The sequence below is a fragment of the Rhizobium sp. 05L419 genome (assembly GCF_056397845.1).
The window spans coordinates 169,037-279,115 of record NZ_JBFTOF010000004.1; the positions used below are offsets into that span (position 1 = coordinate 169,037).

The window sequence follows — 110,079 nt, forward strand, 5'->3', positions numbered from 1 at the left end:
TGTGGGACGGCAAGGAAACGAGCTTGACGCTGCCTGCCAATGTCCTGCAGAAGCAGGATCTTGAGGGTTGCGCGATTCTGCTTCAGTCTTCCACGCAGGATGGTACGCCGTCGGCCATACTCGGCGCGACGGTTGTCATGGCCGGCAAGAATATCTGACGGGTTTCATCTGCTTCGGCAGGTGGAAAACGGGGCGGCCCGGCTGATCGTATTCGGGGCTGGGGTTAAGGTCGATACGTCCAGCCGGGCCCTTTGGCGCACTGGCGCCAAACTTTCGCATACTCCTCCACCAGTCGGGGAGGATTGCGCGCAACATCGTTAGATCGGCGGGTCGTGATTCGGTCCGCGGCGCGATCGAGGGGAATTTCCCTTGCAAATGAGGCGCTGTTTTGACTGAAATGCGGCGCGCGGGAGATTGCACAGACTATGATTAATGTGACCGATCGCCCGCTTGCAATTTGTAAACGCTAAGGCAAACTGTCACTCTCCTGTCACGAACGGAGGCGCTGGGAGACTGATGACAGATCAGCCGGATTTGCGGCGTGGCGAAAGCCGGACCGCCGATAGCAGTTCGTCCATTGTCGTGGATCTCAAGGAATACAAGCAAAGCAAGGATCCGCTTCCGGTTACCTTTCACAGGCGGGAGCTCGATGCCATCCTCTGGATATATGGTCGCATGGTCGGCGAGGGCGAGTGGCGGGACTACGCAATCGATCATCTAAAGGACCGGGCCGTCTTCTCCGTTTTCAAGCGCTCCGGCGAAATGCCGCTCTTTCGCATCGAGAAAAACCCCAAGCTTGCTGCCAAGCAGGGCGCCTACTCTGTGATCAACCTCCACGGCGTCATTTTAAAGCGCGGACACGAGCTGCAGCAGGTTCTCAAAATCTTCGGCAAGTCGCTGAAGCTGGTCGAGAAGTGAGCCCGATCAACCCTTGAACAGGGTGCCCGGGTAGGCTTCCAGGTCCGGATCCGTCGCCGTTCCTTCGCCGAGCGAGCGCTGCATCATCATCGTATCCAACCAGCGGCCGTGCTTGTAGCCGGTGCCTTTGAGCCGTCCCGTCTCTTCGAAGCCTAAGGCGGCATGCAGTGCGATCGACGCCGGATGCGCCCCGCCGACGACAGCCACCATCTGGCGGAAACCAAGCGCCGTGCAACGGGTTAGGAGCTCTGCCAGCAACAGCTTGCCGATGCCTCTTCCACGCGCTTCAGGTGCCACATAGATCGAGTCTTCGACCATCCAGCGGTAGGCTGGGCGGGTGCGGAAGGCCGACGCATAGGCATAGCCAAGCAGGCTTGCGTCCTCGTCGACTGCCGCGATGTAAGGATATCCCTGATCGATCACGGCGCAAAACCGCTTCGCCATCTCAGTTCGGTCGGGCGGGGTGATCTCGTAGCTTGCAACGCCGGTCAGGACGGATTCGCGATAGATTTCGGTGATGGCATCGAGATCGGAGGCGCAAGCGTCGCGAAGGGAAACGGGCATTCAAACAGGCCGGCTATGAGAGGGACGATCGATGGTTCAGAAATCACGCCCCGAAAAGCCGCGCAACAAAAAAGGCGGCCGAAGCCGCCTTTTCCGATAACCCGTCCCGTCTTACTTGCGGTCGCCCATGAACTGCAGGAGGAACATGAAGAGGTTGATGAAGTCGAGATAGAGCGTCAGCGCACCCATGATCGCCTTGCGGCCAGCCACKGTCGAGTCGTCTGCGACGTAGTACATCTCCTTGATGCGCTGCGTATCATAGGCGGTGAGACCCGCGAAGATCAGCACGCCAATCGCCGAGATCGCAAACTGCATGGCCGATGACGCCAGGAATATGTTGACGATCGAAGCGATGATCAGGCCAAACAGACCCATGATCAGGAACGAGCCCATCGCGGAGAGATCCCGCTTGGTCGTATAGCCATAGAGCGACAGCCCGCCGAAAGCTGCTGCCGTGACGAAGAAGGTCTGCACGACGCTTTGGCCCGTGTAGATCAGGAACAGCGACGACAGTGATAGACCGACAAGCGCGGCATAGACCCAGAAGGTCATCTGCGCGGCCGACACGCTCATGCTGTTGATCCGGAAGCTCAGGAAGAAGACCATTGCGAGCGGAGCAAGGATTACCACCCACTTGAGCGGGCTGGTATAGATGGCGGCGCCAAAGGCGGTCAGTTGGCCGTCGGAGACGGCGAATGTGAAGGCGAAGTAGGCGGCCAAGCCGGTGATCACGAGGCCCAATGCCATCAGGTTGTAAACCTTGAGCATATACGAGCGGAGGCCCTGATCGATTATTTCGCCGGTTTGCGTTTGCACGCGGCCTTGGTAGTTACGTAGGTCAGCCATAGTTTCCTCTTGACAGCTCCGATGTGAACACGGTGTCGGGCTTTCGACCCGGGCGCCGCTGCGGAGCTCCAGCATGCCTGCAGACAATATGAGCCTTTCGACCTTTGCAAACAAGAGCCTTGCAACCCGAGATCGGGTTAAATCTCCGTAAGGTGACGGGAATTTCCCAGCGGCTTCAATCAGAGTTCGCGCAAAACGGGTGCTGCCTTCTGCCCGAGAATGCGCCATGTGCCGATCAGGCCGATGCCGACCGTCAGCACCAGCGCTGTGATCAGCGTCATGCCGGCGACGTCGGGCAGGAAGTGCGAGGGAATGCGCATGATGCGCGCGACGATGAACCAGGCGGAGAACCCGCCGGCGAAGAGCGCGAAGATCGCCGTCGCGGCGCCGAGGATGAGGTACTCGTAGCAGAAAGCGCGCATCAGCATGCGTCTGGTCGCCCCAAGCGTCTTGAGGACCACCGCGTCGTGCGTGCGCGCGCGATTTCCGGCTGCAAGCGCACCGGCAAGGACGAGGACCGAGGCGATCAGGGCAACGGAGGCGGCGGCGCGGATGGCAGTCGCGAGTTGAGCAACCAGAGCGTTGACGATATCGATCGCATCCTTGACCCGAACGCTGGTGATCGTCGGATAGGCGTTGGTCACCGATTTGAGGATCGCCGCCTCCTGGCTTGACGTCGCCTTCGGGTCACTCAGTGTTGCGAGCCACGCATGCGGCGCGCCCCGGAACGTGTTCGGCGAAAAGACCATGACGAAATTGATCGAGAGCGTCTCCCACTCGACCTTGCGCAGATTGGCGATCCGGGCGGTGATGTTGCGGCCGAGGACGTTGACGGTAACCGTGTCGCCAACCTTCAGGCCGAGCTCTTTGGCTTCATCTGCCGAAAAGGAGACCAGCGGTTCGCCGCTATAGTCCTTTGGCCACCATGCTCCCTCTGTCAGCGAGGCAGTTTCCGGCTGCTTTTCCGCATAGGTGATGCCGCGGTCGCCGCGCAACACCCACTGACCGCCGGGCGAGACCTTTATCTTGGTCACGTCCTGACCGTTCAGGGAAAGGATGCGGCCGCGCAGCATCGGCACTTCGACGAGCTTGCCTTCCGGCGCCTGTGTTTTGACGAGATTGCGGAAATTCTCGACTTCCGATCCCTGGATATCGACGAAGAAGAAATTCGGCGCTCCGGCTGCCATGCGCCCCGTCAATTGCTGGCGCATGTTGCCGTCGATCAACGTCAGGGCTACGAGCAGCGCCAAGCCGAGGCCAAGCGACAGGACCACGGAGGGCGTAAGCGCACCTGGGCGATGGATGTTGCCGATCGCCAGACGCAACGCCGGCGAGCCGACCCGCGGGCTGCGCCGCGCAAGCCACGCGATTGCGGCGGCAACGAGCCGCAGGATCACGAATGCAAAGGCGATCGCGCCGATGAACACGACAGCGATGAAGCGGTCATGGGCTGTGACGATGGCAAGGCCTGCAAGGCCAACCAGAAAAACTGCTGCAAGCAAAATATAAGGCCATGACGGCAGGCGGCGGGATTCAAAGCCCTGTTCGCGAAAGAGCGCGGTGGCCGGCACCTCGCGGGCGTGGCCAAGCGGCATGATCGCGAAGGCGAGCGTCGTCAGGACGCCGAAGAGGACGGCAAGCGACAGCGCCACCGGATAAAGGGTCGGCGCAGTGGACATCGGCAGGAACTGGGCAAGGAACTGCGCCGCCAGGATTGGTGCCAGCGCGCCGATCACAAGGCCGATCGCTATTCCGGCAAGCGCGATGATACCGATCTGGAAGAGATAGATCAGAACGACGGTTGTTGCCGGCGCGCCGAGGCATTTGAAGGTGGCAATCGTTGTGCGCTTGGAATCGAGGAAAGCGCGCACGGCGTTGGCGACACCGACGCCGCCGACGATGAGAGCGGTGAGGCCCACCAGCGTCAGGAATTGCGAGAAGCGCTCGATGTTTTCGGTGAGGGAGGGCGCGGCGCGGTCGCTGGTGCGTATCGACCAGCCAGCGGACGGGAATTCCTTGGCCGCTCGATCCCGCACTGTCGACATGTCGCCTTGCTCGTCCAGCCGGATCTTGTAGGCATGCTCGACGAGGCTGCCGGTCTGAATCAGGCCGGAGGCCCGCAGCGCCTCTGCGCTGACCAGGAGACGCGGGGCAAAGCCGAAGCCTTCGGAGACGGCGTCGGGCTCTGTTTTGACCGTTCCCGTTATGTTGAGAATGACATTCCCGAGCAGGATCTCGTCGCCGATCTTCAGGCCCATGCGCTCCAGCAGCAGCGGGGCAGCGACGGCGCCATAGGTGCCACTCTGGTCGGCCAGAAGGGCGTGCAGGGGGTAGTTCGGCTCGGCCTCGAACGTTCCGTAGAGAGGATATGCGCCATCGACGGCCTTGACCTCGACCAGCGCCTGATCCGAGCCGTCCGGCGTTCGTGCCATGGAACGCAGGCCGGTTGAAACGGACACTTTCCCCAACCCGCTCAGGAAGCCGGTTTCTTGTTCATTCGCCTCGCGATTGTTGAGTTCGAAGCGGACGTCGCCAGCGAGAATTTCCTGACCGCGGGTGGAGATCGTGTCGGTGATCGATTGCGAGACCGAGTTGACCGCCGCGATCGCCGCGGTGCCGAGCGCGATGCAGGCGAGGAAGATGTAAAAGCCCTTGAGGCCGCCACGCAACTCGCGGAGTGCAAGGCGAAAAGCAAGCGAGACAGGCGGGGTCACGAGCGTCATGCGATCGCCGCTTCGGGTTCCACCGCCGCATTGTCGCCCTCGATCCGGCCGGAGCGGACGCGGATCTGTCTCGAGCACCGCTTGGCGAGCGCCGTGTCATGGGTCACGAGCAGAAGCGTCATGCCGCGCTCGGCCTGTTTCGAAAACAGCAAGTCTGCGATCTGGCGGCCGGTATCGGCGTCGAGATTGCCGGTCGGTTCGTCGGCAATCAGGAGCGCCGGTGATGGGGCGAGAGCGCGGGCAATGGCGACGCGCTGCTGTTCGCCGCCGGAAAGTTGCCCGGGGTAATGGCTCAGGCGATCGCCGAGGCCGACCGATTTCAGTTCGCGGCGGGCGATCTCGAACGGGCTGGCAACATTGGCAAGTTCGAGAGGCACGGCGACGTTCTCGAGCGCGGTCATGTTGGCGATCAGATGGAACGACTGGAAGACGATGCCGATGTTGCGGCCGCGAAAATCGGCGACCTGATCTTCGGTCAAGGCGTGCAGCGGCGTGTCGCTGATGTTTATCTCGCCGCTATCGAGCTTCTCTAGCCCGGCCAGGACCATGAGCAGCGTCGACTTGCCGGAACCGGACGGGCCGACGATGCCGACCGATTCGCCGGCGGTGATGCTAAGGTCGATGCCTTTCAACACATGCACGGACGCGGCAGCGCTGCCGAGCGTCAAATCGGCACGCTTCAATTCGATGATGGTTTTTGCCAACAGTAATTGCCCTATATAAATGCCGATCCTGTTGCCAATCTAGGGAAAGCGGAATGAGTTTTAAAGTTGCCGGCCTTCACATCGCCGTCATTGTTGCATCGCTGGTGCTCTGTGTAGCCGCGAATGCCGGAACGATCACGCTGGTCGGCTTCGGAGACAGCCTCATGGCGGGCTATCAGCTTCCACCCGGAGACGGCTTTCCGGAGAAGCTGCAGGCGGCGTTGAAGGCCAAGGGTCTCGACGTTTCGATATCGAATGCGGGGGTCTCCGGAGATACGACGACCGGCGGCCTTGCGCGGATCGATTGGTCGGTTCCCGATGGTACAGACGGTGTCATTCTCGAACTCGGCGCCAATGACGCGCTGCGCGGTATTCCGCCTGAAGAGAGCGAAAAGAACCTCGATCAAATGATTGTCCGGCTAAAGGAACGCGGTATCGCCGTGCTTCTCGCGGGCATGCTTGCGCCACCGAACATGGGCGGGGACTACGCGGCGCGGTTTAATCCCATATACCAGAAACTCGCGCAAAAGCATGGTGTTGCGCTCTATCCCTTCTTCCTCGACGGCGTTGCACTCGACGCTGCGCTGAAGCTTGACGACGGCATGCACCCGAACACCAAGGGGGTCGAGGTGATGGTCGACACGATGGAGCCGGCTATCACGCAATTCATTGGAACGATTTCTACTGTGAAGAATTAGGGACTTGCGCAGGTGCGGAATGCGTGATTCCGTGTGAGCACCTGCAAAAGATTCGGGGAGTRCTCGTCATGCCGAGACTTTTTACCGCCCTCGAAATTCCGCGCAATGCCGCGATGAGCCTTTCATTGCTGCGCGGTGGTCTCCCTGGTGCCCGATGGATCGATGTGGAGAACTACCACATCACTTTACGGTTCATCGGCGATGTCGATGGACGCACGGCAGACGAAATCGTCGACCGGCTCGACCGTATCGACCGGCCCGAATTCCAAATGCGTCTCGATGGCATCGGTTCCTTCGGCTCCAAGAAGCCGCATTCGATTTGGGCCGGCGTGACACCTTCACCCGAAATGTATGCTCTTCAGGGCGAAATCGAGCGGATCTGCCAGCGCATCGGGCTGCCGCCGGATCCCCGTAAATTTACACCTCATGTTACGCTGGCGCGGCTGAAATCCTCCCGTGTCGATGATGTTGTTCACTACCTTGCAGGTCGTGGAAACTTTCAGACCTCAGCGTTCACCGTCCCCCGCTTCGTCCTTTTGTCGTCCCGCGAATCGGTTGGTGGCGGTCCCTATCTGACGGAGGAAGTCTTTCCGCTCCATGAAGCGCTTTCGGCACCCAACGTTGCCAGCAGCTTCGTGCAGCCGGTGAAAAGCCTGGCGTAGACCAGCTCGAAACCGTCGCTGCCGCCATAATAGGGATCGGGGATATCCTCGCCGGTCTCAAGCGCGAGTTCGCCGAAGAGACGGATGTTCTCCGCTTGCGGGGCGATACGGTGCAGTTCCGCAATATTGGCGCGATCCATGGCGAGGATCAGGTCGAAATTTCTGAAATCCTCGGTCTTGATGCGGCGCGCGCGTTGTCGAGATATATCGATGCCATGATTTTGCGCCGTCGCGATCGAGCGGCGATCCGGTTGGTCGCCCTGGTGCCAGCCGCCGGTGCCGGCGGAATCGATGGTGAAGCGATCGGCGAGGCCGGCATCATCGACCAGGTGCGCAAAAATACCTTCGGCGAGTGGCGAACGGCATATATTGCCCATGCAGACAAACAGGATGCTGACGCGTTTCATTGGAGATCCATGGTGAGAAGAGGAGGAAGCATCGCATGAAAAGGCAAAAACTGGAACGGCAGGCGATTGATCAGGAACTTGCAAAGCTCAACGGCTGGTCGCTCGACGCAGCCGCCGCGTCCATTTCGAAGCGGTTCAAGTTCGCAAACTTCGTCGAGGCCTTCGGCTTCATGGCCGAGGCGGCGCTGGCTGCCGAAAAACTTGACCATCATCCTGAGTGGTTCAACGTCTATTCGCGGGTCGAGGTGAAGCTCAACACGCATGATGCCGATGGGCTGACAGAGCTCGACTTTAAGCTCGCAAGCGCGATGGACAAGGCTGCTGCGCGACGGATCGATTGAATCCGGCGCGGGTATCACCCATATCTTCGCGTGAACGAAAGGACGAAGTGGAATGGACGACGTCAAATACGGTGAGATCCTGTTGCCGGGCGACGAAGATACCCAGACCCGGCGGGAGCGCACGGTGCGGAAGAAATTCTGGCCGACCTTCCGAAAGGCGGTACGCCAAATTCCCTTTTCGCGCGATGTCGTCGCAGCCTTCTACTGTTCGCTCGATCCGCAAACGCCGATCAAGGTTCGCGGGACGCTGCTTGCGGCGCTCGCCTATTTCGTCCTGCCAATCGACATGATTCCGGATGTGTTTGTCGGCATCGGATTTTCCGACGATATCGCGGTGCTCTCTGCTGCCTTCGCGATGGTCAGTCGCCACATCAAGCCGAAGCACTACCAATCGGCCGACAGCGCGCTCGCCGACAAGCCCGAGGGCATGAAGACGATCTGACGGATGCCGCTAGGCGTTTTCCGCTTCCAGGACCTTCTTGAGCTTGCCGAAGGCGAGCCTGATTCGCGACTTGACCGTTCCGAGCGGCAGCCCGGTCGCCTCGGCGATCTCAGAATGCGACTGACCCAGAAAGAAGGCCGCGCGCAGCATCTCGCGTTGCTCTTCCGGCAATCGGCTGACCGCTGCGCGAACATGCGCGTCGCGGTCGTCGTTTGCCACCATCTCGTCCGCACCGATTTCAGCGACAGGCTGCAGCGAGGGGTCTGTTTCGTCCAGGATGCGGGCGCGGGCGCGGCGCTGAAGGTCGATGCGGCGGTTGCGGGCAATGCGGAAGAGCCAGGTCGATAGCGACGATCGCGATGGATCGTAGAGGCCAGCCTTGTGCCAGAGCACGATCATAACTTCCTGCACCAGCTCCTCGGCCTCGCTGCCGGTCATTTTCTGGCGCAGTAACCAAGATTTGAGGCGGGGTGCGAAGTAGTCGAACAGGACGGAAAAGGCCTGCTGGTCGCGGCGTTGCGCGACAGCCTTTGCGAGGGCAGCGAAGCGCTGTTTTTCCTCCGCATCCATTTCCTGTCAAAGACCCCCTGGCTTTGCGAAATCCTTAACGGAATTCCATGCCTTAATGACCTACAACGGATTTTCGAAAGGTCAAACTCTTGCCTGAATCTTTCTGTCTTAAATTCACCTCAAGCAATGGTTCGGCACCATAGCGACACCAGATCATCTCGGGCGAGGTTCCAGCGCTCAACATTGACACCCGGGCGGAAATGACACAGGCAGGCACTTCTTGCGGTCTGTGTTGACGCTTTGGTAACCTGAATTAAGTCAAAATAAAGCAGATCGTGATTATGCGCCGCCCGCTCGCTTCGGGCTCGAATCGCAAGAACCGGCAGGATATCCATGTTTGTAAGAAGTCTCGCAATCGCCCTTTCTCTCGTCGTCGCCGGCGCCGGCATTGCATCCGCCCAGGCAAAGAAGCCAGCAGCACAGGCAACGCAGCAGCCGGCCGCAGTGGCTTCCACCGCGCCAACGCGTATCCAGCAGTTCCAGGCCTGGGGCGCCTACTCGTACAAGTCTGGTGCGAGCACCGTCTGCTACGTGCTGTCAGTTCCGACCGAAAAGAAGCCGGCCGGCATCGACCACGGCGAGAATTTCTTCATCGTGTCGCAGCGGCCAGGTCAGAACATATCCTACGAGCCTCAGGCGATGATGGGCTACACCGTCAAGGACGGCTCGAAGATCGAAGTCGTGATCGACAACAAGACCTTCGTCATGTTCACCAAGGATAAGGCCGGCTGGGTCGAGAACGCGGCGCAGGAGCCGGCGCTTGTTGCCGCCATGAAGGGCGGTCATTCGATGACGGTCAACGCCACGTCGCGCAAGGGTACGGCAACCTCCTACAGCTACTCGCTGTCGGGCATTTCCGCCTCGCTCAAGCAGATCGAAGCCTGCAAGTAAGCTGCACGCTCGATGCCGATGAAATTCAAAGGCCGGCCTTGCGCCGGCCTTTGCCGTTTCCATCTATAGTGACGCGCGGCGAAAATGATGCTAAAGGCGCGCACAACAGCGGATAGATCGCGGCTTTGCCGGCATACTCCGCATTCAATTTCTGCCATCATGCCCTTCGCGCCCGCAAGTCATCCGGCTTACCGGAAGGATCGCATGTTGAATTCGGGATTAGACCTATGTCCGTCATGGATGCGATGACCGTTATTAAGCCTGCCGCCTCGCAAATGCGCGGAGAAGCTATGCCCAAGCCTTCGCTGATCGGCCTCAGCCGCGAAGAAATGGGCAGTGCGCTGCGCGAAAAGGGCGTCGCCGACAAACAGATCAAGATGCGCGTCAGCCAGCTCTGGAACTGGATTTACGTGCGCGGTGTCTCCGATTTCGACCTGATGGTGAATATCGCCAAGGACATGCGCGAGATGCTGAAGCAGCATTTCACCATCGCGCGCCCTGAAATCGTCGAGGAGCAGGTCTCCAACGACGGCACCCGCAAGTGGTTGCTGCGCTTCCCGGCACGCGGCGCCGGGCGTCCGGTCGATATCGAGACCGTCTATATTCCCGAGGAGGGGCGCGGCACTTTGTGCATTTCGAGCCAGGTCGGCTGCACGCTCACCTGTTCCTTCTGTCACACCGGCACGCAGCGTCTGGTGCGCAATCTGACGGCCGAGGAAATCCTTTCGCAGCTTCTGCTTGCCCGCGACCGGCTCGGCGACTTTCCCGATCGCCAAGCGCCGCAGGGCACGGTCATGCCGGCCGAGGGCCGTAAGGTCAGCAACATCGTGATGATGGGGATGGGCGAGCCGCTCTATAATTTCGATGCTGTGAAGCAGGCGTTGCTGATTGCTACGGACGGTGATGGCCTGTCGCTGTCAAAGCGCCGCGTCACGCTGTCCACGTCGGGCGTCGTTCCTGAAATCTTCCGCACTGGCGACGAAATCGGCGTCATGCTGGCAATCTCCCTGCATGCCGTGCGCGACGACCTGCGCGACATCCTGGTGCCGATCAACAAGAAGTATCCGTTGAAGGAACTGATCGACGCCTGCCGCGCCTATCCGGGCCTGTCGAATGCGCGCCGCATCACCTTCGAATATGTGATGTTGAAGGACGTCAACGACAGTCTGGAAGACGCCAAGGGGCTTATCCAGCTCCTGAAGGGCGTGCCGGCAAAGATCAATCTCATTCCCTTCAATCCCTGGCCCGGCACGAACTACCAGTGTTCTGACTGGGCGCAGATCGAGAAATTTGCCGATTTCATCAACTCGGCCGGCTATGCCTCGCCAATCCGCACGCCGCGCGGTCGCGACATTCTGGCTGCCTGCGGCCAGCTGAAATCGGATTCCGAGCGCATGCGCAAAACCGAGCGCCTAGCCTTCGAGGCGATGATGATCGCCAATCACGGCGCGGATGACTGATCAGCAAGTTTGATCCTTACAGCATCTTCTGATGATTGATTTCGAGGGCTGTTTTTTCTAAAAGCAGCCCAAAATCACATCTGGAGGATAAGATGCGTTCGATTCTGCTGGCCGTTGCCGCCACCTTGGCCCTTTCCCTGCCTGCAAAGGCCGAAGACGTGACCGTTGCCGTGACGGCAATCGTCGAACATCCGGCACTTGATGCCGTGCGCAAGGGCGTTCTCGATACGCTGACGGCGGCCGGCTACAAGGAAGGCGAGAACCTGAAGTTCATGTTCGAGTCGGCGCAGGGCAATCCGGCGACGGCCGCGCAGATAGCGCGCCAGTTCGCGGGCGAAGGTCCAAATGTAATCGTCCCGATCTCCACGCCGTCGGCACAGGCCGTCGTCTCGGCAACGCGTGACATTCCTGTCGTCTTCACTGCGGTTTCCGATCCGGTCGGCGCGCAGCTCGTGAAGACCATGGACAAGCCGGGCGGCAACGTGACCGGTCTTTCCGACATGTCGCCGGTTGCCGAGCATATCGCGCTGATCAAGGAAATCCTGCCCAAGGTGAAGACGATCGGTTACCTCTACAACTCGGGCGAAGCCAACTCCGTGTCGCTGCTGGCAGTCCTGAAGGTCGAAGCCGAAAAGGCTGGCCTGAAGGTCGTCGAGTCTGCTGCGACCAAGTCCGCCGAAGTTCAGGGCGCTACGCGCGCGCTCGTCGGCCGTGCCGATGCGATCTACGTCCCGACCGACAACACGATCATCTCAGCGCTGGAAGGTGCTGTCGCCGTTGCAAACGAAAGCAAGCTGCCGCTCTTTACCGCCGATACGGATTCCGTCTCGCGCGGCTCAATCGCGGCCCTCGGCTTCAACTATTACGATGTCGGCAAGCAGACGGGCGATATCGTCGTTCGTATCCTGAAGGGCGAGAACCCGGGCGACATCGCGGTCAAGGTCGCTGCCGGCAGCGATCTCGTGGTCAACAAGGGTGCGGCTGCCAAGATGGGCGTCACCCTGCCGCAGAGCGTTCTCAGCCGCGCCACCAAGACGATCGACTAGTCTTCTCATCATATGGAACAGGATGATCAGCCGCTCCCGTTTGCACGGGGGCGGCTGATGGTATTAAAAGCATGGGTCCGCGGGCGGCGGAACAACAGAAGGAAGGGGCAGGAGCCTTGAGTCAGATCGCATTCTGGGGAGCTGTGGAACTTGGGCTGGTCTATGCCTTCGTCGCTCTTGGCGTGTACCTCGCCTTCCGTGTCCTGGATTTTCCGGATCTGACAGTCGACGGCTCGTTTCCCCTGGGCGCTGCGGTCACGGCGGTTCTCATCATCGCCGGCGTCAATGCCTGGCTGGCGGCTGCGATCGCGATGGCGGCGGGTGCGGCTGCGGGCATGGTGACGGCGCTTCTCAACGTTCGCTTCAAGATCCTCAACCTGCTCGCGTCGATCCTGACGATGATCGCGTTGTTCTCGGTGAACCTGCGCGTCATGGGCAAGCCGAATGTCGCGCTGATCAATGCCGATACCATGATCAGCCCGTTCTTCGGCCACGGTCTCAGGGATTTCTACGTCCGGCCGCTGTTCGTCGGCATCCTGGTTCTGATCGCCGTTGTCGTTGTCTGGCGCTTTCTGGAAAGCGATGCGGGCCTGGCGATGCGCGCGACCGGCGCCAATGCCCGCATGGCGCGGGCGCAGGGCGTCGATACCAGCCGCCAGATCTATCTCGGCATGGCGATTTCGAATGCGCTGGTGGCGCTCGGAGGCGCCCTGTTTGCCCAGACGAACGGCTTTGCCGATGTGACGTCTGGCGTTGGCACTATCGTCGTCGGCCTTGCGGCGGTCATTATCGGCGAGACGCTGCTCGGACGGCGGGGCCAGCTGGTCGCGCTGATCGGCTGCGTGCTCGGTTCAATCCTCTATCGCATTGCCATTCAGTTGGCGTTGTCGACCGATGTCATCGGCCTGCAGGCATCGGATCTCAATTTCGTCACTGCGGTCCTGGTGACGGTGGCGCTCGTCCTTCCCCGCCTTCGCCGCGGAGGGACTGCGTCATGATCAACCTCAAGGACGTGAAAGTCGTTTTCGGCAAGGGAACACCGCTGCAGAAGCAGGCGCTGAACGGCGTCAACCTGACGATCGAGGAAGGCTCCTTCGTCACCGTCATCGGGTCGAACGGGGCTGGCAAATCCACCTTGCTCGGCGTGCTTGCAGGTGACGTGCTGGCGAGCGAAGGCCAGGTGACGATCGGCCATACGGACGTAACGCGCAAGCCGACGGCAGCGCGCGCCGGGCTTGTGGCACGTGTCTTCCAGGATCCGCTCACAGGCAGCTGCGGGGCGCTATCGATCGAGGAGAACCTTGCATTGGCCGCTCGGCGCGGCGAACGGCGTGGGCTTGCATCGGCGCTCGGGCCGACGCGTCGCGAGCATTTTCGCGCGCGGATCGCCGAACTCAATCTGGGGCTCGAAACGCGCATGAAGGACCGCATGGACCTGTTGTCCGGCGGACAGCGGCAAGCCGTTTCGCTTGTGATGGCGACGCTTGCGGGCTCGGAAGTGTTGCTGCTGGACGAGCATACCGCCGCCCTCGACCCCGGCATGGCGGAATTCGTCATGGGGCTGACGCAGACGATCGTGGCAGAGCGCAAGCTGACGACGCTGATGGTGACGCATTCGATGCGGCAGGCGCTGGACTACGGCCATCGCACCGTGATGCTGCACGGCGGCGAAATCGTCCTCGACGTCAGCGGTGACAGCCGCAAGACGCTTCAGGTCGAGGATCTGATTGCGATGTTCCGCAAGATGCGCGGGCAAACACTCGATGACGACGCGCTGCTGATCGGCTGAACCGAGGTTCTGATCAGCGCGCCTGCGTGAGCAGGATCTTCGCGGCAAAGACCGAGAAGACACCGGCAAAGGTGTAGTCCATACCGCGCAGCACCTTCCTGTTGTTCTGCAGCCAGCCGGCCAGCCAATCGGCGGCGAAGACCACGGCGGCGTTGACGGGCATGCCGATCAGGATGAAGCAGAAACCAAGGAAGAGCAGCTTGTGGGTGACGGCGGGATCACCGGCGCTGACGAACTGCGGAAGGAAGGTCATAAAGAAGATGATGACCTTCGGGTTCAAGAGATTGACCCAGAAGCCGGACGAAATGTTTGCCAACGGCGTTGCCTTCACCTCTTCGACCTTCTTGATCGACAGCCTGGAGCCGAAGCGGATCGCCTGAACGGCAAGCCAGAGAAGATAGGCGGCCCCGCCCGTCTTCAGGACCAGGAAGGCGGTCGGCGAGGCAGTGATCAGCGCCGAGATGCCGAAGGCGACCAGCATCGTATGGACGACGATGCCAAGGCTTGTTCCGAGCACGACGAAGAGCGCTGCCTTCTTGCCCTGCGCGAGCGCGCGGCTGATGGACAGCGTCATGTCAGGACCGGGCGTTGCGGCAAGCAGAAGTGTTGTCGCGGCGAAGGCGAGAAGGGTTGGAAGGTTCGGCAGGAAATCCATGTTGCACTCTGAAAGCCGGATGTGAAAGCAAGCTCTCATATCCGGCTTTGGCAAAATGTCCAATCAATCCTTGGCGTCGAGGAAGGCCTTGAACTTGTCGGCATAATCGGGATGCCAACGCGACAGCGGCGGGCGGTTTTCGATGATGTCGCCGGCGGCCCAGGCCATGCGGCGCTCGTCGGTTGGGCGGGCGACGTCGTTGTCGGGGCACAGGATATAGAAATCGCCGCGGGTGATGCTCTCGATCATGAAATCGACCGTTTGTTCCGCGGTCCAGGCGGCCGCCGGCTTCGCGGCCCTGTCGCCTTTGGTCAGGCCCGTGAAGACGAAGCCGGGGATAAGCAGGTGCGCGGCGATGTTTGCGCCCTGCGTATTGCGCAGCTCGTGCTGGAGCGCTTCGGTGAAAACCTTCACGCCTGCCTTCGAGATGTTGTAGGCCGGGTTACCGGGCGGGGTGGTGATCCCCTGCTTGGAGCCGGTGTTGACGATGAGGCCGGGTTCGCCGTGCGCCAGCATATGCGGGCCGAAGGTGCGCGTGCCGTTGATCACGCCAAGCAGATTGACGCCGAGGATCGCCTCCCAGTCGGCCTGGGCGCTGAAGATCGAGGTCTCAGGGCCGATACCAGCGTTGTTCATGAGCACATGGACGCGCCCGAAGCGTTGAATGACGGCGCGCTCCAGCGCCTCGAGCGACGCCTTGTCGGCGACGTCGGTTTCGATAGCCATCACATGTTCTTCGCCTGATATCGCCTTCAGCTCATCGGCGGCCGCAGCCAGCCGGTCGCCGCCGAGATCGGCAATGGCGACGCTCATGCCGGCGCCGGCGAAATGCTTGGCCGCGGCAAGCCCGATGCCGGAGGCGCCTCCGGTGACGACCGCGACGTTGGATGTCTTGATGATGTCTTGAATATTCGCCACGGGACCAGCCTCTCCTCGAGCATTGTTCGGACGCTGCCAGATATGGGCTCCCATCTTGCGCTGTCAAACCCCATCCGAAGCGGCCGTTCCCCTTGCGTCGCGCGCCAATCTCGCTAAAAGTGCCCGCAACACCGGGCTTTGCGGGTCTGCCGCTCGCCCTCATGCAACGGACCTCATCATCATGGCATCTAAAAAAGACGTGAAGAAAGTCGTGCTCGCCTATTCCGGCGGCCTCGATACCTCGATCATCCTGAAGTGGCTGCAGACCGAACTCGGCGCCGAAGTCGTGACATTTACGGCCGACCTTGGACAGGGCGAAGAGCTGGAGCCGGCGCGCAAGAAGGCCGAGATGCTCGGCATCAAGGAAATCTACATCGAGGATGTGCGCGAAGAGTTCGTGAAGGACTTCGTCTTCCCGATGTTCCGCGCCAATGCCGTCTACGAGGGTGTCTACCTGCTCGGCACCTCGATCGCCCGTCCGCTGATCTCCAAGCACTTGATCGATATCGCCAGGAAGACTGGCGCCGACGCGATCGCTCATGGCGCGACCGGCAAGGGCAACGACCAGGTTCGTTTCGAGCTGTCGGCTTATGCGCTCAACCCCGATATCAAGATCATCGCGCCGTGGCGCGACTGGGCTTTCAAGAGCCGTACCGATCTGCTCGCATTTGCCGAGCAGCATCAGATCCCCGTCGCCAAGGACAAGAAGGGCGAAGCGCCGTTCTCGGTCGACGCCAACCTCCTGCATTCGTCTTCCGAAGGCAAGGTTCTGGAAGATCCGGCTCAGGAAGCACCCGAGTACGTGCATATGCGCACGATCTCCCCGGAAGCTGCTCCGGACAAGGCGACCGTCATCAAGGTCGGCTTCGAGAAGGGCGATGCGGTTTCGATCAACGGCGTTCGCATGAGCCCGGCGACGCTGCTCGCCACGCTCAACAATTACGGCCGCGACAATGGCATTGGCCGCCTCGACCTCGTCGAGAACCGGTATGTCGGCATGAAGTCGCGCGGCGTCTACGAAACGCCCGGCGGCACGATCCTTCTGACGGCGCACCGGGCGATCGAATCGATCACGCTCGACCGCGGCGCGGCGCATCTCAAGGACGAGCTGATGCCAAAATATGCCGAGCTCGTCTATTATGGCTTCTGGTTCTCACCGGAGCGTGAAATGCTGCAGGCGCTGATCGACAAGAGCCAGGAGCATGTCGAAGGAGAAGTGACGCTGAAGCTCTACAAGGGCAACGTCATGGTCACCGGCCGCGAAAGCGAAAAGTCGCTCTACTCCGACAAGCTGGTCACGTTCGAGGACGACCAGGGCGCCTACGACCAGAAGGATGCCGCCGGCTTCATCAAGCTCAATGCGCTGCGCCTGCGCACGCTCGCCAAGCGCAATCTGACGAAGTAAGCGGCACGCTCACGAAGTCAGCGCAAGCACGCTTGACGCGATCATGGCCCGCCGTCGTGCGGGCCTTTTCGTTGGCTGATTGTTGAATGGGGCAACGGCGTGGCGGGCCGCGAGGCGCGCGCAAACCAGAGGTAGCTTGCGATCGAGATCAGGGCCATTGTCGGGATCACAGTGCCGAAGGCCGTCAGCGGTACGCCGATCAGGGAGGCTGCGACGCCGCCCATAAAGCCGCCGCCCATCTGTATGAAGCCCATCATCGCCGAAGCCGAGCCCGCAATATGCGGGAACGGGTAGAGCGCGGAGGTCGTCATGTGCGGCGTGAGAAAGGCCAGGCCGAAAGCCAGAAAAGCGATCGGCCCCATGATCGAGAGATAGGAGGGCGTCGCGAACTGGACGGAGAGCGCGATCAGGATGCCCGAAAAACCGAGCAGCGCCAGGCCGACGCGCACGGAGCCGTTGCCGCCAAGACGTTGCGCGGCGTAGCGCAGACATACGGAGCCAAGGAAGTAGGAACCGGACTGCATCAGCATGCCGAGACCGAAGGCGGTGGGTGAAAGGCCGACCACTTTAATCAGGATGAAGGGCAGCAGCGTCGCCTGGGCGTATAGCGCGCCGATCGAACCGCCGAGAACGAGCGACGCCGCGACGAAGCGGCTTTCGCGGGCAAGTTCGCCATAGGCGGACAGGAGCGGTCCCGGCAGCGCGCGACGGCGATCGGGCACGCTGGTCTCGCGCATGAAAACGAGCACGGACAAGCAGATCAGCAAGCCGAAGCCGATGAGCATGACGAACACCGACTGCCAGCCGAAGGCGGCGAGCGCCAGCCCGCCGACGGTCGGCGCAATCGCGGGGCCGATGGCGATCATGATGCCGATCAGGTTCATGATGCGGGAGGCCTCGGTACCGGTGAACTGGTCGCGGACGATGGCGCGTGCCACGGTGATGCCGACCGAGGCGCCGATGCCCTGGATCAGGCGGCCGGCAAGCAGCCACTCGATGCCGGGGGCAAAAGCAGCCAGCAGACTGCCGATCACATAGATGCCGACGAAGAGCAATGTCGCGGCCCTGCGTCCGAAAGCATCCGAGATCGGGCCGGCCAGAAGCTGGGCGACGGAGAAGCCGGCAAAATAGACAGAGAGCGTCATCTTGATCGCTTCATCCGTCGTCTGGAAGGCGCTGACAAGCTCCGGCATCGCAGGCGTATAGATCGACATCGAGATCGGGCCGATTGTCGCGAGCAGCGCACCGAGCATGCTCGTTCGGCGTTCGCTCATCCGGAATGGGGGCATGCTGGGATACTCGGCTTGCTGGTGGCGCCTTTGGCACCTGACAAAGAGGGCTTGCCTCCTTCTGGTGCAAGCAGGATGATACGGCAATTCAAAAATGTGATGGGTGGTGCTTGCCGCTTGACGGTGATGCGGGAGTGCATAATCTTTCGCTTTCACCGGGGGACTCATCATGACGCAATCACTGCTGGCAGGCGCCTTCCTCGCCGCCCTTCTATACGTGCTCATTCCCGGTCCGGCGTTTCTTGCGCTGCTTGGCATCGGTGCCGGACAGGGTCGGCGCGCCGGCGCCCGGTTTGTTTGCGGCCATCTTGTGGGCGACGTGCTCTGGGCTTCGCTGGCGCTGGTTGCGATCATTGGCGCGAAAACGATCGGCACTTTCGTGTTTGATGCGCTCGGGCTGCTCTGCGGCGTATATCTGGCCTGGATCGGCTGGAATGCCTTTCGGGCAAAGCCGAAGGGCGAGGGCCAGGCGCTTGTGACGGTCGAGCGGCCGTTTCGCCGCGGCCTGATTTTCGGCGTTACCAACCCGAAGGGTTATCCCGTGGCTCTCGCGACCTTCACTGCTTTGGTGGCGGGCTCAGCGAGCGCACTGCAGTTCCAGGCGCTGCCGGTCCTGCTTGCTGTCTCCTTCCTCGGCTTCATAGTCGCCGACATGATCCTGATCGCCGTCGTCGGCACCGGTGCCGTGCGGCGATTTTACCGCTCGCACGAGCGGCTGATCGTGCGCTGCTCGGGGGTGCTGTTCATGGGATTTGCGGCGCAAGCGCTCTTTCATGCAACTCCCGGCTTGCTTGGTTGGCGCAAAGCCTGAGGCAAGCCCTCGAGGAAACTGACGACCGATTGCAGCGTCTCCACCGTCGCCGGACCCCCGATCGACATGGCGACCTGCAGTTGATCCTTGTAGTAATCGCGGAAATTGAAACTTGTGCCATCGGTGACGCCTGAGAGATCGAGGACGTCGCCGGAGGGGTTGATCGTATGCATCGGCAGGGGTTCGGAGATCGCCGCGAAAGTGTCTTGATCGATTGCGCCGGTGTCGTAGCTCTGCCGCGCGTAATTGCGCAGCTCGCTGGGGGTTATAGCCGAGAAATCCGGCTCCGCGGGGCTGACGTCGTTGACCTGAAATGGTGTCGACACGCGCGTCGCAGGCTCGAAATGATCGTCTGATTCATTGTAGGACTTTGAATTATCGGAATTATTCTTAAAAAGAAAATTTGACGAAGACCGCACAGAAAAGATTTCCATAGCGTATGCCCACTTGAGAAAACGATGTGCAAAAATACCGCGCGTCGCGAAGCTGCGTCAATCGTCAACGAATGGTTAATTCAAATGCATCATTTGTTGTGATGCATTTTTTGCAGGTACCGGTCATTTGCTGTCTCGGCGTCAATTGGCATGCACACGCAGAATACCAATCACGCTAAGACATCCCTATATTGCCGATTCAGTCGCCTACCACAAAGGATGTCAGCATGCCTTCCACACCAGAATTCAACCCGGCACTCGTCAACTGGAACGGCCTGCATGGCCTGCCGCGCTTCGAGGCGCTTCATGATGGCGATTTCGCCGCCGCCTTCGATGCCGCGATTGCCGCGCACGAACGGGAGATAGACGAGATTGCCAACAATCCGGCCGCGCCGACGTTCGAAAACACCGTCGTCGCCCTGGAGACCGCGGGTGACGCGCTTTCGCGGGTGTCGGCGCTTTTCTGGAACAGGGCGGGGGCGCATACCAACGACACGATCCAGGCGCTCGAGCGCGACATCTCGCCGAAAATGTCGCGGCACTATTCAAAGATCGGAATGAACGCGGCGCTGTTTGCGCGGATCGATGCACTTTGGGAAAAGCGGGACAGTCTTGGTTTGACGCTGGAGCAGACGCGGGTGCTCGAGCGCCACTGGAAAGGCTTCGTCAAGTCAGGCGCGAAACTTGCGAAGGCCGAGCAGGAAAAGCTCGCGGGTATCAACGAAAAGCTTGCCGGACTTGGAACGCAATTCGGCCAGAACGTGCTTTCCGACGAAAAGGGTTGGGCGCTCGTCCTTGCGCAAACCGATCTGTCCGGAGTACCGGATTTTCTCAAGGAAGCAATGGCTGCAGCGGCGCGCGAGCGCGCAGAGGACGGCAAATTCGCGGTGACTCTGTCGCGCTCGATCATCGAGCCTTTCCTCACATTCTCCGATCGCCGCGATCTGCGCGAGCAGGCCTTCAAGGCCTGGGTGGCGCGCGGCGCAAACGACGGCGCGACTGACAATCGCGGCGTTATCAGGGAGACGCTTGCGCTGCGCAACGAGGTCGCAATGCTTCTGGGGTATGGCAGTTTTGCCGAACTGAAGCTCGACAACACCATGGCGAAGACGCCGGAGGCTGTAAATCATTTGCTGAGGCAAGTCTGGGCAAAGGCGGTCGAGCGCGCGAAGGAAGAAGAAACCGACATCGCAAAGCTGATCACGCAGGAGGGCAAGAACCACGACGTCATGCCCTGGGACTGGCGGCACTATGCGGAGAAGATCCGGGCACAGAAGTTCAATTTCTCGGAAACGGAGCTGAAACCCTACCTGCAGCTCGAAAAGATCATCGACGCCTGTTTCGACGTCGCCGGGCGGCTGTTCGGCATTCGTGCGGTCGAGAAGAAGGGCGTCGCGGCCTATCATCCCGAGGTGCGGGTGTTCGAGATCCGCGACCGCAACGACAAGCTCGTCGCCCTGTTCCTGGGTGACTATTTTGCCCGCAGCTCCAAGCGTTCGGGAGCGTGGATGAGCTCGTTCCAAGCGCAGCACAAGCTGCCTTTGAAGAGCGGCCGCAAAGGCGAGCTGCCGATCATCTACAACGTCTGCAATTTTGCAAAGCCCGCTGAGGGCAAGCCCGCGCTTCTGTCCCTCGACGATGCCCGCACGCTGTTCCATGAATTCGGGCATGCCCTGCACGGCATGCTGTCTGATGTCACCTATCCCTCCGTCTCCGGCACAGGCGTCTCGCGCGATTTTGTCGAATTGCCGTCGCAGCTTTACGAACACTGGCTGACAGTTCCAGAAATCCTCAAGCAGTATGCCGTGCATTTTGAAACGGGCGAGCCAATGCCACAGGCGTTGCTCGACAAGGTGCTGGCAGCGCGCACGTTCAATTCGGGCTTCAATACGGTCGAGTTCACCTCTTCGGCACTCGTCGATATGGCATTCCACACGCGCAAGGCGGTCGAAGATCCGATGGCTGTTCAGGCAGAGGTGCTGTCCGATCTCGGAATGCCGAAGTCCATCGCCATGCGCCATGCCTCGCCGCACTTCCAGCATATCTTCTCCGGCGGCTATTCGGCTGGGTACTATTCCTACATGTGGTCCGAGGTACTCGATGCCGACGCATTCGCCGCCTTCGAGGAAACGGGCGATCCCTTCAATGGCGACATGGCGCAAAAGCTCAAGGACAACATCTATTCCGTTGGCGGCTCGATCGATCCGGAAGATGCCTACAAGGCTTTCCGCGGCAAGCTGCCGAGCCCGGAGGCAATGCTCGTCAAGAAGGGACTTGCGACGTTCGAGGAACTTTCCGGCAGCGACGCCTGAGGTTTCTCGGAGGGTTTGACGTCGCAAAACTGTCTTTGAAGTTTTGAAAAACCGTCATGCCAGCTTCAAGACGATGACATGTCGGGGACCATAGGCTTGCTGCAGGAGATTCGCTCCCCCTTGCAAGCCGGATACGCCTTGGCATGAAACTGACTGAAACAACCCGCCGACGCTTTCTCTCTTCGATGGGGGCGGTCGGCGGATTTGCGGCGGCGGGGCTCGCAATGCCCTACTATGCGCGCGGCTCCTCCAGCCGCCCGCTCTTCACGTCCGGCGTCCAGTCCGGCGATGTGGGAGCCAACTCGGGCGTGATCTGGACGCGGGTGGACAGGCCCTCGCGGCTTCACGTCGAGTATTCGACGACCGACATATTTTCCGACGCGGTGCGCCTTGCGCCGATCGACGTCACGCCCGAGACCGATCTTGCCGGCAAACTCCTGCTGCAAGGGCTGCCGGCCGATCAGGACATCTTCTATCGCTTCCGGGCGGCGGACCTGCAGGATGTCAACAGCCTTTCGGATCCCATCCTCGGTCAGTTCCGCACCGCACCCCTGCAAAAGCGTAGCGTCCGCTTTGCGTGGTCCGGTGATACCGCAGGACAGGGCTGGGGGATCGACGAAGAGGGCATGCGGACCTATTCGACGATCGCCTATCACAGGCCGGACTTCATGATCCATTCCGGCGACACCATCTACGCCGACAATCCGATGCCTGACGAGATCGGGCTGCGGGATGGCGGTGTGTGGAAGAACAGGATCGTCACGGACGCGAAGCGGGGGATCGCGCAGACGCTCGACCAATTTCGAGGGCAGTGGACCTATAATCTGCTGGATGCCCACGTGAAGGAATTAAATGCGGTCTGCCCCGTCTTCTACCAGTGGGACGACCACGAGGTGCTGAACAACTGGTCGCCCTCGACGAACCTCGGCGACGACAGCCGTTATACGGAGAAGTCAGTCTCGGTGCTCGCCCAGCGCTCCAGCCGGGCGTTTCACGAAATGACGCCGATCCGATACATCGCGGAGGAACCTGGGCGCGTCTACCGCAAGATCTCCTATGGGCCGCTGCTCGATGTGTTCGTCGTCGATCTGCGCTCCTATCGTGGTGCGAACAGCCACGGACTTGATGCGGAGCTGACGGCCAGCTCCCGCCTTCTTGGCGAGCGGCAGGTTGCCTGGCTCAAGCGCGAACTGGCCCGCTCGGCGGCAACATGGAAGGTCATTGCCTGCGACCTGCCGATAGGCCTGGTCATCTGGGACGATTTCGGCAAGCGGCAGGGGGCGGAGTCCTTCTCGAACGGCGAGCGTGGTGCGCCGCTCGGGCGCGAGCTGGAATTTGCCGATCTGCTGCGCTTCATCAGGGATGCCGGCATAACCAATATGATCTGGCTCACCGCAGACGTGCACTATACGGCCGCGCACTACTACGATCCAGGCAAGGCGAAGTTCCGCGACTTCCTGCCGTTCTGGGAGTTTGTCGCCGGACCGCTGCATTCCGGCACCTACGGGCCGCAGGAACTCGACATGACCTTCGGGCCTGAAGTGAAGTTCATGAAGGCAGCACCCGGCGGCTCGCAACAGAATCTGCCGCCATCGGCCGGCATGCAGTTCTTCGGGCTGGTCGATATCAACGGACAGACCGAACAGCTGACGGTTCGGCTGATGGACAGGAACGATACCGAGCTTTGGCGCACCGTTCTCGACCCTGATCCATCGAGTTAACACCATGCATGTCTCTCATTCCGGGCTCCCCCCTTTCGCAAAGGTGAAAAACACTGTATGAGCCCGCCAAACGAAATTGGCGCCTTCTCCCAGCGCGGCGCCCCAGCCTCAGAGATCTAAACATATGGCACTTCGCAACATCGCGATTATCGCGCACGTTGACCATGGCAAAACGACCCTGGTTGACGAGCTTTTGAAACAGTCCGGCTCGTTCCGCGAAAACCAGCGCGTTGCAGAACGCGTCATGGATAGCAACGACCTGGAAAAAGAGCGCGGCATCACGATCCTTGCCAAGGCGACCTCGGTCGAGTGGAAGGGCGTTCGCATCAACATCGTCGACACCCCGGGCCACGCCGACTTCGGTGGTGAAGTCGAGCGTATCCTGTCGATGGTGGACGGCGCGATCGTTCTGGTCGACTCCTCTGAAGGACCGATGCCGCAGACGAAGTTCGTCGTCTCCAAGGCGTTGAAGGTCGGCCTTCGCCCGATCGTCGCCATCAACAAGATCGACCGTCCGGACGGCCGCCACGAAGAAGTCATCAACGAAGTATTCGACCTCTTCGCCAGCCTCGATGCCACCGACGAACAGCTCGACTTCCCGATCCTCTACGGCTCTGGCCGCGATGGCTGGATGAACGTTGCGCCTGAAGGCCCGAAGGATCAGGGTCTCGCACCGTTGCTCGATCTCGTACTCAAGCACGTTCCGGAGCCGACGGTTGCCGAAGGCCCGTTCACGATGATCGGCACGATCCTCGAAGCCAACCCATTCCTCGGCCGTATCATCACCGGGCGCATCAACTCCGGTTCGATCAAGCCGAACCAGACCGTCAAGGTTCTGGGCCAGGACGGCAAGCTGATCGAAAACGGCCGTATCTCGAAGATCCTCGCTTTCCGCGGTATCGAGCGCACGTCGATCGATGAAGCGCATGCGGGCGACATCGTCGCCATCGCCGGCCTTTCCAAGGGCACGGTTGCCGACACGTTCTGCGATCCTTCTATCACCGAGCCTTTGACCGCGCAGCCGATCGATCCGCCCACTGTCACCATGTCTTTCATCGTCAACGACAGCCCGCTGGCCGGCACCGAAGGCGACAAGGTGACCTCGCGCGTCATTCGCGACCGTCTCTACAAGGAAGCCGAAGGCAACGTCGCGCTGAAGATCGAAGAAGCTGAAGGCAAGGATAGCTTCTACGTTTCCGGTCGTGGCGAATTGCAGCTCGCCGTTCTGATCGAAACCATGCGCCGCGAGGGCTTCGAACTTGCCGTATCACGTCCGCGCGTCGTGATGCACAAGGACGAAAACGATCAGCTGATGGAGCCGATCGAAGAGGTCGTCATCGACGTCGATGAAGAGCATTCCGGCGTCGTCGTGCAGAAGATGTCCGAGCGCAAGGCTGAGATGGCCGAGCTGCGTCCTTCGGGCGGCAATCGTCTTCGTCTGGTATTCAATGCACCGACCCGCGGCCTGATCGGCTACCAGTCGGAACTTCTGACCGACACGCGCGGCACGGCCGTGATGAACCGTCTGTTCAAGGAATACCAGCCTTTCAAGGGTGAAATCGGCGGCCGTACCAACGGCGTTCTGTTGGCCAACGCTCCCGGCGAAGCTGTTGCCTATGCGATGTTCAACCTGGAAGATCGTGGCCCAATGATGATCGATCCGGGCGAGAAGGTCTATGCCGGCATGATCATCGGCATTCATACCCGTGACAACGACCTTGAAGTCAACGTTCTCAAGGGCAAGCAGCTCACCAACATCCGTGCCGCCGGCAAGGACGAAGCCGTCAAGCTTACGCCGCCTATCCGCATGACGCTCGACCGTGCGCTCTCGTGGATCCAGGACGACGAACTGATGGAAGTGACGCCGAAGTCGATCCGTCTGCGCAAGATGTATCTTGATGCAAACGACCGCAAGCGCTTCAGCAAGGCGAAGATGGCCTAAGCCACCTCGTTTTAAAGCCTTCAACCCCGGCCATCGTGCCGGGGTTTTTTATTTGTGTGCTTCGCCGAATCCTGCTTGTCGCAATAGTTAAAAAAGCGTTAACTTTCGGCTTTAGTCCACATGTTAAGTCTGTGGGCAATTGGTCGGAATGCGCTGGCGCAGATGGTTAATTGTCCGCAAGAGGACCAGAGTAAGCGTTATGAAGACGTTGTCGATCGATGTTCGGCGGGCCGAGCCACAGGATTCCCGAGCTATTTCGGAGGTGCATCGGCTTGCGTGGCAGCATACCTATGCGGGCATTATTCCGCACCGTGCGCTGACGCAGATGATCGAGCGCCGCGGCGAAAGCTGGTGGCGCAAGGCCACTCGCGGGCCTGCGACACTGCTTGTTCTCGATGTCGCCGGCAGTGTTGCCGGCTACGCGACGCTGGGCCTCAACCGCGCCCGGGTTCTGCCTCAGGAGGGCGAGATTTACGAGCTTTATCTTCGACCGGAATATCAGGGGATTGGCCTGGGCCACATGCTCTTTGGCGAAGCGCAACGTCTTTTGAAGTCGCTTGGTTGCAACGGGCTTGTCGTCTGGTGCCTCGAAGAGAATGAGAACGGTGCTGAATTCTATCGCAGCCACGGCGGCGCCGACTACTGCGAGGGCATCGAGACCTTCGACCACAAGCAGTTGAAGAAGATCGGTTTCATCTGGAATTGAAGCCCGCGCGGAGGCGCCCGGGCTACCGATCGCGGCGTATCGCGCAAACTATCATTCACCTTTGCTGACGTGCCGTGTTGCGTCGCGGCATGAAACCGATTATCTGGCTGCGAACAATCACGTCGCGGGAGTATCGCATGCGCATCGACGCCGTTTCCATTGGCCAGAACCCACCTGAAGACGTCAACGTCATCGTTGAAGTGCCGGTTGGTGGTCACCCGATCAAGTACGAAATGGACAAGGAAGCCGGCACGCTGGTCGTGGACCGCTTTCTCTACACGCCGATGACCTATCCGGGCAACTACGGCTTCGTCCCTCACACGCTGTCTGAGGACGGCGATCCGATCGACGTCTTGATCGCCAGCACCCGTCCGCTGGTTCCGGGCTGTGTGATCAACGTCCGCCCGATCGGTGTTCTGAAGATGGAAGACAATTCCGGCAAGGACGAGAAGATCATCGCCGTTCCGTCGCCGAAGCTCACGATGCGCTATGACAAGGTCAAGGACTACACCGACCTTCCCGAAATCACGGTAAAGCAGATCGAGCACTTCTTCGAGCACTACAAGGATCTGGAACCCGGCAAGTGGGTGAAGATCTTCGGCTGGGGGGATTCCAAGGAAGCCGGAGCGCTGATCCTCGAGGCGATCGAACGCGCCAAGAAGGAAAAGGCCTGATCACAGGCCTGAAAGAGCACTCAGCTTTTTGATCAAATCCTCCGGGTCGCCCTCGATCCGGAGGATTTTTTTGCGTGACGTCTCACCCGATGCGAGGCTGACAGAAGACTTGGCGAGGCCGAGGGCCTTTGCGACGAGGACGATCAGCGCCCTGTTCGCTTTGCCTTTCTCGGGAACCACGCTCACGCGCACTTTCAGGTGCGCCCTGCCATCCACATCCAGCTCGACACCATCAATCGCGTCGCGGCCGCCGTTCGGTGTCAGCCTGACGGCGATCAAGAGGCAATCGGCCGACGCCGTCCAGGGTCGGCTCAAACCACCAACGGGACGATCGTGTTCCACATCAGCGAGCGCAGGAAGAAGATGATSAGKAGCAGGATRATCGGWGAGATRTCGATGCCRCCGAGATTSGGCAGCASGCGGCGGATCGGKCGCARCRCMGGTTCGGTSACGTTRTAGAGGAACATSCCSACCGAATTGACGAACTGATTGCTGGAATTGATAACGTTGAACGCATAGAGCCAGGAGAAAATCGCGCTGGCAATCAGCACCCAGGTGTAAAGATTCAAAGCCAAATCAATGGTTTGAAAAACGGCAATCATCGCAGTCTCCAGTTCGTTGTTGACAGACATGTAGACATTGGCGACTAAACGGGCAAGTGCCGTGTGTAAACACGTCGCAAATCATGTTTAACAGGCGCGCCCGGCAGTGATGCGCTGCCGGTTCCTTGGAAAGTCTCCATGTCCTTTTCCGCCAGCGGAGACCGCTTTGCCGCGTTCAGGCATTCGTCCTATATGCGCTTCTTCTTTGCGCGGTTTCTGCTCTCCTTTTCGCAGCAGATCGTCAGCGTCGCGGTCGGCTGGCAGATGTACGACCAGACAGGCAGCGCGATCTATCTTGGCCTGATCGGGCTTGTGCAGTTTCTGCCGTCGTTGCTTTTGATCCTGGTTACAGGCTCGGTCGCGGACCGGCACAATCGCCGGGCCATTGCTGCCGTCTGCTCGCTGGTGAGCGCGCTCTGCACATTGGCGCTGCTGGTCATGACCATGACGGGCACGTTCTCGCCTATTCCGGTCTTTGTCGTGCTTCTCGTGTTCGGCATCGAACGCGCCTTCATGTCGCCGGCCGTGCAGTCGCTGGCGCCCAACCTGGTGCCGCCGGAGCATCTGTCGAATGCGATCGCCTGGAACTCCTCCTCGTGGCAGCTTGCGGCGATCACGGGTCCTGTGCTCGGCGGCCTGCTCTACGGCGTCAATGCCCACACCGCCTATGTCGTTGCGGTCGTCTTCGCGGGCCTGGGCGCGGCATTGCTCTACATGATCCCGAAGCCGATGCAGAAGACCACCGGAGAGGCAAAGAGCTGGGACATGATCCTCGGCGGCTTCCGCTTCATCCGCGCCGAGAAGGTCGTGCTCGGCGCCATCTCGCTCGATCTTTTCGCAGTACTTCTCGGTGGTGCCACGGCGTTGATGCCGATCTTTGCGCGGGACATCCTGACGCTCGGCCCATGGGGGCTCGGCCTGCTGCGGTCGGCGCCAGGCTTTGGCGCGATTGTCATGGCCATCCTGCTTGCCTGGTATCCGCTGAAGCATCGCGCCGGTATCTACATGTTCATCGGCGTCGCACTGTTTGGCCTTGGCACGGTCGTCTTCGGGTTTTCGAAGAGCACGGAGCTGTCGATCGCGGCGCTGGCGCTGATGGGCGCTGCAGACATGATTTCCGTCTATGTCCGCGAAAACCTGATAGCGCTGTGGACGCCAGACCAGCTGCGCGGCCGTGTGAACGCCGTCAACATGGTCTTCGTCGGCGCCTCCAACGAACTTGGAGAGTTCCGTGCGGGAACCATGGCCTCGATCTTCGGCGCGGTTCCAGCCGTCATCATCGGGGGCATCGGAACGCTGGCCGTCGCTGCAATCTGGGCATCGAGCTTTCCACAACTGCGCAAGATCGATACGCTGGACGCGCCACAGCGCCAAGAGCAGGCCTGACAACTGCGCTGACTACTGCGCGGGCCGTCAGGCGGAGATCAGCACTTCGGCCTCGATTTCGACAGGAAAGTTCAGCGGCAGGCCGGCTACGCCGATCGCCGAGCGGGAGTGATGCCCGACCTCCGGGCCAAACACCTCCAGGATCAACTCTGTGAAGCCGTTGATGACGGCTGGAGGGTTGGCGAAGCGGGGAGCGCAGTTGACCATGCCCAGAACCCGACACCAGCCGGTGATGCGATCGAGACTGCCGAGTTCCCGTTTCAGGCTGCCGAGCATGGCGAGAGCCACCTTCCGCGCGGATGCCTTTGCCTCTTCGACGGAAACGGTATCGCCGACGGCGCCGAATGGCCCCGCCGGCGACCCGTCGCTGTTTTGCGGACCGTGGCCCGAAATGAATGCCCGGTTGCCCCGCACGTTCACCCAGGGAAATGGGAGGACCATGTTGGACGGGAGTTTCAGCGGCTGGGGAAGGACGAGGCCCATCGAGGCAAGCTTCTGTTCGTAGTTCGACATGGAGTTCCCCTGTGATGGCTGCGGTCACTGCTGCGTCAAGGGCGCAACCGTTCGGCCGGATCGTGGATCGGAACGCTTGCTATTGAAATACGGAAGTCGTCGAGCAACGATGGTAGCACGGCGCGACGCGGCATGCACCTATGCCGAAAGGACTGCATATGCGGCGGGGGTGGTTCTCGCCGGTTCGCCCTCGAAGACGATGTCGAGGAACTCGTTGAGCCACGCCTTCAGCGGTGCATCGAAGAGCATCCGGCCTTCGAGGTGCTCGCGACCTTGCTGGGCGTTCGGAAGAATGAAACGGTGGGCGCCGTGAACGACCCAGCGGTGCATCATCGCCCGGGTGAGCTCCGCGTGAAACTGCAGGCCCCAGGCATGGTCGTTGTAGCGAAACGCCTGGTTCTGGTAGGTGTCGCCTTCTGCCAGCAGCTCCGCGCCGCGCGGTAGGTCGAAGCCCTCGCGATGGAAATGATAGACCATCTTCGGCCAGTGCATCAGCATGCGGCCCCTCTCGGTGGTGTGCAGCGGATACCAGCCGATTTCGGTCGAACCGTCGTCGTTCGGCTGCACCCGGCCACCAAGATTGCGGACCAGCATCTGCGCGCCGAGGCAGATGCCGAGGAAAGGCCGCTTCTCCTTGAGCGGCACATCCAGCCAGTTGATCTCCGCCTTGACGAAATCGTCAGGGTCGTTGGCACTCATCGGACCGCCGAAGACGACGGCGCCTGCGTGGCCTGCGAGCGTGGAGGGAAGTTTGTCGCCGAGCACCGGGCGACGTATGTCCAGGCTATAGCCTTTTTCGACCAGGAGCTGACCCACCCGGCCGGGGCTCGAGTGCTCCTGATGCAGAACGATCAGGATCGGGCGTTCGCGCTTTGTCGAAAGGCAATCAGTCGGCATCGTCCTGCACCACTTCGACGTCGGTCACGCGCCTTGCCGCCTCCTGCCGCTTCTGGATCCGTTCGCGTGCCGACACCCCGAGAAGTTCGGCGATGCGCCAGATCGCGTCGTCTTCCATCTCGCTGCGTTCGCCATCGGCGTAGACGATGTCCCAGAGCACGCCGATCAGCTCGAGGCGCTGTTCGGTGTTGAGATGACGCTTCAGGTCCGATGTGAAGCGGTAATAGTCGACGGCATCACTTTCCGCTTCCTGACCGGCAGCGATCAGCGCGTCGAGCTGCTTGCGATCGAGACCGTACTGGTCTTTCAGCAGCTTGCGCAGCCGCTTCGTCTCGCTGTCCTTCACCTGCCCATCGGCTTCCATGACTTGCATACAAAGTGCGGCCACGGCGATGCGCGGATCGTCCGGTGCGAAGCCCTTTTTGGAATTGTCGGCGGTGAGATTTTGAAAGAATGCCTGGAAGCGTTCGAACATACGGGTCCTGTTTTAATCTAGAAGAGGCGAAGCCGTGTCTTGGGTTCAGGCTCAGCGGTCGGGTTGCGGACGCCCGGATCATCAGGCCGTCCGCCAAAAAACGGGCGTGTTTCCGCGGTGGCGTCGGGGGTCTGTCTGGTCGGTATCGCGGGCGTGACGGGGGCCGGGCGCGCCGCCTCGGCGATGGTCGCCGCTCGCTCAAGCTCGATGATGCGGTGGTCGTTTGCCGGGCTTTCAGGGCGTGCTTCGCGCACCGGCGGCAAGGTCTTCAGCGCACGGTCGATCGAAATCGCCGAGCCGTCCTCGACAGGACCTTCGACCTGCCCGAACGGAGCTTTCCAGACAAAGGCGTCGAGCTGCCCCGTGACGGGCGATAGCGGCAGCCACTTGTCGGACACAAATCCGTCGGCAACCCAGGCCGGATCACGGGGGGCCTTGAGTGCCTGGGCGAGCCAGTGGCGAACGCGGCCCTGGTCGCCGGTCTCGGCCTCTTCGATATCGGCCAACAACAAAAACGCAGCTTCGCGTGGCTCGATCCGCGCAGCCGCCTCGGCCTTGGAGCGGGCCTTGGCAAAATCCTGCGTGTCGAGAGCGGCCTTTGCGACGAGGAGGAGAGATTCGATGTTGTTGGGTCTCAGGTTTTCCAACCGTTCGCTGCGTTTCAGGCGGTCGGCCGCCGAATCGCCGCTGCGGGCACGCACATAGGTCTGGCCGATCTCCGGATGCGGGCTGGCTTTCCATGACTGCTCAAGAATGGAGGCGGCCTTGCGCAGCTTGTCTTCCCGGAACAGCGCCTTTGCCGCAACGACGGCTGCGGGCTCGAAATCTGCCGACAGCTTGAGCGCGTGCATTGCGTCGTCACGCGCCCCGGCGGGATCGTTTTCCAGCTTCTCTGTCGCCCGGGCGGTCAAAAGCACGGCGCGCAGGCGGTCGGCCTCAGCCTTTTCGATGACGCGGGCGGCCTTCTGCTGTTCGAGCAGACGGATTGCATCATCCCAGCGGCCGGACTGGCTGCGGTATTCGAGAGTTGCCTGTGCCGCCCAAGGGAGATAGGGGGCGTTGTCAGCTGCCCTTTCTGCATACTGCCGGGCGGCTTCGCTGGCACMGAGACGCTTGGCTTCGAGGTAAAGCCCGCGCAGCCCTAATTCGCGGGTTTCCGGATCGTTTGCCATCGCCTCGAACTTGGCGCGCGCCTCGTCGTGGCGGCCTTCGATCAGGGCGGCCTGCGCTTCAAGAAGCGCGATCAGCGGTTCCTGGTCGGCGCGCAGCAGGCCGCGCGATCGGGCCGCCATCTTGCGGGCCATCAGGGCGTTGCCCGCGCCTGCCGCGATCAGGCCTGTCGACAGCGCCTGGTAGCCGCGGTCGCGCTTGCGGGCGCGGAAATAACGGGTCACGGAATGCGGCGAGGTCCAGATGACACGAGCCAGCCACCAAAGCACCATGACAGCCGCGATCAACGCGATCAGCGCGCTGGCGGCGACGATCAGCCTGGTCTGATACAGCTGGCCTTCCCAGATCAGCGACAGATCGCCCGGGCGATCAGCCAGCCAGGAGAAACCATAGCCGAGAGCAAGGATCAGCAGGACGAATATGATGAGCCTGATCACGCTTCAGCCCTCCTTGCCAGTGCCGGAGATCGCTTTCGACAGGGCACTGCCGACAAGGTCCTCGACGCGAATGCGCGCTTCGAGCGCCTGCTTGAACGCCGCCGATGCCTGCTTGGCCGAAGCGGGCAAGTCGTTCCATTGTGCCGCGGCGCCTGGAAGATCGCCGTTCTTCACCTTGTCTTCCATACGCGCGGCAATCGCCTCGACGCTGTCGCCTTCGATGTTGCCGACCGGCCGAACCTTTACCAGCGACTTTGCACTCGTCATCAGCCGATCCGACCAACTCTGGTTCGGATCCGTCTGGTTGACCGAGCCGACGATCGCGGTGGCGACGTCAGGCACCTGGCGGATGAGCTCGGCGCGCGACGGCACGCCGGTCTCGGCGAAATTGCGAAGGTCGGCGACAACGGGATCGTCGGGAGAGACGCCGGCGTAGGTGTCGAGTTCGGAAACAAACGGGCCGCCGCGATCGATCGCGGCCTTGAGCGCCGCGGCCCCAATCGCCTGGGCGACCGCAACATCCTGTCGCGGTTCGTTCAGTTTTTTCTCTGCTTCGGCGAGGCGCTTCTCGATGTCGACCCCGTCCGATGCCTTTTGCTCGGTGGCTTGGGAGACGGCGCCGCGTAGCTGGTCGATCTGGCCGGTCAAATCGGCAATCTTCTGATTGAGCGCATCGACAGCGGCGGTGTCCGCCCCGGCAGCAGGTGGCGGTTGCGCCGGCGCCCTCGCCGCTGATTCCAGCGCTGCCAGGCGCACTTCCAACGCTTCGTCGGGGCCGGCCGGCGGGGTGGCTGCGAGGTTGGAGACCGATCGCTTCAGCCCCTCGATTTCGCCGGAAAGGTCGGCCACATCTGCCGACGGCGTCTGGGTGGGTGATGCCGGCAGATAGCCCGCATATTGCATGGCACCGGCGCCGACAAGCGCGATAAGCCCACCCACGATGCCGGCTGCGATCAACCCCGACGTCTTGCCGGATGCCGTGCCGCTTTGAGGACGAGGCTGGTCCAAGGGCGGCTCATCGATGGTATCGGCAGTGCCGCTGCGCGGGGGGAGCGGGTTCTGGTCTGCGTCCTTGGCGTCGGCTTCGGCTGCAAACGACGCCTCCGGCGCGACCGGCGCCTGAAGGTCTTTTTCGGTATCGTTGGCAGAGGCAATTTCCTGCGCATCCAGATCGATCGTGACCGGTCCTTCGGTACTCTTCGAATGGCGTGGCGGATTTCCTGGTGCCATGAGACCCTCATATTCCTGCATTGGTTTGAAACTAGTCAGTGATGCAAGTTAAGGAAAGAGGTTAGATAAAATTTGGGCACAAAAGCGCTCAAAGGAGCGACAAAAGGCTTCGTTCTTCCGGCATCTCGGCAATGGCGATGTTTTCCCGCAGCGGCGCGGGAACGGCTGCGGCGACGGCGGCGCTCAGGCAGAGCAGGCGAATGCCGGCGATTTTATCTGGATGCGTCCGCATTCCAGCAAGGTCAAAAAAGCTCTCCGCCGTCTGTCGCGAGTAGAAGAGTATGGAGGCGGGTCGTTGCTCCGCAAGGATCGTCTGAAGCCAGGCAGCGTCTATTGGCCGCCGCTCCATGCGATAGCACTCCGCAACAACAATGGTCAGGCCGATTTCGCGGCCGCGGGCTTCGAACGTTTCGGCGCGCGGAAATCCGGCCAGATAGAGGACCGGATCGCGAGCCAGGCTTGCGATCCGGTCGGCAAGATCGGCGCCGCTGCCGGACGACGCGACGACAGACCGGAATCCCGCCGCTTTGGCCTCCTTCGCCGTTGCCTCGCCGACAGCAAAGAGCGGGCGCTGGAAATGAGATGCGAGCGCGTCCTTTCGTGCAGCGATTGCGCGAATGGCTTCGCCGCTGGTCACTGCGATCACACCAGCGGTCCGGGCCAGCCCGACGAGAGCCGCACTCACGTCATGCACCGGGTGCAACAGGGGAAGCAACAGCGGTTCGTGCCCCATCGCGCGAAGGCGTTCGGCGGTGCGCTCGCCCGAATGCAGGGGACGGGTCACGAGCACGCGCATGGCGCCGTCAGCTCCAGTCTTCGAAGAAGGCGCTGCCGGCGCGTGCCCGGATGTCCTGTCCGGCCCGCGTGCCAAGAGCGACCGCGTCGCGGCGATTGCCGTCGATGGTCACGGCGTGCTGGTTGCGGCCGTCCGGCGTGATGATGAGGCCGGAAAAACGGATCTGGTCGCCTTCGCAAACTGCATAGCCGCCGATCGGGGTCCGGCAAGAGCCGTCGAGGGCGGCCAGAAAAGCGCGCTCGCAGGAGGCCGCGTCAAAGGTCCTGATATCGTTGACGGGCGCAAGCAAAGCGTCGATGCGGGTGTCGCCGATGCGGCTTTCGATGCAGATCGCGCCCTGCGCCGGTGCGGGCGGGAAGGTGTCGGCGTCGAGTATGTCGGTGATCACATCGACCTTGCCGAGACGCTTCAGGCCGGCAAGCGCCAGCAGCGTCGCGTCGACCTGCCCCTCCTGCAGTTTGCGCAGCCGGGTATCGACCAAGCCGCGAAACGTGATGACCTTGATGTCGGGGCGCATGCGGCGGATCAGGGCCTGACGGCGGAGCGACGAGGAGCCGACGGTTGCGCCGTGCGGCAGGTCGATCAGCTTCGGCGCCGTGCGGCCTATGACGGCATCGCGGACGTCCTCGCGCGGCAGGTAGGCCGAGAGATACAAGCCGTCCGGAAGCCTCGTCGGCATGTCCTTGGCGGAGTGGACGGCGATATCCAGATCGCCCGCCGCGAGCTTTTGCTCAAGCTCTTCGGTAAACAGGCCCTTGCCGCCGATCTCGGCAAGCGAGCGATCGGTGATGCGGTCGCCCTTGGTCGTCAGTACGACGACCTCGAACATCTCCTGTGGCAGGCTATGTGCCGCCATCAGTCTGTCTCGGGCCTCGTGAGCCTGGGCAAGGGCCAATGGGCTGCCTCTGGTGCCGATCCGGAAAGGTTTTGTTTGCATCCGCATTGATCCGTTGTTACCGGAGTTCCTCGTAAACAGGTTTAAAACCCATCGCAATCAACGATCAGGCTTCATGGCTCGCTTTCTACGCATCCTCGGCATCGAAACAAGCTGCGACGAAACCGCCGCGGCCGTCGTCGAGCGCGATGCCTTCGGGGCACCAACCGTACGCTCTGATCTGGTATTGAGCCAGCTCGAAGAACACAGCGCCTTTGGCGGCGTCGTGCCTGAAATTGCGGCGCGCGCTCACGTCGAAGCGCTCGATACGCTGATCGAAGAGGCATTGAAACGCGCCAATGTGTCGCTCTTGGATATTGACGCGATAGCTGCCACTTCCGGGCCCGGCCTTATCGGCGGGTTGCTGGTCGGCCTTATGACGGGCAAGGCGATTGCAAAGGCCTCCGGCAAGCCGCTCTATGCCGTCAACCACCTTGAGGGCCACGCGCTGACGGCGCGGCTGACGGATCGTCTCTCCTTCCCCTATCTGATGCTGCTGGTTTCCGGTGGTCATACGCAGCTCATCCTGGTGCGCGGTGTCGGCAACTACGAGCGCTGGGGCACAACGATCGACGATGCGCTTGGCGAGGCCTTCGACAAGACGGCGAAGCTGCTCAGCCTGCCTTATCCCGGCGGCCCGGCGGTGGAGCGTGCCGCAAAGGACGGCAATCCGGATCGCTTCCTCTTTCCGCGGCCGCTGGTCGGCGAGGCAAAGCTCAATTTTTCTTTTTCCGGGCTGAAGACGGYCGTGCGGCAGGCGGCCACCGATATTGCACCGCTGACGGACCAGGATGTGGCTGACATTTGCGCCTCGTTCCAGAAGGCCGTTTCGCGGACGTTGAAGGATCGTATCGGCCGCGGGCTGGAGCGCTTCAAGGCGCAGTTTCGTGATGTCGAGGGCGCACCGGCGCTGGTCGTCGCGGGTGGCGTCGCTGCCAATCTTGAGGTGCGCGGAACCTTGCAGGCGCTTTGCGACAAGAACGGCTTCCGTTTCGTCGCACCGCCCTTGAGGCTTTGCACCGACAATGCGGTGATGATCGCCTGGGCCGGGTTGGAGCGCATGGCAACCGGTGTCGAACCGGATGATCTCGACGTGCAGCCGCGTTCGCGCTGGCCGCTCGATTCCAGCGCGGAGACATTGCTTGGCTTCGGCAAACGGGGAGCGAAGGCATGAGTGAGAAGATTGCGGTTGTCGGCGCCGGCGCCTTCGGCACGGCACTGGCGGCGGTCATTGCTCTGGCGGGCCGGCATGCCGTAATGCTGGTCGGGCGCGATCCCGTGCTGATGGCGGATCTGAAGGCTGAGCATCTGCACGATGCGGTTCTTCCCGGCATCGAACTGCCTGAGGCGCTGGAATTCTCCGCCGAGGCGGATGCCATCAGCGACGCCGGCATCGTGCTTTTCGCCATGCCGTCGCAGGCGCAGGCCGATGCCGCACGGCAATATGCGCCCTACCTCGCCAAGGATGCGGTCATCGTCACCTGCGCCAAGGGTATCGAGAAAACGACGGGCAACCTGTTGACCGACATGCTGGCGGGCGCGCTGCCTGGGCATGCGATTGCGGTGCTTTCCGGCCCTGGCTTTGCGGCAGACATCGCCAAGGGATTGCCGACGGCCATGGTGGTTGCTGCCGAAAACGCCGAGATCGCCGAGCGATTGGCGCAGGCGATATCAGGCAGGACGTTCCGCCTTTATCCATCGTCGGACCGGATCGGCGTGCAGCTCGGCGGCGCGTTGAAGAACGTGCTCGCCATTGCCTGCGGCATCGTCGAAGGTGCCGGCATCGGCGATTCGGCTCGTGCAGCCCTGATTGCGCGGGGGCTCGCAGAAATGTCGCGCTTTGTCGCTGCCAAGGGCGGACAGGCCGATACGGTGAGCGGCCTCTCCGGCCTTGGCGATCTGGTGCTGACCGCCACAAGCCATCAATCACGCAACTTGCGCTTCGGGATTGCGCTTGGCCGCGGCGAGACGCGCGATCCTTCGCATGGCGAACTTGTCGAGGGTGCGTTTGCCGCAGCCGTCGTCTCGCGGCTGGCGAAATCGCTCAGCATCGACATGCCCGTTACCGATGCCGTTTCTGCCATCATCGAGGGCAAGCTCGGCATTGCCGACGCGATCGACCAGCTGATGACGCGTCCGATCACGACCGAATAGGAGAACTGACATGCTTTTCGCTTTTGTTTGCAAAGACAAGCCGGGTTACCTGAACGTTCGCATGGAGACACGGCCTGCCCACGTCGAGCATCTCAACAAGCTCAATGCGCAGGGCACGCTGAAGATGGCGGGTCCGTTTCTCGATCCCGAGGGTAAGCCCTGCGGCAGCCTGGTGATCGTCGAGGCGGACTCGATCGAAGCGGCGACGGCGTTGGCGGATGCCGATCCCTACACCACAGCCGGCCTCTTCGAAAGCGTCGAGATCAAGCCGTTCAACTGGGTCTTCAACAATCCGGGGGCATGAGCGTGGCGCACTGGCTTTACAAATCCGAACCCGCTGCCTGGTCCTGGCAACAGCAGAAGGCTGCCGGGGAAAAAGGCACGGAGTGGACCGGGGTTCGCAACTATCTGGCGCGCAATAACATGCGTGCGATGCAGATCGGCGACAAGGGCTTCTTCTACCACTCCAATGACGGCCTTGAGATCGTCGGCATCGTCGAGGTCTGCGCGCTGTCGCATCCGGACTCGACGGCCAAGGACGATGCCCGCTGGGACTGCGTCGATATCCGTGCCGTCTGCGACATGCCGAAGCCCATTACGCTGAAGGATGTCAAGGCCAGCGGGGCCCTGTCGAAGATGGCGCTGGTGACATCGATGCGGCTTTCGGTTCAGCCGGTCACCGACGAGGAATGGCTCGAAGTCTGCCGCATGGGCGGGCTCGACAACCCGCCGCGCTGATCAGCCTTTGAAGACCGATCCGGAAACCTTCATTCGCAGCAATACGAGCCCGATGACGCCGCCGCACGTTCCGGAGATCCGGCTGCATCTGGCGAATGAAGCACACGAGCTATGGCTGAAGACGGAGGAAGAGCTGGCTGAAATCGGCCTGCCGCCACCGTTCTGGGCCTTTGCCTGGGCCGGCGGACAGGGACTGGCGCGCTACATTCTAGACCACCCCGATATCGTCAGCGGCAAGCGCGTGCTGGATTTCGCCAGCGGTTCCGGTCTGGTGGCGATTGCCGCGAGGATGGCGGGGGCTAGCGAGGTGCTGGCCGCGGACATCGATCCGTGGACCGAAACGGCGGTGCGGCTCAACGCCGGCCTTAATGGCGTGAAGCTTGGCTTCACCGGCGCGAACCTCATCGGCAGCGCGGCGGATCAGGACGTGCTGCTTGCAGGCGACGTCTTCTATGACCGCGACTTCGCAGCCGCCCTCGTCCCCTGGTTCGAACGGCTTGCCGCTGATGGTGTGACTGTTCTCGTCGGTGATCCCGGGCGTGCCTACCTGCCGAAGGATCGCCTTGAGGCTTGCGCGGCGTATGAGGTTCCCGTGACGCGGGCGCTCGAAGACAGCGAGGTCAAGAAGACCACCGTCTGGCGCGTCCGATAGCGGATGTTCAGGGCCTGATGACGCAGACGCCAGCCTCGTAGGAGCAGCTGTTTTTCTTGACCGCGACGTCGATGACCTTGGCCATCGGTGCGAGCTTCAGCGTCGGCTCAGGTCGGTAGGGGCTGTAGCCGCTGCCGCCGACATACGTGCCGCCGTCTGCCTCATAAGCGTAGGACGACCCGGAATAGGTGCCGCCGGACCCTTCTCCTTGCGGGGGCTGGACGACGATCACCACATTGTTGCGGGCATAGTTGGTCGATGGCGAGTAGAAACGCTTGAGCAGACGGTTGCGTTCGTGGCCGCGGCCGAAGCCGCCGTAGCTGCCCGCGAAGTATCCGCCTGTGAAGCGAGCGGGCCGCATGCCCCATCCGCTGCTGTGTCCGAAGCGAGCGGGCCTCATGCCCCATCCGCTGCTGTGTCCGAAGACGGAAGGGTTGCTGTGGCCAAACCCATGGTGGCGCTGGAACGAACGACCACCGAAATCGCCGGCGGCGGCGGGCAAGGCGATGAGTGCCGCAATGGCGAACGAAACAAGTTTCGAAGATGTCTTCAACATCGCGTCGATCTCCGGAAATCCGATGCTTAACAAAACGTTAACGCGAAAATGCGCCAAAAGCAGCGGGATGTCCACCAAACCTTGCAAAATCATGCACGAATGCCGGCGAAGAGGGTGAGTTTGATCGCAATGCCGGTCTCGTCAAGACGCAAATCGATTAAATTGCGACGACGCAGCAATTATACTTGTCGTTAGGGGTTTCCGTGATTAAACGTCGCCATTGATGCAACGCACACATAGGTTTTTGTCAATCGTGTGGTTGCCTTTGGATGCTTCCTGGATCCCAGGAGCGCAGAAAAGACGCCGCGAGGTTCTGATGGCGAACGTGACAAACAATCGGCCCTTGTCGCCGCATTTGCAGATCTACAAACCAATCCCCACCATGGTCATGTCTATCCTCCACCGTATCACCGGTGGCGCGCTCTATGTCGGAACGCTGCTGATCGCCTGGTGGCTGATCGCGGCCGCGACGGGACAGGCCTATTACGAGTGGGTCAACTGGATTTTCGGCAGTATCGTCGGCAAGCTCGTGCTGCTTGGCTACACCTGGGCGCTGCTGCACCACATGCTCGGCGGTCTGCGCCACTTCATGTGGGATCTCGGCTACGGTTTCGAGAAGGAATTCTCGACCAAACTGGCCAAGGCCAACATCATCGGATCGCTCTGTCTGACCGTGCTGGTCTGGGTGATCGGCTTTATCATTCGCTTCTGAAGGTTGATCTCATGGATATGCGTACCCCTTTGGGTAAGGTTCGCGGCCTTGGCTCGGCCAAGGAAGGAACCGATCATTTCTGGCGCCAGCGCGTGACGGCGGTTGCCAACGTGCCGCTCTTCGTTTTTTTCCTCATCTTCATGATCGTCCATGCCGGCCAGCCCTATGCGGACGTGGTTCATTCGCTGTCGAACCCGTTCGCTGCCGTTGTCATGGGGCTCATGGTCATTTCCGGCATCATTCACATGAAGCTCGGGATGCAGGTCATCATTGAGGATTATGTGCACGGTGAGGTTGCCAAGCTCGGGCTGCTGATGCTGAACACCTTCTTCTCAATCCTGATGGCCGGGCTCTGTCTCTTCGCCATTTTGAAAATTGCATTGGTAGGATAACCGCATCATGGCACCGACTTCACCCGCTCAGAACGGGAAGGCCTACAAATATGTCGATCACTCGTATGATGTGATCGTCGTCGGCGCCGGCGGCGCCGGCCTTCGCGCCACGCTCGGCATGGCCGAACAGGGTTTCCGCACGGCCTGCATCACCAAGGTATTCCCGACGCGCTCGCACACGGTCGCGGCACAGGGTGGCATCGCCGCCTCGCTGCAGAATATGACGCCGGACAGCTGGCAGTGGCACCTCTACGACACCGTCAAGGGTTCCGACTGGCTCGGCGATGTAGACGCCATGCAGTATCTGACCATGGAAGCGCCGAAGGCGGTCTATGAGCTGGAGCACTACGGCGTGCCGTTCTCGCGCAACGAGGAAGGCAAGATCTACCAGCGGCCGTTCGGCGGCCACATGCAGAACTTCGGCGAAGGCCCGCCGGTGCAGCGCACCTGCGCCGTGGCCGACCGTACCGGCCACGCCATCTTGCACACGCTCTATGGCCAGTCGCTGCGCCACAACGCAGAATTCTTCATCGAATATTTCGCGCTCGACCTGATCATGTCGGACGACGGCAGCCGCTGTACAGGCGTCGTTGCCTGGTGCCTTGATGACGGAACGATCCATCGCTTCGCCGCCAAGATGGTGGTGCTGGCGACCGGCGGCTACGGCCGCGCCTATTTCTCGGCAACGTCCGCCCATACCTGCACCGGCGACGGCGGCGGCATGGTGGCACGTGCCGGCCTGCCGCTGCAGGACATGGAGTTCGTGCAGTTCCACCCGACCGGTATCTACGGTTCGGGCTGTCTCATCACCGAAGGCGCACGCGGCGAAGGCGGTTACCTCGTGAATTCCGAGGGCGAGCGCTTTATGGAACGCTACGCTCCTTCGGCCAAGGACCTTGCCTCGCGCGACGTCGTTTCGCGCTGCATGACGTTGGAGATCCGCGAAGGCCGCGGCGTCGGCAAAGCCAAGGACCACATCTTCCTGCATCTCGACCACCTCGACCCGGCCGTTCTGCACGAGCGGCTGCCAGGCATTTCGGAAAGTGCCAGGATCTTTGCCGGTGTCGACGTGACGCGCGAGCCTATCCCGGTTCTGCCGACCGTTCACTACAACATGGGCGGCATTCCGACCAACTACTGGGGCGAAGTGTTGAACGCCGACAGCAGCAATCCGGAGCGGATCATTCCGGGCCTGATGGCTGTTGGTGAAGCCGGTTGCGCCTCGGTGCACGGCGCCAACCGCCTCGGCTCCAACTCGCTGATCGACCTCGTGGTGTTCGGCCGCGCCGCTGCCATCCGCGCCGGCGAGGTCATCGACCGGGCATCGCCGGTTCCGCACCTCAACGTTGCGGCCTGCGACAAGATCATGGACCGCTTCGACAGCCTGCGTCACGCCAGCGGCGGCACGCCGACGGCCGTGCTGCGCGAGAAGATGCAGCGCGCCATGCAGGAAGACGCGGCCGTGTTCCGCACGCAGGAATCGCTTGAATCGGGTTGTCAGCGCATCTCGGCCATCTGGCAGGAAATGCGTGATATCAAGGTCACTGACCGCTCGATGATCTGGAATTCCGACCTCGTGGAAACGCTGGAGCTGCAGAACCTGATGGCCAACGCCATCACGACGATCTACGGCGCCGAGGCCCGCAAGGAGAGCCGCGGCTCGCATGCCCGCGAGGACTACACGCAAGGCGCATTTTCTGGCCGCGACGACGTTAACTGGCGCAAGCACACGCTTGCCTGGGTCAATGACGCAGGCGACGTCAAGCTCGACTACCGCCCGGTTCACACCGAGCTCATTGCAGAGGGCATCGATCCCCAGAAGATCGCGCCCAAGGCTCGCGTGTACTAAGAGGAACTGGACATGGTTGAACTCGCTCTTCCCAAGAACTCCCAGATGCGCGAAGGCAAGGTCTGGCCGAAGCCGGCGGATGCCAAGAACACCCGGGAGTTTCGCGTCTACCGCTGGAGCCCGGACGATGGCCAGAATCCGTCGATCGACACTTTCTATATCGATGTCGACAATTGCGGCCCGATGGTGCTCGATGGCCTGCTCTACATCAAGAACAACATCGACCCGACATTGACGCTGCGCCGTTCCTGTCGCGAGGGTATCTGCGGCTCGTGCGCGATGAATATCGACGGCACGAACACGCTCGCCTGCACGAAGGGTCTCGACGACATCAAGGGCACGGTGAAGATCTATCCGCTGCCGCATCTGCCTGTCGTCAAGGACCTGGTTCCCGACCTTACGAATTTCTACGCCCAACACCGTTCGATCGAGCCCTGGCTGAAGACGGTGTCGCCGGCGCCGGCCAAGGAGTGGAAGCAGAGCCACGAGGATCGTCAGAAGCTGGACGGTCTCTACGAGTGCATTCTGTGCGCCTGCTGCTCGACCTCCTGTCCGAGCTACTGGTGGAACGGCGACCGCTATCTTGGCCCGGCCGTTCTGCTGCAGGCCTATCGCTGGCTGATCGATTCCAGAGACGAAGCGACCGGCGAACGCCTCGACAATCTCGAGGATCCGTTCCGCCTCTATCGCTGCCACACGATCATGAACTGTGCGCAGACCTGCCCCAAGGGCTTGAACCCGGCAAAGGCAATCGCCGAGATCAAGAAGATGATGGTCGAACGTCGGGTTTGACGGATCGAAACGGTGGGGCCGCGTTTGCGGCCCTTTCCTTTTATCCGATCACGAGGCCCTTGATTTGTGCCGAATTGCATCAAATTCGCTCAGGGGTTGCCGACTTGCTTCCAGGATGACACAAATTCTCCTTGTTCTGGCTTGATTCAACACAGCCTTTCAAGATAATTCCGCCGTGATGGCACGGCAACTTCAGGGCAATACTGGAAAGATCAGGAGTATCATGATGCAGTTCAGACATATGGCGACAGGTCTCGTAGTCATTCTGTCGTTAGCTGGCTGCCAGCGCACCGCGTATAATGATGCCAGCTACAGTGCTGCTCCGGCACCGCTGACGGCTCAGCCGGTTCCGTCAGTTCAGGGTGGCCAGCTTCCGCCGCCGTCCGGCTCCTCGCAGTTTCCTGCCGCTCCAACGACGACTGCGCCGGTGGCTGGTGGTCAACCAGGTGCGGTGGCTTCGAACGCGATGGACGTCACCAAGGAATCGATGGTCGGCAGCTGGCGCGTCAACGGTTCGTGCGACATGTTCCTGACCCTTACAAATCTCGGCAGCGGATCGCGCGGCGGTACGCGTGGCTGTGTCGGCGAGCTGACGGCGATGGGCTCCTGGGAAGTCTCGGGTAAGCAGGTACTTCTGAAAGACCGCAGCGGCAATCAGATCGGCAGCGTCTACAAGACCGCCGACAAAGCGTTCAGCGGCCAGACGAACACCGGGCAGCCGATCACCCTCAGCCGATAAGCGATACGGCGGCTTGACCGCCGATCATGCATAGGCGGACATTCATGCAACCGATGCCGGACTACAGCTTGAGCGTCAGCGAACAATTGAAGTCGCTGACGGCTTTGGGCGCGCTGCAAATCGATTCAGCCCAGATGCATGTGGCGAAGTGCCTGGACCGGGTGCTTTCGGAGCTGAAGCGGAAGCGGCCGGCGGCCAAGGCGAGTGCACTCGGTTGGCTGTTCGCGGCCAAGAAGAAGCCATCGGAGACGTTCAAGGGCCTCTACATCCATGGCAGCGTCGGTCGCGGCAAGACCATGCTGATGGACATGTTCTTCGCCATGGCGCCTTGCTCCAAGAAGCGGCGCGCGCATTTTCACGCGTTCATGGCCGATGTGCACAACCGTATCGCAGCCCACCGCCTGAAGTTGAAGCAGGGAGAGACGAAGCAGGCCGACCCGATCCCCGTGGTCGCCGCGGCGCTCTACGACGAAGCCGAGCTGCTTTGCTTCGATGAATTCACGGTTACAGATATTGCCGACGCGATGATCCTGTCGCGACTGTTTTCAGATCTTTTCCGGCGCGGATGCATTCTCATCGCCACGTCCAACGTCGAGCCTGACAACCTCTACAGGGATGGGCTCAACCGCAGCCTCTTCCTGCCCTTCGTCGATCTGCTGCAGCAGAATGTCGATGTGGTGACCCTGGATTCGCCCACGGACTACCGGATGGAGAAGCTGGACAGTCAGCCGGTCTATCTGGCGCCCATCAACGACCATGCCGACATGGCGATGGACGCTTCGTGGATGCAGGCGCTGCATGGGCGCAAGCCACATCCACTCGAGATCCCGATGAAGGGGCGCTCGATCCATGTTCCGCTCGCCGCCGACCGCATCGCGCGCTTTTCCTTCGCTGACCTTTGCGACAAGCCGCTCGGGGCTGCGGACTTTCTTGCGATCTGCGAGCGCTTCGATGCGATCTTTCTCGATCACGTGCCTCTCCTCGGGCCGGAGAAGCGCAACCAGACCAAGCGGTTCATCATTCTCGTCGATACGCTCTACGACCACGCAGTGCGACTTTATGTGTCGGCAGCTGCCATGCCGGAGAACTTATTGACACACGTGCGTGGTACCGAAGGTTTCGAATTCGATCGGACCGTCTCTCGGCTGTTTGAAATGAGGAGCGCGGAATATCTGGCGCTGCATCACGACAGACGGGCTGCAGAGTAACGATCCAGTCATAAAAGTATTACGTTTACGTAAGAGTTTTATGATCTAAACGATTGAAATTGCTGGCCCAGAAATAATCGGTTGCCATTTTTTTGCTTTGGGTCTATGCGATTGCGGCATTGGGCGCTGCCCCTCCGCGCGTCGCCTGACGAATTTTGATCGCAAAGGAAACAGCGAAATGGCGCGTAACAAGATCGCACTCATTGGTTCTGGCATGATTGGTGGCACGCTGGCACACCTCGCCGGCCTGAAGGAACTGGGTGACATCGTTCTCTTCGATATCGCCGATGGTATTCCCCAGGGTAAGGGCCTCGACATTGCGCAGTCCTCGCCGGTCGAAGGGTTCGACGTGAACCTCTCGGGCGCCAGCGACTATTCCGCGATCGAAGGTGCCGACGTCTGCATCGTCACCGCCGGAGTTGCCCGCAAGCCGGGCATGAGCCGCGACGACCTTCTCGGCATCAACCTCAAGGTCATGGAGCAGGTCGGCGCCGGCATCAAGAAGTACGCCCCTGATGCCTTTGTCATCTGCATCACCAACCCGCTCGACGCGATGGTCTGGGCGCTGCAGAAGTTCTCCGGCCTTCCGGCCAACAAGGTCGTCGGCATGGCCGGTGTTCTGGACAGCTCGCGCTTCCGCCTGTTCCTCTCCAAGGAATTCAACGTTTCCGTTCAGGACGTCACAGCATTCGTTCTCGGCGGCCATGGCGACACGATGGTCCCGCTCGCCCGCTACTCGACTGTTGGCGGCATTCCGCTGACCGACCTCGTCACCATGGGTTGGGTCACCAAGGAACGCCTCGAAGAGATCATCCAGCGCACCCGTGACGGCGGCGCCGAAATCGTCGGTCTGCTGAAGACGGGCTCGGCCTACTATGCGCCTGCAGCGTCTGCGATCGAGATGGCCGAATCCTATCTCAAGGACAAGAAGCGCGTTCTGCCTTGCGCAGCACAGCTCACCGGCCAGTACGGCGTCAAGGACATGTATGTCGGCGTTCCCACTATCATCGGTGCGGGCGGCGTCGAGCGCATCATTGAGATCGACCTCAACAAGGCCGAGAAGGACGCTTTCGACAAGTCTGTCGCTGCTGTCGCCGGCCTGTGCGAAGCCTGCATCAATATCGCGCCGTCGCTGAAGTAACCAGGCCGCGCTGACGCAATCCAAACAGGAACAGACCCATGAATATTCACGAATACCAGGCCAAGGCTCTGCTGAAGGGCTATGGCGCGCCGGTCGCAGAAGGCGTGGCGATCTTCTCCGCAGACGAAGCGGAAGCGGCGGCAAAGTCGCTCCCGGGTCCGCTTTACGTTGTGAAGAGCCAGATCCATGCAGGCGGCCGCGGCAAGGGCAAGTTCAAGGAACTCGGCCCTGACGCAAAGGGCGGTGTTCGCCTCGCCTTCTCGATCGATGAAGCCAAGGCGCACGCCAAGGAAATGCTCGGCAACACGCTGGTGACCAAGCAGACCGGCGACGCCGGCAAGCAGGTCAACCGTCTCTATATCGAAGACGGCGCCGACATCGACCGCGAGCTTTATCTTTCGCTGCTCGTCGACCGTGCGGTTGGCCAGGTTTCCTTCGTGGTTTCCACGGAAGGCGGCATGGACATCGAAACCGTCGCTCACGATACGCCTGAGAAGATCATCAACGTGGCGATCGATCCGATCGCCGGTGTCACGGCTGCAAACCTTGCTGCGCTGACTTCGGCCCTGAAGCTCGAAGGCGAAGCCAAGGCCGATGCCGAAAAGCTCTTCCCGATCCTCTACAAGGCCTTTGTCGAAAAGGACATGGCGCTCCTTGAGATCAACCCGCTGATCGTCATGAAGAATGGCCGCGTGCGCGTTCTGGACGCCAAGGTGTCCTTCGACGGCAACGCGCTGTTTCGCCACGAAGACGTCGTTGCGCTGCGCGACAAGTCTGAAGAAGACGAAAAGGAAATCGAAGCTTCGAAATACGATCTGGCCTATGTCGCCCTCGACGGCAACATCGGCTGCATGGTCAATGGTGCCGGTCTTGCCATGGCGACGATGGACATCATCAAGCTTTACGGTGCCGAGCCCGCGAACTTCCTCGACGTCGGTGGCGGCGCTTCGAAGGAAAAGGTCACGGCTGCCTTCAAGATCATCACTGCCGATCCGGCCGTGAAAGGCATCTTGGTCAACATCTTCGGCGGCATCATGAAGTGCGACGTCATTGCCGAAGGGGTGATCGCTGCCGTCAAGGAAGTCGGCCTCCAGGTTCCGCTCGTCGTTCGTCTCGAAGGCACCAATGTCGAGCTCGGCAAGAAGATCATCAATGAATCCGGTCTCAACGTCATTTCGGCCGACGACCTGGACGACGCTGCGCAGAAGATCGTCGCAGCCGTAAAGGGAGCCTGAGACCTATGTCGATCCTTATCAACAAGAACACCAAGATCCTCGTTCAGGGTCTGACCGGCAAAACGGGCACCTTCCACACGGAACAGGCGCTCGCTTACCACGGCACGAAGATGGTCGGCGGCATCCATCCCAAGAAGGGTGGCGAAACCTGGACCGGTTCGAAGGGCGAAAGCCTGCCGATCTTCGCTTCGGTTGCCGAAGGCAAGAAGGTCACCGGCGCTGACGCTTCGGTCATCTACGTTCCGCCGGCTGGTGCCGCTGAAGCCATCCTCGAAGCCATCGATGCCGAAATCCCGCTGATCGTCTGCATCACGGAAGGCATTCCGGTTGCCGACATGATCAAGGTCAAGGCCAAGCTCGACACGTCCAAGTCGCGCCTGATCGGCCCGAACTGCCCAGGCGTCATGACGCCTGACGAGTGCAAGATCGGCATCATGCCGGGCTCCATCTTCAAGAAGGGCTCCGTCGGCGTTCTGTCGCGTTCCGGCACGCTCACCTACGAAGCCGTGTTCCAGACGACCAACGAAGGCCTCGGTCAGACGTCGGCTGTCGGCATCGGCGGCGACCCGGTCAAGGGCACCGAATTCATCGACATCCTGGAGATGTTCCTGGCGGACGAAGAAACCAAGTCGATCATCATGATCGGCGAAATCGGTGGTTCGGCTGAAGAAGATGCGGCTCAGTTCCTCAAGGATGAAGCCAAGAAGGGCCGCAAGAAGCCGATGGTCGGCTTCATCGCTGGCCGGACCGCTCCGGAAGGCCGTACGATGGGCCATGCCGGCGCAGTCATCTCCGGCGGCAAGGGCGGCGCGGAAGACAAGATCGCGGCCATGGAATCGGCAGGCATTCGCGTGTCGCCGTCTCCGGCACGGCTCGGCAAGACGCTGGTTGAAGTCCTGAAGGGCTAAGCCAATCTATAGACCCGGGCAGCAAGGTCTTTCGTCCTGCTGCCCGGTTTTAACCAAGACACGGAATGAGCCGCGGACAGGCGGCTGAAGACAGATGCGGCGCCGATCGATGTATCGGCAAAATCACAAGAGTCAGGAGGCGGACGGTAGCGTCCGCATGCAACCATGGCACGGCAAGAAGCCAACGAGCAGTTTCAGATCACCTCCTTCCTGGATGGCGCCAACGCTGCGTATATCGAGCAGCTTTACGCGCGCTACGAAGACGATCCGGCATCGGTCAACGAGGAGTGGCGGGCGTTCTTCAGGGCGCTGGAAGACAATCCGGACGACGTGAAGCGGGCAGCCAAGGGCGCGTCCTGGCGCAAGAAGAACTGGCCTCTGCAGGCCAGCGGCGATCTCGTTTCCGCGCTCGACGGCGACTGGGGCGTGATCGAGAAGGTTATCGAAACCAAGGTCAAGGCAAAGGCTGAAGCAGCTGGCAAGCCGGCCGACGGCGCAGACGTTCTTCAGGCGACGCGCGATTCGGTGCGCGCCATCATGATGATCCGCGCCTATCGCATGCGCGGCCACCTGCACGCCAAGCTCGATCCACTCGGCATTGCCGCACCTGTGGACGACTTCAAGGAATTGTCGCCGGAAGCCTATGGCTTCACGGCCGCGGACAACGACCGCAAGATCTTCATCGACAACGTGCTTGGCCTCGAATACGCGACCATCCCGCAGATGATCGAGATCCTCGAGCGCACCTACTGCTCGACGCTCGGTGTCGAGTTCATGCACATCTCCAATCCGGAAGAAAAAGCCTGGATCCAGGAGCGCATCGAAGGTCCCGACAAGGGCGTGGCATTTACGCCCGAGGGCAAGAAGGCGATTCTGGCGAAGATCATCGAAGCCGAAGGCTACGAGCAGTTCCTCGACGTCAAGTTCAAGGGCACCAAGCGCTTCGGCCTTGACGGCGGCGAATCGCTTATTCCGGCGCTGGAGCAGATCCTCAAGCGCGGCGGCCATCTCGGCCTCAAGGAAGCGGTGTTCGGCATGGCCCATCGCGGCCGCCTGAACGTGCTTTCCCAGGTCATGGGCAAGCCGCACCGCGCCATCTTCCACGAGTTCAAGGGTGGCTCCTACGCACCGGACGAAGTCGAAGGCTCGGGCGACGTCAAGTACCATCTGGGTGCCTCCTCCGACCGCGAATTCGACGGCAACAAGATCCACGTTTCGCTGACGGCCAACCCCTCGCACCTCGAAATCGTCGATCCTGTCGTCATGGGCAAGGCGCGCGCCAAGCAGGACATGGGTGCCACCGTCTGGGACGGCGATACCATTCCGCTCACCGAACGCTCCAAGGTTCTGCCGCTTCTGATCCACGGCGACGCAGCCTTTGCCGGCCAGGGCGTCATTGCAGAAATCCTCGGCCTCTCCGGTCTGCGCGGCCATCGCGTCGCCGGCACGATGCACGTGATCATCAACAACCAGATCGGCTTCACCACCAATCCGGCCTTCTCGCGCTCGTCGCCCTATCCGTCCGACGTCGCCAAGATGATCGAGGCGCCGATCCTGCATGTGAACGGAGACGATCCGGAAGCGGTCGTCTACGGTGCCAAGATCGCCATGGAATTCCGCATGAAGTTCCACAAGCCTGTGGTTCTCGACATGTTCTGCTACCGTCGCTATGGCCACAACGAAGGCGATGAACCGTCCTTCACGCAGCCGAAGATGTACAAGGTCATTCGCGGCCACAAGACGGTGCTGCAGCTCTATGCCGATCGTCTCGTTGCCGAAGGCCTGCTGACCGACGGCGAAGTCGAGAAGATGAAGGCCGACTGGCGCGCCCATCTCGAGCAGGAATTCGAGGCCGGGCAGCACTACAAGCCGAACAAGGCCGACTGGCTGGACGGCGAGTGGTCGGGCCTGCGCACGGCTGACAATGCCGACGAGCAGCGTCGTGGCAAGACGGCCGTGCCGATGAAGCAGTTGAAGGAAATCGGCCGCAAGCTTTCGGAAATTCCGGAAGGCTTCCATGCGCACCGTACCATCCAGCGCTTCATGGAAAACCGTGCCAACATGATCGCCACCGGCGAAGGCATCGACTGGGCGACGGCCGAGGCGCTCGCATTCGGCGCGCTCTGTGTCGAAGGCCACAAGATCCGCCTCTCCGGCCAGGATTGCGAACGCGGTACGTTCTCGCAACGCCACTCGGTTCTCTACGATCAGGAGACCGAGGAGCGCTACATCCCGCTTGCCAACCTGTCGCCGACACAGGCACGCTACGAAGTCATCAACTCGATGCTTTCGGAAGAAGCGGTTCTCGGCTTCGAGTACGGCTATTCGCTGGCCCGCCCGAACGCGCTGACCCTGTGGGAAGCCCAGTTCGGCGACTTCGCCAACGGTGCTCAGGTCGTCTTCGACCAGTTCATCTCCTCGGGCGAACGCAAGTGGCTGCGCATGTCGGGCCTCGTCTGCCTGCTGCCTCACGGCTATGAAGGCCAGGGTCCGGAGCACTCCTCGGCTCGTCTCGAACGCTTCCTGCAGCTTTGCGCTGAAGACAACATGCAGGTCGCCAACGTCACGACGCCGGCGAACTACTTCCACATCCTGCGCCGTCAGCTGAAGCGCGACTTCCGCAAGCCTCTGGTCCTGATGACGCCGAAGTCGCTGCTGCGCCACAAGCGTGCGGTATCCGGTCTGGCTGAGATGGCGGGCGAATCCTCCTTCCACCGTCTCCTTTGGGACGATGCGGAGGTCATCAAGGACGGTCCGATCAAGCTGCAGAAGGACAACAAGATCCGTCGCGTCGTCATGTGCACCGGCAAGGTCTACTACGACCTTCTCGAAGAGCGTGAGAAGCGCGGCGTCGACGACGTCTACCTGTTGCGCGTCGAACAGCTCTATCCGTTCCCGGCCAAGGCGCTCATCAATGAGCTCTCCCGCTTCCGCAATGCGGAAATGGTCTGGTGCCAGGAAGAGCCGAAGAACATGGGCGCGTGGTCGTTCATTGACCCGTATCTGGAATGGGTGCTCGCCCATATCGATGCGAAATACCAGCGCGTCCGCTATACGGGACGTCCGGCAGCCGCTTCGCCGGCAACCGGCCTGATGTCCAAGCATCTGGCGCAGCTTGCCGCATTCCTCGAGGATGCGCTGGGCGGCTGAGGATTTTGGCGGCGGCACATGTCTTTGACAGACGGCGCCGCCGCTTTCCACAAGACGCGACCGGGGAGGAAATGACCGCAATGACATGTTCGGTGGTCGTTTCGGTAGGGGATCGGCAGGCGGCACTGCTCGCCGATGCTGATCCAGTTATTCGCTCCGGCCTCGGTTTCCGCTTCGATATTTTGCCGATGCCCTCGATCATTCTCCGGCCGTCCGCCGCCGGAAACGAATAAAACGAACACAAGCAAATCAGGATTTGAACAATGGCCACAGAAATCCGCGTTCCAACACTCGGTGAATCCGTCAGCGAGGCAACCGTCGGCACCTGGTTCAAGAAGGTCGGCGATGTCATCAAAGCCGACGAACCGCTCGTCGAGCTTGAAACCGACAAGGTGACCATTGAAGTTCCAGCACCGGCTTCCGGCGTTCTTTCGGAAATCGTCGCCCAGGCGGGCGAGACTGTCGGTCTCGACGCGTTGCTCGGCCAGATCTCGGTCGCAGCAGCAGGCGCCGCTGCCGCTGCTCCGGCTGCTGCCCCTGCAAAGGCTGCCGAGCCGGCTGCGGCTGCCCCGGCGCCGGTCGCTGCGGCTGCGGCTGCTTCCTCGGCATCCGTCTCCTCCATGCCGCCTGCACCGGCGGCATCGAAGATGCTGGCTGAAAACAACATCTCGGCCGATCAGGTCGACGGCAGCGGCAAGCGCGGCCAGGTCCTGAAGGGCGATGTCATTGCCGCCGTTGCCAAAGGTCTTTCGGCTCCGGCTGCAGCACCTGCTGCACCTGCCGCGCCGCGCGGTCCGTCGACCGTTGAGGATGCGGGCCGCGAAGAGCGCGTGAAGATGACGCGCCTGCGCCAGACGATCGCCAAGCGCCTCAAGGATGCGCAGAACACGGCTGCCATGCTCACCACCTACAACGAGGTGGATATGAAGGCCGTCATGGAGCTGCGCGCCAAGTACAAGGACGTCTTCGAAAAGAAGCATGGCGTGAAGCTCGGCTTCATGGGCTTCTTCACCAAGGCCGTCACCCACGCCCTGAAGGAACTGCCGGCTGTCAACGCCGAGATCGACGGCACCGACATCATCTACAAGAACTACTGCCACGTAGGCATGGCCGTGGGCACGGACAAGGGGCTCGTCGTTCCGATCATCCGCGACGCCGACCAGATGTCCATCGCCGAGATCGAGAAGGACCTTGGTCGTCTTGCCAAGGCTGCCCGCGACGGTACGCTTTCCATGGCCGACATGCAGGGCGGCACCTTCACGATCACCAATGGCGGCGTCTACGGTTCGCTGATGTCCTCGCCGATCCTCAACGCACCGCAGTCGGGCATTCTCGGCATGCACAAGATCCAGGATCGCCCGGTCGTCGTCGGCGGCCAGATCGTCATCCGTCCGATGATGTACCTGGCACTCTCCTACGATCACCGAATCGTCGACGGCAAGGAAGCGGTAACCTTCCTCGTCCGCGTCAAGGAAAGCCTGGAAGATCCGGAACGTCTGGTTCTCGATCTCTAAGGAATAGCAGGGCCGCGTGAGCGGCCCTTTTCGCCTCAGCCTCGGAACACCTGATGTCGCTGGAACTTTCCTACCTGCTCTGGAGTGCGGTGCTCGCTTTCGCCTATCTGACGGCGCAGGCGGCAGCCTTCCGTTTGCAGGCGGGCCTCAGGGATGCGAGTTCGACCCGGGACCATGAGCCCGAGCCGAACCTCCTCACCGGGCGAGCAACGCGGGCGTTCAGGAATTTTCAGGAAACCTACCCGATCTTCATCGCGCTGACCGTGGTGACGATCGCTGCCGGCCGGTCCGACAGCTTCACCCAGTGGGGCACGATCACCTGGTTCTGGGCGCGCGCGGCCTATCTGCCCGCTTATCTCTTGGGTCTCAGTCCCTACCGGTCGTGGATCTGGACCGCCTCGGCGATCGGACTGATCCTGATCTTTGCAGGCATTGTTTGGTGAGGGGATGATGGACACGTTTTCAGCCGCTATGGCCGCCGTATTTCTGGTATCTGCCACAGGCCAGCCTGTCTTTGCTGCCGATTGCAAGCAGGCGAGCGCCGTCTATATCGATCACGACGGCGCCTACGAGCTTCGCTTCACACCGATCAATTCGCAAGCGGCGGTGGCAAGCAATCAGTTCAAGTTGAGCGTGCTCAAAACCGCCATTGTATTCGACGGATACGTCATGCCTGCCGACGATCCGGCGCGTGCCAACGGTCTTTTAATGTTCAATTGTCCCGGTGGCGATGTCACGACAGCCGATCTCAATGCTTGCACCATCTGGCAAGGCGCGGTCTACGGCGTGAACGCCGATGGCGGCATCGACAACCTGCAGCCGGAAGCGGCCGATGCAGCGGACAAGGTCCTCCTGCCCGGTCTCGGGCCGGCAATCCGTGCTTCCTCGGTCTGGGGTGCCGGGAAGGCAACCGTTGCGCCCTGGGATGTGCTTGATTTCAAGGAGTGCGCGAAATGAGTGAAGGTCCTGTTCTGCTCGTAACCGGCGGCAGCCGTGGCATCGGTGCCGCCATCAGCCAGCTTGCAGCCCAAAGGGGGTGGCGTGTTGCCGTCAACTATGCCGTCAACAAGGCAGCGGCTGACGCCGTTGTTTCCAAGATAGAAGCCGGTGGCGGCGAGGCGTTTGCGATTAAGGGCGACGTCGGCAGTGCCTCAGATATCGCCGCCATGTTTACGGCGGTCGATCGGCATTTCGGGCGGCTGGATGGGCTCGCGAACAATGCCGGCATCGTGGATGCTCCAGCCCGTGTGGACGAGATGTCCGTCGAGCGTATCGAGCGGATGATGCGGATCAATATCACCGGCTCCATTCTCTGCGCCGGCGAGGCGGTACGCCGGATGTCGAGCCGCCACGGCGGCAAGGGCGGTGCGATCGTCAATATTTCGTCGATGGCGGCGGTCATCGGCTCGCCTTGCCAGTATGTCGACTACGCTGCCTCGAAGGCTGCGATCGATACATTGACCGTTGGGCTCGCACGCGAGGTCGCAAGCGAAGGGGTGCGGGTGAACGCCGTGCGGCCTGGTGTCATCGACACCGAGATCCATGCTTCCGGCGGCCTGCCGGATCGCGCTCGCGACATGGCGCCTGGTATTCCGATGAAGCGCGCCGGAACGGCCGAGGAGATCGCTGACGCGGTGCTCTATCTGCTTTCGCCGTCCGCTTCCTATATAACGGGCGCGATCCTCAATGTTAGCGGCGGTCGGTGACCCCAAGGGCGGTGTGAACATGCAATACGTTCTGGAATTTCTCGGCCTGATGGCCGTCTTCTCGATCTTCATCGTCGTGCCGGGCGCCGATTTTGCCGTCATCCTGCGCCAGAGCATTGTGCATGGTCGCCGTGCGGCCATGATGACTGGCCTCGGCATGGGCTTCTCGCTGCTCTTTCACATCAGCTACACGATTCTCGGCCTCGGCCTGATCGTGTCGCAGTCGCTGATGCTGTTTTCGATGATCAAGTGGGCCGGTGTCGCCTACCTCGTCTATCTCGGAACCAAGTCGTTGCGGGATCCGGGCTTCAACGTCCAGGAGATCGAAGTCACGGAAGACGATCGCAAGCCGCTTTCGGCGATCAAGTGCCTGGGGATGGGCTTCATCACCAATGCGCTGAACCCGAAGCCGGTGCTGTTCTTCCTGTCGCTGTTTTCGACGCTGGTGCACCACGATACCCCGGCGCTCATTCAGTTCAGCTATGGCATCGGCATGGCAACTGCGCTTGTCGCCTGGTTTGCCGGCGTCTCCGTCTTCTTCACCGTCAAGCCCATTCGCGACCGCTTCATTGCCAGCGGCAAATGGTTCAACCGCATTACCGGCGCCGCATTGGTCGGCTTCGGCTTCCGCCTCGCGCTCACCCGCGCGGCTGACTAAGCAAATTACGAAAAGGAAAACTATCCATGTCCTATGATGTGATCGTTATTGGAACCGGCCCTGGCGGCTATGTTGCAGCCATCAAGGCAGCCCAGCTCGGCCTCAAGGTTGCCGTCGTCGAAAAGCGCGCGACCTTCGGGGGCACCTGCCTCAACGTCGGTTGCATTCCGTCCAAGGCTCTGCTGCACGCTTCCGAAATGTTCCATCAGGCAGGTCACGGCATGGATGTGCTCGGAATCGAGGTCGCGGCACCCAAGCTCAACCTTGAAAAGATGTTGGCACACAAGGATGCGACCGTGAAGTCCAATGTCGATGGCGTTGCCTTCCTCTTCAAGAAGAACAAGATCGAAAGCTTCCAGGGAACTGGCAAGATCGTTTCGGCGGGCAAGGTTGCTGTGACCGCCGACGACGGCAAGGTGCAGGAAATCGAGGGCAAGAACATCGTCATCGCCACCGGCTCAGACGTTGCCGGCATTCCGGGCGTCCAGGTCGACATCGATGAGAAGATCATCATCTCGTCCACCGGCGGTATCGCGCTCGAGCAGGTTCCCGAGACGATGATCGTCGTCGGCGGCGGTGTCATCGGACTTGAGCTCGGCTCGGTATGGTCGCGCCTCGGTGCCAAGGTTACCGTCGTCGAATACCTCGACACGATCCTCGCAGGCATGGACGGCGACGTTGCCAAGCAGTTCCATCGCATGCTTGCCAAGCAGGGCATCGACTTCAACCTCGGCGCCAAGGTTGTCGGCGTTGAAAAGGGTGGCAAGGGCGCCAAGGTGACATTCGAGCCGGTCAAGGGCGGCGACAAGGTTACGCTCGAAGCCAACGTTGTGCTCATTGCAACCGGTCGCAAGCCCTACACGGCAGGCCTTGGCCTTGAGGAAGCGGGCGTCAAGCTGGACAATCGCGGCCGTGTCGAGATCGACGGTCACTTCAAGACCAATGTTGCCGGCATCTATGCCATCGGCGACGTTGTTAAGGGACCGATGCTGGCGCACAAGGCCGAAGACGAAGGTGTGGCGCTCGCCGAAATCCTCGCTGGCCAGGCCGGCCATGTGAACTACGATGTCATTCCGAGCGTCGTCTACACGCAGCCGGAAGTCGCCTCGGTCGGCAAGACCGAGGAGGAGCTCAAGGCCGCAGGCATCGCCTATAAGGTGGGTAAGTTCCCGTTCACCGCAAACGGCCGCGCCCGCGCAATGCTTTCCACGGACGGCTTCGTGAAGATCCTGTCGGACAAGACGACCGATCGCGTCCTCGGCGGCCATATCGTCGGCTTCGGCGCCGGCGAGATGATCCACGAGATCGCCGTGCTGATGGAATTCGGTGGTTCGGCCGAAGACCTCGGCCGCACCTGCCATGCGCACCCGACGATGTCCGAAGCGGTCAAGGAAGCTGCGCTCGCTGCGTTCTTCAAGCCGATCCACATGTAATATTAAATTTCGGCAATGCAGGGGATGGCCGCTTGTCTGAAGACAGGCGGCTGTTCTAGTTTTGAACTGCTCTAATATGCCTCTCAAAAGGAAGCCAATGCCGTCCGCACCTGTCGATTCATACAGTTTGCCGCAGCGCCTTGTTCACTGGCTGATGGCTCTGCTTATCTTCTACAATCTGTTGTTTCCTGACGGCATGAACGAATGGCATCGCGCCGTGCGGCGCGGCGGCATCCCATCCGTCGATCAGATCGCGTCGGCAAATGTGCATGCCTATGTCGGCATTGCCGTTCTGGCGCTTGCCGTTGTTCGCGTCTGTCTACGTCTCATTCAGGGCGCGCCCGAAGAGATCGCGGAAGAACCGGCGCTGTTTCGCTTTGCGGCGAAAGTCGTGCATATCGGCTTGTACGCGTTCATCTTTGCAATGCCGCTTTCGGGGATTGCGGCCTATTATTTCGGGATCGATGCCGCAGGATCTTTGCATGCCGACCTTCTGAAGGTCATATTGTGGGCGCTGATCGCAGCGCATGTGGCAGGCGCCCTCGTTCATCACTTCTACTGGAAGAGCAACGTTCTTCGGCGCATGACCGTCGGGCGCTAATTCATCGCCGTCACGGTAAAGCCCTGCTTGCGCAGCAGTTCAACAACGCCGCCTTCGCCTGGAAGGTGCAGGGCACCGACCGCCATGAAGACGTTGCCATTGGCCAGGATCGGCGCGGCGCGTTCTGCCATGACCTTGTTTCGGTCAAGGATGATGCGCTGCTCGAAGGCGGCGTAGTCGCTGTCCTCATCCTTGCCGTCGGGCGAGACGGTCTTCAGCATCGGGATCGTCATGCCGATGTCGCCGGAGAGATAGAGATCGGTCATCGTTTCCACGACATCGTTCATCTTCGATCCGAGCGCGAGCGTTTCGATCAGCGATTTCAGGTGGAACTCGGTCGGCAGTTCGGCCATCGCCTGCAATTGCTCGGAGAGCGACTCCAGGCCCTTTACCTGCTTGCCCGCTGCAATCGCGTCTGTAGCGATCTTCTGGTCGAGGAACTGGACGCCCCTTGCCTTGCGGGCCATTTCGCAGCCGGGCAGGGCAACCACGCTGGAGATCATCCACGGCCGCATGCGCGAGACGGCTGCAAGCGGGATGCCGCGCTGCTTCAAGCCTTCCTCCAGCCGCACGTAGTCGTCGTGTGACAGAAGCTTTTCGATGGTGGTGCCATCGGTGAACATCGTCAGCTCCGGCCGCATCAGAAGCGCTGCGGATGCCTTCTTCTCGTCCAGGATCTCATCGGATTCGATGACGATGGTGTCGGCGGCGTCGTGCGCCGCTTGCGTGCGCGGCGGCAGCGTCAGCACGCGCGGGTCGGTGACATGCATGCTGCCGAGCAGCCAGGAGGGTTTCACGCCCGACTTTTCGATCTTCCAGAAAATGCCCTTGCCGTTCGGCACCGCATCCGCTTCCTTGACCGCTTGTGCGTAGCGCGCCGGGTCATTCTGCTTGAGGTCGGTCAGCACATTGCGACCGGTGCAGCTCGCGTCGTCGGCCGCTGCCGGCGAGACGGAAAAGAGCACGGCCAGCAGGGTTGCGGCGAGCAGCACATGGAAGGCGGCAATCAGCCAGAGCAGGACATTGCCTGGAGATGCGATGTGCAGACTGCGGTGGCCGATGGAGATCGTCATGATGGTGTTCCGGTCACGATAAATAGGGTTCAAGCTCTACGCCTTCCCGTGCGCATATTCCTTTAAGAGAAGGCGTTAACAAAAGATTACGCCCTGGGGTGGGCACGATCGTAAACTTCCAGCAGGCGCGCGGAATCCACGCCTGTGTAGACCTGCGTGGTCGACAGGCTGGCGTGGCCGAGCAATTCCTGAATCGTCCGGAGATCGCCTCCGCCGGCCAGCAGGTGGGTTGCGAAGGAATGCCGTAGCGCATGCGGGGTCGCCGTTTCAGGGAGGCCGAAGGCGCTGCGCATCTTCTGCATGGTGCGCTGGATAATCGCCGCCTGCAGCTTGCCGCCACGTGCGCCGCGAAAGAGCGGCTGGGCGGCTTCCAGATGATAGGGGCAGAGAGACCGGTACCTTTCCACAGCGTCGAAGACGACCGAGAGCAGCGGCACCAGCCGGGTCTTGTTGCCCTTGCCGGTGATGCGCAGCGTCGTCGCACCGGCATGCAGGTCGCCGGGCGTCAGGTCGAGGGCTTCCGATATGCGCAGGCCGCAGCCATAAAGCAGGATCATGACAGCCGCGTCGCGTGCGGCGATCCAGGGTTCCTCGTGAAGCTGGGCTTCGTCGCTGACGACCGTCATAGCCTGCTTGTCGGACAGCGGCTTGGGCAGCGACTTTGGCTGCTTGGGCGAGCGGACGGCGGCGGCGCCGGCGGCGTTCACCAGGCCTTTCTTTTCGAAGTAACGCAGGAGTGAACGCAGGCCAGCGAGGTTGCGGCCGAGCGATCGCGGACCGGAACCTTCCTTGCGGCGGGCGGCCAGAAAGGCGCGGAAGTCGGCCGGACGCAGCGCATGAATATCCTTCAGCGTCGTGGGACCGGCGAGATGCCCCGTCAGGAACGTCAGGAACTGGCGCGTATCGCGTTCGTAGGCGGTGAGCGTGTGTTCGGAAAGGCGCCTTTCGCTGGCAAGGTTCTGCAGCCATCGGGCGCGTTCGGCCATCAGCTGCGGGTCGGCGATAATCAGGAGTTCGTTCACATCTGCGGCCCTTGAATTTGCCATTCCGGCCGCCAATTCTGGAGCAGGGACAGTTATGGAATTGCTAATGCCGGCCAAGTGCTTGTCATGCTTTCACTCTAAAATCGAAACAACTGACCATCCAACGACGCAGGATCTTGTATGGCACAACGCCAACCCATGACGGCTTTCGGACAATTCGCGGAAGCGATCGCGCTGGTCTCGCAAGGTAAACCCGGACATATCGTCGATACGCTCATTGCCGAACGCGGCCAGAGGATCGTGCGCAACCCGCTGTGGCCGGCAATGCGGCCATTTCTCTACACTCTGCTGCGCTACAACAGGGCGATCAAGTTCGCCAACGATGTCGCCAATATGCCGGGCTTCCAGTGCTTGGAGTATATGAGCGACCTTCTGAAACTCGAAATCAATGTCAGCCACTGCGAACGCATACCGGCATCAGGGGCGTTTCTTCTTGTGAGCAACCATCCGACCGGGATTGCTGACGGTGTCGCGGTGTTCGACCTTCTGAAGAGCCGGCGGCCGGACATGATGCTCTTTGCCAACCGGGATGCCGTCCGTGTCAATCCACGCTTTGCCGAGGTCGTCATCCCAGTCGAATGGCGTGAGGAGTACAAGAGCAAGCCCAAGACACGCGAGACGCTGCTCCTGACCAACCATGCCGTTCGGGAAGGGAAGGCGACGATACTCTTCCCCTCCGGTCGCATCGCCTACTGGGCGAGTGGCCGGCTGAACGAGCGCCCCTGGAAAACCTCGGCCGTCGGGCTGGCCCGCAAGTACAATCTGCCGATTCTTCCCGTCCACGTGACGGCGCGAAACTCCGGCCTCTTCTATTGGTTTGCGAAGTGGTCCACCGAGCTGCGGGACATGACCGTTTTTCACGAGCTTTTGAACAAGCGCGGCGATCGCTTCGATTTCGTGATCGGCGACCTGATCCCCGTGGAGCATCTGGACGGTGACATAAACGAGGTCACCAAGGCGCTGGAGAAGCATGCCGTACACGATCTCAATGCCGATGCCGATGCGCGATTCCTGCCGGTGGTGCAGCCGGTTGAGAACGTGGCCAGAGCCCATTCATTTCGTTGAATGGATAGGGTAAAGCGAGGCATGCTGCTCTGCTCGATCTTTGCCCAGAATTACCGGTCGCTACGATCGATCCGCATGGATCTGTCGGACCCCACGCTTTTTCTCGGCGAGAACGGCGTCGGAAAGTCCAATTTATATCAAGCCCTTCAGCCGGTGCAGGTTGCCGCCAAAGGCAGACTGGTGCACGAACGCGCGACGAGCTGTGACGTTTCGCTCCCAGGGGAGGGTGGGCTGCGGATCGTTACCCACTTCGCGCAACTGGCCGAAGCCGCCCGCCAACGGTGCGGCGTGAGGCCGCGCAATGCGATCTTCGAAAACGGCGCGACATGGATCGAAGGCATGCGGCTGACGGGCGTGATAGCTGGCGAAAGCGATGATGAAGACTAGGCAGGGACGTTTGTCGCGGGTTTCAATTCGGTGCTGTTGCGGGCATGGTCTCGCTCGATGAGCACAGATTCGTCCGATCTCTTCGGAGCACTGTTTGAGACGCCGCCTTCGAGCCGCACGGTTGCGGTGCTCGTGCCCATGCCCGCGCCCAAACCCTATTCCTACGCGGTGCCGGACGGCATGGCGGTCGAGCCGGGCTCGGTCGTGCAGGTGCCCCTCGGGCCGAGGCAAGTGATCGGCGTCGTCTGGGACGGAGGCGAGGAAGGTGTCGACCCGAAGAAGCTCCGGCCGATCAGCCATGTCTTCGATTGCCCACCGCTCTCAAGGGAAATGCGCGATTTCATAGACTGGGTTGCGAGTTACACGCTGTCGCCGCCCGGGCTGGTGGCGCGCATGGCGCTGCGTGCGCCGAACGCTTTCGAGCCGGAACCGATGGTGGAGGGCTTGCGCTTTGTCGGCGGCGAACCGGAGCGGATGACGCCGGCGCGCGGTCGTGTGCTCGACATTGCCGGCGACGGGTTGTCATGGACGCGAAGCGGGCTTGCCCATGCGGCCGGGGTGTCGACAAGTGTCGTCGGTGGCTTGGTGAGCCAGGGCATCTTCGAAACAGTGTTCCTGCCGCCGCCGCCTGTTGTCGCAAAGCCGGATCCCGATTTTGCGACCTCGCGGCTCGAGGGGCCGCAGAAGGAAGCGGCCGAAGAGATACTTGGCGAAGTCCGAAAGGGCGAATTCGCCGTGTCGCTGATCGATGGCGTCACCGGGTCGGGCAAGACCGAGGTCTACTTCGAGGCGATTGCGGAGACGTTGAAGCAAGGCAAACAGGTGTTGATCCTTTTGCCGGAAATTGCCCTTACGGCGAGCTTTCTGGAGCGGTTTCAGGATCGCTTCGGTGCCAAGCCTGCCGAATGGCACTCAGATCTTGCGCCGCGTATGCGCGAAAAAGTGTGGCGGCAGGCGGTCACCGGCGAGGTGCGCGTCGTGGCCGGCGCTCGTTCGGCGCTGTTTCTTCCGTTCGAGGAACTCGGCCTGATCATCGTCGACGAGGAACACGACCCTGCCTACAAGCAGGAAGACCGCGTTTTCTACAATGCCCGCGACATGGCCGTGGTGCGCGGGCGGATCGGCGACTTTCCGGTGGTGCTCGTCTCGGCGACACCGTCGGTCGAAAGCCAGGTCAACGGCCAGAGCGGTCGCTACAGCACCATTCATCTGCCGACACGTTTCGGCGATGCCGCGCTTCCCGATCTGCATCTGGTCGATATGCGCCGACACGCGCCGGAACGCGGTGGCTTCCTGTCACCGGTACTCGTGCGCGCGATCGGCAAGACGGTCGAGAAGAAGCAGCAGGCATTGCTGTTTCTCAACCGACGCGGCTACGCGCCGCTGACGCTTTGCCGCGTCTGCGGCCATCGCTTCCAGTGCCCGCAATGCTCCAGCTGGCTTGTCGAACACCGCTTCAAGAAGCAGCTGCAATGCCATCAGTGCGGTCACAACGAGCGCACGCCGGAGGCCTGCCCGGAGTGCGGGACGCTTGATCATCTGGTCGCCTGCGGCCCCGGGGTCGAGCGGATCGCCGAGGAGGTCGAACGGCATTTTCCGGATGCGCGCACGATCGTGCTGTCGTCGGACATCATGGGCGGCGTCAAGCGGCTGCGCCTGGAGCTCGACGCGATCGCCAAGGGGGAGGCCGATATCGTCATCGGCACGCAGCTGGTCGCCAAGGGACATAATTTTCCGCTGATGACGCTGGTTGGGATCGTCGACGCCGATCTTGGGCTTGCAAACGGCGACCCGCGGGCTGCCGAAAGGACGTTTCAGCTTCTGTCGCAGGTCACCGGCCGGGCCGGGCGCACCGGCCTTAAGAGCCACGGCCTGCTGCAGACCTACCAGCCGCAGCATCCTGTCATGCAGGCGATTGTCTCCGGAGATGCGGGCGCATTTTACGAGCGCGAGATCGCCGAGCGGGAGCGCGCCATCCTGCCGCCGTTCGGCCGGCTGGCGTCGATCATCGTCTCGGCGGAGACGCGCCACGATGCGGAAAACCACGCCCGCGCGATGCGCAATGCTGCGCCGCAGGTGACCGGCATTTCGGTGCTTGGCCCTGCCGAAGCGCCGCTGGCGCTGGTGCGCGGACGCCACCGGTTCCGTCTGCTGGTGCATGGACGCCGAAACTCCGACATGCAGGGCTTTCTACGCGCCATGCTGTCGCAATCGCCCAAGGAGCGGGGCTCAGTGCACGTGCAGCTCGATATCGATCCGCAGAGCTTCCTCTAGGTCGGGACGTTCAGGGCTTTTGCCGACTGCCGCAATCGTGGCATAAGGACGCGAAGCAGGGTATTCGGGGTCGATTCATGGATTTCTATTTTCCGACGGAGCTGGGCGAGCGGCTTGCCTTTGGCGCGGCGGCGTTTACGGCGCTGGCAGGTCTCATCATCATGTTCGCGCCTGGCTACGCCATGCGGCTCTTTGGACTGCAGCCGCGCGAGGGCCGGCGCGATGGATATGCCGAACAGCGCTCCATGGGCGGTTTTTATCTCGGCTTTGGCCTTTCGGCGGTTATGCTGGCGCAGGACTGGATCTACATGGCGCTTGGGGCTGCCTTCGCCATGGCAGCCTTTGCACGCCTCATCTCGCTCCTTTCCGATAGGGGCGGTACGATTCTCAACTATTTACTTATGGTTGTGCAAATCGTCCTCGCCGCGCTGCCGCTCGGTTACGTTTTCGGTTTCTTTTCAATGTGACTTGTGTGGATATCGGGCGGGTTCCGGGCTCCCTTTCGAAGCATTCCGCATTTTTGCGCCAGAAATCGATGCTAAAGCCGTATTCGGGCGTTACGCGTGTTGCGAGTCCGCAGATCCTATGTTAGACGGACCCCGAATTTCGGAAGAAGCAAGAGGCTTCTCTTGCGATTTCTGGGGGAAATCATAACGAATTCAGGAATTTAGATCAGGCGCCCGCCGGAAGCCGGATTCTTGGATTGAAATCAGGGAAATTTGTGCCCGTGGCAGACACGTCCCAGCTTACATCTGGTGTTGCAGAACGATATGCCTCGTCGCTGTTTGAACTGGCGCTCGAGCAGGGTGCAGTCAAGACAGTGACTGCCGATCTCGACCGGTTCCAGGCGATGCTGGATGAGAGCGACGATCTGAAGCGTTTCGTTTTGAGCCCGGTTTTCTCGGCCGAGGATCAGCTGAAGGCGATCGTCGCGATCAGCGAGAAGGCCGGTATCAGTGGCTTCTTCGCAAACTTTCTGAAGGTCGTGGCGCGTAACCGCCGCCTCTTTGCCCTTCCGGGCATGATCAAGGCCTTCCGCATCATCGCTGCCAAGCAGCGTGGCGAAATTTCTGCCGAGGTTACCTCGGCCCATGCGCTGACCGCGGCGCAGGAAACTGAATTGAAGGCGGCGCTCAAGGGCGTCACCGGCAAAGACGTGGCGATTGCCGTCACGATTGATCCGTCGATCCTTGGCGGACTGATCGTGAAGGTCGGGTCCCGTCAGATTGACACGTCTCTTCGTACCAAACTCTCTACCCTTAAGCTTGCATTGAAAGAGGTTGGCTGATGGATATCCGCGCCGCGGAAATTTCCGCAATTCTCAAAGATCAGATTAAAAATTTCGGCAAAGAGGCAGAAGTCTCGGAAGTCGGTCAGGTGCTCTCCGTCGGTGACGGTATCGCTCGCGTTTACGGTCTGGACAATGTCCAGGCAGGCGAGATGGTCGAGTTCCCGGGCGGCATCCGTGGCATGGCGCTGAACCTTGAGTCCGATAACGTCGGTGTTGTCATTTTCGGCTCTGACCGTAGCATCAAGGAAGGCGACACCGTTAAGCGGACCGGCGCAATCGTTGACGTCCCGGTTGGTCCCGAACTGCTCGGCCGCGTTGTCGACGCTCTCGGTAACCCGATCGACGGCAAGGGCCCTATCAATACGACACGCCGTTCGCGCGTCGATATCAAGGCTCCTGGCATCATTCCGCGTAAGTCGGTTCATGAGCCGATGTCGACCGGCCTCAAGGCTATCGACGCGCTCATCCCGGTTGGCCGCGGCCAGCGCGAGCTCGTCATCGGCGACCGTCAGACCGGCAAGACCGCGATCATTCTCGACGCGATCTTGAACCAGAAGGCTATTCATGACAACGGCCCGGACAGTGAAAAGCTGTACTGCGTCTACGTCGCTATCGGCCAGAAGCGTTCGACCGTTGCCCAGTTCGTCAAGGTTCTCGAAGAACGCGGCGCTCTGAAGTACTCGATCATCGTTGCCGCGACGGCTTCCGACCCGGCGCCGATGCAGTACCTGGCTCCGTTTGCCGGCTGCACCATGGGCGAATACTTCCGTGATAACGGACAGCATGCGCTGATCGGTTACGACGACCTGTCCAAGCAGGCTGTCGCTTACCGCCAGATGTCGCTGCTGCTGCGCCGCCCGCCGGGCCGCGAAGCCTATCCGGGCGACGTCTTCTATCTGCACTCGCGTCTTCTCGAGCGGGCTGCAAAGCTCTCCGACGAAAAGGGCGCTGGTTCGCTGACGGCTCTGCCTGTCATCGAAACGCAGGGCAACGACGTTTCGGCGTTCATCCCGACCAACGTGATCTCGATCACCGACGGCCAGATCTTCCTCGAAACCGACCTGTTCTACCAGGGTATCCGCCCGGCTGTTAACGTCGGCCTGTCGGTTTCGCGCGTCGGTTCTGCCGCGCAGATCAAGGCGATGAAGCAGGTTGCCGGCTCGATCAAGGGCGAACTCGCCCAGTATCGTGAAATGGCCGCCTTCGCACAGTTCGGTTCGGACCTTGACGCTGCAACGCAGCGCCTGCTGAACCGTGGTGCGCGCCTGACCGAGCTTCTGAAGCAGCCGCAGTTCTCGCCGCTGAAGACGGAAGAGCAGGTCGCGGTGATCTTCGCCGGCGTTAACGGCTACCTCGACAAGGTCGCGGTCGCCCAGGTCGGCAAGTTCGAACAGGGCCTGTTGTCATACCTCCGCTCGGAAGGCTCTGCCATCCTCGACACGATCCGCACGGAAAAGGCAATCAGCGACGATACGAAGGGCAAGCTCACAGCTGCCATCGATAGCTTCGCGAAGTCTTTCTCGTAATCGGACCCAGTTAGGACGGATAACGGATGCCTTCACTTAAGGATCTGAAAAACCGGATCGCCTCCGTCAAGGCGACGCAGAAGATCACCAAGGCGATGAAAATGGTCGCCGCGGCGAAGCTTCGGCGTGCGCAGGAGGCGGCCGAAGCCGCCCGGCCGTATTCGCAACGCATGGGTACGGTCTTGGCAAACATCGCCAACGCCGTCACCGATGCGGACGGTGCGCCGCAGCTGATGACCGGGACCGGCAAGGACCAGGTTCATCTGCTGGTGGTCTGCACTGCGGAGCGCGGCCTTTGCGGTGGCTTCAACTCGCAGATCTCGCGTTTTGCGCGCGACCATGCTCGCAAGCTTGTCGCCGAAGGCAAGACGGTGAAGATCTTCACCGTCGGCAAGAAGGGTTACGACGTTCTGCGTCGCGAATTCGCTTCGCTCATCGTTGAGCGCAAGGAGCTACGCGATGTGAAGCGTGTCGGCTTCGACAACGCGGACGAGATCGGCAAGCGCATCATCGAGATGTTCGAAGCCGGTGAGTTCGACGTGTGCACGCTGTTCTACTCCGAGTTCAAGTCGGTCATCTCGCAGATTCCGACGGCTCTGCAGCTCATCCCGGCCTCGGTTCCGACGGCCGTGGTCGAAGATGCTGAGCACGCGGGTGCGGTCTACGAATACGAACCGGACCCGGCATCGATCCTGAACGATCTGATCCCGCGCAACATTTCGGTCCAGGTCTTCCGCGCGCTCCTTGAGAACGTCGCTGGTGAAATGGGCGCCAAGATGAGCGCCATGGACAATGCGACGCGTAACGCCGGTGAGATGATCAACAAACTGACGCTCAGCTACAACCGTCAGCGTCAGGCGCAGATCACCAAGGAACTCATTGAAATCATTTCGGGCGCGGAAGCGCTCTGAGGTTAGGGAAAGAGGGTAAGAAGATGGCTAAGGCAGCTACCCCCAAGACGACTGCGGCAGGCTCTGCCGGTAAGGTCACGCAGGTTATCGGCGCCGTCGTTGACGTTGCTTTCGAAGGCGAACTGCCGGCGATTTTGAACGCGCTCGAAACGACGAACACGGGCAACCGCCTGGTTCTCGAAGTCGCGCAGCACCTGGGTGAAAACGTCGTTCGCACGATCGCCATGGACTCGACCGAAGGTCTGGTTCGCGGTCAGGCGGTGACAGACACCGGTGCACCGATCTCTGTTCCGGTCGGTCCGGAAACGCTCGGCCGCATCATGAACGTCATCGGCGAGCCGGTTGACGAAGCAGGCCCTCTGGTGACCGCTTCCAGGCGCTCCATTCACCAGGATGCTCCGGCTTACGTCGAACAGTCCACGGAATCGCAGATTCTTGTCACCGGCATCAAGGTCGTCGATCTCCTCGCACCCTACGCCAAGGGCGGTAAGATCGGCCTGTTCGGCGGCGCCGGCGTCGGCAAGACCGTTCTCATCATGGAACTGATCAACAACGTCGCCAAGGCGCACGGTGGTTTCTCGGTATTCGCCGGCGTGGGTGAACGTACCCGCGAAGGCAACGACCTCTACCACGAAATGATCGAATCCGGCGTCAACAAGCATGGCGGTGGCGAAGGCTCCAAGGCCGCGCTCGTTTACGGCCAGATGAACGAACCGCCGGGCGCACGCGCACGCGTCGCTCTGACCGGTCTGACGGTTGCCGAAAACTTCCGCGACCAGGGCCAGGACGTTCTGTTCTTCGTCGACAACATCTTCCGCTTTACGCAGGCAGGTTCCGAAGTGTCGGCTCTGCTTGGCCGTATCCCGTCGGCCGTTGGCTACCAGCCGACTCTTGCCACTGATATGGGCCAGATGCAGGAACGCATCACGACGACGACGACCGGCTCGATCACCTCGGTTCAGGCCATTTACGTCCCTGCCGACGACTTGACCGACCCGGCTCCGGCAACATCGTTCGCCCACTTGGACGCCACGACCGTCCTGTCTCGCTCGATCGCTGAAAAGGGTATCTACCCGGCCGTTGACCCGCTCGACTCGACCTCGCGCATGCTCGACCCGCTGGTCGTCGGCGAAGAGCACTACGAGATCGCTCGTAAGGTTCAGTCGACGTTGCAGCGCTACAAGTCTCTGCAGGACATCATCGCGATTCTCGGCATGGACGAACTGTCTGAAGAGGACAAGCTCTCCGTCGCCCGCGCCCGCAAGATCGAGCGCTTCCTGTCGCAGCCGTTCTTCGTTGCCGAAGTCTTCACCGGTTCGCCGGGCAAGCTGGTTGCTCTGGAGGACACGATCAAGGGCTTCAAGGGTCTCGTCAACGGCGACTACGACCACCTGCCGGAAGCTGCCTTCTACATGGTCGGCTCGATGGAAGAAGCCATCGAAAAGGCCAAGAAGCTCTCCGCAGCGGCTTGATGCATTCACTTACGGCGCGCTGGGATCGCCCATGCGCGCCGTCTCTCGTTTCAAAGACAATCAAGAAGTGAAACGTCATGGCTGACAATTTCAATTTTGAACTCGTATCTCCGGAGCGTCTGCTCCTGTCGGAGATGGTGACCGAAGTTGTCATTCCGGCAACCGAGGGCGAGATGACCGTCATGGCGCACCACGCCCCGACGATGACAACCATCAAGCCGGGCATCGTCAGCGTTCGTACCGCAAGCGGCGCCAAGCAGGACTACGTGGTTTTCGGCGGTTTCGCCGACATCCTGCCGACGGGCTGCACGCTGCTCGCCGAATCGGCGGTTGCCGTTGAGGAGCTGCAGAAAGACGAGCTGGCGCGCCGTATCGCCGCCGCGAAGAGCGAGCTGGAAGACACCCAGCACCACGAGCGCAAGTCGAGGCTCGAACATCACATCATGGAACTGACGCATCTGAGCGGCGTCATCCAGCAGGACTGACAGCAGCAGATATGGACTTCACGGAAGCGGCCCTTTGGCCGCTTTTTTGTTGGCTCGGCTACGCGCACTCTGGTGTGCGCTATGGGTCTGTGGATGTTTGAACTGTCGTCGGTGGCGATGCGCCTACCGATTGGAATGGCGCAAGCGCATCCCGTGAAAATGCCTTGCCAGTTGCAAGCTGTCGCTGTCATTTTGACGGCTGCGTAACGGGACATTGCCCTGCCGCGGATACAGTCTAAATTGGCAGTTGGTGTGCAGTTGGTGTTCTGCCATCTGAATTCGGAGGGGATATGTTTCATCCAAGGCTGTTTGAAAATCGCAATGTCGTCGTGACAGGTGCCGGGAGGGGTATTGGCCTCGAAGTGGCGCGACAGTTTCTCGATTGCGGGGCGAAGGTCCTCGTTCATGTCGGTCGAGCCAAAGACCGCCCGCTTCCGGATTTCCTGCTGACGGCGGAAGAAGACCGGCGTGCGTTCCTCATTCCCGCCGATTTTTCGTCTGGCCGGGAAACGCTCGAATTCGCGGCAAAGGTGCTGACGGTCTTCGACCGGGTGCACGTACTCGTCAACAATGCCGGAACGATGTTCGGGCGTTTTCCGGCCGATACGCTGACCGATGAACAATACAGGTCGATTGTACAGCTGAACCAGACCTCGGTCGTCGAGCTCACTCGAGCATTGCTGCCTGCTTTGCGAGCAGCGCAAGGGGCCGCCATTGTCAACACCGTGTCGATCTCCGCACTGACCGGAGGGAGCCCGGGCTCGGCGATCTATTCGGCATCCAAGGCGTTCGTCGCAACCTATTCGAAGGCGCTGGCCAGGGAGCTCGCGCCTGACGGAATACGCGTCAACTGCGTCTCGCCCGGAACCATCGAGACCGATTTTCATCAACGCTATTCCTCGCCGGAGAAGCTGGAACAGACCCGAAAGAGCATACCGCTCCAGCGGTTGGGTACGGCTGAGGATTGTGCCCCCGCTTATCTCTTCCTGGCGGCTCCATCCCTTTCCGGTTACGTCACCGGGCAAACGCTCGAGATCAATGGCGGCCAGCTGATCTGCTGATGGGTCGCGACTTTTTTTGGCATTTTAGGAAATCCAAACAATCGTTCTCCTCGTATATGTTATTCTGATGGTTCGCTTTTCGATGTTTATGCAACTAGAGATTCAGAATGCATTTGCCCACACTGAGATCGGGTATGGCCGATCAAGAACTTCAGAGGTTTTCGAGGAGGGCACGCGAGGCGAGTGATCTTCTCAAGGCACTCGCTCATCACACGCGGCTGCTCATTCTGTGCATTCTCGCCGAGGAGGAAAAGACCGTCGGCGAGATGGAAGATATCCTCGGCATCCAGCAGGCAATGGTGTCGCAGCAGCTGGCGCGGTTGCGGCAGGAAGGATTGGTCGCAACGCGTCGCGAAGGCCGTCTGATCTACTATCGCGTCAGCAAACCGGCTACAGTGTCGTTTCTCGGATCCCTCTTCGTCATGGTGCCGCCGGCGCAGGACTGATTTCAGGGACTTGCGAATTGCTATTTTTCTGGCGCAAATGAGGGCAAGCCGTGGGTTCGGCGCGGAGGCCGAATGATCGACAAGCTGGAATTCTTCATCGCGCTTGCCAATGAGAAGCACTTCGGCCGCGCCGCGGAGGAATGCGGGGTCTCGCAACCCACCCTTTCTGCCGCCATCCGCCAACTGGAGGATCAGCTCGGCGTCATGCTCGTCAGCCGAGGATCGCGTTTCCAGGGACTGACGCCAGAGGGCCAACGGGTGCTGGAATGGGCGCGGCGGATCGTGGGAGACGCCCGCACCATGCGCGAGGAAATGCGCGCGGCGCGCAAAGGGCTCTCCGGTCATATCAAGATTGCGGTCATTCCGACGGCGCTGGCGATGCTGCCGCGCATCACGACGCCGTTTCAGGAGCGGCATCCGGATGTGACCTTCTCCATCATCTCGCGGAACTCGCTGCAGGTGTTGAGCATGCTGGAGAATCTGGAGATTGATGCCGGCATCACCTACCTCGAGAACGAGCCGCTCGGCCGCGTCACCAGCGTGCCGCTTTATGCCGAGCACTACAATCTGATCACCGCCTCCGGCAGCCCCCTGTCCGAACGAGACAGCGTCACCTGGAAGGAAGTCGGCGATCTTAGGCTTTGTCTATTGACCGCGGACATGCAAAATCGCCGGATCATCAATCAACTTCTCGAGCAGGCAGGCGCGACCGCCCATCCGACGCTCGAATCGAATTCGATGATCGTGCTGTTTTCGCATGTGAGAACAGGGCGCTGGGCCAGCATCATGCCGCGCAATGTGGCAAAATCATTCGGTTTTCCTGCGGAGATCCGCATGATCCCGATCGTCGAGCCGCAGGTGCACCATGTTGTCGGTCTGGTCGCCACGCATCGCGAACCCTTCGCGCCGCTGGTCTCTGCGCTTTTGCACGAGGCGAGAATTCTCGCCGCGCAGACCGATGATTGATAGGAATATCCTATCGCCTGACGGAACAGCCGTATTGATCGCTTCGCGCTTCCCTGAGAAGGTTCTATAATGAACGTACGTTAGCGGTTCCGTCGGCCACAGGTTTCGGAAGAAAGCCCGCCCCAACCGGTTCCGCGCAGTGTGCAGGCCTTGGGAGGGCTGCTGATGAATATCCATATCGCCAAGGGCGATATCCCGACGCGCACCCGCGCCATTATCGACAATCTCAAGGCGCTCGAAGGTCCGCTGCTGCCGATCCTGCACGAGATTCAGGACGAGTTCGGCTATATCCCGCGGGAGGCRCTTCCCGTAATCGCCGACGAGCTCAACCTGTCACGCGCCGAGGTGCACGGCGTTGTCACATTCTATCACGATTATCGCGATCATCCGGCCGGTCGGCATGTGCTGCGGCTCTGTCGCGCCGAGGCGTGCCAGTCGATGGGCGGTGATGCTCTGGCGGAGAGTGTCAAGCAGATGCTCGGCGTCGATTGGCACGGCACGACACCAGACGGTGCGATCACGCTCGAGCCTGTCTTTTGCCTTGGGCTCTGTTCGTGCTCGCCGTCTGCGATGATGGACGGCGAGGTGCATGGCCGGGTGAATGCTGCCGATCTGGAAGAGCTGATTTCGGAGGCACGCCGATGACCGCCAGGATCTATGTTCCGCGCGATGCCGCAGCGCTGGCGCTCGGGGCCGAAAACGTGGCGAAGGCAATTGCCCGGGAGATTGCCACCCGCGGTCTCGATGCGAAGATCGTGCGCAACGGTTCGCGCGGAATGCACTGGCTGGAGCCGCTCGTCGAAATCGAAGTGGCGGGCAAACGGATCGGCTACGGACCGGTGAAGGCGAAGGATGTTGCCGCGCTGTTCGATGCTGACCTGATGTCGGGTGGCGACCACGCGCTCTGTCTCGGTGCCGTGGACGAACTGCCGTTCCTCAAGCGGCAGACGCGCCTGACATTCGCCCGCTGCGGCATCACCGATCCCCTATCGTTTGATGATTATGAGGCGCATGGCGGCCTTGCGGGGCTTCGCCGCGCGATCTCCATGCTGCCTGCTGACGTCGTCAGGGAAGTTACCGATGCCGGCCTGCGCGGACGCGGCGGCGCCGGCTTTCCTACGGGCATCAAGTGGAAGACCGTGCTCGATGCGCCGGGCACGCGCAAATACATCGTCTGCAACGCCGACGAAGGCGACAGCGGCACCTTTGCCGACCGGATGATCATGGAGGGCGATCCCTTCGTGTTGATCGAAGGCATGGCGATATCGGGTCTCGCGACCGGGGCGACCAAGGGGTTCGTCTATACGCGCTCTGAGTATCCGCATGCGATTGCGGCCATGAGCAGGGCGATCGATATCGCGAGGAGTGCCGGCATACTCGGGCTATCCGTTCTCGGCTCGGGCAGGGCATTCGATATGGAGGTTCGCACCGGCGCCGGCGCCTATGTCTGCGGCGAGGAAACCGCATTGCTGAACAGCCTCGAGGGCAAGCGCGGCATCGTGCGCGCCAAGCCGCCGCTGCCCGCCCACAAGGGCCTGTTTGACTGTCCCACCGTCATCAACAACGTGATCTCGCTTGCCTCCGTGCCGGTGATCATGGAGAGGGGTGCGGCCTACTATCGCGATTTCGGCATGGGCCGGTCCCGCGGCACGATCCCACTGCAGATTGCCGGCAATGTGAAATATGCCGGGTTGTTCGAAACCGCGTTCGGCGTTTCGCTCGGCGAGATCGTCGATGAGATCGGCGGCGGAACGGCATCCGGCCGGCCGGTAAAGGCCGTGCAGGTCGGCGGTCCGCTGGGGGCATATTTCCCGCGCGCGCTGTTCGACACGCCTTTCGACTACGAGGCTTTTGCGGCCCGGGACGGTCTGATCGGCCATGCCGGCATCGTTGTTTTCGACGACAGCGCCGACATGCTGAAGCAGGCGCGTTTTGCGATGGAATTCTGCGCGGTCGAAAGCTGCGGCAAGTGCACGCCCTGCCGCATCGGCTCGACGCGTGGCGTGGAAACAGCCGACAAGATCGCGCAAGGCATCGAGCCGCAGAAAAACCGCGAATTGCTCGCCGATCTCTGCAACACCATGAAGTTCGGGTCGCTCTGCGCGCTCGGCGGTTTCACGCCCTATCCCGTGATGAGCGCCATGACGCATTTCCCTGACGATTTCGCACCCACCCCCCTTATCGAAGCGGCGGAGTAAGACCATGTCCCTCGTTCCAGAAACCGACTACGGCACGCCGGCCTCGACATCGGAAACCATGGTGACGCTGACCATCGACGGCAACGAGATCACGGTGCCCGAGGGTACGTCGATCATGCGCGCCTCCATGGACGCCGGCATCGAGATCCCGAAGCTGTGCGCCACAGACATGATGGAAGCCTTCGGCTCCTGCCGGCTCTGTCTGGTCGAGGTCAAGGGCCGGGCCGGCATGCCGGCTTCCTGCACCACGCCGGTTGCTCCGGGCATGGTTGTCTCGACGCAGACGAACCTGCTGAAGGACGTTCGCCGGGGGGTGATGGAGCTTTACATCTCCGACCATCCACTCGACTGCCTGACTTGTGCGGCGAATGGCGATTGCGAGCTTCAGGACATGGCAGGCGCCGTCGGTCTTCGTGACGTTCGCTACGGCTATGACGGCGACAACCACGTGAAGACGCGCGACAACGGCGGCATCAATCTCAAATGGGCGCCGAAGGACGAGTCCAATCCGTACTTCACCTTCGATCCTTCAAAATGCATCGTCTGCTCGCGTTGCGTGCGCGCCTGCGAGGAGGTTCAGGGGACGTTCGCGCTGACCATCGAAGGGCGCGGCTTCGATTCGCGCGTTTCGGCCGGCATGCACGAGGACTTCGTTTCGTCGGAATGCGTGTCGTGCGGTGCCTGCGTTCAGGCCTGCCCGACGGCGACGCTGACGGAAAAATCGGTCATCGCGATCGGCCAGCCCGAGCATTCGGTCGTTACCACCTGTGCCTATTGCGGCGTCGGCTGTTCGTTTAAGGCGGAGATGCGCGGCGAAGAGCTGGTGCGCATGGTGCCTTGGAAGGACGGGCAGGCGAACCGCGGGCATTCCTGCGTCAAGGGGCGTTTCGCCTATGGCTATTCCAGCCATAGGGACCGGGTCCTCAATCCGATGATCCGCGAGAAGATTACCGATCCCTGGCGGGAGGTGACCTGGGACGAGGCCTTCTCCCATGTCGCCACGGAGTTCCGCCGTATCCAGTATCAGTATGGCCGCGATTCGGTCGGCGGCATCACGTCGTCACGCTGCACGAACGAGGAAACCTATCTGGTCCAGAAGCTGGTGCGCGCCGGCTTCGGCAACAACAACGTCGATACCTGCGCCCGCGTTTGCCATTCGCCGACCGGCTACGGTCTCGGTCAGGCCTTCGGCACATCGGCGGGAACACAGAATTTCGACAGCGTCGAAAAGAGCGATGTCGTCGTCATCATCGGGGCCAATCCGACCGACGGCCATCCGGTGTTTGCCTCGAGGCTGAAGAAGCGCCTGCGCCAGGGCGCCAAGCTGATCGTCATCGATCCGCGTCGTACGGATATCGTTCGCTCGCCGCATATCGAGGCGTCCTATCATCTGCCGCTCACTCCGGGCACCAACGTTGCGGTCCTGACGGCGATGGCGCATGTGATCGTGACCGAGGGACTGTTCAACGAAGCCTTCATCCGCGAGCGTTGCGACTGGTCGGAGTTCGAGGATTGGGCAGGCTTCGTCGCCGAGCCCCATCACAGCCCGGAAGCCTCGGAGAAATTCACCGGCGTTCCGCCCGAGCTTGTGCGCGGGGCGGCCCGCCTCTATGCGACCGGCGGCAATGGCGCGATCTACTACGGTCTCGGCGTCACCGAGCACAGCCAGGGCTCGACGACGGTGATGGCGATCGCCAACCTGTCGATGGTCACCGGCAACATCGGCCGTCCCGGCGTCGGCGTGAACCCGTTGCGCGGCCAGAACAATGTGCAGGGCTCCTGCGACATGGGCTCCTTCCCGCACGAGCTGCCGGGGTATCGCCACGTGTCGGACGACGCCACGCGTGACATCTTCGAAAAGCTCTGGGGCGTGAAGATCAGCGAAGAGCCGGGCCTGCGCATCCCGAACATGCTGGACGCCGCCGTCGACGGCTCGTTCAAGGGCCTCTACGTGCAGGGCGAGGACATCTTGCAGTCCGATCCGGATACCAAGCATGTCGCGGCGGGTCTTGCGGCGATGGAATGCGTCGTCGTCCACGACCTCTTCCTCAACGAGACGGCAAACTATGCGCATGTCTTCCTGCCGGGTTCGAGCTTCCTGGAGAAGGATGGCACCTTCACCAATGCCGAGCGCCGCATCAATCGCGTGCGCAAGGTGATGAGCCCGAAGAACGGTTATGGCGACTGGGAAGTGACGCAGAAGCTGGCACAGGCGATGGGTCTTGCCTGGAACTACAAGCATCCCTCTGAAATCATGGATGAGATCGCGGCGACGACGCCGAGCTTCGCGCTCGTCTCTTACGGCTATCTGGACAAAATGGGATCGGTGCAGTGGCCTTGCAACGAGGCGCATCCAGAGGGATCGCCGATCATGCACGTGGATGGCTTCGTGCGCGGCAAGGGTAAGTTCATACGTACGGAATATGTGGCCACGGACGAGCGGACCGGACCTCGTTTCCCGCTGCTTCTGACGACCGGACGCATCCTCAGCCAGTACAATGTCGGGGCGCAGACGCGGCGCACGGACAATGTCGTCTGGCATGCGGAAGACCGGCTGGAGATCCATCCGCACGATGCCGAGCAGCGCGGCATTCGCGATGGCGACTGGGTGAAGCTGATGAGCCGGTCCGGCGATACGACGCTGCGCTCGCTGATCACCGATCGCGTCGCGCCCGGTGTGGTCTATACGACGTTCCACCACCCTGATACGCAAGCCAACGTCATTACCACCGACTTCTCCGACTGGGCGACCAACTGCCCGGAATACAAGGTGACGGCAGTACAGGTTTCGCCCTCCAACGGTCCATCCGACTGGCAGGTGGAGTATGACGAGCAGGCGCGGCAGAGCCGACGCATATCCGGCAAGCTGGAGGCGGCTGAGTAATGACGCAACGGCCGACCCGGATTGCCGTCCGACGGACTGCCCGCAGCGGCGGCGTCGTCACATCAGGCGAGCGTATCGTGCCTGACGAGGTGCCGATCGCCTTTTCGTACGGCGGCACGACGCATGCCGTGATGATGGGGACGCCAGGGGATATCGAGGATTTTGCCCTCGGCTTCACGCTGACGGAAGGGATCGTTTCGGGCGGCGCCCAAATCGCGTCCATCGATGTCGTCGAAGTCGAACTGGGCATCGACATCCAGATCGCCCTGGTCGACAAGGCTGCCGATGCTTTGAGGGCGCGTCGCCGCAGCATGGCAGGACCGGTCGGCTGCGGCCTCTGCGGCATCGAAACGATCGAGCAGGCGGTTCGCAAGGTGCCGGACGTTTCGGCCGGGGCGATGACGATCACCTATCGGGACATCGTCGGGGCGGTCGCGCTGCTCAATGCTGCACAACCGTTGCATCGTGAAACCCGGGCGGTCCACGGCGCGGGCTTTTATGTTCCGGGCAAGGGGCTTGTCGCTGTCCGCGAGGATGTCGGCCGTCACAATGCGCTCGACAAGCTGTGTGGCGCGGTCATTCGTTCGGGATTGCCGGGCGCCGACGGCGTCGTTGTCGTTACCAGCCGCCTGTCAGTCGAGATGGTGCAGAAGGCTGCGATCCTCGGAAGTCCTGTCCTGATCGCCATTTCAGCGCCTACAGCGCTTGCGATCCGGACCGCAGAGGAGGCCGGCATGACACTGGTTGCACTGGTGCGTGGCGAGGATTTCGAGATTTTCACGCATCCGCACCGCATCCAGCCGGGGAGCATCTCCGATGTCGCATGATACCCAAGCCAAGCTCGTCTACATGGCCAACCAGATCGCGACCTTCTTCAAGAGCCAGCCCCCAAGCGAAGCCGCGCAGGGGGTAGCGACGCACATCAACAAGTTCTGGGAACCGCGGATGCGGCGCCAGCTTTTCGAGATACTGGAGCGAGAAGACAGCGGCCTCAACCCCCTGGTCGTTCAGGCGGCCGCTTTGGTCAAGAGGCCGGAACCGGCCCCAATGCCGGCGAGCAAGGGCAGACCGGCGTAGTGCAAGGGCGCCGGCCCTCCTGCGGCGTTGACGATGCAGCCGGGACGGGTTTCAAGCCTCCGGTGTCCAATCCGGTGGCGCCATCTCGAAGCTGGTGAACTCGAAGCCCGGCGAGACCGTGCAGCCGACAAGCGTATAGTCACCGAGCGTTTCGGCCGATTGCCACCAGCCGGCAGGGATGATGGCTTGTGGGCGTTCGCCGTTTAAGATGTCCGTGCCGAGTTTGAGTATCTCGCTCCTGCCACCGTTTTCTGCACGGTGGAGGGCCAGCGGTGCGCCGGCGTAATAATGCCAGACTTCGGCGGCGTCGTGGACGCGATGCCAGTGCGACCGCTGCCCGGCCGTCAGGAGATAGTAGATCGCGGTCGAATGCCCGCGTGAACCACCTTCGGCGTCTCGAAAGGTCTGGACGTACCAGCCGCCTTCGGGGTGCGGCTGCATCGAAAGCTCGCGGATAATATCGTCAGGCGACATCAGAAACTATCCTTGCGCTTGCGGATTTCGGCAAATACCTCCTCGTTGGTCCTGCTCTCCATCAGGAGATTGCGGCGGATGGCAGGATCGGCGGCACGCAGGAACGGATTGGTTTCCTTTTCCATCGCCAGCGTTGTCGGGATTGTGAACTTGCCTGCGGCACGCAACGCCTCGATGTCAGCAGCGCGGCTCTTCAGGCGTTCGTTGTCAGGGTCGATGGTCAAGGCGAAGCGCGCGTTCGACAGCGTATATTCATGGCCGAAGTAGATGGCCGTCTCATCCGGCAGCACGGCAAGCTTCTGCAGAGAATGCCACATCTCCGCCGCCGGTCGTTCGAACAGGCGGCCGCAACCGAGCGCAAAGAGCGTGTCGGCGGCAAAGAGCAGCTTGTCATCGACGAAGTGGTAACAGATATGGCCAGCCGTATGGCCGGGCGTCTCGATGACCTTCACCGCATGGTTGCCGAAGAGGAAGGTGTCGCCGTCGGCCATCGTCTTGTCGAGACCGGGGATCGCAACCGCCTCGTTGATGGGGCCGACGATTTCGCAGCCGTACCGCTCCTTCAGCGCAAGGTTGCCCTCGACGTGGTCGGTATGGTGGTGCGTCGTGAAGATGTGGGTGATCTTCCAGCCGCGGCGCTCTGCTGCCGATATGACGGCGTTCGCGTCCGGGGCGTCGATCGAGGCGGTGAAGCCGGTTTCGGGATCGTGGACAAGCACACCGAAATTGTCGGAACGGCATAGAAAAACGTCTAATTCCAAAGGGCTCATAGTCTCAAATACCTCTTTATCGCGGACATACCGGGAATGTAGAGGTTCCGGCCTTGAAGTCCAACCGCCCGCTGATAACATTTGTTGCGATGCACGCCGATATTGTCGACCTACGCCAGTTTTATCATTCCGACCTCGGCCGTATCGCCGAGCAGTCGATCGCGATGGCATTGTCCTCGCTCTGGGTGCGGCTTCCGCAGGAACGCCTGGTGGGGATCGGCTATGCCGTCCCCTTCCTCGATCGTTTCCAGGCGGATACGGAACGAACCTTCGCGTTCATGCCGGCCGGGCAGGGTGCGGTGAACTGGCCGATGGGCTCGCTGTCTTGCACTGCACTGATCTTCGACGAGGAACTGCCGCTGCCGGATTCCTCGATCGACCGCGTGCTGATGGTGCATTCGCTCGAGTTTGCCGAGAGCCCCCGCGAGACGTTGAAGGAACTGTGGCGGGTGCTGGCGCCCGGCGGGCGGCTTGTGATCGTCGTGCCGAACCGCCGCGGCGTCTGGGCGCGGATGGAACACACGCCGTTCGGCTCGGGGCGCCCCTATTCGCGCGGCCAGCTCACTCATTTGCTGCGTGAAACAAACTTCACGCCGGGCGCGACGGCCGAAGCACTGTTGTTTCCGCCCTCCAAGCTTCGAACGATGATGCGGCTTCGAAGCGTTTTCGAGCGGGTCGGGCGGACGATGTGGCCGGCCTTCTCAGGTGTCATCATCGTGGAAGCGCAGAAGCGGCTCTATCAAGGCCTGCCGGTGGCGGCCCGCGCCTCGCGGCGTGTCTTCGTGCCGGTGCTGGCACCGCACGGCGTTCCGACCACACGCAGCCGATAGGCCGCCCACTCGACAAGATCGTCTTTCCGTTCTATTGCCACTGGGCAATTTTCAGCCGGATTTAGCGGCATTTTCCAAGGTCGATCCCATGAGCGTAGAGATAAGCAAGCCTGTTCCGCGTCCCGGTATTCTGGACATCGCGGCCTATGTTCCTGGCAAGGAACACGCGCCGGGCGTCGCACGCGTCTACAAGCTTTCCTCGAACGAAACGCCGCTCGGTGCCAGCCCCAAGGCGATCGAGGCTTTCCGCGCCGCGGCAGACAGCCTGGAACGCTATCCGGACGGCCAGGCGGTCGAGCTGCGCGAGGCGATTGCCGCGGTTCACGGTCTTAACGCGGCCAACATCATGTGCGGCAACGGCTCCGACGAGCTGCTAGGCCTTCTCTGCCACGTCTATCTTGGTGCCGGCGATGAGGCGGTCATCACCGAGCACGGGTTTCTCGTCTACAAGATCCAGATCATGGGCGCGGGCGCGACTGCCGTCGTTGCCAAGGAGAATGACGCGAGGGTCGACGTCGACGCCATTCTGGCGGCCGTGACGCCGAAGACGAAGATGGTGTTCATCGCAAATCCGGGGAACCCGACAGGAACCTATGTTCCCGTCAGCGAAATCCGCCGCCTGCATGCCGGTCTGCCGAAGAACGTCATCCTCGTTCTCGATGCGGCCTATGCGGAATATGTCCGCCGCAACGACTACGAGGCCGGCATAGAGATCGTCTCGTCCAATCCCAACGTCGTCATGACGCGGACCTTCTCGAAGGTTTACGGCCTTGCTGCGCTGCGCGTCGGATGGATGTACGCGCCGGCTGAAATCATCGACGCGCTCAATCGCGTCCGCGGGCCGTTCAACATGAATTCGGCGGCGATATCGGCGGGTGCTGCCGCCATACGCGATCAGGCGTTCGTGCAGGAAGCCGTTTCCTTCAATCAGATGTGGATCGAGAAGCTGACAGGGGCATTCGAAACGTTGGGTCTGAAAGTCACGCCTTCGGTTGCCAACTTCGTCCTGGTTCATTTTCCTGACGTCGATGGCAAGCGTGCTGTCGACGCGGACGAGTTCCTGACCAGCCGCGGCTACATCCTGCGGGCTGTCAGGGGCTATGGCTTTGCCAACTCGCTACGCATGAGCATCGGTCCTGAAGAAGCCAACCGCGGCGTCATAGAGGCGCTCGGCGAGTTTATGGGACGCAAGGCATGACGGTTCAGTTCGATCGCATCGCGCTGATCGGGATAGGCCTGATCGGTTCTTCGCTGGCGCATGACATCAAGCGACTGGGTCTTGCAAAGGACGTGGCTATTGCCACCCGCAGCGCCGAAACGCTGAAGCGGGCGGAAGAACTGCAGCTTGGCGATCGCTATACGACCTCTGCGGCCGAGGCCGCCAAGGATGCCGACCTGGTCATCGTCTCGGTGCCCGTCGGCGCCTCGCAGAGCGTTGCGAAGGAAATTGCCGGCAGCTTGAAGCCAGGGGCGATCGTCACCGATGTCGGTTCGACAAAAGCGTCGGTGATTGCACAGATGCAGCCGCACATACCGCCGCACGCCCACTTCATTCCCGGCCATCCCCTGGCGGGTACGGAAAAGTCCGGTCCCGACGCGGGCTTCCCGGGCCTTTTTGAGGGTCGATGGTGCATCTTTACACCGCTCGCCGGTACGGACGAGACGGCGCTCAAGGCGCTGCGGAATTTCTGGGAAACGCTCGGATCCAAGGTGGACGAGATGGACCCGGAGCATCATGACAAGGTGCTTGCCATCGTCTCGCACCTGCCGCACATCATTGCCTACAACATCGTCGGCACGGCTGACGATCTGGAGACGGTGACGGAATCGGAAGTCATCAAATATTCGGCTTCGGGCTTTCGCGATTTCACACGCCTGGCGGCGTCCGATCCGACCATGTGGCGTGACGTCTGCCTGCACAACAAGGATGCGATCCTGGAGATGCTGGCGCGATTTTCCGAAGACCTCGCCTACCTGCAGCGGGCGATCCGCTGGGGCGAAGGCGACAAGATCTTCGAACTTTTCACCCGCACCCGCACCGTTCGCCGCTCGATCGTGCAGGCCGGCCAGGACGTGGACGCACCCGATTTCGGGCGTCCCCACGCATTGGACAAGAAACCCTGATCCTCAGATCGGGGGTATCGAACCGAGTGGAATGAAGCCGCTCACGGTTGCATTGCCGCGTTGGACGACGAGATCGACCGAGACCTTGTCGCCACCGCCGGCCAGCGCTTTCAGCAGTTTTGCTGCCGTGTCCACGGTCTTGGCCACCTCGGGAAAGGTCTGCTTGATGCTGTCGCGCCAGGGCCCGAGGTTTTCGATCTGAAGCTTGAACTGGCCCGAGAGATAGCCTTCCTCGTCGAAGGAGAAAGGGCCGCTCAGCGTCATGACCTTGCCGTCGCCAATATCGGCGACTGCCTTGCGCAGCTCGCCGCTTGCCCCGTAAAGGCCGTGGCTGTCGCGGCCGTCGATCATGCCCGCCTTTCCGGCAAGGGTGAGGTCGGCGGTCGCCGTGAGCTTTGGCAAGACCTGCGGCCAATCCTTGATAACGGTGTTGGAGCCCATGACCGAAATGGCGCCGTCGAGATCGGGGCCATTCTGGCGGAGATGGATTTCAGCGTGAGTTGCGTCGAAATTGATCGTCTGCCCGGTGGCCGAAGAGATCGCGGTCGCCTTCAGCCCGTCGATGACGGTCGAGGAGCGGTCGACGCCCTTGAATTTGGTGACCAGGCTGGACTGCAGGTTTGCCCACTCGGCGTTGATAGACAATCCGTGTGCCGTACGGATTTCCGCCGGAGAATCCAGCTCCCAGACAATGTGGCCGGGGGCATAGACCTGCGCGGCGGAGCGAAGCTCGCCGAACGTTGCCGAAACGCCGTTGACGTTGTCATCGACATCGACCTTCGAGCAGAAGAGGCCGATCCGGAAGGGATAGCCGCGAAAGTCGATATTGGCGCACTCGCCGGTGACGCCGGCCGTATTGCCTGGGGCGATCGCCTTCAGCACCGTGTTCTTTAGTTCGGACGCGGCATAGAACCAGCCGCCGGTATAAAGCGCGATCACCAAAACGATGCCGCCACCGAGCAACCAGAATCTCCTGCCGCTGCGGGATTGGCTTGACGCTGCCATGATGTTCTCCAATGGTGGTTCGCAAATGGGAATCTCGGTCTGGCGTGCGATATGGACGAATTTTGGGTGTTTGGCTACGGATCGCTGATGTGGAATCCGGGCTTCGAGTTTGTGGAGCGATCTCAAGCTCTCATTTATGGGTATCGCCGTTCGCTTTGCGTGCGCTCCTGGGTGCACAGAGGCACCCAAAAAAATCCCGGCCTCGTGCTGGGTCTTGACCGCGGCGGCTCGTGCCGAGGCATGGCGTTTCGCATTGCGTCCGAACTATGGGCCGAGGTGATCGATTATCTGCGCGCGCGCGAACTGGTGACCAACGTCTATCTCGAACGCAACCTACCGCTTCAGCTTGGAGGCGGCAGAAGCGTGCAAGGCGTCGCATACGTCGTCGATCGCAGTCACACGCAGTATGCCGGGGCGCTCGATACGAGTGCCGCCGCCCGCATCGTCCACGAAGCGCAGGGTCAATCCGGCCCCAACGACGCCTACGTCTTCAATACGCTGGCGCATCTCAAGGAGATGGGCATTCGAGACCATTGGCTGGAGCAGGTGGTGGACGAAGTCGAGCGGTTGCGGGCGGACTGAAGGTCAGGCCGTGGCCGCTTTCGCGCCTCTGAGTTCGGCCAGCCGATGAACGACGGCCGGCGGCAGCGGCAGGTCGGGATTGCGTTCGGCCGTATCGATCAGCAGTTCATCGCTCGCGCGCTCCATCACCTCGATCAAGTGGGCGAAAAAGGCGTCCGGGTCCATGCCCGGCTGGATCGCCGGCAAAATCCTGACCTTGAAATGGCCGGGATAGCGCATGGTGCTGCGGCGGGGCCAGAAGAGGCCCGGATGCATGGCGACTGGCACGACCGGCAGCTTCAGGTCGCGGTACATCCGGGCGATACCGTATTTGTAGGCCGGCTCGGCGCCCGGGGGACGACGCGTGCCCTCGGGGTAGATGATCAGCTGGCGGCCGGTTGCAAGCTCTTGCCTGGTCCGCTTCAGTGCCTCGACCATGACCTTGCCGCGGGCGCCGCGGTTGATCGGGATCATGCGCTGCTTCTTGGCGTACCAGCCGAAGAGCGGGATCCACATCAGTTCGCGCTTGAGAATGTAGACCGGATCCCTCAGCCATGGCAGCAGCGCGTAGGTGTCCCAGAACGACTGGTGCTTCGGCGCCAGGATGTAGCCGCCGTCAGGCAGGTTCTCCATCCCTTCGATCTCGAAGGTCGTGCCGACGATCTTTTCCATCAGCCAGTGGTTGGACAGCGCCCAGTTCTTGGGAACCTGGTAGGCGGTCTTGCGGGGAGCCAGAAAGTAATAGGGCGAAAGCACGATCATCCGGATGATCAGATTGGCGTAGAAGATCGTGTTGAAGAGGACGGAACGCAGGGCGATCATGAACTTTCCCAAGGCCGGTGTCCGCGTGAAGGCGGTTGTGCCCTCCTACACGATATTGACGGCCATAAAAAGCTCTGATCAGCTTTGTCCGGCAGCACTTGCCGAGCGCAAGCCCGGATGGCGGCCGAGCCCGGTCAAATTGCGGGCACCGGCCAGAAGAACCTTGGCATACTCAGCGAGCATGACCCGCATCGCATTCGGATCCGTGAACCAGTTGCTGTTCTTCAGATCGGTATTGACGACCGGGTAGGGAATGAACTGCGTTTCGGGGTCCACATAGGCGAGTTCCGAAAGGCTGCGCGGCATATGGTAGTTGTTGGTGACGACGAGAACGCTCTTGTAGCCCTTCGCGTGGATCCAGTTGCTGGCCTCCTCGGCATTGCCGATCGTATCGAGCGCGTCATAACCGATGTCGACGCAACAGGAAAAGAGTTCCGGCGCAGCCTGGGTCATCCTGCGGATTTGGGCGCGTGTCGTCGTTGGATGGACGCCTGATATCAACAGGCGTTTGCCGGCGCCCTTTTGAAGCAGTTCCACTGCCTGATCGATGCGCTGGTAGCCTCCGGTCAGCACGACGATTGCGTCGGCGCGAGGCTCCGGTGGCGGCCTCAGGGTTGTCACCGAGTCGGCAAAGCGCAGGAAGCCGCCGAAGACGAGTGCTGCAGCCATCACGAATGCGAAACCACCCCAGCGCAGCATACGTCGCAGCAGACTGCGGCGCACGGGTTCGCTTTCGGAGCGGCTAGGCTCCGTCTTGGGACGAATCGGGTTGCGCGACATGTGGCCCATGCTCATGAATCGAAAAATATACGCAGATTAAGGCCGAGAACAGACGCTTTCGTGGCAAAAAGAGCATCGCACGCTCAATTGACAAGGCCATCGGCGCGGGTGGGATCCGAGCGCAGCGTATCGATCTCGTAGATTGTCCGCATGACGGTCAGACGGGCTGTCAGGGTCGTCAGCAGCGCAATGACGATCATCGTCGCGAAGATACCGGCATAGCCGAGAGCTCCGACCGAGAAAGTGCCGAAAAGCGCTGTTGCCTGATCGGTCTGCGGGGTGGCCAGCGTGTGGCTCTGCAGGAACCCCGCACTGAGGAAGAACAAGGCAGCCAGAGCACTGCCGACTGCCGATCCCTTGAGGCTGATCTTCAGGAAGTGCTTCTGGAACTCGTTGGCGACGAACGAGCTTTCAGCGCCGACGAAATGCAGGACCTCGACGATGTGGCGATTGCCGGACAGCGCGCCACGCGTTGCAAAGACCACCGTCAGCACCATCGCCGAAAAGACGAGCAGCAGCACGCCCGTGCCGATCATCACTGTGGTATGCGCCATCGAGACCAGGCGGTCGACCCAGTTGCGGTGATCGTCAAGGGAGGATTGGGGTATACTCTCCTTCAGGAGCGAACGCATCGCCTCGAAATCGGGCGGGTTGCTCTCATCGATCGTGATGATGACGAGGCGGGGAACGKGGAGTTCCTTGATGTCCAGGCCAGCGCCGAGCCAGGGCTCGAGCAGACGTGCTGTCGCTGCCTCATCGACGATCTGGCCGCTCTTCGTGCCGACGAAGGTGAGTGCGATATCGCGGGCCTGGGTCAGGGCCTTTTCCATATCGAGCCCGTCATCGGGCTTGATCTGGATGGTGATCTCGCGGGAAATCTGGCCTTCCCAGCTTGCCGCCGTCGAGCGCACCATGCTGACGCCGCCCAGTGTCAGGCAGGCGAGAAAAGCCATGATGGCGATCACCACCATCAGCGCATTGCCCTGTATGTTCGCGGATGGAAGGATCGGCGCCGTCGGACGCACCTTCATCTCGGGCCGTTTCTGGCTCTTTGCGGGTGGCTGCTTTGTTGGGCGGGGCACGGGCTCAGTCATGGATATCGAGATGCCCCTCCGAGAGAATCATGCGGCGGGCTTCCACCTGGTCCATCAGCGTCAGGTCGTGGGTGGCGATGACGACGGCAGTGCCGAGACGGTTCAGTTCGAGAAACAGGTTCAGCAATCGACGGGCCATCGGCGGGTCGACATTGGCGGTCGGCTCGTCGGCAAGCAGGATTTCCGGCCGATCAATGAGCGCGCGTGCGATTGCCGCGCGCTGCTTCTCGCCGCCCGACAGCACGGGCGGCAGAACATTGATGCGTTCGCCAAGCCCGACCCATTTTAAGAGCTCCAGCACATCTGTTTTGTAGGAACTCTCGTCCTTGCCGCGCACCCGCAGGGGCAGCGCCACATTCTCATAGGTCGTCAGATGGTCGAGAAGGCGGAACTCCTGGAAGATGATGCCGACGCGCCGGCGCATCAGCGGCAGTTCCTGGCGCGGAATATCCGAAATATCACGGCCGAACATGCGGATCAGGCCGCGGGTCGGCTGCAGCGACAGGAAGAGAAGCCTAAGCAGCGTCGTCTTGCCGGCGCCCGAGGGTCCGGTCAGGAACTGGAAGGATTTCTTCGGGATGTCGAAGGTCAGGTCCCGGAGAATTTCCGGTCCCATACCATAGCGCAAACCGACATTCTCGAAGTGGATCAACGGGCAGCTCAGTCTTTTGTTTGTTTGACCGTAGGACTTGTTAACCAACTCCGTTAACAAGTGGTAAATTTCGCCGGAAAGGCGCCCGTTTGAAGGCGATCTTTGCGAAGCATTAACCATTAAAATTTACGACTGAGCCGGATTCGTTTCAATGCCGGATATTTCATTCGGCCTGAAGCCATGTGGACACCGGAAAGGCAGTCATCATGACCTCCTCCTCGTTCAGACGCCGGGCACCCGGCCGGGCCTACGACTTTCTGCCACCCGAGCCTGCCAAACGGGAGGCTTTCCAGAGCCGCGCCGTCGATATTGCGGACGCCGAATTCGTGGTGATCGGCAGCGGTCGCCCACACGAACCCCGCAGCCGCGGCTTCAACGACAATCGCAAGCATAGCTCGGCGACAGAGCCGAGACCGTCACCTTTTTTCAGGCTTGCGTCGTCGCTTGCGCGCGTCGGCGAGGCCTGGTTGCAGCAGGCGTCAACCAAGGGTTTTGCGGCGCTGGTATTTGCACTTTGCGTTCTGGCCTTCGGTCTCTCGGGAGGCTTTTCCGGCTTGGCGAAGCCTGATGCCGTCGATGGCAGCTCGCCGCTTCATTTCACCCACGTTACGGCCACGCCACGCGATGCCAATGGCATGCGTGTGTTGCTGATCAACGGCATCATCGACAATATCAGCGGCACGACGCAGCTCGTTCGCCCCGTTCGCGCAGATCTCTTTGTCGATGAACAGTTGACCGCGAGCGTCATCATCAATCCGTCGGTGGATGTGATCTATGGTGGTCAAAGCCGAGGTTTTTCGACGAGAGTGCAGTATGCCGGTGGAAAAATGCCGGAAGTCCGGCTGTCCTTCCTGCCCTGAGGGGTGTTTCGCGGCGTCGTTTGTGGTAACGGCTTGTGCTTGTTTTCCATGGAGCAAGCGTTAATGCCCGTCGTGCGCGGAAAGAACATCGAGCCTCTCTTCACTGCCGAGCAGATTGCCGAGCGCAATCACGCTATTGCCAAGCAGATCGCGCAGGGACCCACCAACGATCTCCTGGTCATCGCGATCCTCAAGGGGTCCTTCATTTTCGCGGCCGACCTGATCCGCGCCCTGCACGACAGCGGTCTTGCCCCTGAGGTCGAGTTCATCACGCTGTCGAGCTACGGGACGGGCACGGTTTCGCAAGGCGTTCGTATCGTCAAGGACATCGACAGCGACGTGAAGGATCGCGATGTCCTGCTGATCGACGATATTCTTGAGTCCGGTCGCACGCTGTTGTTTGCCAAGGAACTGCTTTACGAGCGCGGTGCCCGCAATGTCACCATCGCCGTGCTGCTCGACAAGCGCGTCAAGCGCAAGGAAAAGCTCGAAGCCGACTATGTCGGTTTCGAATGCCCCGACTATTTCGTCGTCGGCTATGGCATGGACGTCGCTTATGCCTTTCGCGAACTGCCCTTCGTCGGCGTCGTTACCGGCGACGCCTGACTGTGCCGGGACAAGACGGGTTGTTAACCATCCCGTCCATCGCTTTTGGCCGTTTACCGATCGCAAAGGAAAGTCGTGTGATTTCCGTTGCAGGGCATGAAACGGAGCAATGCATACCATGGCAAGAATTCTGATTACGGAAGACGAGGATTCCCTGCGCTCTTTCGTAGCCCGCGCTTTGCGTCTTGACGGTCATGAGACCGAAGAAGCAGCTGACGGTGCAGAAGGACTGGAGAAGCTGAGGGATGGCGCCTACGATCTTCTACTTTCCGATATCCGCATGCCTGTCATGGACGGCATCGAACTCGCCCATCAGGCAAAATCAGCATTTCCGGCGCTGAAGATCCTACTGATGACCGGCTATGCGGAGCAACGCGAGCGCGCTGACGATCTGGCGGAAAAGATCGTGGACGTTGTCTCCAAGCCCTTTGCGCTGCCTGATATCCGCAAGGCGGTGGCACGAGCCCTGGCAGCCTAAGGCGGACCTCGCGAGATCTGCCGGGCAGGTCTCCCCTGGCTAGTGGGGGATGAATTTCCCCTCATAGCGCACCCGAAAATTCCGCCGCTGGAAGTCCTGCTGGAAGCAGACGAAGATCAGCTCGATATCGGGCGTCTCGCCGCGCTTGTGCAGCAGGCTGAGGGTGATCACGATGACGCCGGCATAGCCGCGCGTGAGTTTGAACGCCGCGTTGCGGATCACATTCGCTTCGGCGTCCTGCCGGTCGTCACGCCTTTCGTAGATGATCCAGAAGCGGCAAATGTCCCAGGTCGAGCGCAGGATTTCGGTGACTTCCGCCTGAAACTGTTCGGCATGCATGTCCGGCGCCCAGGAGAGCGTCTGCTCACCTTCGTCGGCCACGACGTTCAGATAGCCGTCGTAGTCGTTGGTGCTGGACAGCGCATTCTCGATCATCTCGAATGCCGTATTTTCACCGATTACCGTCTTGAAAAGAATTGCCATCGAATCGCTATCGTTAGTCGCCTGCTCCAGCGACACTACGAAGCTTCGGGCATGCAGGAATAGTGTTTGTGTGAGGAAATTTGACTGAACGCCATCGCTTCCCGGGCAGGAGGCGATGGCGTTGATGAAACCTATCTATAGTCCGGGCATGCCATGCGCTCGCTCGCGCCACTATTTCCGCCTTGTGTTTGCAGGCTGCCTGGCTTGGGTGGCGCCGGGCAATCCGTTGGCTGCATTCGCTGCGGCGCGCCGTTGGAGATGCTGCCTGTCGTTTCGTTGCTGAACGGTTGGACTTGGCGCGAGGTTGACCTGTAGTTTTCCGCGGCAACGGCCTTGCCGCCGCTATGAGTCGTTCCAAAGCCGGTGATGTCCATTGCACTGGCGGTGCCCACGACTGTTCCAAGTCCGAGGGCAACGCCTGCAATCAGCTTCCATTGCGTTATCATGGGAATACCCTTTACTCTGTCGAGCGGCGCAAAACCTCAGTTTCAACGGAGAGATAGGCGCCGCGCAGGAGAGGCTGGCGATTCTCACGCATTTGTGACCGCGCTCGCAGCATTTCGGACGACCTGCTGCATTACTGGACATCAAGCAGGCGTTCAAGGTAGCGCCGCTCCATCTCCTGCGGCGGATTGTTGCCCAACTTCTCACGGATTGCATCCAGAATTTCGCGAGCCCGCTGGACGTCGATCTCATCAGGCACCTTTACCTGATCGCCGAAGTCCGGTCCGTCGGCACGGCGGGGGCGGCCGAGAGGATCGCGACCGTTCTGGTTGCCTTGCCCGACCTGGCCTTGCGGCCCCTGTCCCTGACCTTGCTGCGCCTGCATCATCTGGTTCATCATGTCGCGAGCGCCCTGGCGAAGCGCCTCCAGGGCGCGTCCCTGGCCCTGGATTGCCGGTTCGCCGCGGCCCTGGCCGAGGTCGCGTCCGGCACCGTCCATCTCACGCTGCGCTTGGCCGAAGCCCGGACCAGGCTTCATGCCCATATCGCCGAGGCCCTTCTGCAGCTCGCCGAGCTGCTTGCCGAGCTCGTCCTGGCGCGAACGCAATTGCTTCAGCGCTTCGCGCAGCTGGTCCGCCGTCATCTGGTCGGAGGGCGACTGGCCCTGCGGATTGTTCTGGTCTTGCTGGCCCTGCTGCTGATCCTGCGGCATGCCATCGTTATCCATCGGCATGTCGTCCAGCAGCGGATCGTTCATTCCCATATTGGGGTCACCGCGCTGCATGCGATCCTTCAGCTGCTGATCCAGCTTGAAGGTCTCTTCCATCAGCTTCTGCTGGTCGCGCAGGATCTGGCCGAGCTTGTCCATCTGCTGGCGCATCTGGCTGTTGTCTTTGCCTTGCTGCCCTTGCTGGGGTCTGCCCGCCTGCAGGTTGTTCATCATCCTTTGCAATTCGGACAGCATCTGCTGAGCGGCGTCGCGATTGCCGGAGCGCGCGAGATTCTCGATCTGGTCCAGCATCCGCTCCAGATCCTGCTGGCGAAGGACGTTCTGGGCATTCTGGTTGGGTTGCATCGGCGCATTGCGCATGCGCTGGGCGAGCTCCTTCATGTAGTCCTGCATCGCCTTGCGCAGTTCGTCCATGAGCTTCTTGACTTCCGCATCGGGCGCGTTGCGCTGCAGGGCGTCGGCCAGGTTCTGCTGGGCGTTGCGCAGGTTGCGCTCGGCCTGAGAAAGGTCTCCATCCTCCATCCCGACGGCGATATCCCAAAGGTAGTCCGCGGTGTCCTTCAGGGCCTCCTCGCCTTTTGCCAGCTTCATCCGCGTCAGGGCGGATTGCAGCAGCAGGTAGTTGGTCAGCTTCGGGATCGTCTCTTCCGGGCGGATCGTCAATGCCTCATTGAGTGCAATTGCCTCCGGCATCCTGCGCGTATCGAGCGCGAAAACCTGACGCTCCTCCGCAACGGCAGCCGCAAGCGGCTCGCTGAACGGACGCGCCGGCAACGTCATCTCATGCGGCGGGCTGCGACCCGTCTGGCCGGCGGCATCCTTGGCGACGAGCGTGATGCGAACCCGCTTGCCGGCGAGCGGGTGTTCGGTCAGGTTCTTGCTGGTCAGCCCCTTGGCGTCGCGTGCGTTGCGGCGCGGGACGTCGAGCCGATACTCAGGAAGCGGGTAGAGCGGCGTCGCCGCCGGATCGGTTTCCACGGGAACGATCTGTGCATAGGCGTCCTGCACGCCGTAGTCATCCTTAATCGCAAAGCCGATCTCCAAGGCGCCGTTGACGGTTGGCTTGGGCAGTCCATTGAAGGCGATCTCCGGCGCCTTGTCGGGAATGACGTCAAAGGTCCAGGTCCGGCCGTTTACCAGCAGTGCACCGTTTTTTTCAAGCTTCATGAGGTGGGTACTGGAGGCGGGAGGAAACGCTGCGCCGGGCTGTTGCGCGGTTGGCGCGGGTTGCGTCTTGGCATCCTGCGCAGCGGCGATCTCCAGCGTCTGGCCGTCTTGCGTCTTGAATGTAACATTTTCGTCGACTTTGCTTCCGCTGACACGAACCGTGAGGTTCGACATCTGCGGAATTCGGATCGGTGCCTGCTCCGTCCCGGTCGCCGTCAAATAGACCGGCGCACGGCCGGTATAGGCTGGCGGCGTCACCCAGGCGTCGATGCGAACGGCGGGATCGCTTGCCTGCGGCTCCGGCCGCGACTGCAGGGCATCGGCAATCGAACCGCCATTGGTCGACAGCGAATAACCGAAGGCAATCGCCATCAGCAAAGCGGGAACGGCGCGCAGGGCAAAGCGGTCATGGGCTGCGATGTCGGGTTGCGGAAATCCCGTGTCGAGCGTGGCAATCTTTTCTGCCATGCGCGTCTGGTGTTCCCGCCAGAGGGCCTGGGCGAAGGGCGTATCGAACGCCGGCTCGTCCTCCTGGACGGTGACCGGCTGGTGTGGCAGGCCGTTGCGTTCTTCCAGAAGACGGTCGGCCGAGGCTGTGCTCGGCCATTGCAGCTTTCGCAAGGAGCCAAGCGTCGCGAGAAACCCGACGCCGAAGAGGCTGAGCAGCGTTGTGCGGACCCAATCGGGTGCCATGCGGAAGACACCGAACCAGGACGTTGCGAGGTACAGTGCGACCAGCGACAGGATCGGCAGAAGCAGCGGCAGCAACTGCTCCGACAGCAGGACGAGGCGCGCAAGAAAGCGCTTCGCCGCAACCAGCCGCGCCAAGGGCGGCCTCAGGGCAAACGCACCATTCTTCTCCCTGCTGGAGCTCTTCTTCAATCCGGTCTCCGCGATCTGGCATTTACGGGGCAGAGGGCGCTTCCGGCGATTGCTGGGCAATTCGCTCTCGGGAAAAGATAACATTCTTTGTGGCGAAGGCGAGGGCAAGGCGGCTGCTATGCCGGTTTTTCACGCCCATTCGCCAAAAAGTGATGATCGTGTCGGGCGGCTGTCAGTCCAGCCAGGCCGGAACCGAGTCGAGAGCGATCAGCTCCTCGTAGCCGCCGCGCGGTCGAATCACGTGGAAATCGCTGCCCTTGACGAGAACTTCCGGCACCAGGAGACGGCTGTTGTAGGTGCCGGCCTGGACCGCGCCGTAGGCGCCGGCGGAGCTGACGGCAAACAGGTCGCCAGGCTTCGGCATTGCCATTTCGCGGTCGAGTGCCAGGTAGTCGCCGGTCTCGCAGACCGGGCCGACGATATCGGCCTTGATACGCGGCGCGTTGGCTGCAGAGATCACGACGGGGCGGATCTCGTGATAGGCTTCGTAGAGCGTCGGGCGAATGAGATCGTTCATGGCGCCGTCGACGATCACGAAGGTCTTCTCGCCGCCGTCCTTCACGTAGAGCACTTCGGTTACCAGGATGCCCGCATTGCCGACGATGAGGCGGCCGGGCTCCATGACGATCTTGCAGTTCAGTTCGCGCAGCTGGTTCTTGACGATCGCTGCGTAGGCGTCGGGTAGCGGCGGCGGGTTGTTGTCTTCCTTGTAGGGGATGCCGAGGCCGCCGCCGATGTCGACATGATGGATGTCGTGGCCATCGGCGCGAAGCGTGCTGACGAGCTCGCGCAGCAGTTTGAAGGCTTCGTCGAAAGGCTGCAGCTCCGTGATCTGGCTGCCGATATGCATGTCGATGCCGGTCACTTCGATGGCAGGAAGGGTCGCTGCGCGGGCATAGACGGAACGGGCGCGTTCCCAGGAAATGCCGAACTTGTTTTCCTTCTTGCCGGTCGAAATCTTTGCATGCGTCTTGGCATCGACGTCGGGATTGATGCGGAAGGAAACGGGTGCCTTCTTGCCAGCCTTGACGGCACGCTGATTGAGGATCTCGAGTTCGGGCTCGGATTCGACGTTGAAGCAGTAGATGCCGGCTTCCAACGCAAAGTCCATCTCGCGCGGCGTCTTGCCGACGCCGGAGAACATGATGCGGCTTGCCGGAATGCCGGCGGCGAGCGCACGGCGCAACTCGCCTTCGGACACGACGTCGATGCCGGCGCCGAGCTTGCCGAGCGTCTTCAGCACGGCCTGATTGGAGTTTGCCTTCATGGCGTAGCAGACCATGGAGTCGACATCGCAGAATGCGTCGGAAAAGACCCGGTAGTGTCGTTCGAGCGTTGCCGTCGAATAGCAATAGAAAGGTGTGCCCACAGCCTTGGCGATTTCAGGAACGGGGACGTTCTCGGCGTAGAGGATGCCGTCGCGATACTCGAAATGGTTCACTGGCGTGGCCTGCTAAAGAAGGGGATCGAGGATGAAGGGCCGGTCGACCGCGCCGGGCTGTTTCGTCGGCTTGGACGAGTCGCCACCCTTGGTTGCCTGCACGCTCGGCGGATCGAGGTCGCCTTTGCGTCCACATCCGGCAACGGCAATGCCGATCACGGCGAAAACAACCGTCAGGCGGATGATCTGCGGCAAGCTGGTCTGCATGGGATTCCTCTTGGAGCGGCAGTGGTGGACATCTTCATAGCGAAGTTTATCCACCTTGTGCACCCTGATTGTTGGGCTCAGTTGCTGGCGCGCCTTGCGAAAGCGCGACCCGGCATCCACTTCACCTGGAATGCTTAGTTGCGGGTGCGCCAGAAGGCGATCTGCCTGCGCACCTCGGACGGAGCGGTGCCGCCGAAGCTCTTGCGGCTTGCCACCGAAGCCTCGACGGTCAGAACGTCGTAGACCTTGTCGGTGATTGCCGCGTTGATCGCCTGCAGATCGGCAAGCGGCAGCTCCGCGAGATCGCAGCTCCTGCTCTCGGCAAGGGCGACTGCGCGGCCGGTGACATGGTGCGCGTCGCGGAAGGGCAGGCCGGCTTCGCGCACCAGCCAGTCGGCAAGGTCGGTCGCGGTCGAATAGCCCGAGCCGGCAGCCGCCTTCATGCGAGCGGTGTTGATCGTCAGGTCGCGCACCATGCCTGTCATCGCTGATATCGCCAGTTCAAGGCTCTCGGCGGCGTCGAAGACCTGTTCCTTGTCTTCCTGCATATCCTTGGAATAGGCGAGCGGCAGGCCCTTCATGATCGTCAGCAGGGCGATCAGCGAACCGTTGATGCGGCCGGTCTTGGCGCGGACGAGTTCGGCGGCATCGGGATTCTTCTTCTGAGGCATGATGGACGAGCCCGTGGAGAAAGCGTCGGACAGGCGCACGAAGCCGAACTGCGGCGTCGACCAGATGACGATTTCTTCTGCAAGGCGCGACAGATGCATGGCTGAGATCGCGGCGATCGACAGGAATTCGATGGCGAAATCGCGGTCGGACACGGTGTCGATGGAGTTGCGGGTCGGCTCACGGAAGCCGAGCGCCTTTGCCGTCATGTGACGGTCGATCGGATAGCCGGTGCCGGCAAGGGCGGCAGCACCGATCGGGCTCTCGTCGAGATGCTCGATGGCGTGGCGCACGCGCGAGCGGTCGCGGCCGAACATTTCGACGTAAGCCATGCAGTGGTGGCCGAATGTAACGGGTTGCGCCGTCTGCAGATGCGTGAAGCCGGGCATGACAGTTTCGGCGTGCTCTTCGGCGCGATCGAGGAAGGCGGCGATGAGGTTCGTCAGTAGCTGCTCGGTCTTCTGCAGCTCTTCCTTGACCCAGAGGCGGAAGTCGAGGGCGACCTGGTCGTTGCGGGAGCGGGCCGTGTGCAGGCGTCCGGCCGCCGGGCCGATCAACGTCGCAAGTCGTGCCTCGACATTCATGTGAATGTCTTCGAGCTTGCGCGAGAACTCGAAATTGCCGCTCTCGATCTCTGACAGGATCGTGTTTAGCCCGTGAACGATCTTGTCCTTATCCTCTGCAGAAATGATGGCTTGGTGGGCAAGCATGGTGGCGTGGGCGATCGAACCGCGGATGTCCTGCGCAAACAGCTTCTTGTCGAAACCGATCGAGGCATTTATCTCCTCCATGATCGCATCGGGACCGGACGCGAAACGCCCGCCCCACATCTGGTTGGAAGATTTGGTATCCGTGGTGCTTTCGGCCATGAAGGTACCTACCTTGAAGAACGCATGTCGCGGAGAATGAAATGACGACGAGAACGCCCTTGCGCCTGCCATCCCTCAAGCTCATCGGGATCGCGGCCGTCGCAGGCATCGTTGCCGGTGCGGCAGCGGTTTACATGAAGGAAGCCGGGTATGGCAATGGCGGAGCGGAAACGGCATCGGCCGAATGTGCGGCGACGAAGGATGTTGCCACGAGAATTACGCCGCTGTTGAAGGGGCAGGTTGCCGCGATGGTTGCCGCGAGCGAGCCGCGCAGGCTGTCTGCCGTCACCTTCAAGGATGCCGACGGCAAGCCGATGACGCTCGACAACTTCGCCGGCAAGACGGTGCTCTTCAATCTCTGGGCTACGTGGTGCGTGCCGTGCCGCGAGGAGATGCCGGCGCTGAACGCGCTGGAGAAGGAGATGGGCGGCGAGAGGTTCCAGGTCGTGCCTGTCAATATCGACACCGGCGACGACGAAAAGCCGAAGGCGTTTCTTGCCGAAACCGGGGTCGATGCGCTGCAGCTTTATCGCGACAACACGATCGAGGTGTTCAACAGCCTGAAGAAGGAAGGCCTGGCCTTCGGCCTCCCGGTTACGCTGCTGATCGACGGCAAGGGCTGCCTGATCTCGGCGATGAACGGCCCCGCCGCATGGGACAGCGAAGAGGCCAAGGCGCTGATCAAGGGGGCGATCGGGTCGTAGAGCTCCAGGTGCCGAGCGGGTCACCACATCTCTTCTCCCATCGCGGACAAGGTGCCGGCAGGCGGATGAGGGACGGGTGGTTCGGCCGTCGCTTATCGCTCCGTCCGCCCGGCAGGCCCGCGTCAGCGCGTTGGAACGGGTACTTCGCCGCGATAGTCGTAGAAGCCGCGGCCCGACTTGCGCCCTAGCCAGCCGGCTTCGACGTATTTGACGAGGAGCGGGCAGGGGCGGTACTTGGAATCCGCCAAGCCATCGTGCAGCACCTGCATGATCGACAAGCAGGTGTCGAGGCCGATGAAATCGGCCAGTTGCAAAGGGCCCATCGGGTGGTTGGCGCCGAGTTTCATGGCGGTGTCGATCGCGTCGACCGTGCCGACGCCTTCGTAGAGCGTGTAGATCGCCTCGTTGATCATCGGCAGCAGGATGCGATTGACGATGAAGGCCGGGAAGTCCTCGGCGACCGTCACGGTCTTTTCCAGCGAGGCGACGAATTCGCGGGCAGCCGAGAAGGTCTTCTCTTCCGTCGCTATGCCGCGCACCAGCTCGACCAGCTTCATCACCGGCACGGGGTTCATGAAATGAATGCCCATGAAGCGCTCTGGACGATCCGTCGCCGATGCCAAACGGGTGATGGAGAGGGAAGAGGTATTGGTTGCCAGGATGGCTTCCGGCTTCAGGACTGGACAGACAAGGTTGTAAATCTTCCGCTTGACGCTTTCGTCCTCGGTCGCCGCTTCGATGACGAGATCCGATGCGGCCAGATCGTTGACGTCGGATGAGCCGGAAATCAGCGCAAGCGTGGCGGAACGCTCCTCGTCGGTCATCTTGCCGCTGGTGACCTGGCGGGCGAGATTGCCGTTTATCGTGGCGAGGCCGTGCTCGATGCGATCCTGAGACAGATCGTAGATTTGGATCTTGTAGCCCGCGCCCGCCGAAACCTGCGCGATGCCGCAACCCATCTGGCCCGCACCGATAATGCCAATCGTCTTCAACACCGCACTCATCTCCAAATCCCCACTCGGCACTCGCCCCCGCGCCTGCCGCATTCTTCTAACAAAACTGCCGGGCAAAGGATTGCCCGGCAGCAGTAGTAGACCCTAAAAGGATAATTTTCCAGTCTCTCGCAAGTGCGAAAGAACGGGAATTTGCGCAATCACAACGCCTTCTCGAGCTCGGGCAGAGCCTCAAACAGATCGGCGACAAGACCATAGTCTGCGACCTGGAAGATCGGGGCCTCCTCGTCCTTGTTGATGGCGACGATGACCTTGGAGTCCTTCATGCCGGCGAGGTGCTGGATGGCGCCCGAGATGCCGCAGGCGATGTAGAGCTGTGGTGCGACCACCTTGCCTGTCTGACCGACCTGCCAGTCGTTCGGCGCGTAGCCGGCGTCGACGGCGGCGCGGCTGGCACCGACGGCGGCCCCCAGCTTGTCGGCAACGGGAAGGATGACTTGCCTGAACTTCTCGGCAGAACCAAGTGCACGACCACCCGAGATGATGATCCTGGCCGACGTCAGTTCCGGACGGTCGGACGCCGACAGTGCATCCCCGACGAAGGTCGACAGACCGGGATCGGAAGCGGCCGAGATCGCTTCGACCGAAGCGGAGCCGCCTTCCGCTGCCGCGGCGAACGATGCCGTGCGCACGGTGATGACCTTCGTGGCATCGGTCGCCTGCACCGTCTGGATGGCGTTGCCGGCATAGATCGGACGCTTGAAGGTGTCGGATGAGACGACTTCTGTTATCTCCGAGACCTGGGCGACGTCGAGCAGGGCTGCGACGCGCGGCAGCACGTTCTTGCCTGTCGAGGTGGCGGCCGAGATGATCGTATCGTAGCTGGCTGCCAGCGAGACGATCAGGGCCGCCAGTGGTTCGGCGAGGTTGTTGGCAAGGCTTGCGTCCTCGGCAACAAGAACCTTGGAAACGCCCGAGAGCCTTGCGGCCTGCTCGGCCGCAGCCTTGGCGCCAGCGCCGGCGACGAGGACGTGTATGTCGCCCCCGATCTTTGCGGCCGCCGTCAGCGTCTTGGCGGTCTGGTCGGAAAGGTGGTTGCTGTCGTGGTCAGCCAGAAGAAGAATGGCCATGGTAGAATCTCCCTTTCTCGAACCTTAGAGGACGCCGGCTTCGGTCTTTAGCTTTTCGACGAGCTCGGCGACCGACTTGACCTTGACGCCTGCCTTGCGGCCTGACGGCTCCTCGGTCTTCAGGACCTTGAGGCGGGGCGTGGTGGAGACGCCGAAGTCGGCCGGGCTCTTCTTGTCGAGCGGCTTCTTCTTCGCCTTCATGATGTTCGGCAGCGAGGCATAGCGGGGCTCGTTCAGGCGCAGGTCGGTGGTCACCACAGCCGGCAACTTGATTTCGATCGTCTGCAGGCCGCCATCGACTTCGCGGGTCACCTTTGCCTTGCCCCCAGGACCAGGGATTTCGATCTCGATCTTTGAGGCAAAGGTTGCCTGAGCGGTGCCCATCAGGGCCGCGAGCATCTGGCCGGTCTGGTTCGAGTCGTCGTCGATCGCCTGCTTGCCGGTGATGACAAGACCCGGCGCTTCCGCGTCGACAATACCCTTGAGGATCTTGGCAACGGCAAGCGGCTCGACCTGATCGTCGGTCTCGACCAGGATTGCCCGGTCGGCGCCCATGGCGAGTGCCGTGCGCAGCGTTTCTTCGGCCTTGGCCGGGCCGATCGACACGACGATCACTTCGTCGGCCTTGCCGGCTTCCTTCAGCCTAAGTGCTTCCTCGACGGAGATTTCGTCGAAGGGGTTCATCGACATCTTTACATTCGCGAGTTCGACGCCTGTGCCATCCGGCTTCACGCGGATCTTCACGTTGTAGTCAACCACCCGCTTGACGGGGACGAGAATTTTCATGGGGACCTTCCTTCAACTCTTTCGCCAAGAAAATGCGCGCTTCGGCGGCGCTCCGATTGTCGAATGGCGACATGGATACGCGTTTTTCCTCCAAACACAACGCTTCCATGACGCAGACAGGCAAATTGCACCCGCAAATATATGACGGTTACGTTCACGTCAATAATGCTGGTTATCGCTTGTCCCAGGGCAGGCGCGGACGTGGCAGTTGGCCGGATATCGCCACCATCGCGGGGGTGGATCCGGGCCGGTCCCTGACGGCTCTTGGCGTCACCACTTCGCGGTCGAACAGAGGCACGCCGCGGCGGCGCATGATGAGCACCAGCAAGCCGCCAGCGACGATGCCGCCGACATGCGCGCCCCAGGACACGCCGCCGTCCGGATCGAGCGCCAGCATCACGAACTGCTGGCCGATCCAAAGGACCAACGGCACGAAGGCCGGCAAGGGCAGCGGAACGCGCATGAACACCAGAACCCAGACCCTCACTCTGGGGTGCAGCACCAAATAGGCTGCCACGACACCGGAAATCGCTCCCGAAGCGCCGATCAGCGGCGCTTGCGAGGTGGTTGCGACAAGGCCGTGGCAAAGCGCGCCGGCAATCGCGCAAAGGAGATAGAAGACGAGGAAGCGAACATGCCCCATCGCATCCTCGACATTGTCGCCGAAGACCCAGAGGAACAGCATGTTCGAAGCGAGGTGCCAGAAGCCCGAATGGACGAAGGCGTAGGTGATGTAGGTCAGCGGCTCCGGCACGAGTTCCAGCGACGGCGGCAGCACCGCATCGTCAAAGGCAACAGCCGGAATGTAGCCGAGACCGAGGAAAGTCGCCTTCGACACCTGTTCGCTGGCAATCAGCCCGGTAAACAGCCAGACCACAAGGTTGGCTGCAATCAAACCCAAGGTCACCCACTGGAGCTTGATGTGCTTTAGCGTATTGGCATCGTGCAGCGGTATGAACATGCAGGCCTGTCCCCGGGTTCCCTGTCACTTTGGAGGCAAGCCTATCTGTTTTTCCCCGGAACCCAAAGTACATCCGCAAGGCCGCGATCGTTGGCGTGACGTGCGGCGACGAAGAGGAAATCCGACAGCCGGTTGACGTATTTCAACGCCGCCTCGCTGACGATTTCGCCCTTGCCGCGGGCAAGCGTCACCATCAGCCGTTCGGCGCGACGGGTGATGGTTCTAGCGAGATGCAGATGGGCTGCCGCCGAATGGCCGCCGGGCAGCACGAATGATTTCAGCGGCTGCAGATCGGCGTTCAGCTGATCGATGTCGTTTTCGATCCGGGCCACTTGCGTTTCGATGATGCGCAGCGGCTCGTATTCGGGCTTTTCGCCCGTATCGGGTGTCGCGAGATCGGCGCCGAGGTCGAAAAGGTCGTTTTGGATCAGCATCAGCATCGCGTCGAGCACCGGCATGCCCTGCATGTGCAGCCGCGCGATGCCGATCGCCGAATTGGCCTCGTCGATGGTGCCGTAGGCTTCAACGCGCAGATCGTCCTTCAAACGTCGCGGACCGGAGACCAGCGCGGTGGTGCCGTCGTCGCCTGTCTTTGTGTAGATCTTGTTTAGCTTGACCATGCCACCCTCCCACTTCTCGTTATCAGGTAGGGCGACCGCCGCCGGTCAGCCAGAGCGTCAGCATGATGAGAAACACCGCGATCGCCTGCAGGAGCACGCGCAGCTGCATCAGCTTGTTGGACGTATTCGCATCACCGCCCTTCAGCATGTTGAAGAGACCGCGGATCAGCACGATGGCGACGAGGCCCATGACGATGATCGCGAGAACGTAGGTGACCGTAGACATTTCGTTGGCTTTCCTGCTCAGTCCACCCAGCGCATCAGACGGTAAAAGAGATCGGCGGGAAGCAGTCTCTTCAGTACCAGGCCCTGCTTTGCCGGGGTGGTTACGGGGTAATGTGGTCTCGGACTATTCGAGTTCAATGCGTGCTTGAGCACGGCATAGACAGCCTCCGGGCCAAGCTTATGTCGATTGGGCTCCCCCGATCCGTCAAGGCGCGCGAGCTGCCGGCGGTAATCGGTCGCATGCACGGAGTTCCTGAGGTCGATGTGTTCGTTCATCTTCGCGAGCGCGTTGGCGGTGAAGCGCGAAGTGATCGGCCCGGGCTCGATCAGGCTCACGTGGATGCCGCTGCCCTGAAGCTCCATGCGCAGAGTGACGCTGAGACCTTCGATCGCGAATTTCGAAGCCGTGTAGGCGCCGCGGTAGCGATAAGGCACGACGCCGAGGATCGACGAGCACTGGACGATACGCCCCTGGCCGCGCTTGCGCATCAGCGGGATGATTTGCCGCGTCAGTTCATGCCAGCCGAAGACGTTGGTTTCGAACTGTTCGCGCAGGACGTCGGTCTTCAGGTCCTCGACTGCTCCGGGTTGGCCATAGGCGCCGTTGTTGAACAGCGCATCGATGCGGCCGCCGCTTAGCGCGGTCGCCTCGCGCACGAAATCTGCGATCGAATCGGTGCTGGTGTAGTCCATTCGAAACGCCTCGATGCCATCGGCTGCGAGCGGAGCAAGATCTTCCTGTTTGCGAACGGTCGCAAAGACCCGCCAGCCATCCGCCTTCAGCGCGCGGGCACAATAGGCGCCGATCCCGGACGAACATCCGGTGACGATGATTGTGCGCTGATCCGACATGGAATGATTCCTGTACAAAGTCGGACTCGTTTCCCATATTCGGACGGGCGACACAATGAGGAATGCCGGGAGTTGGAATGCCGAAGATTTTTCGCATCTTCTATGATGTGGCCTATGACGCGATCTGGCACTTCATCGAAGATGACGGTTTCGCAATGGCAAGCCATGTCGCCTTGTCAAGTCTGCTTGCGGTCTTCCCTTTCCTGATCTTCGGTACGGCGCTCGCCAATTTTCTCGGCGCGGACCAGTTCTCCTCGACGGCTGTTCACCTTGTCTTCGATACTTGGCCGGAGGCGATTGCCAAGCCGCTGGCCGACCAGGTCCTGCAGGTGCTGACCGTTCCGCGCGGTGGGCTGCTGACGATTTCCGTGCTGGCGGCCGCCTATTTTGCCTCCAACGGCGTCGAGGCGTTGCGCATCTCGCTCAACCGCGCCTATCGCGTTCAGGAGACGCGCCCATGGTATTTCACCCGCCTTGCCAGCCTCGGCTACGTGCTGATCGCGGTCGTCATATTCGCGGCCATCAGCATTCTGCTGGTGGCTGTGCCGTTGGCGCTCGATTACGCCCGCCGATGGTTCCCGCTATTTGCCGACACGCTTGATGTGGTCTTCGACTGGCGTATCTACGGCACACTGTTGGTTCTGACGGTCGGCCTCTTCGTCGCGCACCTCTGGTTGCCGGCTGGACGGCGACGGATTTTGGATGTCGTGCCGGGCGTGCTGCTGACGCTGGTGTGCTGGTTTGTCGGCGCCCTGATTTTTGCCTATTACCTGGCGACCTTCGCCAACTATACGGCGACCTATGCCGGCCTCGCTTCGGTGATGATCGCGCTGATTTTCCTCTACATGATCGGGGTGATCTTCATCATCGGCGCGGAGATAAACGCGGCGCTGATGAAGTTCCGCGTTCGCGCGATCTTCAAGCACAATTTCCTGAGCGGCCAGGGCACGAAGGCGTCAAAGCCCGACAAGATGGCGGATGTCGGCCACTGACAGGCCCTTGTCGCGCAGCTCCGCAAGACCTTTATCACCCTCGCTCTTGGAGAGCTTGCGGCCGTCGGTGCCGACAATCAGGCGGTGGTGGTGATAGGTGGGTGCGGGCAGACCGAGCAGAGCCTGCAGCAGCCGGTGCACCGAGGTCGCGTGGAAGAGGTCGAGCCCGCGCACGACGTGGGTCACTGCCTGGAGCGCATCGTCGACGACGACGGAGAGATGATAGCTCGACGGCGCGTCGGATCGCGACAGGATGACATCGCCCCATGCGCCGGGGTCGGCGGTGATGTCGCCCCTTTCTGCGTCGCCCGCTTCTTTCCACGACAGCGCGCCAACGAGCGCCAGCGCCTTTTCCGTGTCGAGCCGCCAGGCATGCTTCAGCCCGGAGGCCAGCAATTGCTGCCGGTCGAACTCGGAGCGCTCGCGGTCGTCTGGTGGATAGAGGGGCGAGCCGTCGGGGTCGCGAGGCCAGGGTGTGGCGGTGTCCTGCAAGGCCGCAACGCGTGCCTTGACCTCGCCGCGGGTCAGAAAGGAGGGGTAGGCAAGTCCGCGATCGATCAACTGGCTTAGCGCTGCCTGATAGTCTGCGAAATGCTCGGACTGCCGCCTTGTCGGCGTCTCCCAGGCGATGCCGAGCCATTCAAGATCGGCATGGATGCCGGCTTCGAATTCGGGTGTACAGCGGGTCAGATCGATGTCTTCAATACGTAGCAGCAAGCGACCGCCGGCCGCGTTCGCCATGTCGCGGTTGAGGAAGGCGGAGAGCGCGTGACCGAGATGCAGCGGCCCGTTGGGGCTCGGCGCAAAACGAAAGACGGGCTTTTGACGGGGATTTGCAATCATGCTTTCTTCTGCCACGGATTCGAAACGATCGCGAGGAAGCGTGCAGATCATTCGCAATGACGAAGATGTGAGACAAGGGCTGGAGCAGTTGCTACGCCTCGATCCGCGCCTCGTCCCTATTGCCGCTGCGGCCGGTTCCCTGCCGCTGCGGCTGCGCGAGCCCGGCTTCGAGGGGTTGGCGCATATCATCGTCTCGCAGATGGTGTCGCGCGCCAGCGCCGAGGCGATCTGGCGTCGCATGCTGCCGGTCGAGGGGATACTGACGGCGCAACACTACGCTCTGCTCCATCCCGAGGCCTGGCGGGCGTTCGGTCTGTCGCGCGCCAAGGCGGAGACCCTGTCGCGCATCGCAGCGAAAGCCGTGTCCGGCGGGCTAGATTTGCCTGCGCTCTCCGGCAAGCCGCCCGACGAGGCGCTTGCCGAACTGACGGCGCTCAAGGGTGTCGGTCCGTGGACGGCACAGGTCTATTTGATGTTCTGCGGTGGGCATGCCGATGTTTTTCCCGCCGGCGACGTGGCGCTTCAGAATGCCGTGGTTGCGGCATTCGGTCTCGCCGAGCGACCCACTCCAAAGAAACTTGCAGCACTGGCAGAGGCGTGGTCGCCGTGGAGATCTGTCGCAGCCCGGCTTTTCTGGGCTTATTATGCCGCAAAGCTCGGGCGCGGCCTGCTGCCTGTGGCCTGAAGTGCCACACTTATAAACGCCATGATGTTGCTTGAATTTATTGGACTTCACAATGCCGTCACAACCGGCCTAATATAAGAATGCAGATGCCGAATCGATCAGGAGAGTCCCTTGACGATTGCAGTCTCCCCCCAGGCCCTGCCAGCGCTCGTCCTGAACGCTGACTACAGGCCGCTGAGTTATTATCCCTTGTCGCTCTGGTCCTGGCAGGACGCGATCAAGGCGGTCTTCCTTGACCGTGTGAATATCATAGCAGAGTACGAACACTCGGTTTCCTCCCCGAGTTTTTCGATGCGGCTTCCGAGTGTCGTGTGCCTGAAGACTTATGTCCAGCCCTCCCGCAATCCGGCTTTCACGCGGTTCAACGTGTTCCTGCGCGACAGGTTCGAGTGCCAGTATTGCGGCGAGCATGACGATCTGACCTTCGACCATGTCATCCCTCGCGCCCATGGCGGCGAGACGACCTGGCAGAATGTCGTGGCGGCTTGTTCCCCCTGCAATCTCAGGAAGGGCAGCAAGCTGCCGAAGCAGGCAGGCATGTTCCCGCATCAGAAGCCGTATCAGCCGACGGTGCAGGATCTGCACAACAACGGCCGGCTCTTCCCGCCAAACTATCTGCACGACAGCTGGCTCGATTATCTCTACTGGGATAGCGAACTGCAGCCCTGATCAATTTATCGATCAGCGTGAGGCTCAAGCCGATCTGCGCACGCCGATGAAAGCCAAGGCCGCAAGAAGGATGCTTGCGATAACGTTCCAGCCGGCGAAGGACAGCCCCAGAACGCGTAGCGCTGCGTCCGTGCAGGATGGGCCCTTGATCGTATTGAGCTCCGTCAACAGATCGCCGGCGTTCTGAGACATGCTGCTGGCCGTGGTCGAGCAGGTCGCGGGGCCCGCCCAGAAGTGCCATTCGACACCTGCATGATAGACGCCCATGCCTGCGCCGACGAGCATCAGCATACCGCCGGCCAAAAGGAATGTGCGGCCGATCCAGTTCGGCAGGCCGATGGCCGAGGCGACTGCGCCGATGATGACGATCGGGACGGCGTAGTAGTAGGGCTGGCGCTGCATCAGGCAGAGTGCGCAGGGGATATAGCCGCCGATGTACTGGAAACCGAGCGCGGTGCCGACGACGGCCGCCATGCCTGTTGCAAGCAGGATCGAATAGATGAAGGCCGGGCGGCGGAGGGAGAACGAGGCAGGCATGCAGGAGCTCCGGGCGGTTGGCTCAGTGGGCGAGTAATTTGTAGGCGATGCCGAGGGCGATCAGGACTGCGGCGCCAATGCCCGCAACCTGGCCGAGGCGCTTTTCGATGAAATGGCGGATCGGCTCACCATAGCGGCGAAGCAGCCAGGCGAGAAACAGGAAGCGGGCGCCGCGGGCGACGATCGCCGAGATGACGAAGAAACCGAGGTTCATGTGGATGACGCCGGCGAGAATCGTCACCACCTTGATCGGCGGCAGGTGTGCCAGACCGGAGGTTACCAGGAGCAGAAGCAGGATTTCCCACTCGTCGTGAATGTAGACCCTCAGTTGTTCGAATGCGTCGAGCTTGCCGTAAAATTCGAGGACGGGGCGAGCGAGCGCGTCGTAGGCGTAGTAGCCGAGCATCCAGCCGGCGATGCCGCCGAGGACAGAAGCGACAGTTGCCACCAGCGCATATCGGTAGGCGCGCTCGGGCTTTGCAAGCGCCATCGGCAGGAAGAGAACGTCGGCCGGAACCAGAAAGATGGAGCTTTCGACGAAGGCGATAACGGCAAGCCATACCTCCGCCGATTTGCGGCCGGCAAGCGACATGGTCCAGTCGTACAGTCTGCGAAGCATTCCGATCCTTTCGCGTTGGGTGCATGAGCTTTATGGGGCGCGCATCCGCCTGTAAATGCTTGCTGTGTCGTTCATGCGGCGGTGCGGCGAAAAAATCTTCGTGATTGGCGGGGCCCCGTTCTGGGAAATCAGGACGCGATGCCGGAGCGTTCGTCGTGTTTCTGGCGCATGACGTTCATCTCGGTTCGCTCGCGCGCCATTTGGCTGACCGCCTCGCGCAGGGTGGGGTGCTTTGCGGTGAACATGTTGAAGTCGCGTCGTTCCAGAACGAAGAACTGGCAGAAGTCGACCGCAACGACGTCGGCCGTGCGGCGGCCGCCGCTCAAAAGCGCCATCTCGCCGAAGAAGGCACCCGGCTCGAGCCGGATCGGCACCCCGGGGAGCTGCACTTCCACCGCACCGGAGGAGAGAAAGTACATGCCGTCGCCGCGATCCCCCTTGCGCATCACGCGTTCGCCGGGCAGGGCGGATTTCGGGCGAAAGAGCAGCAGCAATTCCTCCTGCGAATCCTCGCCGACCTTGGCGAAAAGCGGGAAAGTTTCGATCAGTTCCTGCATCTCCAATTGATGCTGACGCTCCCGCTCCTCGTTCAGCCCGCGGATCTTTTCGAGTTCACGGCCGAGCGCCTCGTGCCGGTGATGGCCGAAGCGGGCGTAAAGCGCCGGCCACCGGTGATGCACATGCGTGTCCAGCGCTTCCGCTGCGACGCAGACAAGCGGGTTCAAAGTGATCGAGATGATGGCAGCGGCGAGGATGACATCCTGCCCTTCATGCGGCAGCAAGCCGAGCGAAACGCCAAGGCTTGCCAGAATGAAGGAAAATTCGCCGATCTGCGCAAGGCCGCCCGCCACCGTCAGGCCCATGCCGATCGGATAACGAAGCATCACGACGACGGCGAAGGAGATGATTGCCTTGCCGACAATGATCAGCGCGAGGGCTGCAAGAACGGCCATCGGTTGGCGCACGAGAATCGACGGATCGAACAGCATGCCGACCGAGACGAAGAACAGCACCGAAAAGGCATTCTGCAGCGGCAGGGAATCGGCTGCGGCCCGGTGGCTGAGATTGGATTCGCTCATCACGACGCCCGCGAAGAAGGCGCCAAGTGCAAAGGACACACCGAAAATCTGCGCCGAGCCGAAAGCAATGCCGAGCGCGATCGCCAGAACCGTCAGCGTGAAGAGCTCGCGCGATCCCGTCCTTGCGACGCGGGTGAGGAGCCAGGGCACGACCTTCGGCCCCAGGAAGATCGCCATCACGGCAAAAGCGCCGACCTTCAGCAGCGTGAGCGCGATGGTCAATGGCAGCGGCAGACCCGCACCATGTACTGCGCCTTCGGCCGCATGGCCGCCGAGCAGTTCGGCAAGGGCGGGCAGCAGCACCAGTGCAAGGACCATCGCCAGATCCTCGACGATCAGCCATCCGATGGCGACGCGCCMGCTCGCCGACTCGACGAGGTTATGCTCTTCGAGCGCTTTGAGGAGAACGACGGTGCTGGCAACGGAAAGGCTAAGGCCGAAGACGATGCCGGCCCCCAGCCCCCAGCCCCACCATTGTGCCAGGCCAATCCCAAGGAGTGTCGCGATCAGGATCTGGACGATTGCGCCAGGCACGGCAACGCCGCGCACGGCAAGGAGATCGGCGGCTGAGAAATGCAGGCCGACGCCGAACATCAAAAGGATGACGCCCATCTCCGCCAGCTGGCTGGCAAGGCCGGCATCGGCAACAAAGCCGGGCGTGATCGGACCCATGAAGATGCCGGCCATCAGATATCCGACCAACGGCGGCAGCCGCAACCGATCGGCGATGTAGCCGAGCACCGCTGCGCAGACAAAGCTGACGGCTACGGTGGCGATAAGCGATACTTCCTGATGCACGTGGCGCTTTCCCTCTTAGCGGCGCCACTTTGACCGAAGTGCGAGGGAAATTAAACAGTTGATTTGGAAAGGAACACGTGCGCTCCGCTACGGCGGGCTTCTCAACTGCCGGCTGCGGGAACGCTCAAGGGAGCAATGGCATCACGAAAGCGTTATGCCGTTGGTTTCCGCCGTTCTTCATTCTTCTCCCGACTGATTGCTTTGTAGCGCGTTCGGGCGCATTGTCAGTCCTTCAGTAGCCACTTTTACGGGCGCTGCTGGTTGAGGGTCACCAAACCCTAGCCCTACACCGAAAGGAGGACCTGAATGTCTTCCGACGTGGATACAAAGTACCTCTCAGGCGACGATCTTGATTTTCTGCACGGCATTCTTGCCGACGCGGGATATTCGGACGACGACGGCGCGCTCGAACAGCCTCGCTCTGCGGGCGTTGCGGCCAACTTGCTGATCCGGCTGTTCCAGGAGGGCGTAACGGGGCATGCCGACCTTACCTTGCAGCTCGAACGTCACTTTGGACGCTTCGTGCAGGTCAGGAAAAGTTCGATTTCTCCTTTCCATCGCTATGCAATCCAGGGGCTTCCGCTGAGACTTCGCAAACGTCCCGTGCGCCTGCCGCGTGAGAGCACGAATGGACATTGAGGCGCCAAGCTTTTATGCCGATGACGCGTTGCGCAGCGGCGAATGTCGCCGCGTATTCGATCAGGCGGCCAGGGCGCTCGTGCTCCGGGCCGTTCAAGCCGGCTGGCGCGAAAGCGAAGCTGCGATGGCGCTCGCGGATGCTGCCGACCGCTATGTGATGTATCTCGCCACCGTGCCTCGCAATGCCCCCTTGGCTGCAAACAGCAACCTGCTGCCCAGCGCCGGCTGCGGCGTGTGACGAATAATCCTTGAGACCTTATGCCTCGCTTTCCGGATGCACCGCCGACCGATCCGATTTGATCATTGCTGCAATGAGGTCGTGTTCGAAAATATGGGACCTTAGGGTTTCGTTCAGATCAACCAGCTGATCGCGAGCCAAACCGCTCGCCTCCCCGCGTAGCGTGGTCCCATCAATCGAGGCCTCCAGCGAAGCAATACGCTTCCTGTCCTCCGTCACACGCCGACGTGACAACTCCAGATCGCTGAGAGAGTAGCTCATTGGTGGATCATAGCACGGCTTTGGTGGCGCTGCATCGGCCAATGGCGTGTCCTCAAAATCGATCTCATGTTCGTCGGTGGCGCCCCACGCCGGAGTACAACATCCTGGCAATATCAATAGCTTGTGAAAATGCGAGGCAGAGCAGGCTTGCGCTGAAACGCTATGCTTTTCAGATTTTGTGTCTCACTCGCAGGCTCGCGCTTCAGTAGCTGCATGAGCGGTCGTTATTCGGTCTGAAGCCATCCGCACAAGCTGGGTTCACGGAAGTCCTTGGTTGGTATTGAAAATCGGCGCGATTTGAATTGTGTGCGGGCGTGCACGCCGAAATAATCGTGGCTAGCCCGATCAGCGATCCGGCTATGATAATTGCTGGCAGTGTGCTCATCTTTGTCTCCTTGCCATAGCTGGACAGAAAAAACGCAGCGAGGTCGTCAGGGGCGACCTCACTAGATTCCCGCTGAACCCGGAACTTCATAAACCGCCGCGTTATCTTGCACTTCGCGAAGCCCCTTGTAGGATGCATGTCGAAGCATTCCGTCATGCGTCCACCCGCGATACTCGATCTCAGCGATGAGTGTCGGCTGCGCCCAAACGAGATCCTTACGCTTGCCGGCATAGGAGACCGGCGGCGTCTTCTGCTTCAGCCGATCGAGCATAGGCCGGAGTTTTAGTGCCTCGCGTTCTTTGAAGCCGGTCCCCACTGATCCGACATAGATCAGGTCATTGCCCTTTCGCGCCGCCAGCATGAGACTTCCAATCCCGCCTCGCGCTGACATCGAGTGTTCGTAGCCGACGATCATAAAGCTTTCGCTCTGGATGCACTTCACTTTCAGCCAGTCGCCCAACCGGCCGGAGCGGTAGCTGCTATCCCTGTC

Annotated in this window: 120 protein-coding genes and 1 pseudogene (2 of these 121 only partly in view); 72 read left to right on the plus strand and 49 right to left on the minus strand. The window is 61.2% G+C overall.

Going from position 1 to position 110,079, the window contains the following annotated elements:
• Together AC1DMK_RS06845 and AC1DMK_RS06850 are read left to right on the plus strand one after the other, a co-directional pair.
• A protein-coding gene (locus tag AC1DMK_RS06845) for a DUF1223 domain-containing protein (RefSeq protein WP_037059138.1) crosses the window boundary here: on the plus strand, positions 1–158 show its 3' end. 580 nt of this gene lie to the left of the window's left edge; 158 of the gene's 738 nt are visible here — the last part of the coding sequence; the start codon falls outside the window, past its left edge; its stop codon occupies positions 156–158.
• Between the two features lie 358 nt (positions 159–516).
• Positions 517–918 (plus strand): DUF2794 domain-containing protein, encoded by a 402-nt coding sequence (locus AC1DMK_RS06850; protein WP_037059139.1) that lies wholly within the window; start codon positions 517–519, stop codon positions 916–918.
• Between the two features lie 6 nt (positions 919–924).
• Here AC1DMK_RS06850 and AC1DMK_RS06855 read toward each other — a convergent pair whose 3' ends face one another.
• The 4 genes from AC1DMK_RS06855 to AC1DMK_RS06870 all read right to left on the minus strand — a co-directional run bounded on the left by AC1DMK_RS06855 (position 925) and on the right by AC1DMK_RS06870 (position 5,755).
• Positions 925–1,482, minus strand: a complete 558-nt coding sequence (locus AC1DMK_RS06855; protein ID WP_477857886.1) for an N-acetyltransferase family protein — start codon at positions 1,480–1,482, stop codon at positions 925–927.
• Between the two features lie 111 nt (positions 1,483–1,593).
• Positions 1,594–2,328, minus strand: a complete 735-nt coding sequence (locus AC1DMK_RS06860) for a Bax inhibitor-1/YccA family protein (protein WP_477857888.1) — start codon at positions 2,326–2,328, stop codon at positions 1,594–1,596.
• A gap of 179 nt (positions 2,329–2,507) precedes the next feature.
• A complete protein-coding gene (locus tag AC1DMK_RS06865; protein WP_477857890.1) occupies positions 2,508–5,051 on the minus strand; it encodes an ABC transporter permease in 2,544 nt (847 codons plus the stop codon).
• On the minus strand, positions 5,048–5,755 hold the full coding sequence (locus tag AC1DMK_RS06870) for an ABC transporter ATP-binding protein (protein ID WP_477857892.1): 708 nt from the start codon (positions 5,753–5,755) through the stop codon (positions 5,048–5,050). Before AC1DMK_RS06870 ends, AC1DMK_RS06865 begins: the two co-directional genes overlap by 4 nt.
• Before the next feature lie 53 nt (positions 5,756–5,808).
• Here AC1DMK_RS06870 and AC1DMK_RS06875 point away from each other — a divergent pair, with 53 nt between their 5' ends.
• Positions 5,809–6,453 (plus strand): arylesterase, encoded by a 645-nt coding sequence (locus tag AC1DMK_RS06875; protein WP_477857894.1) that lies wholly within the window; start codon positions 5,809–5,811, stop codon positions 6,451–6,453.
• Between the two features lie 68 nt (positions 6,454–6,521).
• Positions 6,522–7,115 (plus strand): RNA 2',3'-cyclic phosphodiesterase, encoded by a 594-nt coding sequence (gene thpR / locus AC1DMK_RS06880; RefSeq protein WP_037059149.1) that lies wholly within the window; start codon positions 6,522–6,524, stop codon positions 7,113–7,115.
• Here thpR and AC1DMK_RS06885 read toward each other — a convergent pair.
• On the minus strand, positions 7,022–7,522 hold the full coding sequence (locus AC1DMK_RS06885; RefSeq protein ID WP_477857896.1) for a low molecular weight protein-tyrosine-phosphatase: 501 nt from the start codon (positions 7,520–7,522) through the stop codon (positions 7,022–7,024). The two genes, thpR and AC1DMK_RS06885, sit on opposite strands and share 94 nt — an antisense overlap.
• 35 nt (positions 7,523–7,557) lie before the next feature.
• Here AC1DMK_RS06885 and AC1DMK_RS06890 point away from each other — a divergent pair, with 35 nt between their 5' ends.
• The gene (locus AC1DMK_RS06890) at positions 7,558–7,863 is read left to right on the plus strand and encodes a 4a-hydroxytetrahydrobiopterin dehydratase (RefSeq protein WP_477857898.1); all 306 of its coding nucleotides are present in this window, start codon (positions 7,558–7,560) and stop codon (positions 7,861–7,863) included.
• A 52-nt stretch (positions 7,864–7,915) separates the two neighbouring features.
• The gene (locus AC1DMK_RS06895; RefSeq protein ID WP_057470422.1) at positions 7,916–8,305 is read left to right on the plus strand and encodes a YkvA family protein; all 390 of its coding nucleotides are present in this window, start codon (positions 7,916–7,918) and stop codon (positions 8,303–8,305) included.
• 9 nt (positions 8,306–8,314) lie between these two features.
• On the opposite strand, the gene AC1DMK_RS06900 is transcribed toward AC1DMK_RS06895, so the two are convergent.
• Positions 8,315–8,875 carry a sigma-70 family RNA polymerase sigma factor gene (locus AC1DMK_RS06900; protein ID WP_477857900.1) on the minus strand — a complete coding sequence of 187 codons (561 nt, stop codon included), beginning with the start codon at positions 8,873–8,875 and terminating at the stop codon, positions 8,315–8,317.
• Positions 8,876–9,208: 333 nt separating this feature from the next.
• Between AC1DMK_RS06900 and AC1DMK_RS06905 the strand changes: the two genes are divergently transcribed.
• The 5 genes from AC1DMK_RS06905 to AC1DMK_RS06925 all read left to right on the plus strand — a co-directional run bounded on the left by AC1DMK_RS06905 (position 9,209) and on the right by AC1DMK_RS06925 (position 14,061).
• Positions 9,209–9,766, plus strand: coding sequence for an invasion associated locus B family protein (locus tag AC1DMK_RS06905; RefSeq protein WP_037059158.1), 558 nt, complete (start codon positions 9,209–9,211; stop codon positions 9,764–9,766).
• Between the two features lie 227 nt (positions 9,767–9,993).
• Positions 9,994–11,226: a dual-specificity RNA methyltransferase RlmN gene (gene rlmN / locus AC1DMK_RS06910; protein WP_037059159.1), complete on the plus strand. Its 1,233-nt coding sequence runs from the start codon at positions 9,994–9,996 to the stop codon at positions 11,224–11,226.
• Positions 11,227–11,318: 92 nt separating this feature from the next.
• Positions 11,319–12,272, plus strand: coding sequence for an ABC transporter substrate-binding protein (locus tag AC1DMK_RS06915; protein WP_037059161.1), 954 nt, complete (start codon positions 11,319–11,321; stop codon positions 12,270–12,272).
• A 116-nt stretch (positions 12,273–12,388) separates the two neighbouring features.
• Entirely contained in the window at positions 12,389–13,270 is an 882-nt protein-coding gene (locus tag AC1DMK_RS06920; RefSeq protein ID WP_477857903.1) for an ABC transporter permease, read from the plus strand.
• Positions 13,267–14,061 (plus strand): ABC transporter ATP-binding protein, encoded by a 795-nt coding sequence (locus AC1DMK_RS06925; RefSeq protein ID WP_037059163.1) that lies wholly within the window; start codon positions 13,267–13,269, stop codon positions 14,059–14,061. Before AC1DMK_RS06920 ends, AC1DMK_RS06925 begins: the two co-directional genes overlap by 4 nt.
• 13 nt (positions 14,062–14,074) lie before the next feature.
• Here AC1DMK_RS06925 and AC1DMK_RS06930 read toward each other — a convergent pair whose 3' ends face one another.
• Together AC1DMK_RS06930 and AC1DMK_RS06935 are read right to left on the minus strand one after the other, a co-directional pair.
• Positions 14,075–14,716: a LysE family translocator gene (locus AC1DMK_RS06930; RefSeq protein ID WP_037059165.1), complete on the minus strand. Its 642-nt coding sequence runs from the start codon at positions 14,714–14,716 to the stop codon at positions 14,075–14,077.
• 63 nt (positions 14,717–14,779) lie between these two features.
• On the minus strand, positions 14,780–15,634 hold the full coding sequence (locus AC1DMK_RS06935) for an SDR family NAD(P)-dependent oxidoreductase (protein WP_477857906.1): 855 nt from the start codon (positions 15,632–15,634) through the stop codon (positions 14,780–14,782).
• A gap of 181 nt (positions 15,635–15,815) precedes the next feature.
• Here AC1DMK_RS06935 and AC1DMK_RS06940 point away from each other — a divergent pair, with 181 nt between their 5' ends.
• The gene (locus AC1DMK_RS06940) at positions 15,816–17,039 is read left to right on the plus strand and encodes an argininosuccinate synthase (RefSeq protein WP_037059169.1); all 1,224 of its coding nucleotides are present in this window, start codon (positions 15,816–15,818) and stop codon (positions 17,037–17,039) included.
• A 41-nt stretch (positions 17,040–17,080) separates the two neighbouring features.
• On the opposite strand, the gene AC1DMK_RS06945 is transcribed toward AC1DMK_RS06940, so the two are convergent.
• Positions 17,081–18,292: a multidrug effflux MFS transporter gene (locus AC1DMK_RS06945; RefSeq protein WP_158447472.1), complete on the minus strand. Its 1,212-nt coding sequence runs from the start codon at positions 18,290–18,292 to the stop codon at positions 17,081–17,083.
• 205 nt (positions 18,293–18,497) lie between these two features.
• Here AC1DMK_RS06945 and AC1DMK_RS06950 point away from each other — a divergent pair, with 205 nt between their 5' ends.
• Positions 18,498–19,139, plus strand: a complete 642-nt coding sequence (locus AC1DMK_RS06950) for a LysE family translocator (protein ID WP_037059171.1) — start codon at positions 18,498–18,500, stop codon at positions 19,137–19,139.
• On the opposite strand, the gene AC1DMK_RS06955 is transcribed toward AC1DMK_RS06950, so the two are convergent.
• Positions 19,100–19,573 (minus strand): hypothetical protein, encoded by a 474-nt coding sequence (locus AC1DMK_RS06955; RefSeq protein ID WP_477857908.1) that lies wholly within the window; start codon positions 19,571–19,573, stop codon positions 19,100–19,102. The genes AC1DMK_RS06950 and AC1DMK_RS06955 overlap by 40 nt on opposite strands.
• 227 nt (positions 19,574–19,800) lie before the next feature.
• Here AC1DMK_RS06955 and AC1DMK_RS06960 point away from each other — a divergent pair, with 227 nt between their 5' ends.
• The 5 genes from AC1DMK_RS06960 to ppa all read left to right on the plus strand — a co-directional run bounded on the left by AC1DMK_RS06960 (position 19,801) and on the right by ppa (position 26,928).
• The gene (locus AC1DMK_RS06960; RefSeq protein ID WP_477857910.1) at positions 19,801–21,885 is read left to right on the plus strand and encodes a M3 family metallopeptidase; all 2,085 of its coding nucleotides are present in this window, start codon (positions 19,801–19,803) and stop codon (positions 21,883–21,885) included.
• 143 nt (positions 21,886–22,028) lie between these two features.
• Entirely contained in the window at positions 22,029–23,606 is a 1,578-nt protein-coding gene (locus AC1DMK_RS06965; RefSeq protein WP_477857911.1) for an alkaline phosphatase D family protein, read from the plus strand.
• A 124-nt stretch (positions 23,607–23,730) separates the two neighbouring features.
• On the plus strand, positions 23,731–25,548 hold the full coding sequence (gene typA, locus AC1DMK_RS06970; protein WP_477857913.1) for a translational GTPase TypA: 1,818 nt from the start codon (positions 23,731–23,733) through the stop codon (positions 25,546–25,548).
• 199 nt (positions 25,549–25,747) lie between these two features.
• Positions 25,748–26,254, plus strand: coding sequence for an N-acetyltransferase family protein (locus AC1DMK_RS06975; RefSeq protein ID WP_477857915.1), 507 nt, complete (start codon positions 25,748–25,750; stop codon positions 26,252–26,254).
• Between the two features lie 137 nt (positions 26,255–26,391).
• Complete coding sequence (ppa, locus tag AC1DMK_RS06980; RefSeq protein WP_037059180.1) at positions 26,392–26,928, plus strand: inorganic diphosphatase; 537 nt, start codon at positions 26,392–26,394, stop codon at positions 26,926–26,928.
• Here ppa and AC1DMK_RS06985 read toward each other — a convergent pair whose 3' ends face one another.
• Complete coding sequence (locus AC1DMK_RS06985) at positions 26,929–27,243, minus strand: DUF167 domain-containing protein (RefSeq protein ID WP_037059182.1); 315 nt, start codon at positions 27,241–27,243, stop codon at positions 26,929–26,931.
• The gene (locus AC1DMK_RS06990; RefSeq protein WP_477857917.1) at positions 27,240–27,530 is read right to left on the minus strand and encodes a YggT family protein; all 291 of its coding nucleotides are present in this window, start codon (positions 27,528–27,530) and stop codon (positions 27,240–27,242) included. The genes AC1DMK_RS06985 and AC1DMK_RS06990 overlap by 4 nt, the downstream gene beginning before the upstream one ends.
• 138 nt (positions 27,531–27,668) lie before the next feature.
• Between AC1DMK_RS06990 and AC1DMK_RS06995 the strand changes: the two genes are divergently transcribed.
• Positions 27,669–28,916: an MFS transporter gene (locus AC1DMK_RS06995; protein WP_477857919.1), complete on the plus strand. Its 1,248-nt coding sequence runs from the start codon at positions 27,669–27,671 to the stop codon at positions 28,914–28,916.
• Between the two features lie 27 nt (positions 28,917–28,943).
• Here the strand turns inward: AC1DMK_RS06995 and AC1DMK_RS07000 are convergent, their stop codons facing one another.
• The 7 genes from AC1DMK_RS07000 to hemC all read right to left on the minus strand — a co-directional run bounded on the left by AC1DMK_RS07000 (position 28,944) and on the right by hemC (position 35,371).
• Positions 28,944–29,429, minus strand: coding sequence for a RidA family protein (locus tag AC1DMK_RS07000; RefSeq protein WP_037059190.1), 486 nt, complete (start codon positions 29,427–29,429; stop codon positions 28,944–28,946).
• Between the two features lie 138 nt (positions 29,430–29,567).
• Positions 29,568–30,326: a glutamine amidotransferase gene (locus AC1DMK_RS07005; protein ID WP_477857922.1), complete on the minus strand. Its 759-nt coding sequence runs from the start codon at positions 30,324–30,326 to the stop codon at positions 29,568–29,570.
• Positions 30,316–30,801: a tellurite resistance TerB family protein gene (locus AC1DMK_RS07010; protein ID WP_037059194.1), complete on the minus strand. Its 486-nt coding sequence runs from the start codon at positions 30,799–30,801 to the stop codon at positions 30,316–30,318. The genes AC1DMK_RS07005 and AC1DMK_RS07010 overlap by 11 nt, the downstream gene beginning before the upstream one ends.
• A 17-nt stretch (positions 30,802–30,818) precedes the next feature.
• Positions 30,819–32,408 carry a heme biosynthesis HemY N-terminal domain-containing protein gene (locus AC1DMK_RS07015; protein WP_477857924.1) on the minus strand — a complete coding sequence of 530 codons (1,590 nt, stop codon included), beginning with the start codon at positions 32,406–32,408 and terminating at the stop codon, positions 30,819–30,821.
• A 3-nt stretch (positions 32,409–32,411) separates the two neighbouring features.
• Entirely contained in the window at positions 32,412–33,659 is a 1,248-nt protein-coding gene (locus AC1DMK_RS07020; protein WP_477857926.1) for a COG4223 family protein, read from the minus strand.
• Between the two features lie 67 nt (positions 33,660–33,726).
• Positions 33,727–34,434 carry a uroporphyrinogen-III synthase gene (locus tag AC1DMK_RS07025; RefSeq protein ID WP_477857928.1) on the minus strand — a complete coding sequence of 236 codons (708 nt, stop codon included), beginning with the start codon at positions 34,432–34,434 and terminating at the stop codon, positions 33,727–33,729.
• A 7-nt stretch (positions 34,435–34,441) separates the two neighbouring features.
• Positions 34,442–35,371 carry a hydroxymethylbilane synthase gene (gene hemC / locus AC1DMK_RS07030; RefSeq protein WP_477857929.1) on the minus strand — a complete coding sequence of 310 codons (930 nt, stop codon included), beginning with the start codon at positions 35,369–35,371 and terminating at the stop codon, positions 34,442–34,444.
• 73 nt (positions 35,372–35,444) lie between these two features.
• On the opposite strand from hemC, the gene tsaD reads away from it, so the two are divergent.
• The 5 genes from tsaD to AC1DMK_RS07055 are packed head-to-tail and all read left to right on the plus strand — an operon-like array spanning position 35,445 to position 38,912.
• Positions 35,445–36,542 (plus strand): tRNA (adenosine(37)-N6)-threonylcarbamoyltransferase complex transferase subunit TsaD, encoded by a 1,098-nt coding sequence (tsaD, locus tag AC1DMK_RS07035; protein ID WP_477857931.1) that lies wholly within the window; start codon positions 35,445–35,447, stop codon positions 36,540–36,542.
• Positions 36,539–37,522, plus strand: coding sequence for an NAD(P)H-dependent glycerol-3-phosphate dehydrogenase (locus AC1DMK_RS07040; protein WP_477857933.1), 984 nt, complete (start codon positions 36,539–36,541; stop codon positions 37,520–37,522). The genes tsaD and AC1DMK_RS07040 overlap by 4 nt, the downstream gene beginning before the upstream one ends.
• Positions 37,523–37,532: 10 nt before the next feature.
• Positions 37,533–37,826, plus strand: a complete 294-nt coding sequence (locus AC1DMK_RS07045; RefSeq protein WP_477857935.1) for a YciI-like protein — start codon at positions 37,533–37,535, stop codon at positions 37,824–37,826.
• A gap of 2 nt (positions 37,827–37,828) precedes the next feature.
• Entirely contained in the window at positions 37,829–38,260 is a 432-nt protein-coding gene (locus tag AC1DMK_RS07050) for an EVE domain-containing protein (RefSeq protein ID WP_037059468.1), read from the plus strand.
• Between the two features lie 7 nt (positions 38,261–38,267).
• Positions 38,268–38,912 carry a class I SAM-dependent methyltransferase gene (locus tag AC1DMK_RS07055; protein ID WP_037059206.1) on the plus strand — a complete coding sequence of 215 codons (645 nt, stop codon included), beginning with the start codon at positions 38,268–38,270 and terminating at the stop codon, positions 38,910–38,912.
• 7 nt (positions 38,913–38,919) lie between these two features.
• Here AC1DMK_RS07055 and AC1DMK_RS07060 read toward each other — a convergent pair whose 3' ends face one another.
• Positions 38,920–39,468 carry a hypothetical protein gene (locus AC1DMK_RS07060; RefSeq protein WP_477857938.1) on the minus strand — a complete coding sequence of 183 codons (549 nt, stop codon included), beginning with the start codon at positions 39,466–39,468 and terminating at the stop codon, positions 38,920–38,922.
• Between the two features lie 316 nt (positions 39,469–39,784).
• Here AC1DMK_RS07060 and sdhC point away from each other — a divergent pair, with 316 nt between their 5' ends.
• From sdhC to AC1DMK_RS07150, 18 genes are all read left to right on the plus strand, one after another.
• Positions 39,785–40,180, plus strand: a complete 396-nt coding sequence (gene sdhC, locus AC1DMK_RS07065; RefSeq protein ID WP_477857940.1) for a succinate dehydrogenase, cytochrome b556 subunit — start codon at positions 39,785–39,787, stop codon at positions 40,178–40,180.
• 11 nt (positions 40,181–40,191) lie between these two features.
• On the plus strand, positions 40,192–40,572 hold the full coding sequence (sdhD, locus tag AC1DMK_RS07070; protein ID WP_477857942.1) for a succinate dehydrogenase, hydrophobic membrane anchor protein: 381 nt from the start codon (positions 40,192–40,194) through the stop codon (positions 40,570–40,572).
• Between the two features lie 7 nt (positions 40,573–40,579).
• Positions 40,580–42,421: a succinate dehydrogenase flavoprotein subunit gene (sdhA, locus tag AC1DMK_RS07075; protein ID WP_477857943.1), complete on the plus strand. Its 1,842-nt coding sequence runs from the start codon at positions 40,580–40,582 to the stop codon at positions 42,419–42,421.
• Positions 42,422–42,433: 12 nt separating this feature from the next.
• Positions 42,434–43,213 carry a succinate dehydrogenase iron-sulfur subunit gene (locus AC1DMK_RS07080; protein ID WP_477857945.1) on the plus strand — a complete coding sequence of 260 codons (780 nt, stop codon included), beginning with the start codon at positions 42,434–42,436 and terminating at the stop codon, positions 43,211–43,213.
• 226 nt (positions 43,214–43,439) lie between these two features.
• A complete protein-coding gene (locus tag AC1DMK_RS07085; RefSeq protein WP_037059472.1) occupies positions 43,440–43,952 on the plus strand; it encodes a protease inhibitor Inh/omp19 family protein in 513 nt (170 codons plus the stop codon).
• Positions 43,953–43,996: 44 nt separating this feature from the next.
• The gene (zapE, locus tag AC1DMK_RS07090) at positions 43,997–45,160 is read left to right on the plus strand and encodes a cell division protein ZapE (RefSeq protein ID WP_477857947.1); all 1,164 of its coding nucleotides are present in this window, start codon (positions 43,997–43,999) and stop codon (positions 45,158–45,160) included.
• A gap of 178 nt (positions 45,161–45,338) precedes the next feature.
• Complete coding sequence (gene mdh, locus AC1DMK_RS07095; RefSeq protein ID WP_037059217.1) at positions 45,339–46,301, plus strand: malate dehydrogenase; 963 nt, start codon at positions 45,339–45,341, stop codon at positions 46,299–46,301.
• A 38-nt stretch (positions 46,302–46,339) separates the two neighbouring features.
• Complete coding sequence (sucC, locus tag AC1DMK_RS07100) at positions 46,340–47,536, plus strand: ADP-forming succinate--CoA ligase subunit beta (RefSeq protein WP_037059220.1); 1,197 nt, start codon at positions 46,340–46,342, stop codon at positions 47,534–47,536.
• A 5-nt stretch (positions 47,537–47,541) separates the two neighbouring features.
• Entirely contained in the window at positions 47,542–48,444 is a 903-nt protein-coding gene (gene sucD, locus AC1DMK_RS07105) for a succinate--CoA ligase subunit alpha (RefSeq protein ID WP_037059221.1), read from the plus strand.
• 165 nt (positions 48,445–48,609) lie between these two features.
• Positions 48,610–51,594 carry a 2-oxoglutarate dehydrogenase E1 component gene (locus AC1DMK_RS07110; protein ID WP_477857949.1) on the plus strand — a complete coding sequence of 995 codons (2,985 nt, stop codon included), beginning with the start codon at positions 48,610–48,612 and terminating at the stop codon, positions 51,592–51,594.
• Positions 51,595–51,596: 2 nt separating this feature from the next.
• Positions 51,597–51,827 carry a hypothetical protein gene (locus AC1DMK_RS07115; protein ID WP_158447473.1) on the plus strand — a complete coding sequence of 77 codons (231 nt, stop codon included), beginning with the start codon at positions 51,597–51,599 and terminating at the stop codon, positions 51,825–51,827.
• Between the two features lie 30 nt (positions 51,828–51,857).
• Complete coding sequence (odhB, locus tag AC1DMK_RS07120) at positions 51,858–53,108, plus strand: 2-oxoglutarate dehydrogenase complex dihydrolipoyllysine-residue succinyltransferase (RefSeq protein ID WP_477857951.1); 1,251 nt, start codon at positions 51,858–51,860, stop codon at positions 53,106–53,108.
• A 53-nt stretch (positions 53,109–53,161) separates the two neighbouring features.
• Positions 53,162–53,551 carry an MAPEG family protein gene (locus tag AC1DMK_RS07125; RefSeq protein WP_477857953.1) on the plus strand — a complete coding sequence of 130 codons (390 nt, stop codon included), beginning with the start codon at positions 53,162–53,164 and terminating at the stop codon, positions 53,549–53,551.
• Between the two features lie 7 nt (positions 53,552–53,558).
• Positions 53,559–54,065, plus strand: coding sequence for a hypothetical protein (locus AC1DMK_RS07130; protein WP_051973899.1), 507 nt, complete (start codon positions 53,559–53,561; stop codon positions 54,063–54,065).
• Positions 54,062–54,814 carry an SDR family oxidoreductase gene (locus AC1DMK_RS07135; RefSeq protein ID WP_477857955.1) on the plus strand — a complete coding sequence of 251 codons (753 nt, stop codon included), beginning with the start codon at positions 54,062–54,064 and terminating at the stop codon, positions 54,812–54,814. Before AC1DMK_RS07130 ends, AC1DMK_RS07135 begins: the two co-directional genes overlap by 4 nt.
• A gap of 19 nt (positions 54,815–54,833) precedes the next feature.
• A complete protein-coding gene (locus tag AC1DMK_RS07140) occupies positions 54,834–55,472 on the plus strand; it encodes a LysE family transporter (protein WP_037059475.1) in 639 nt (212 codons plus the stop codon).
• 26 nt (positions 55,473–55,498) lie between these two features.
• The gene (gene lpdA / locus AC1DMK_RS07145) at positions 55,499–56,905 is read left to right on the plus strand and encodes a dihydrolipoyl dehydrogenase (protein ID WP_477857957.1); all 1,407 of its coding nucleotides are present in this window, start codon (positions 55,499–55,501) and stop codon (positions 56,903–56,905) included.
• Positions 56,906–57,002: 97 nt separating this feature from the next.
• The gene (locus AC1DMK_RS07150; RefSeq protein WP_477857959.1) at positions 57,003–57,506 is read left to right on the plus strand and encodes a cytochrome b; all 504 of its coding nucleotides are present in this window, start codon (positions 57,003–57,005) and stop codon (positions 57,504–57,506) included.
• Here the strand turns inward: AC1DMK_RS07150 and AC1DMK_RS07155 are convergent.
• On the minus strand, positions 57,503–58,579 hold the full coding sequence (locus AC1DMK_RS07155) for a TraB/GumN family protein (RefSeq protein ID WP_477857961.1): 1,077 nt from the start codon (positions 58,577–58,579) through the stop codon (positions 57,503–57,505). The two genes, AC1DMK_RS07150 and AC1DMK_RS07155, sit on opposite strands and share 4 nt — an antisense overlap.
• A gap of 86 nt (positions 58,580–58,665) precedes the next feature.
• The gene (locus tag AC1DMK_RS07160) at positions 58,666–59,601 is read right to left on the minus strand and encodes a tyrosine recombinase XerC (protein ID WP_477858141.1); all 936 of its coding nucleotides are present in this window, start codon (positions 59,599–59,601) and stop codon (positions 58,666–58,668) included.
• Between the two features lie 141 nt (positions 59,602–59,742).
• Between AC1DMK_RS07160 and AC1DMK_RS07165 the strand changes: the two genes are divergently transcribed.
• The 17 genes and pseudogenes from AC1DMK_RS07165 to AC1DMK_RS07245 all read left to right on the plus strand — a co-directional run bounded on the left by AC1DMK_RS07165 (position 59,743) and on the right by AC1DMK_RS07245 (position 77,665).
• Positions 59,743–60,687 carry a GNAT family N-acetyltransferase gene (locus AC1DMK_RS07165; RefSeq protein WP_477857963.1) on the plus strand — a complete coding sequence of 315 codons (945 nt, stop codon included), beginning with the start codon at positions 59,743–59,745 and terminating at the stop codon, positions 60,685–60,687.
• A 21-nt stretch (positions 60,688–60,708) separates the two neighbouring features.
• A pseudogene (locus AC1DMK_RS07170) lies at positions 60,709–60,882 on the plus strand (AAA family ATPase); the annotation flags it as partial.
• Positions 60,883–61,131: 249 nt separating this feature from the next.
• Positions 61,132–63,348, plus strand: a complete 2,217-nt coding sequence (locus AC1DMK_RS07175; protein ID WP_477857965.1) for a primosomal protein N' — start codon at positions 61,132–61,134, stop codon at positions 63,346–63,348.
• 77 nt (positions 63,349–63,425) lie between these two features.
• The gene (locus tag AC1DMK_RS07180; protein ID WP_037059246.1) at positions 63,426–63,815 is read left to right on the plus strand and encodes an AGROH133_08824 family phage infection protein; all 390 of its coding nucleotides are present in this window, start codon (positions 63,426–63,428) and stop codon (positions 63,813–63,815) included.
• A gap of 254 nt (positions 63,816–64,069) precedes the next feature.
• Entirely contained in the window at positions 64,070–64,636 is a 567-nt protein-coding gene (locus tag AC1DMK_RS07185; RefSeq protein WP_080725440.1) for a F0F1 ATP synthase subunit delta, read from the plus strand.
• Positions 64,636–66,165 (plus strand): F0F1 ATP synthase subunit alpha, encoded by a 1,530-nt coding sequence (gene atpA, locus AC1DMK_RS07190; RefSeq protein ID WP_037059250.1) that lies wholly within the window; start codon positions 64,636–64,638, stop codon positions 66,163–66,165. Before AC1DMK_RS07185 ends, atpA begins: the two co-directional genes overlap by 1 nt.
• A gap of 26 nt (positions 66,166–66,191) precedes the next feature.
• Positions 66,192–67,076 (plus strand): F0F1 ATP synthase subunit gamma, encoded by an 885-nt coding sequence (locus AC1DMK_RS07195; RefSeq protein WP_037059252.1) that lies wholly within the window; start codon positions 66,192–66,194, stop codon positions 67,074–67,076.
• A 23-nt stretch (positions 67,077–67,099) separates the two neighbouring features.
• Positions 67,100–68,548, plus strand: a complete 1,449-nt coding sequence (gene atpD, locus AC1DMK_RS07200; protein WP_037059254.1) for a F0F1 ATP synthase subunit beta — start codon at positions 67,100–67,102, stop codon at positions 68,546–68,548.
• Positions 68,549–68,625: 77 nt separating this feature from the next.
• Positions 68,626–69,033 (plus strand): F0F1 ATP synthase subunit epsilon, encoded by a 408-nt coding sequence (locus AC1DMK_RS07205; protein ID WP_037059256.1) that lies wholly within the window; start codon positions 68,626–68,628, stop codon positions 69,031–69,033.
• Positions 69,034–69,323: 290 nt separating this feature from the next.
• Positions 69,324–70,094 carry an SDR family NAD(P)-dependent oxidoreductase gene (locus AC1DMK_RS07210; RefSeq protein WP_477857968.1) on the plus strand — a complete coding sequence of 257 codons (771 nt, stop codon included), beginning with the start codon at positions 69,324–69,326 and terminating at the stop codon, positions 70,092–70,094.
• Positions 70,095–70,201: 107 nt separating this feature from the next.
• On the plus strand, positions 70,202–70,540 hold the full coding sequence (locus tag AC1DMK_RS07215; protein WP_477857969.1) for an ArsR/SmtB family transcription factor: 339 nt from the start codon (positions 70,202–70,204) through the stop codon (positions 70,538–70,540).
• A 72-nt stretch (positions 70,541–70,612) separates the two neighbouring features.
• On the plus strand, positions 70,613–71,506 hold the full coding sequence (locus AC1DMK_RS07220; protein WP_477857971.1) for a LysR family transcriptional regulator: 894 nt from the start codon (positions 70,613–70,615) through the stop codon (positions 71,504–71,506).
• 165 nt (positions 71,507–71,671) lie between these two features.
• Complete coding sequence (locus tag AC1DMK_RS07225) at positions 71,672–72,151, plus strand: formate dehydrogenase subunit gamma (RefSeq protein WP_477857973.1); 480 nt, start codon at positions 71,672–71,674, stop codon at positions 72,149–72,151.
• Positions 72,148–73,704 (plus strand): formate dehydrogenase beta subunit, encoded by a 1,557-nt coding sequence (locus tag AC1DMK_RS07230; protein WP_477857975.1) that lies wholly within the window; start codon positions 72,148–72,150, stop codon positions 73,702–73,704. The genes AC1DMK_RS07225 and AC1DMK_RS07230 overlap by 4 nt, the downstream gene beginning before the upstream one ends.
• A 4-nt stretch (positions 73,705–73,708) precedes the next feature.
• Positions 73,709–76,588: a formate dehydrogenase subunit alpha gene (gene fdhF / locus AC1DMK_RS07235; RefSeq protein ID WP_477857977.1), complete on the plus strand. Its 2,880-nt coding sequence runs from the start codon at positions 73,709–73,711 to the stop codon at positions 76,586–76,588.
• Complete coding sequence (gene fdhD / locus AC1DMK_RS07240; RefSeq protein ID WP_477857979.1) at positions 76,588–77,415, plus strand: formate dehydrogenase accessory sulfurtransferase FdhD; 828 nt, start codon at positions 76,588–76,590, stop codon at positions 77,413–77,415. Before fdhF ends, fdhD begins: the two co-directional genes overlap by 1 nt.
• Entirely contained in the window at positions 77,405–77,665 is a 261-nt protein-coding gene (locus AC1DMK_RS07245; protein WP_477857981.1) for a formate dehydrogenase subunit delta, read from the plus strand. The genes fdhD and AC1DMK_RS07245 overlap by 11 nt, the downstream gene beginning before the upstream one ends.
• A 51-nt stretch (positions 77,666–77,716) precedes the next feature.
• Here AC1DMK_RS07245 and AC1DMK_RS07250 read toward each other — a convergent pair whose 3' ends face one another.
• On the minus strand, positions 77,717–78,139 hold the full coding sequence (locus AC1DMK_RS07250) for a cupin domain-containing protein (RefSeq protein ID WP_477857982.1): 423 nt from the start codon (positions 78,137–78,139) through the stop codon (positions 77,717–77,719).
• Positions 78,139–78,909, minus strand: a complete 771-nt coding sequence (gloB, locus tag AC1DMK_RS07255; RefSeq protein WP_477857984.1) for a hydroxyacylglutathione hydrolase — start codon at positions 78,907–78,909, stop codon at positions 78,139–78,141. Before gloB ends, AC1DMK_RS07250 begins: the two co-directional genes overlap by 1 nt.
• Before the next feature lie 53 nt (positions 78,910–78,962).
• On the opposite strand from gloB, the gene AC1DMK_RS07260 reads away from it, so the two are divergent.
• The 3 genes from AC1DMK_RS07260 (at position 78,963) to AC1DMK_RS07270 (ending at position 81,863) form a co-directional block, all read left to right on the plus strand.
• Positions 78,963–79,739: a class I SAM-dependent methyltransferase gene (locus AC1DMK_RS07260; RefSeq protein WP_037059271.1), complete on the plus strand. Its 777-nt coding sequence runs from the start codon at positions 78,963–78,965 to the stop codon at positions 79,737–79,739.
• An 88-nt stretch (positions 79,740–79,827) separates the two neighbouring features.
• Complete coding sequence (gene hisC / locus AC1DMK_RS07265) at positions 79,828–80,937, plus strand: histidinol-phosphate transaminase (RefSeq protein WP_477857986.1); 1,110 nt, start codon at positions 79,828–79,830, stop codon at positions 80,935–80,937.
• Positions 80,934–81,863, plus strand: coding sequence for a prephenate/arogenate dehydrogenase family protein (locus AC1DMK_RS07270; protein ID WP_477857987.1), 930 nt, complete (start codon positions 80,934–80,936; stop codon positions 81,861–81,863). Before hisC ends, AC1DMK_RS07270 begins: the two co-directional genes overlap by 4 nt.
• A 3-nt stretch (positions 81,864–81,866) precedes the next feature.
• On the opposite strand, the gene AC1DMK_RS07275 is transcribed toward AC1DMK_RS07270, so the two are convergent.
• Positions 81,867–82,868 (minus strand): DUF2125 domain-containing protein, encoded by a 1,002-nt coding sequence (locus tag AC1DMK_RS07275; protein WP_477857989.1) that lies wholly within the window; start codon positions 82,866–82,868, stop codon positions 81,867–81,869.
• A 51-nt stretch (positions 82,869–82,919) separates the two neighbouring features.
• Between AC1DMK_RS07275 and AC1DMK_RS07280 the strand changes: the two genes are divergently transcribed.
• A complete protein-coding gene (locus AC1DMK_RS07280) occupies positions 82,920–83,450 on the plus strand; it encodes a gamma-glutamylcyclotransferase (protein WP_037059279.1) in 531 nt (176 codons plus the stop codon).
• A gap of 3 nt (positions 83,451–83,453) precedes the next feature.
• Here the strand turns inward: AC1DMK_RS07280 and AC1DMK_RS07285 are convergent, their stop codons facing one another.
• The 4 genes from AC1DMK_RS07285 to ftsE form a co-directional block, all read right to left on the minus strand.
• Positions 83,454–84,251: a lysophospholipid acyltransferase family protein gene (locus tag AC1DMK_RS07285; RefSeq protein ID WP_477857990.1), complete on the minus strand. Its 798-nt coding sequence runs from the start codon at positions 84,249–84,251 to the stop codon at positions 83,454–83,456.
• 78 nt (positions 84,252–84,329) lie between these two features.
• Positions 84,330–85,040 carry a YdcF family protein gene (locus tag AC1DMK_RS07290; protein ID WP_477857992.1) on the minus strand — a complete coding sequence of 237 codons (711 nt, stop codon included), beginning with the start codon at positions 85,038–85,040 and terminating at the stop codon, positions 84,330–84,332.
• A gap of 74 nt (positions 85,041–85,114) precedes the next feature.
• Complete coding sequence (locus AC1DMK_RS07295; protein ID WP_477857994.1) at positions 85,115–86,125, minus strand: cell division protein FtsX; 1,011 nt, start codon at positions 86,123–86,125, stop codon at positions 85,115–85,117.
• Positions 86,118–86,777, minus strand: coding sequence for a cell division ATP-binding protein FtsE (gene ftsE, locus AC1DMK_RS07300; RefSeq protein WP_037059285.1), 660 nt, complete (start codon positions 86,775–86,777; stop codon positions 86,118–86,120). Before ftsE ends, AC1DMK_RS07295 begins: the two co-directional genes overlap by 8 nt.
• A 206-nt stretch (positions 86,778–86,983) precedes the next feature.
• Between ftsE and AC1DMK_RS07305 the strand changes: the two genes are divergently transcribed.
• The 3 genes from AC1DMK_RS07305 (at position 86,984) to AC1DMK_RS07315 (ending at position 88,721) form a co-directional block, all read left to right on the plus strand.
• The gene (locus tag AC1DMK_RS07305) at positions 86,984–87,637 is read left to right on the plus strand and encodes a hypothetical protein (protein WP_477857997.1); all 654 of its coding nucleotides are present in this window, start codon (positions 86,984–86,986) and stop codon (positions 87,635–87,637) included.
• 63 nt (positions 87,638–87,700) lie between these two features.
• Positions 87,701–88,243, plus strand: a complete 543-nt coding sequence (gene hpt / locus AC1DMK_RS07310) for a hypoxanthine phosphoribosyltransferase (RefSeq protein WP_477857998.1) — start codon at positions 87,701–87,703, stop codon at positions 88,241–88,243.
• A 118-nt stretch (positions 88,244–88,361) separates the two neighbouring features.
• Complete coding sequence (locus AC1DMK_RS07315) at positions 88,362–88,721, plus strand: response regulator (protein WP_037059483.1); 360 nt, start codon at positions 88,362–88,364, stop codon at positions 88,719–88,721.
• A gap of 39 nt (positions 88,722–88,760) precedes the next feature.
• Here the strand turns inward: AC1DMK_RS07315 and AC1DMK_RS07320 are convergent, their stop codons facing one another.
• The 6 genes from AC1DMK_RS07320 to argH all read right to left on the minus strand — a co-directional run bounded on the left by AC1DMK_RS07320 (position 88,761) and on the right by argH (position 95,613).
• Positions 88,761–89,204 (minus strand): hypothetical protein, encoded by a 444-nt coding sequence (locus AC1DMK_RS07320; RefSeq protein ID WP_037059288.1) that lies wholly within the window; start codon positions 89,202–89,204, stop codon positions 88,761–88,763.
• A gap of 131 nt (positions 89,205–89,335) precedes the next feature.
• The gene (locus AC1DMK_RS07325; protein WP_477858000.1) at positions 89,336–89,650 is read right to left on the minus strand and encodes a hypothetical protein; all 315 of its coding nucleotides are present in this window, start codon (positions 89,648–89,650) and stop codon (positions 89,336–89,338) included.
• A 131-nt stretch (positions 89,651–89,781) separates the two neighbouring features.
• The gene (locus AC1DMK_RS07330; protein WP_477858143.1) at positions 89,782–92,373 is read right to left on the minus strand and encodes a TIGR02302 family protein; all 2,592 of its coding nucleotides are present in this window, start codon (positions 92,371–92,373) and stop codon (positions 89,782–89,784) included.
• Positions 92,374–92,599: 226 nt separating this feature from the next.
• Positions 92,600–93,868, minus strand: coding sequence for a diaminopimelate decarboxylase (gene lysA / locus AC1DMK_RS07335; protein ID WP_037059293.1), 1,269 nt, complete (start codon positions 93,866–93,868; stop codon positions 92,600–92,602).
• A gap of 12 nt (positions 93,869–93,880) precedes the next feature.
• Positions 93,881–94,075, minus strand: a complete 195-nt coding sequence (lptM, locus tag AC1DMK_RS07340) for an LPS translocon maturation chaperone LptM (protein ID WP_037059295.1) — start codon at positions 94,073–94,075, stop codon at positions 93,881–93,883.
• A 134-nt stretch (positions 94,076–94,209) separates the two neighbouring features.
• Complete coding sequence (gene argH, locus AC1DMK_RS07345) at positions 94,210–95,613, minus strand: argininosuccinate lyase (protein WP_037059485.1); 1,404 nt, start codon at positions 95,611–95,613, stop codon at positions 94,210–94,212.
• Positions 95,614–95,654: 41 nt separating this feature from the next.
• On the opposite strand from argH, the gene tlpA reads away from it, so the two are divergent.
• On the plus strand, positions 95,655–96,317 hold the full coding sequence (gene tlpA / locus AC1DMK_RS07350) for a thiol:disulfide interchange protein TlpA (protein WP_477858003.1): 663 nt from the start codon (positions 95,655–95,657) through the stop codon (positions 96,315–96,317).
• 122 nt (positions 96,318–96,439) lie between these two features.
• Here the strand turns inward: tlpA and AC1DMK_RS07355 are convergent, their stop codons facing one another.
• From AC1DMK_RS07355 to AC1DMK_RS07385, 7 genes are all read right to left on the minus strand, one after another.
• Entirely contained in the window at positions 96,440–97,321 is an 882-nt protein-coding gene (locus AC1DMK_RS07355; RefSeq protein WP_037059298.1) for a 3-hydroxybutyryl-CoA dehydrogenase, read from the minus strand.
• Positions 97,322–97,470: 149 nt separating this feature from the next.
• Positions 97,471–98,400, minus strand: a complete 930-nt coding sequence (locus AC1DMK_RS07360) for an electron transfer flavoprotein subunit alpha/FixB family protein (RefSeq protein WP_477858005.1) — start codon at positions 98,398–98,400, stop codon at positions 97,471–97,473.
• A 24-nt stretch (positions 98,401–98,424) separates the two neighbouring features.
• Positions 98,425–99,186 (minus strand): electron transfer flavoprotein subunit beta/FixA family protein, encoded by a 762-nt coding sequence (locus AC1DMK_RS07365; protein ID WP_037059303.1) that lies wholly within the window; start codon positions 99,184–99,186, stop codon positions 98,425–98,427.
• 172 nt (positions 99,187–99,358) lie between these two features.
• Complete coding sequence (locus tag AC1DMK_RS07370; protein ID WP_477858007.1) at positions 99,359–100,147, minus strand: rhomboid family intramembrane serine protease; 789 nt, start codon at positions 100,145–100,147, stop codon at positions 99,359–99,361.
• Positions 100,148–100,188: 41 nt separating this feature from the next.
• Positions 100,189–100,767, minus strand: a complete 579-nt coding sequence (locus AC1DMK_RS07375; protein ID WP_477858009.1) for a cob(I)yrinic acid a,c-diamide adenosyltransferase — start codon at positions 100,765–100,767, stop codon at positions 100,189–100,191.
• 22 nt (positions 100,768–100,789) lie between these two features.
• A complete protein-coding gene (locus AC1DMK_RS07380; protein ID WP_037059312.1) occupies positions 100,790–100,993 on the minus strand; it encodes a twin transmembrane helix small protein in 204 nt (67 codons plus the stop codon).
• A gap of 17 nt (positions 100,994–101,010) precedes the next feature.
• Positions 101,011–101,844 carry an SDR family oxidoreductase gene (locus tag AC1DMK_RS07385; RefSeq protein ID WP_477858011.1) on the minus strand — a complete coding sequence of 278 codons (834 nt, stop codon included), beginning with the start codon at positions 101,842–101,844 and terminating at the stop codon, positions 101,011–101,013.
• 77 nt (positions 101,845–101,921) lie between these two features.
• Between AC1DMK_RS07385 and AC1DMK_RS07390 the strand changes: the two genes are divergently transcribed.
• Positions 101,922–102,836, plus strand: coding sequence for a YihY/virulence factor BrkB family protein (locus tag AC1DMK_RS07390; RefSeq protein WP_037059317.1), 915 nt, complete (start codon positions 101,922–101,924; stop codon positions 102,834–102,836).
• On the opposite strand, the gene gluQRS is transcribed toward AC1DMK_RS07390, so the two are convergent.
• The gene (gluQRS, locus tag AC1DMK_RS07395; RefSeq protein ID WP_477858013.1) at positions 102,801–103,679 is read right to left on the minus strand and encodes a tRNA glutamyl-Q(34) synthetase GluQRS; all 879 of its coding nucleotides are present in this window, start codon (positions 103,677–103,679) and stop codon (positions 102,801–102,803) included. The genes AC1DMK_RS07390 and gluQRS overlap by 36 nt on opposite strands.
• Here gluQRS and AC1DMK_RS07400 point away from each other — a divergent pair.
• A complete protein-coding gene (locus AC1DMK_RS07400) occupies positions 103,678–104,364 on the plus strand; it encodes a DNA-3-methyladenine glycosylase family protein (protein ID WP_477858015.1) in 687 nt (228 codons plus the stop codon). The two genes, gluQRS and AC1DMK_RS07400, sit on opposite strands and share 2 nt — an antisense overlap.
• 111 nt (positions 104,365–104,475) lie before the next feature.
• Positions 104,476–105,033: an HNH endonuclease gene (locus AC1DMK_RS07405; RefSeq protein WP_037059323.1), complete on the plus strand. Its 558-nt coding sequence runs from the start codon at positions 104,476–104,478 to the stop codon at positions 105,031–105,033.
• Between the two features lie 24 nt (positions 105,034–105,057).
• Here AC1DMK_RS07405 and AC1DMK_RS07410 read toward each other — a convergent pair whose 3' ends face one another.
• The 3 genes from AC1DMK_RS07410 to AC1DMK_RS07420 form a co-directional block, all read right to left on the minus strand.
• Positions 105,058–105,570: a disulfide bond formation protein B gene (locus AC1DMK_RS07410; RefSeq protein ID WP_477858017.1), complete on the minus strand. Its 513-nt coding sequence runs from the start codon at positions 105,568–105,570 to the stop codon at positions 105,058–105,060.
• A 22-nt stretch (positions 105,571–105,592) separates the two neighbouring features.
• Positions 105,593–106,189 carry a YqaA family protein gene (locus AC1DMK_RS07415; protein ID WP_037059328.1) on the minus strand — a complete coding sequence of 199 codons (597 nt, stop codon included), beginning with the start codon at positions 106,187–106,189 and terminating at the stop codon, positions 105,593–105,595.
• Positions 106,190–106,317: 128 nt separating this feature from the next.
• Positions 106,318–108,066, minus strand: coding sequence for a cation:proton antiporter domain-containing protein (locus AC1DMK_RS07420; RefSeq protein ID WP_477858020.1), 1,749 nt, complete (start codon positions 108,064–108,066; stop codon positions 106,318–106,320).
• A 306-nt stretch (positions 108,067–108,372) separates the two neighbouring features.
• On the opposite strand from AC1DMK_RS07420, the gene AC1DMK_RS07425 reads away from it, so the two are divergent.
• Both AC1DMK_RS07425 and AC1DMK_RS07430 read left to right on the plus strand, forming a co-directional pair.
• A complete protein-coding gene (locus AC1DMK_RS07425; protein WP_051973900.1) occupies positions 108,373–108,705 on the plus strand; it encodes a hypothetical protein in 333 nt (110 codons plus the stop codon).
• On the plus strand, positions 108,695–108,943 hold the full coding sequence (locus tag AC1DMK_RS07430) for a hypothetical protein (RefSeq protein ID WP_037059332.1): 249 nt from the start codon (positions 108,695–108,697) through the stop codon (positions 108,941–108,943). The genes AC1DMK_RS07425 and AC1DMK_RS07430 overlap by 11 nt, the downstream gene beginning before the upstream one ends.
• Positions 108,944–108,961: 18 nt before the next feature.
• Here the strand turns inward: AC1DMK_RS07430 and AC1DMK_RS07435 are convergent, their stop codons facing one another.
• From AC1DMK_RS07435 to ligD, 3 genes are all read right to left on the minus strand, one after another.
• Entirely contained in the window at positions 108,962–109,246 is a 285-nt protein-coding gene (locus AC1DMK_RS07435; protein ID WP_477858022.1) for a hypothetical protein, read from the minus strand.
• Between the two features lie 160 nt (positions 109,247–109,406).
• Complete coding sequence (locus AC1DMK_RS07440; protein ID WP_477858024.1) at positions 109,407–109,589, minus strand: hypothetical protein; 183 nt, start codon at positions 109,587–109,589, stop codon at positions 109,407–109,409.
• A 61-nt stretch (positions 109,590–109,650) separates the two neighbouring features.
• Positions 109,651–110,079, minus strand: the 3' portion of a protein-coding gene (gene ligD / locus AC1DMK_RS07445) for a non-homologous end-joining DNA ligase (protein ID WP_477858026.1). The gene runs 618 nt beyond the window's last position; 429 of the gene's 1,047 nt are visible here — the last part of the coding sequence; the start codon falls outside the window, past its right edge — the gene reads right to left on this strand; its stop codon occupies positions 109,651–109,653.

Excerpts from the sequence above, each read along its gene's own strand:
- AC1DMK_RS06850 (WP_037059139.1), top strand. The coding sequence starts at position 517 with ATGACAGATCAGCCGGATTTGCGGCGTGGCGAAAGCCGGACCGCCGAT.
- AC1DMK_RS06855 (WP_477857886.1), bottom strand. The coding sequence starts at position 1,482 with ATGCCCGTTTCCCTTCGCGACGCTTGCGCCTCCGATCTCGATGCCATC.
- AC1DMK_RS06865 (WP_477857890.1), bottom strand. The coding sequence starts at position 5,051 with ATGACGCTCGTGACCCCGCCTGTCTCGCTTGCTTTTCGCCTTGCACTC.
- AC1DMK_RS06875 (WP_477857894.1), top strand. The coding sequence starts at position 5,809 with ATGAGTTTTAAAGTTGCCGGCCTTCACATCGCCGTCATTGTTGCATCG.
- thpR (WP_037059149.1), top strand. The coding sequence starts at position 6,522 with ATGCCGAGACTTTTTACCGCCCTCGAAATTCCGCGCAATGCCGCGATG.
- AC1DMK_RS06885 (WP_477857896.1), bottom strand. The coding sequence starts at position 7,522 with ATGAAACGCGTCAGCATCCTGTTTGTCTGCATGGGCAATATATGCCGT.
- AC1DMK_RS06890 (WP_477857898.1), top strand. The coding sequence starts at position 7,558 with ATGAAAAGGCAAAAACTGGAACGGCAGGCGATTGATCAGGAACTTGCA.
- AC1DMK_RS06895 (WP_057470422.1), top strand. The coding sequence starts at position 7,916 with ATGGACGACGTCAAATACGGTGAGATCCTGTTGCCGGGCGACGAAGAT.
- AC1DMK_RS06900 (WP_477857900.1), bottom strand. The coding sequence starts at position 8,875 with ATGGATGCGGAGGAAAAACAGCGCTTCGCTGCCCTCGCAAAGGCTGTC.
- AC1DMK_RS06905 (WP_037059158.1), top strand. The coding sequence starts at position 9,209 with ATGTTTGTAAGAAGTCTCGCAATCGCCCTTTCTCTCGTCGTCGCCGGC.
- rlmN (WP_037059159.1), top strand. The coding sequence starts at position 9,994 with ATGTCCGTCATGGATGCGATGACCGTTATTAAGCCTGCCGCCTCGCAA.
- AC1DMK_RS06915 (WP_037059161.1), top strand. The coding sequence starts at position 11,319 with ATGCGTTCGATTCTGCTGGCCGTTGCCGCCACCTTGGCCCTTTCCCTG.
- AC1DMK_RS06925 (WP_037059163.1), top strand. The coding sequence starts at position 13,267 with ATGATCAACCTCAAGGACGTGAAAGTCGTTTTCGGCAAGGGAACACCG.
- AC1DMK_RS06930 (WP_037059165.1), bottom strand. The coding sequence starts at position 14,716 with ATGGATTTCCTGCCGAACCTTCCAACCCTTCTCGCCTTCGCCGCGACA.
- AC1DMK_RS06940 (WP_037059169.1), top strand. The coding sequence starts at position 15,816 with ATGGCATCTAAAAAAGACGTGAAGAAAGTCGTGCTCGCCTATTCCGGC.
- AC1DMK_RS06945 (WP_158447472.1), bottom strand. The coding sequence starts at position 18,292 with ATGCTCGGTGCGCTGCTCGCGACAATCGGCCCGATCTCGATGTCGATC.
- AC1DMK_RS06950 (WP_037059171.1), top strand. The coding sequence starts at position 18,498 with ATGACGCAATCACTGCTGGCAGGCGCCTTCCTCGCCGCCCTTCTATAC.
- AC1DMK_RS06955 (WP_477857908.1), bottom strand. The coding sequence starts at position 19,573 with ATGGAAATCTTTTCTGTGCGGTCTTCGTCAAATTTTCTTTTTAAGAAT.
- AC1DMK_RS06960 (WP_477857910.1), top strand. The coding sequence starts at position 19,801 with ATGCCTTCCACACCAGAATTCAACCCGGCACTCGTCAACTGGAACGGC.
- AC1DMK_RS06965 (WP_477857911.1), top strand. The coding sequence starts at position 22,029 with ATGAAACTGACTGAAACAACCCGCCGACGCTTTCTCTCTTCGATGGGG.
- typA (WP_477857913.1), top strand. The coding sequence starts at position 23,731 with ATGGCACTTCGCAACATCGCGATTATCGCGCACGTTGACCATGGCAAA.
- AC1DMK_RS06975 (WP_477857915.1), top strand. The coding sequence starts at position 25,748 with ATGAAGACGTTGTCGATCGATGTTCGGCGGGCCGAGCCACAGGATTCC.
- ppa (WP_037059180.1), top strand. The coding sequence starts at position 26,392 with ATGCGCATCGACGCCGTTTCCATTGGCCAGAACCCACCTGAAGACGTC.
- AC1DMK_RS06995 (WP_477857919.1), top strand. The coding sequence starts at position 27,669 with ATGTCCTTTTCCGCCAGCGGAGACCGCTTTGCCGCGTTCAGGCATTCG.
- AC1DMK_RS07000 (WP_037059190.1), bottom strand. The coding sequence starts at position 29,429 with ATGTCGAACTACGAACAGAAGCTTGCCTCGATGGGCCTCGTCCTTCCC.
- AC1DMK_RS07005 (WP_477857922.1), bottom strand. The coding sequence starts at position 30,326 with ATGCCGACTGATTGCCTTTCGACAAAGCGCGAACGCCCGATCCTGATC.
- AC1DMK_RS07010 (WP_037059194.1), bottom strand. The coding sequence starts at position 30,801 with ATGTTCGAACGCTTCCAGGCATTCTTTCAAAATCTCACCGCCGACAAT.
- AC1DMK_RS07020 (WP_477857926.1), bottom strand. The coding sequence starts at position 33,659 with ATGCAGGAATATGAGGGTCTCATGGCACCAGGAAATCCGCCACGCCAT.
- AC1DMK_RS07025 (WP_477857928.1), bottom strand. The coding sequence starts at position 34,434 with ATGCGCGTGCTCGTGACCCGTCCCCTGCATTCGGGCGAGCGCACCGCC.
- hemC (WP_477857929.1), bottom strand. The coding sequence starts at position 35,371 with ATGCAAACAAAACCTTTCCGGATCGGCACCAGAGGCAGCCCATTGGCC.
- AC1DMK_RS07040 (WP_477857933.1), top strand. The coding sequence starts at position 36,539 with ATGAGTGAGAAGATTGCGGTTGTCGGCGCCGGCGCCTTCGGCACGGCA.
- AC1DMK_RS07045 (WP_477857935.1), top strand. The coding sequence starts at position 37,533 with ATGCTTTTCGCTTTTGTTTGCAAAGACAAGCCGGGTTACCTGAACGTT.
- AC1DMK_RS07060 (WP_477857938.1), bottom strand. The coding sequence starts at position 39,468 with ATGTTGAAGACATCTTCGAAACTTGTTTCGTTCGCCATTGCGGCACTC.
- sdhC (WP_477857940.1), top strand. The coding sequence starts at position 39,785 with ATGGCGAACGTGACAAACAATCGGCCCTTGTCGCCGCATTTGCAGATC.
- sdhD (WP_477857942.1), top strand. The coding sequence starts at position 40,192 with ATGGATATGCGTACCCCTTTGGGTAAGGTTCGCGGCCTTGGCTCGGCC.
- sdhA (WP_477857943.1), top strand. The coding sequence starts at position 40,580 with ATGGCACCGACTTCACCCGCTCAGAACGGGAAGGCCTACAAATATGTC.
- AC1DMK_RS07080 (WP_477857945.1), top strand. The coding sequence starts at position 42,434 with ATGGTTGAACTCGCTCTTCCCAAGAACTCCCAGATGCGCGAAGGCAAG.
- AC1DMK_RS07085 (WP_037059472.1), top strand. The coding sequence starts at position 43,440 with ATGCAGTTCAGACATATGGCGACAGGTCTCGTAGTCATTCTGTCGTTA.
- zapE (WP_477857947.1), top strand. The coding sequence starts at position 43,997 with ATGCAACCGATGCCGGACTACAGCTTGAGCGTCAGCGAACAATTGAAG.
- mdh (WP_037059217.1), top strand. The coding sequence starts at position 45,339 with ATGGCGCGTAACAAGATCGCACTCATTGGTTCTGGCATGATTGGTGGC.
- sucC (WP_037059220.1), top strand. The coding sequence starts at position 46,340 with ATGAATATTCACGAATACCAGGCCAAGGCTCTGCTGAAGGGCTATGGC.
- sucD (WP_037059221.1), top strand. The coding sequence starts at position 47,542 with ATGTCGATCCTTATCAACAAGAACACCAAGATCCTCGTTCAGGGTCTG.
- AC1DMK_RS07110 (WP_477857949.1), top strand. The coding sequence starts at position 48,610 with ATGGCACGGCAAGAAGCCAACGAGCAGTTTCAGATCACCTCCTTCCTG.
- odhB (WP_477857951.1), top strand. The coding sequence starts at position 51,858 with ATGGCCACAGAAATCCGCGTTCCAACACTCGGTGAATCCGTCAGCGAG.
- AC1DMK_RS07125 (WP_477857953.1), top strand. The coding sequence starts at position 53,162 with ATGTCGCTGGAACTTTCCTACCTGCTCTGGAGTGCGGTGCTCGCTTTC.
- AC1DMK_RS07130 (WP_051973899.1), top strand. The coding sequence starts at position 53,559 with ATGGACACGTTTTCAGCCGCTATGGCCGCCGTATTTCTGGTATCTGCC.
- AC1DMK_RS07135 (WP_477857955.1), top strand. The coding sequence starts at position 54,062 with ATGAGTGAAGGTCCTGTTCTGCTCGTAACCGGCGGCAGCCGTGGCATC.
- AC1DMK_RS07140 (WP_037059475.1), top strand. The coding sequence starts at position 54,834 with ATGCAATACGTTCTGGAATTTCTCGGCCTGATGGCCGTCTTCTCGATC.
- lpdA (WP_477857957.1), top strand. The coding sequence starts at position 55,499 with ATGTCCTATGATGTGATCGTTATTGGAACCGGCCCTGGCGGCTATGTT.
- AC1DMK_RS07150 (WP_477857959.1), top strand. The coding sequence starts at position 57,003 with ATGCCGTCCGCACCTGTCGATTCATACAGTTTGCCGCAGCGCCTTGTT.
- AC1DMK_RS07155 (WP_477857961.1), bottom strand. The coding sequence starts at position 58,579 with ATGACGATCTCCATCGGCCACCGCAGTCTGCACATCGCATCTCCAGGC.
- AC1DMK_RS07165 (WP_477857963.1), top strand. The coding sequence starts at position 59,743 with ATGGCACAACGCCAACCCATGACGGCTTTCGGACAATTCGCGGAAGCG.
- AC1DMK_RS07175 (WP_477857965.1), top strand. The coding sequence starts at position 61,132 with ATGAGCACAGATTCGTCCGATCTCTTCGGAGCACTGTTTGAGACGCCG.
- AC1DMK_RS07180 (WP_037059246.1), top strand. The coding sequence starts at position 63,426 with ATGGATTTCTATTTTCCGACGGAGCTGGGCGAGCGGCTTGCCTTTGGC.
- atpA (WP_037059250.1), top strand. The coding sequence starts at position 64,636 with ATGGATATCCGCGCCGCGGAAATTTCCGCAATTCTCAAAGATCAGATT.
- AC1DMK_RS07195 (WP_037059252.1), top strand. The coding sequence starts at position 66,192 with ATGCCTTCACTTAAGGATCTGAAAAACCGGATCGCCTCCGTCAAGGCG.
- atpD (WP_037059254.1), top strand. The coding sequence starts at position 67,100 with ATGGCTAAGGCAGCTACCCCCAAGACGACTGCGGCAGGCTCTGCCGGT.
- AC1DMK_RS07205 (WP_037059256.1), top strand. The coding sequence starts at position 68,626 with ATGGCTGACAATTTCAATTTTGAACTCGTATCTCCGGAGCGTCTGCTC.
- AC1DMK_RS07210 (WP_477857968.1), top strand. The coding sequence starts at position 69,324 with ATGTTTCATCCAAGGCTGTTTGAAAATCGCAATGTCGTCGTGACAGGT.
- AC1DMK_RS07215 (WP_477857969.1), top strand. The coding sequence starts at position 70,202 with ATGCATTTGCCCACACTGAGATCGGGTATGGCCGATCAAGAACTTCAG.
- AC1DMK_RS07220 (WP_477857971.1), top strand. The coding sequence starts at position 70,613 with ATGATCGACAAGCTGGAATTCTTCATCGCGCTTGCCAATGAGAAGCAC.
- AC1DMK_RS07230 (WP_477857975.1), top strand. The coding sequence starts at position 72,148 with ATGACCGCCAGGATCTATGTTCCGCGCGATGCCGCAGCGCTGGCGCTC.
- fdhF (WP_477857977.1), top strand. The coding sequence starts at position 73,709 with ATGTCCCTCGTTCCAGAAACCGACTACGGCACGCCGGCCTCGACATCG.
- fdhD (WP_477857979.1), top strand. The coding sequence starts at position 76,588 with ATGACGCAACGGCCGACCCGGATTGCCGTCCGACGGACTGCCCGCAGC.
- AC1DMK_RS07245 (WP_477857981.1), top strand. The coding sequence starts at position 77,405 with ATGTCGCATGATACCCAAGCCAAGCTCGTCTACATGGCCAACCAGATC.
- AC1DMK_RS07250 (WP_477857982.1), bottom strand. The coding sequence starts at position 78,139 with ATGTCGCCTGACGATATTATCCGCGAGCTTTCGATGCAGCCGCACCCC.
- gloB (WP_477857984.1), bottom strand. The coding sequence starts at position 78,909 with ATGAGCCCTTTGGAATTAGACGTTTTTCTATGCCGTTCCGACAATTTC.
- hisC (WP_477857986.1), top strand. The coding sequence starts at position 79,828 with ATGAGCGTAGAGATAAGCAAGCCTGTTCCGCGTCCCGGTATTCTGGAC.
- AC1DMK_RS07270 (WP_477857987.1), top strand. The coding sequence starts at position 80,934 with ATGACGGTTCAGTTCGATCGCATCGCGCTGATCGGGATAGGCCTGATC.
- AC1DMK_RS07275 (WP_477857989.1), bottom strand. The coding sequence starts at position 82,868 with ATGGCAGCGTCAAGCCAATCCCGCAGCGGCAGGAGATTCTGGTTGCTC.
- AC1DMK_RS07280 (WP_037059279.1), top strand. The coding sequence starts at position 82,920 with ATGGACGAATTTTGGGTGTTTGGCTACGGATCGCTGATGTGGAATCCG.
- AC1DMK_RS07285 (WP_477857990.1), bottom strand. The coding sequence starts at position 84,251 with ATGATCGCCCTGCGTTCCGTCCTCTTCAACACGATCTTCTACGCCAAT.
- AC1DMK_RS07290 (WP_477857992.1), bottom strand. The coding sequence starts at position 85,040 with ATGGGCCACATGTCGCGCAACCCGATTCGTCCCAAGACGGAGCCTAGC.
- AC1DMK_RS07305 (WP_477857997.1), top strand. The coding sequence starts at position 86,984 with ATGACCTCCTCCTCGTTCAGACGCCGGGCACCCGGCCGGGCCTACGAC.
- hpt (WP_477857998.1), top strand. The coding sequence starts at position 87,701 with ATGCCCGTCGTGCGCGGAAAGAACATCGAGCCTCTCTTCACTGCCGAG.
- AC1DMK_RS07315 (WP_037059483.1), top strand. The coding sequence starts at position 88,362 with ATGGCAAGAATTCTGATTACGGAAGACGAGGATTCCCTGCGCTCTTTC.
- AC1DMK_RS07320 (WP_037059288.1), bottom strand. The coding sequence starts at position 89,204 with ATGGCAATTCTTTTCAAGACGGTAATCGGTGAAAATACGGCATTCGAG.
- AC1DMK_RS07325 (WP_477858000.1), bottom strand. The coding sequence starts at position 89,650 with ATGATAACGCAATGGAAGCTGATTGCAGGCGTTGCCCTCGGACTTGGA.
- lptM (WP_037059295.1), bottom strand. The coding sequence starts at position 94,075 with ATGCAGACCAGCTTGCCGCAGATCATCCGCCTGACGGTTGTTTTCGCC.
- argH (WP_037059485.1), bottom strand. The coding sequence starts at position 95,613 with ATGGCCGAAAGCACCACGGATACCAAATCTTCCAACCAGATGTGGGGC.
- tlpA (WP_477858003.1), top strand. The coding sequence starts at position 95,655 with ATGACGACGAGAACGCCCTTGCGCCTGCCATCCCTCAAGCTCATCGGG.
- AC1DMK_RS07355 (WP_037059298.1), bottom strand. The coding sequence starts at position 97,321 with ATGAGTGCGGTGTTGAAGACGATTGGCATTATCGGTGCGGGCCAGATG.
- AC1DMK_RS07360 (WP_477858005.1), bottom strand. The coding sequence starts at position 98,400 with ATGGCCATTCTTCTTCTGGCTGACCACGACAGCAACCACCTTTCCGAC.
- AC1DMK_RS07365 (WP_037059303.1), bottom strand. The coding sequence starts at position 99,186 with ATGAAAATTCTCGTCCCCGTCAAGCGGGTGGTTGACTACAACGTGAAG.
- AC1DMK_RS07370 (WP_477858007.1), bottom strand. The coding sequence starts at position 100,147 with ATGTTCATACCGCTGCACGATGCCAATACGCTAAAGCACATCAAGCTC.
- AC1DMK_RS07375 (WP_477858009.1), bottom strand. The coding sequence starts at position 100,767 with ATGGTCAAGCTAAACAAGATCTACACAAAGACAGGCGACGACGGCACC.
- AC1DMK_RS07380 (WP_037059312.1), bottom strand. The coding sequence starts at position 100,993 with ATGTCTACGGTCACCTACGTTCTCGCGATCATCGTCATGGGCCTCGTC.
- AC1DMK_RS07385 (WP_477858011.1), bottom strand. The coding sequence starts at position 101,844 with ATGTCGGATCAGCGCACAATCATCGTCACCGGATGTTCGTCCGGGATC.
- AC1DMK_RS07390 (WP_037059317.1), top strand. The coding sequence starts at position 101,922 with ATGCCGAAGATTTTTCGCATCTTCTATGATGTGGCCTATGACGCGATC.
- AC1DMK_RS07400 (WP_477858015.1), top strand. The coding sequence starts at position 103,678 with ATGCTTTCTTCTGCCACGGATTCGAAACGATCGCGAGGAAGCGTGCAG.
- gluQRS (WP_477858013.1), bottom strand. The coding sequence starts at position 103,679 with ATGATTGCAAATCCCCGTCAAAAGCCCGTCTTTCGTTTTGCGCCGAGC.
- AC1DMK_RS07410 (WP_477858017.1), bottom strand. The coding sequence starts at position 105,570 with ATGCCTGCCTCGTTCTCCCTCCGCCGCCCGGCCTTCATCTATTCGATC.
- AC1DMK_RS07415 (WP_037059328.1), bottom strand. The coding sequence starts at position 106,189 with ATGCTTCGCAGACTGTACGACTGGACCATGTCGCTTGCCGGCCGCAAA.
- AC1DMK_RS07425 (WP_051973900.1), top strand. The coding sequence starts at position 108,373 with ATGTCTTCCGACGTGGATACAAAGTACCTCTCAGGCGACGATCTTGAT.
- AC1DMK_RS07430 (WP_037059332.1), top strand. The coding sequence starts at position 108,695 with ATGGACATTGAGGCGCCAAGCTTTTATGCCGATGACGCGTTGCGCAGC.
- AC1DMK_RS07440 (WP_477858024.1), bottom strand. The coding sequence starts at position 109,589 with ATGAGCACACTGCCAGCAATTATCATAGCCGGATCGCTGATCGGGCTA.